Annotated in this window: 105 protein-coding genes and 3 tRNA genes (2 of these 108 running past the window's edge); 74 read left to right on the top strand and 34 right to left on the bottom strand. The window is 70.6% G+C overall.

Annotated elements, in window-relative coordinates:
• Window positions 1–55: the 5' end (the start) of a hypothetical protein gene (locus tag G472_RS32175; protein ID WP_035691686.1), read on the bottom strand. 128 nt of this gene lie to the left of the window's left edge; 55 of the gene's 183 nt are visible here — the first part of the coding sequence; the start codon lies at window positions 53–55; the stop codon falls past the left edge of the window.
• 198 nt (window positions 56–253) lie between these two features.
• On the bottom strand, window positions 254–649 hold the full coding sequence (locus G472_RS0109480) for a tunnelling fold family protein (RefSeq protein ID WP_051340614.1): 396 nt from the start codon (window positions 647–649) through the stop codon (window positions 254–256).
• A 272-nt stretch (window positions 650–921) separates the two neighbouring features.
• On the opposite strand from G472_RS0109480, the gene G472_RS0109475 reads away from it, so the two are divergent.
• Together G472_RS0109475 and G472_RS0109470 are read left to right on the top strand one after the other, a co-directional pair.
• On the top strand, window positions 922–1,128 hold the full coding sequence (locus G472_RS0109475; RefSeq protein ID WP_029008197.1) for a hypothetical protein: 207 nt from the start codon (window positions 922–924) through the stop codon (window positions 1,126–1,128).
• A 47-nt stretch (window positions 1,129–1,175) separates the two neighbouring features.
• Complete coding sequence (locus G472_RS0109470; protein WP_029008196.1) at window positions 1,176–1,457, top strand: hypothetical protein; 282 nt, start codon at window positions 1,176–1,178, stop codon at window positions 1,455–1,457.
• A 6-nt stretch (window positions 1,458–1,463) separates the two neighbouring features.
• Here G472_RS0109470 and folK read toward each other — a convergent pair whose 3' ends face one another.
• The gene (gene folK / locus G472_RS0109465) at window positions 1,464–1,970 is read right to left on the bottom strand and encodes a 2-amino-4-hydroxy-6-hydroxymethyldihydropteridine diphosphokinase (protein ID WP_029008195.1); all 507 of its coding nucleotides are present in this window, start codon (window positions 1,968–1,970) and stop codon (window positions 1,464–1,466) included.
• A 160-nt stretch (window positions 1,971–2,130) separates the two neighbouring features.
• On the opposite strand from folK, the gene G472_RS0109460 reads away from it, so the two are divergent.
• The 3 genes from G472_RS0109460 (at window position 2,131) to G472_RS0109450 (ending at window position 3,947) form a co-directional block, all read left to right on the top strand.
• Window positions 2,131–2,448 (top strand): hypothetical protein, encoded by a 318-nt coding sequence (locus G472_RS0109460; protein WP_156927054.1) that lies wholly within the window; start codon window positions 2,131–2,133, stop codon window positions 2,446–2,448.
• A gap of 74 nt (window positions 2,449–2,522) precedes the next feature.
• Window positions 2,523–3,410, top strand: a complete 888-nt coding sequence (locus tag G472_RS36940; RefSeq protein WP_051340613.1) for a chorismate mutase — start codon at window positions 2,523–2,525, stop codon at window positions 3,408–3,410.
• A 75-nt stretch (window positions 3,411–3,485) separates the two neighbouring features.
• Window positions 3,486–3,947 (top strand): hypothetical protein, encoded by a 462-nt coding sequence (locus G472_RS0109450; RefSeq protein ID WP_035691684.1) that lies wholly within the window; start codon window positions 3,486–3,488, stop codon window positions 3,945–3,947.
• Here G472_RS0109450 and G472_RS0109445 read toward each other — a convergent pair.
• Together G472_RS0109445 and amt are read right to left on the bottom strand one after the other, a co-directional pair.
• Entirely contained in the window at window positions 3,884–4,312 is a 429-nt protein-coding gene (locus G472_RS0109445; RefSeq protein ID WP_029008192.1) for a PilZ domain-containing protein, read from the bottom strand. The genes G472_RS0109450 and G472_RS0109445 overlap by 64 nt on opposite strands.
• A gap of 29 nt (window positions 4,313–4,341) precedes the next feature.
• Complete coding sequence (gene amt / locus G472_RS36935) at window positions 4,342–6,780, bottom strand: ammonium transporter (protein WP_051340612.1); 2,439 nt, start codon at window positions 6,778–6,780, stop codon at window positions 4,342–4,344.
• 390 nt (window positions 6,781–7,170) lie between these two features.
• On the opposite strand from amt, the gene G472_RS0109435 reads away from it, so the two are divergent.
• Complete coding sequence (locus tag G472_RS0109435; RefSeq protein WP_029008191.1) at window positions 7,171–8,052, top strand: LysR substrate-binding domain-containing protein; 882 nt, start codon at window positions 7,171–7,173, stop codon at window positions 8,050–8,052.
• 3 nt (window positions 8,053–8,055) lie between these two features.
• On the opposite strand, the gene G472_RS32160 is transcribed toward G472_RS0109435, so the two are convergent.
• Entirely contained in the window at window positions 8,056–9,183 is a 1,128-nt protein-coding gene (locus G472_RS32160; RefSeq protein WP_029009340.1) for an SDR family oxidoreductase, read from the bottom strand.
• A 397-nt stretch (window positions 9,184–9,580) separates the two neighbouring features.
• On the opposite strand from G472_RS32160, the gene G472_RS0109425 reads away from it, so the two are divergent.
• From G472_RS0109425 to G472_RS0109415, 3 genes are all read left to right on the top strand, one after another.
• A tRNA-Leu gene (locus tag G472_RS0109425) sits at window positions 9,581–9,667 on the top strand.
• Between the two features lie 3 nt (window positions 9,668–9,670).
• Window positions 9,671–9,745: transfer RNA gene (locus G472_RS0109420), tRNA-Gly, on the top strand.
• A 52-nt stretch (window positions 9,746–9,797) separates the two neighbouring features.
• A tRNA-Arg gene (locus tag G472_RS0109415) sits at window positions 9,798–9,874 on the top strand.
• A 210-nt stretch (window positions 9,875–10,084) separates the two neighbouring features.
• Here the strand turns inward: G472_RS0109415 and G472_RS0109405 are convergent.
• The 4 genes from G472_RS0109405 to G472_RS32155 form a co-directional block, all read right to left on the bottom strand.
• On the bottom strand, window positions 10,085–12,436 hold the full coding sequence (locus tag G472_RS0109405) for a tetratricopeptide repeat protein (RefSeq protein WP_051340611.1): 2,352 nt from the start codon (window positions 12,434–12,436) through the stop codon (window positions 10,085–10,087).
• Between the two features lie 121 nt (window positions 12,437–12,557).
• Window positions 12,558–13,610: a TRAP transporter substrate-binding protein gene (locus G472_RS0109400; RefSeq protein ID WP_029008189.1), complete on the bottom strand. Its 1,053-nt coding sequence runs from the start codon at window positions 13,608–13,610 to the stop codon at window positions 12,558–12,560.
• Between the two features lie 30 nt (window positions 13,611–13,640).
• Complete coding sequence (locus tag G472_RS0109395; protein WP_029008188.1) at window positions 13,641–14,963, bottom strand: TRAP transporter large permease; 1,323 nt, start codon at window positions 14,961–14,963, stop codon at window positions 13,641–13,643.
• Window positions 14,960–15,499, bottom strand: a complete 540-nt coding sequence (locus G472_RS32155; protein ID WP_035691678.1) for a TRAP transporter small permease subunit — start codon at window positions 15,497–15,499, stop codon at window positions 14,960–14,962. The genes G472_RS0109395 and G472_RS32155 overlap by 4 nt, the downstream gene beginning before the upstream one ends.
• A 419-nt stretch (window positions 15,500–15,918) precedes the next feature.
• Here G472_RS32155 and G472_RS0109385 point away from each other — a divergent pair, with 419 nt between their 5' ends.
• Window positions 15,919–17,268 (top strand): NAD(P)/FAD-dependent oxidoreductase, encoded by a 1,350-nt coding sequence (locus G472_RS0109385; protein ID WP_029008187.1) that lies wholly within the window; start codon window positions 15,919–15,921, stop codon window positions 17,266–17,268.
• Between the two features lie 14 nt (window positions 17,269–17,282).
• Entirely contained in the window at window positions 17,283–17,633 is a 351-nt protein-coding gene (locus G472_RS0109380; RefSeq protein WP_029008186.1) for a DUF5368 domain-containing protein, read from the top strand.
• Between the two features lie 105 nt (window positions 17,634–17,738).
• Here the strand turns inward: G472_RS0109380 and G472_RS40535 are convergent, their stop codons facing one another.
• On the bottom strand, window positions 17,739–18,329 hold the full coding sequence (locus G472_RS40535) for a cold-shock protein (protein WP_029008185.1): 591 nt from the start codon (window positions 18,327–18,329) through the stop codon (window positions 17,739–17,741).
• A 219-nt stretch (window positions 18,330–18,548) separates the two neighbouring features.
• On the opposite strand from G472_RS40535, the gene G472_RS32150 reads away from it, so the two are divergent.
• Window positions 18,549–18,839 carry a YkgJ family cysteine cluster protein gene (locus tag G472_RS32150; RefSeq protein WP_035691676.1) on the top strand — a complete coding sequence of 97 codons (291 nt, stop codon included), beginning with the start codon at window positions 18,549–18,551 and terminating at the stop codon, window positions 18,837–18,839.
• Window positions 18,840–18,964: 125 nt separating this feature from the next.
• On the top strand, window positions 18,965–19,099 hold the full coding sequence (locus G472_RS40530; protein WP_281173328.1) for a hypothetical protein: 135 nt from the start codon (window positions 18,965–18,967) through the stop codon (window positions 19,097–19,099).
• A gap of 294 nt (window positions 19,100–19,393) precedes the next feature.
• Here the strand turns inward: G472_RS40530 and G472_RS0109355 are convergent, their stop codons facing one another.
• Window positions 19,394–19,879: a YchJ family protein gene (locus G472_RS0109355; RefSeq protein WP_029008184.1), complete on the bottom strand. Its 486-nt coding sequence runs from the start codon at window positions 19,877–19,879 to the stop codon at window positions 19,394–19,396.
• A 146-nt stretch (window positions 19,880–20,025) separates the two neighbouring features.
• Here G472_RS0109355 and G472_RS0109350 point away from each other — a divergent pair, with 146 nt between their 5' ends.
• A complete protein-coding gene (locus G472_RS0109350) occupies window positions 20,026–21,330 on the top strand; it encodes a solute carrier family 23 protein (protein ID WP_029008183.1) in 1,305 nt (434 codons plus the stop codon).
• 28 nt (window positions 21,331–21,358) lie between these two features.
• Here G472_RS0109350 and G472_RS0109345 read toward each other — a convergent pair whose 3' ends face one another.
• Both G472_RS0109345 and G472_RS0109340 read right to left on the bottom strand, forming a co-directional pair.
• Window positions 21,359–22,510: a succinylglutamate desuccinylase/aspartoacylase family protein gene (locus G472_RS0109345; RefSeq protein WP_029008182.1), complete on the bottom strand. Its 1,152-nt coding sequence runs from the start codon at window positions 22,508–22,510 to the stop codon at window positions 21,359–21,361.
• A gap of 184 nt (window positions 22,511–22,694) precedes the next feature.
• Window positions 22,695–23,648 carry a threonine/serine dehydratase gene (locus G472_RS0109340; RefSeq protein WP_029008181.1) on the bottom strand — a complete coding sequence of 318 codons (954 nt, stop codon included), beginning with the start codon at window positions 23,646–23,648 and terminating at the stop codon, window positions 22,695–22,697.
• Window positions 23,649–23,707: 59 nt separating this feature from the next.
• On the opposite strand from G472_RS0109340, the gene G472_RS0109335 reads away from it, so the two are divergent.
• The 5 genes from G472_RS0109335 to G472_RS32140 all read left to right on the top strand — a co-directional run bounded on the left by G472_RS0109335 (window position 23,708) and on the right by G472_RS32140 (window position 28,500).
• Window positions 23,708–24,004, top strand: a complete 297-nt coding sequence (locus G472_RS0109335) for an ArsR/SmtB family transcription factor (RefSeq protein ID WP_245593440.1) — start codon at window positions 23,708–23,710, stop codon at window positions 24,002–24,004.
• 163 nt (window positions 24,005–24,167) lie between these two features.
• Complete coding sequence (locus tag G472_RS0109330) at window positions 24,168–25,364, top strand: hypothetical protein (protein ID WP_245593444.1); 1,197 nt, start codon at window positions 24,168–24,170, stop codon at window positions 25,362–25,364.
• Window positions 25,365–25,428: 64 nt separating this feature from the next.
• A complete protein-coding gene (locus G472_RS0109325) occupies window positions 25,429–26,625 on the top strand; it encodes a glycosyltransferase family 4 protein (RefSeq protein WP_156927053.1) in 1,197 nt (398 codons plus the stop codon).
• Complete coding sequence (locus G472_RS32145; RefSeq protein WP_156927052.1) at window positions 26,618–27,592, top strand: hypothetical protein; 975 nt, start codon at window positions 26,618–26,620, stop codon at window positions 27,590–27,592. Before G472_RS0109325 ends, G472_RS32145 begins: the two co-directional genes overlap by 8 nt.
• Window positions 27,593–27,600: 8 nt before the next feature.
• Window positions 27,601–28,500, top strand: a complete 900-nt coding sequence (locus G472_RS32140; protein ID WP_245593439.1) for a glycosyltransferase family 2 protein — start codon at window positions 27,601–27,603, stop codon at window positions 28,498–28,500.
• Here the strand turns inward: G472_RS32140 and G472_RS32135 are convergent.
• From G472_RS32135 to G472_RS0109300, 3 genes are all read right to left on the bottom strand, one after another.
• A complete protein-coding gene (locus G472_RS32135) occupies window positions 28,442–28,918 on the bottom strand; it encodes a helix-turn-helix domain-containing protein (protein ID WP_035691674.1) in 477 nt (158 codons plus the stop codon). The genes G472_RS32140 and G472_RS32135 overlap by 59 nt on opposite strands.
• A 124-nt stretch (window positions 28,919–29,042) precedes the next feature.
• Window positions 29,043–29,834: a glycosyltransferase gene (locus tag G472_RS0109305; RefSeq protein ID WP_029008177.1), complete on the bottom strand. Its 792-nt coding sequence runs from the start codon at window positions 29,832–29,834 to the stop codon at window positions 29,043–29,045.
• Window positions 29,831–32,755 (bottom strand): SLBB domain-containing protein, encoded by a 2,925-nt coding sequence (locus G472_RS0109300; protein ID WP_245593443.1) that lies wholly within the window; start codon window positions 32,753–32,755, stop codon window positions 29,831–29,833. Before G472_RS0109300 ends, G472_RS0109305 begins: the two co-directional genes overlap by 4 nt.
• 224 nt (window positions 32,756–32,979) lie before the next feature.
• Between G472_RS0109300 and G472_RS0109295 the strand changes: the two genes are divergently transcribed.
• Window positions 32,980–33,375: a response regulator gene (locus tag G472_RS0109295; RefSeq protein WP_029008175.1), complete on the top strand. Its 396-nt coding sequence runs from the start codon at window positions 32,980–32,982 to the stop codon at window positions 33,373–33,375.
• Window positions 33,372–34,403, top strand: coding sequence for a histone deacetylase family protein (locus G472_RS0109290; RefSeq protein WP_029008174.1), 1,032 nt, complete (start codon window positions 33,372–33,374; stop codon window positions 34,401–34,403). Before G472_RS0109295 ends, G472_RS0109290 begins: the two co-directional genes overlap by 4 nt.
• Before the next feature lie 8 nt (window positions 34,404–34,411).
• Here G472_RS0109290 and parE read toward each other — a convergent pair whose 3' ends face one another.
• Complete coding sequence (gene parE, locus G472_RS0109285; protein WP_029008173.1) at window positions 34,412–36,400, bottom strand: DNA topoisomerase IV subunit B; 1,989 nt, start codon at window positions 36,398–36,400, stop codon at window positions 34,412–34,414.
• A gap of 113 nt (window positions 36,401–36,513) precedes the next feature.
• Here parE and G472_RS0109280 point away from each other — a divergent pair, with 113 nt between their 5' ends.
• Window positions 36,514–36,924, top strand: a complete 411-nt coding sequence (locus G472_RS0109280) for an acyl-CoA thioesterase (RefSeq protein WP_084536537.1) — start codon at window positions 36,514–36,516, stop codon at window positions 36,922–36,924.
• 44 nt (window positions 36,925–36,968) lie between these two features.
• On the opposite strand, the gene G472_RS0109275 is transcribed toward G472_RS0109280, so the two are convergent.
• Complete coding sequence (locus G472_RS0109275; protein ID WP_029008171.1) at window positions 36,969–37,163, bottom strand: hypothetical protein; 195 nt, start codon at window positions 37,161–37,163, stop codon at window positions 36,969–36,971.
• A 230-nt stretch (window positions 37,164–37,393) separates the two neighbouring features.
• Between G472_RS0109275 and G472_RS32130 the strand changes: the two genes are divergently transcribed.
• The 10 genes from G472_RS32130 to G472_RS0109225 all read left to right on the top strand — a co-directional run bounded on the left by G472_RS32130 (window position 37,394) and on the right by G472_RS0109225 (window position 47,475).
• Window positions 37,394–37,792: an FtsB family cell division protein gene (locus tag G472_RS32130; RefSeq protein WP_051340623.1), complete on the top strand. Its 399-nt coding sequence runs from the start codon at window positions 37,394–37,396 to the stop codon at window positions 37,790–37,792.
• A 534-nt stretch (window positions 37,793–38,326) separates the two neighbouring features.
• Entirely contained in the window at window positions 38,327–39,352 is a 1,026-nt protein-coding gene (pdhA, locus tag G472_RS0109265; protein ID WP_029008170.1) for a pyruvate dehydrogenase (acetyl-transferring) E1 component subunit alpha, read from the top strand.
• Between the two features lie 81 nt (window positions 39,353–39,433).
• Entirely contained in the window at window positions 39,434–40,825 is a 1,392-nt protein-coding gene (locus G472_RS0109260; RefSeq protein ID WP_029008169.1) for a pyruvate dehydrogenase complex E1 component subunit beta, read from the top strand.
• Between the two features lie 13 nt (window positions 40,826–40,838).
• Window positions 40,839–42,182: a pyruvate dehydrogenase complex dihydrolipoamide acetyltransferase gene (locus tag G472_RS0109255; protein WP_029008168.1), complete on the top strand. Its 1,344-nt coding sequence runs from the start codon at window positions 40,839–40,841 to the stop codon at window positions 42,180–42,182.
• A gap of 45 nt (window positions 42,183–42,227) precedes the next feature.
• Window positions 42,228–43,625, top strand: coding sequence for a dihydrolipoyl dehydrogenase (gene lpdA, locus G472_RS0109250; RefSeq protein WP_029008167.1), 1,398 nt, complete (start codon window positions 42,228–42,230; stop codon window positions 43,623–43,625).
• A 36-nt stretch (window positions 43,626–43,661) separates the two neighbouring features.
• Window positions 43,662–44,147: a DUF29 domain-containing protein gene (locus G472_RS0109245; protein ID WP_029008166.1), complete on the top strand. Its 486-nt coding sequence runs from the start codon at window positions 43,662–43,664 to the stop codon at window positions 44,145–44,147.
• 63 nt (window positions 44,148–44,210) lie between these two features.
• Window positions 44,211–45,170, top strand: a complete 960-nt coding sequence (gene lipA, locus G472_RS0109240) for a lipoyl synthase (RefSeq protein ID WP_029008165.1) — start codon at window positions 44,211–44,213, stop codon at window positions 45,168–45,170.
• 16 nt (window positions 45,171–45,186) lie between these two features.
• Window positions 45,187–45,654, top strand: a complete 468-nt coding sequence (locus G472_RS0109235; RefSeq protein ID WP_029008164.1) for a type II toxin-antitoxin system RatA family toxin — start codon at window positions 45,187–45,189, stop codon at window positions 45,652–45,654.
• Window positions 45,655–45,764: 110 nt separating this feature from the next.
• The gene (locus tag G472_RS0109230) at window positions 45,765–46,184 is read left to right on the top strand and encodes a YciI family protein (protein WP_029008163.1); all 420 of its coding nucleotides are present in this window, start codon (window positions 45,765–45,767) and stop codon (window positions 46,182–46,184) included.
• A gap of 34 nt (window positions 46,185–46,218) precedes the next feature.
• The gene (locus G472_RS0109225; protein WP_035691669.1) at window positions 46,219–47,475 is read left to right on the top strand and encodes an RNA polymerase sigma factor; all 1,257 of its coding nucleotides are present in this window, start codon (window positions 46,219–46,221) and stop codon (window positions 47,473–47,475) included.
• Window positions 47,476–47,486: 11 nt separating this feature from the next.
• Here G472_RS0109225 and G472_RS0109220 read toward each other — a convergent pair whose 3' ends face one another.
• On the bottom strand, window positions 47,487–47,990 hold the full coding sequence (locus G472_RS0109220) for a CinA family protein (protein WP_029008161.1): 504 nt from the start codon (window positions 47,988–47,990) through the stop codon (window positions 47,487–47,489).
• Window positions 47,991–48,009: 19 nt separating this feature from the next.
• Window positions 48,010–49,170 carry a bifunctional 2-C-methyl-D-erythritol 4-phosphate cytidylyltransferase/2-C-methyl-D-erythritol 2,4-cyclodiphosphate synthase gene (locus G472_RS0109215; protein WP_029008160.1) on the bottom strand — a complete coding sequence of 387 codons (1,161 nt, stop codon included), beginning with the start codon at window positions 49,168–49,170 and terminating at the stop codon, window positions 48,010–48,012.
• Between the two features lie 144 nt (window positions 49,171–49,314).
• Here G472_RS0109215 and G472_RS0109210 point away from each other — a divergent pair, with 144 nt between their 5' ends.
• The 8 genes from G472_RS0109210 (at window position 49,315) to G472_RS32125 (ending at window position 58,467) form a co-directional block, all read left to right on the top strand.
• On the top strand, window positions 49,315–50,124 hold the full coding sequence (locus G472_RS0109210) for a cytochrome C assembly family protein (RefSeq protein WP_029008159.1): 810 nt from the start codon (window positions 49,315–49,317) through the stop codon (window positions 50,122–50,124).
• 180 nt (window positions 50,125–50,304) lie between these two features.
• Window positions 50,305–51,291 (top strand): tRNA dihydrouridine synthase DusB, encoded by a 987-nt coding sequence (gene dusB, locus G472_RS0109205; protein WP_029008158.1) that lies wholly within the window; start codon window positions 50,305–50,307, stop codon window positions 51,289–51,291.
• Window positions 51,292–51,338: 47 nt separating this feature from the next.
• Entirely contained in the window at window positions 51,339–52,469 is a 1,131-nt protein-coding gene (locus tag G472_RS0109200) for a two-component system sensor histidine kinase NtrB (protein WP_245593438.1), read from the top strand.
• Window positions 52,466–53,914: a nitrogen regulation protein NR(I) gene (gene ntrC, locus G472_RS0109195; protein WP_029008156.1), complete on the top strand. Its 1,449-nt coding sequence runs from the start codon at window positions 52,466–52,468 to the stop codon at window positions 53,912–53,914. The genes G472_RS0109200 and ntrC overlap by 4 nt, the downstream gene beginning before the upstream one ends.
• A 156-nt stretch (window positions 53,915–54,070) precedes the next feature.
• The gene (locus G472_RS0109190; protein ID WP_029008155.1) at window positions 54,071–56,410 is read left to right on the top strand and encodes a sensor histidine kinase NtrY-like; all 2,340 of its coding nucleotides are present in this window, start codon (window positions 54,071–54,073) and stop codon (window positions 56,408–56,410) included.
• Entirely contained in the window at window positions 56,400–57,797 is a 1,398-nt protein-coding gene (gene ntrX, locus G472_RS0109185; RefSeq protein ID WP_029008154.1) for a nitrogen assimilation response regulator NtrX, read from the top strand. The genes G472_RS0109190 and ntrX overlap by 11 nt, the downstream gene beginning before the upstream one ends.
• A gap of 72 nt (window positions 57,798–57,869) precedes the next feature.
• Window positions 57,870–58,088 (top strand): AbrB/MazE/SpoVT family DNA-binding domain-containing protein, encoded by a 219-nt coding sequence (locus G472_RS0109180; RefSeq protein ID WP_035691667.1) that lies wholly within the window; start codon window positions 57,870–57,872, stop codon window positions 58,086–58,088.
• A complete protein-coding gene (locus G472_RS32125) occupies window positions 58,075–58,467 on the top strand; it encodes a type II toxin-antitoxin system PemK/MazF family toxin (RefSeq protein ID WP_051340609.1) in 393 nt (130 codons plus the stop codon). Before G472_RS0109180 ends, G472_RS32125 begins: the two co-directional genes overlap by 14 nt.
• Before the next feature lie 18 nt (window positions 58,468–58,485).
• On the opposite strand, the gene G472_RS39445 is transcribed toward G472_RS32125, so the two are convergent.
• Complete coding sequence (locus G472_RS39445; RefSeq protein ID WP_211100164.1) at window positions 58,486–58,791, bottom strand: hypothetical protein; 306 nt, start codon at window positions 58,789–58,791, stop codon at window positions 58,486–58,488.
• An 840-nt stretch (window positions 58,792–59,631) separates the two neighbouring features.
• Here G472_RS39445 and G472_RS0109165 point away from each other — a divergent pair.
• From G472_RS0109165 to gloA, 16 genes are all read left to right on the top strand, one after another.
• On the top strand, window positions 59,632–61,326 hold the full coding sequence (locus G472_RS0109165) for a methyl-accepting chemotaxis protein (protein ID WP_029008151.1): 1,695 nt from the start codon (window positions 59,632–59,634) through the stop codon (window positions 61,324–61,326).
• 244 nt (window positions 61,327–61,570) lie between these two features.
• Entirely contained in the window at window positions 61,571–62,374 is an 804-nt protein-coding gene (gene rpsB / locus G472_RS0109160) for a 30S ribosomal protein S2 (protein WP_035691665.1), read from the top strand.
• Window positions 62,375–62,528: 154 nt separating this feature from the next.
• Entirely contained in the window at window positions 62,529–63,461 is a 933-nt protein-coding gene (tsf, locus tag G472_RS0109155; protein WP_029008149.1) for a translation elongation factor Ts, read from the top strand.
• A 108-nt stretch (window positions 63,462–63,569) separates the two neighbouring features.
• Complete coding sequence (gene pyrH / locus G472_RS0109150) at window positions 63,570–64,325, top strand: UMP kinase (protein WP_051340606.1); 756 nt, start codon at window positions 63,570–63,572, stop codon at window positions 64,323–64,325.
• Between the two features lie 40 nt (window positions 64,326–64,365).
• Window positions 64,366–64,887 (top strand): ribosome recycling factor, encoded by a 522-nt coding sequence (frr, locus tag G472_RS0109145; RefSeq protein WP_211100171.1) that lies wholly within the window; start codon window positions 64,366–64,368, stop codon window positions 64,885–64,887.
• Window positions 64,888–64,903: 16 nt separating this feature from the next.
• Complete coding sequence (locus tag G472_RS0109140; RefSeq protein WP_029008146.1) at window positions 64,904–65,644, top strand: isoprenyl transferase; 741 nt, start codon at window positions 64,904–64,906, stop codon at window positions 65,642–65,644.
• Window positions 65,586–66,434: a phosphatidate cytidylyltransferase gene (locus tag G472_RS0109135; protein ID WP_029008145.1), complete on the top strand. Its 849-nt coding sequence runs from the start codon at window positions 65,586–65,588 to the stop codon at window positions 66,432–66,434. The genes G472_RS0109140 and G472_RS0109135 overlap by 59 nt, the downstream gene beginning before the upstream one ends.
• Complete coding sequence (locus G472_RS0109130) at window positions 66,425–67,624, top strand: 1-deoxy-D-xylulose-5-phosphate reductoisomerase (RefSeq protein ID WP_029008144.1); 1,200 nt, start codon at window positions 66,425–66,427, stop codon at window positions 67,622–67,624. The genes G472_RS0109135 and G472_RS0109130 overlap by 10 nt, the downstream gene beginning before the upstream one ends.
• 67 nt (window positions 67,625–67,691) lie before the next feature.
• The gene (rseP, locus tag G472_RS0109125; RefSeq protein ID WP_029008143.1) at window positions 67,692–68,825 is read left to right on the top strand and encodes an RIP metalloprotease RseP; all 1,134 of its coding nucleotides are present in this window, start codon (window positions 67,692–67,694) and stop codon (window positions 68,823–68,825) included.
• A 76-nt stretch (window positions 68,826–68,901) separates the two neighbouring features.
• On the top strand, window positions 68,902–71,202 hold the full coding sequence (gene bamA, locus G472_RS0109120; RefSeq protein WP_169732795.1) for an outer membrane protein assembly factor BamA: 2,301 nt from the start codon (window positions 68,902–68,904) through the stop codon (window positions 71,200–71,202).
• Between the two features lie 4 nt (window positions 71,203–71,206).
• The gene (locus G472_RS0109115) at window positions 71,207–71,791 is read left to right on the top strand and encodes an OmpH/Skp family outer membrane protein (RefSeq protein ID WP_029008141.1); all 585 of its coding nucleotides are present in this window, start codon (window positions 71,207–71,209) and stop codon (window positions 71,789–71,791) included.
• A 128-nt stretch (window positions 71,792–71,919) separates the two neighbouring features.
• On the top strand, window positions 71,920–72,402 hold the full coding sequence (gene fabZ, locus G472_RS0109110) for a 3-hydroxyacyl-ACP dehydratase FabZ (RefSeq protein ID WP_029008140.1): 483 nt from the start codon (window positions 71,920–71,922) through the stop codon (window positions 72,400–72,402).
• Entirely contained in the window at window positions 72,399–73,202 is an 804-nt protein-coding gene (gene lpxA, locus G472_RS0109105) for an acyl-ACP--UDP-N-acetylglucosamine O-acyltransferase (protein ID WP_029008139.1), read from the top strand. The genes fabZ and lpxA overlap by 4 nt, the downstream gene beginning before the upstream one ends.
• Before the next feature lie 22 nt (window positions 73,203–73,224).
• Window positions 73,225–74,055 (top strand): LpxI family protein, encoded by an 831-nt coding sequence (locus G472_RS0109100; RefSeq protein ID WP_029008138.1) that lies wholly within the window; start codon window positions 73,225–73,227, stop codon window positions 74,053–74,055.
• Window positions 74,052–75,239, top strand: a complete 1,188-nt coding sequence (gene lpxB / locus G472_RS0109095; RefSeq protein ID WP_029008137.1) for a lipid-A-disaccharide synthase — start codon at window positions 74,052–74,054, stop codon at window positions 75,237–75,239. Before G472_RS0109100 ends, lpxB begins: the two co-directional genes overlap by 4 nt.
• The gene (gloA, locus tag G472_RS0109090; protein ID WP_029008136.1) at window positions 75,236–75,643 is read left to right on the top strand and encodes a lactoylglutathione lyase; all 408 of its coding nucleotides are present in this window, start codon (window positions 75,236–75,238) and stop codon (window positions 75,641–75,643) included. Before lpxB ends, gloA begins: the two co-directional genes overlap by 4 nt.
• Window positions 75,644–75,688: 45 nt before the next feature.
• On the opposite strand, the gene G472_RS32120 is transcribed toward gloA, so the two are convergent.
• From G472_RS32120 to G472_RS0109070, 4 genes are all read right to left on the bottom strand, one after another.
• Window positions 75,689–76,618 carry a DMT family transporter gene (locus G472_RS32120; protein ID WP_035691660.1) on the bottom strand — a complete coding sequence of 310 codons (930 nt, stop codon included), beginning with the start codon at window positions 76,616–76,618 and terminating at the stop codon, window positions 75,689–75,691.
• An 84-nt stretch (window positions 76,619–76,702) separates the two neighbouring features.
• A complete protein-coding gene (locus tag G472_RS0109080; RefSeq protein ID WP_029008135.1) occupies window positions 76,703–77,218 on the bottom strand; it encodes a DUF2934 domain-containing protein in 516 nt (171 codons plus the stop codon).
• A 136-nt stretch (window positions 77,219–77,354) separates the two neighbouring features.
• Window positions 77,355–77,915 (bottom strand): hypothetical protein, encoded by a 561-nt coding sequence (locus G472_RS32115; protein WP_156927048.1) that lies wholly within the window; start codon window positions 77,913–77,915, stop codon window positions 77,355–77,357.
• A 158-nt stretch (window positions 77,916–78,073) separates the two neighbouring features.
• A complete protein-coding gene (locus tag G472_RS0109070; RefSeq protein WP_051340604.1) occupies window positions 78,074–81,160 on the bottom strand; it encodes a phosphoenolpyruvate carboxylase in 3,087 nt (1,028 codons plus the stop codon).
• A 166-nt stretch (window positions 81,161–81,326) separates the two neighbouring features.
• Between G472_RS0109070 and G472_RS0109065 the strand changes: the two genes are divergently transcribed.
• The 5 genes from G472_RS0109065 to G472_RS0109045 all read left to right on the top strand — a co-directional run bounded on the left by G472_RS0109065 (window position 81,327) and on the right by G472_RS0109045 (window position 85,393).
• Window positions 81,327–81,953, top strand: coding sequence for a LysE family translocator (locus tag G472_RS0109065; RefSeq protein ID WP_029008133.1), 627 nt, complete (start codon window positions 81,327–81,329; stop codon window positions 81,951–81,953).
• 32 nt (window positions 81,954–81,985) lie between these two features.
• Window positions 81,986–83,536 (top strand): bifunctional aminoglycoside phosphotransferase/ATP-binding protein, encoded by a 1,551-nt coding sequence (locus G472_RS0109060; RefSeq protein ID WP_029008132.1) that lies wholly within the window; start codon window positions 81,986–81,988, stop codon window positions 83,534–83,536.
• 134 nt (window positions 83,537–83,670) lie between these two features.
• The gene (locus tag G472_RS0109055; protein ID WP_029008131.1) at window positions 83,671–84,537 is read left to right on the top strand and encodes a universal stress protein; all 867 of its coding nucleotides are present in this window, start codon (window positions 83,671–83,673) and stop codon (window positions 84,535–84,537) included.
• A 140-nt stretch (window positions 84,538–84,677) separates the two neighbouring features.
• Window positions 84,678–84,962, top strand: a complete 285-nt coding sequence (locus G472_RS0109050) for a hypothetical protein (protein ID WP_029008130.1) — start codon at window positions 84,678–84,680, stop codon at window positions 84,960–84,962.
• Between the two features lie 74 nt (window positions 84,963–85,036).
• Window positions 85,037–85,393: a hypothetical protein gene (locus G472_RS0109045; protein ID WP_029008129.1), complete on the top strand. Its 357-nt coding sequence runs from the start codon at window positions 85,037–85,039 to the stop codon at window positions 85,391–85,393.
• A gap of 16 nt (window positions 85,394–85,409) precedes the next feature.
• On the opposite strand, the gene hutG is transcribed toward G472_RS0109045, so the two are convergent.
• A complete protein-coding gene (gene hutG, locus G472_RS0109040) occupies window positions 85,410–86,231 on the bottom strand; it encodes an N-formylglutamate deformylase (RefSeq protein ID WP_029008128.1) in 822 nt (273 codons plus the stop codon).
• 209 nt (window positions 86,232–86,440) lie between these two features.
• Between hutG and G472_RS0109035 the strand changes: the two genes are divergently transcribed.
• Entirely contained in the window at window positions 86,441–87,265 is an 825-nt protein-coding gene (locus G472_RS0109035) for a sulfite exporter TauE/SafE family protein (RefSeq protein WP_051340603.1), read from the top strand.
• A 136-nt stretch (window positions 87,266–87,401) separates the two neighbouring features.
• The gene (locus G472_RS0109030; RefSeq protein ID WP_035691657.1) at window positions 87,402–87,869 is read left to right on the top strand and encodes a DUF3299 domain-containing protein; all 468 of its coding nucleotides are present in this window, start codon (window positions 87,402–87,404) and stop codon (window positions 87,867–87,869) included.
• A gap of 40 nt (window positions 87,870–87,909) precedes the next feature.
• On the opposite strand, the gene G472_RS0109025 is transcribed toward G472_RS0109030, so the two are convergent.
• Both G472_RS0109025 and G472_RS0109020 read right to left on the bottom strand, forming a co-directional pair.
• Entirely contained in the window at window positions 87,910–89,412 is a 1,503-nt protein-coding gene (locus G472_RS0109025) for a Ppx/GppA family phosphatase (protein ID WP_029008125.1), read from the bottom strand.
• A gap of 3 nt (window positions 89,413–89,415) precedes the next feature.
• The gene (locus G472_RS0109020; protein ID WP_029008124.1) at window positions 89,416–91,563 is read right to left on the bottom strand and encodes an RNA degradosome polyphosphate kinase; all 2,148 of its coding nucleotides are present in this window, start codon (window positions 91,561–91,563) and stop codon (window positions 89,416–89,418) included.
• A gap of 150 nt (window positions 91,564–91,713) precedes the next feature.
• On the opposite strand from G472_RS0109020, the gene G472_RS0109015 reads away from it, so the two are divergent.
• The 6 genes from G472_RS0109015 (at window position 91,714) to G472_RS0108990 (ending at window position 99,920) form a co-directional block, all read left to right on the top strand.
• On the top strand, window positions 91,714–92,229 hold the full coding sequence (locus G472_RS0109015) for a SixA phosphatase family protein (RefSeq protein WP_029008123.1): 516 nt from the start codon (window positions 91,714–91,716) through the stop codon (window positions 92,227–92,229).
• Window positions 92,230–92,401: 172 nt separating this feature from the next.
• Entirely contained in the window at window positions 92,402–93,961 is a 1,560-nt protein-coding gene (locus tag G472_RS0109010; RefSeq protein ID WP_035691765.1) for a CYTH and CHAD domain-containing protein, read from the top strand.
• A 157-nt stretch (window positions 93,962–94,118) separates the two neighbouring features.
• Window positions 94,119–95,612, top strand: coding sequence for an NADP-dependent succinate-semialdehyde dehydrogenase (gene gabD / locus G472_RS0109005; RefSeq protein WP_029008121.1), 1,494 nt, complete (start codon window positions 94,119–94,121; stop codon window positions 95,610–95,612).
• Window positions 95,613–95,794: 182 nt separating this feature from the next.
• Window positions 95,795–96,253: a flagellar basal body-associated FliL family protein gene (locus G472_RS0109000; RefSeq protein WP_051340602.1), complete on the top strand. Its 459-nt coding sequence runs from the start codon at window positions 95,795–95,797 to the stop codon at window positions 96,251–96,253.
• A 134-nt stretch (window positions 96,254–96,387) separates the two neighbouring features.
• Window positions 96,388–98,586: a peptidase domain-containing ABC transporter gene (locus G472_RS0108995; RefSeq protein WP_211100163.1), complete on the top strand. Its 2,199-nt coding sequence runs from the start codon at window positions 96,388–96,390 to the stop codon at window positions 98,584–98,586.
• Window positions 98,559–99,920, top strand: coding sequence for an HlyD family type I secretion periplasmic adaptor subunit (locus G472_RS0108990; protein ID WP_051340601.1), 1,362 nt, complete (start codon window positions 98,559–98,561; stop codon window positions 99,918–99,920). The genes G472_RS0108995 and G472_RS0108990 overlap by 28 nt, the downstream gene beginning before the upstream one ends.
• Before the next feature lie 12 nt (window positions 99,921–99,932).
• Here the strand turns inward: G472_RS0108990 and G472_RS0108985 are convergent, their stop codons facing one another.
• Window positions 99,933–100,358: a hypothetical protein gene (locus G472_RS0108985; RefSeq protein ID WP_051340600.1), complete on the bottom strand. Its 426-nt coding sequence runs from the start codon at window positions 100,356–100,358 to the stop codon at window positions 99,933–99,935.
• Window positions 100,359–100,499: 141 nt separating this feature from the next.
• On the opposite strand from G472_RS0108985, the gene G472_RS38775 reads away from it, so the two are divergent.
• Both G472_RS38775 and G472_RS0108975 read left to right on the top strand, forming a co-directional pair.
• A complete protein-coding gene (locus tag G472_RS38775) occupies window positions 100,500–100,823 on the top strand; it encodes a hypothetical protein (protein ID WP_035691656.1) in 324 nt (107 codons plus the stop codon).
• Window positions 100,824–100,958: 135 nt separating this feature from the next.
• On the top strand, window positions 100,959–101,534 hold the full coding sequence (locus tag G472_RS0108975) for a hypothetical protein (RefSeq protein WP_029008116.1): 576 nt from the start codon (window positions 100,959–100,961) through the stop codon (window positions 101,532–101,534).
• A 13-nt stretch (window positions 101,535–101,547) separates the two neighbouring features.
• On the opposite strand, the gene G472_RS0108970 is transcribed toward G472_RS0108975, so the two are convergent.
• Window positions 101,548–103,710: an O-linked N-acetylglucosamine transferase, SPINDLY family protein gene (locus G472_RS0108970; protein ID WP_029008115.1), complete on the bottom strand. Its 2,163-nt coding sequence runs from the start codon at window positions 103,708–103,710 to the stop codon at window positions 101,548–101,550.
• A gap of 4 nt (window positions 103,711–103,714) precedes the next feature.
• Entirely contained in the window at window positions 103,715–104,614 is a 900-nt protein-coding gene (locus G472_RS0108965; protein WP_029008114.1) for an aldose 1-epimerase, read from the bottom strand.
• Between the two features lie 203 nt (window positions 104,615–104,817).
• Here G472_RS0108965 and G472_RS36925 point away from each other — a divergent pair, with 203 nt between their 5' ends.
• Complete coding sequence (locus G472_RS36925; RefSeq protein ID WP_051340599.1) at window positions 104,818–107,532, top strand: serine/threonine-protein kinase; 2,715 nt, start codon at window positions 104,818–104,820, stop codon at window positions 107,530–107,532.
• Here G472_RS36925 and G472_RS0108955 read toward each other — a convergent pair.
• Window positions 107,529–108,719, bottom strand: a complete 1,191-nt coding sequence (locus G472_RS0108955; protein ID WP_029008113.1) for a vWA domain-containing protein — start codon at window positions 108,717–108,719, stop codon at window positions 107,529–107,531. The two genes, G472_RS36925 and G472_RS0108955, sit on opposite strands and share 4 nt — an antisense overlap.
• A gap of 148 nt (window positions 108,720–108,867) precedes the next feature.
• Between G472_RS0108955 and G472_RS0108950 the strand changes: the two genes are divergently transcribed.
• A complete protein-coding gene (locus tag G472_RS0108950) occupies window positions 108,868–109,413 on the top strand; it encodes an HD domain-containing protein (RefSeq protein ID WP_029008112.1) in 546 nt (181 codons plus the stop codon).
• A 131-nt stretch (window positions 109,414–109,544) separates the two neighbouring features.
• Window positions 109,545–111,089, top strand: coding sequence for a cytochrome c oxidase accessory protein CcoG (gene ccoG / locus G472_RS32100; RefSeq protein ID WP_084536535.1), 1,545 nt, complete (start codon window positions 109,545–109,547; stop codon window positions 111,087–111,089).
• Between the two features lie 135 nt (window positions 111,090–111,224).
• Here ccoG and G472_RS0108940 read toward each other — a convergent pair whose 3' ends face one another.
• On the bottom strand, window positions 111,225–111,295 hold the 3' end of the coding sequence (locus G472_RS0108940; protein ID WP_029008111.1) for a hypothetical protein. It continues 181 nt past the right edge of the window; 71 of the gene's 252 nt are visible here — the last part of the coding sequence; its start codon lies off the right edge, out of view; its stop codon occupies window positions 111,225–111,227.

Below are 111,295 nucleotides of genomic sequence, written 5' to 3'. Positions count from 1 at the left end.
CCAGCATCTCGGCCAGAGTGGGCGTGTGTTGGGTGAGCGTCTGCATCTGGTCCATGCCTTTCCTCCCACGGCATAGGGCGCCGCCGGCGGGTGCGATTCTTGATGTCCCCCTTCCGCACCGGAGCGTCCGGAGCGATACTACCAACGCGCGCAAATCTCTGTCACTAACGCTTTGGCTAACCGGAGCCGGCGCTTCGGTGTGTATGCCTCGACGAACGGCCTAGACGATCTGCGCATCCGGTCGGCCGTCGGATCACTCCGGCCCGTGCTGCGCCGGCCGTGCGCGGGTCACGGCGACGCCGCCCTCGTTCTCGCCGATCTCCACCTCCACGCCGGCGCGGTGCACCCGCGATCGGGACAGGCAGAGGGCCGCCGCCCGCTCCGCCAGATCGCCGGGGCCGGCGACCGGGGTGCGGGCGCAGAGGTCGCGCAGGTCCTGCACGATGTCCTCATAGGACATGACGGCGGTGATGTCGTCGGGAAAGCCGGCGCCGGGGTGCTGCACGGTCAGTTCGATGGTGATGCGGGCGACCCGGCGCCCCTCCCGTCCCCGCTCCGCCACCGGTGCTGCGAAATCGCGCAGGAAAATGGTGTAGGTGGCGCCTCCGACGGGAGCGGCGGCACGGCGGAGGTCACGGTCATCGGCCAAGGAACGGGTCTCCCGGATGACGGCCCCCGGGGGCCGCATCGTCTCGAGGGGCGGCAGTATAGCCGATGACCCCGCGAATGCCACCCGCCGCGGCCGGACGCGGGGGCGCCATGCGATTTGCGGGGAGGTGGGCTGCTGCGCAAGGCTTGAATAATGCATTCGGGATCTGGTATGCCAGGAATGGAAATGTCGGGAACCAACCCCGGATCTTTGCGTATATGACCGTGAGTAGCCGCCGCACCCGGCGGCCCGTGCCGAAAAGGAGGTTTGCCGTGCAGATCGCGCGTCATCGCTGGTATGCTCCGCGCTCCAACTATGTCGAAGGCGCCGTGCGCGTTTCCGAGGCGTCGGCCGGTCACGTCATCTTCGTCGATGGCGACGGCAACAGGCGCTGCCAGCGCGCCTCCGCCTTCCGGGAACGGTACCGGGTGGCCAGCGGGGCGGAGATTGACGCGACCCTGGCGCGGTGGTGCGAATGAGCGCGCGGGTCATACCGGTACCCCGCGCCGGCGCGAAGGAGGGAACGGTGGACACGGCCGGCGAGCAGCGAACGACCGGGAGTACGGCCGACGAGGCGGCGGACGCGGCCCTGATCGCCGAAACCTACCGTCGGCGCGAAGCCGCACAGGTGTTGAAGAACCTGCGGATCTGCGCCGGCTCCCTGCCAATCACCGCGCTGGTGCTGCTGGCGGCGACCGGATCGGGTTATGACATCTTCGGCGGGCTGCTGCTCGCCGTCTGCCTGGCCGCCTACGCCCGGCTGATGCGCCGCTACCACGCGCTGACGGGGCAGTGGCGCTTTCTGTAAGCCCGATCAGCCGCCGTTGCGGGGCTGCACGGTGTCGGCGCCGGGGACGTCGGCCAGCAGCTCCGCCACCGTGCGGCCAAGAACCGGGTGGTGGAGCGTAGCCGCGACGTCGGCCAGCGGACGCAGCACGAAAGCCCGCTCCGCCATGCGCGGGTGGGGCACCGTCAGGTCCGGCGCGTCGATCACCCGGTCGCCGTAGAACAGCACGTCCACGTCCACCTCCCGCGGGCCGAAGCGCACGCCGCCGGCCCGGCGCCCCAGATCCGCCTCGATGCGCTTGCACAGGGCCAGCAGGTCCGGCGGGGCCAGCGCCGTCTCCCCCGCCAGCGCCATGTTGAGGAACGCCGGCTGGTCCGTGACGTACATGGGTGCCGTTTCGTACACCCGCGACCGCGCGGTGACGCGCACGCCGCCGGCCTCCAGCCGGGCGATGGCGCCCCGCAGGTTGGCATCCCGGTCGCCGAGATTGCTGCCGAGGGCGAGGTGTACGGGGATGGCGGCGCTGTCGCTCATGGCGGGGTGCTCCTGCGGCGGGCCGGATGCGGCGGCCCTTCGCATACGGCTGCGACGCCCGCTTCGTCAACCGCTGCGACCCGTTGGCAGTATCCGGGAACCGGCGCCCCGCTCCGGCCGTTTGACGGAACATTCGGCTCTGCACGGAATGGAGGCGCACGTGATCGCGGCAACACGTTTGACGATCCTGGCCGCCGGGGCGGCGCTGCTCGGCCTGACCGCCTGCGCCGATGCCCCCGCTGACCGCGGCCCCGGCCCGGTGGCGGCCGGCTGCGACACCTATGGCTTCGTCGACGCCAACAACGATGGCCTGCTGGATCGGCATGAGCTTGGCATGGGGGATGAGCGCCCCCGGGTCGGGTATTCCGGGCGGCCGGGGGTGCTGCTGCCGGGCGAGGGGATTGCCGGCTTCTATGACTGCGTCGATTACGGTGGCGGTGTCGGCCTGGTGGAGGGCGAAACCCCCGGCGGTTCGTAACGCCCGGATCGTAGCGGGCTCTGGCGCCCGGTGGTAGGTTGGCGGCCGTCCCGCCCGTCCGCCACCGAGGTTCCATGCCGCGCATCCCGACCCCCGCCGCCGTCCTGGCGCTTTGCCTGCTCGCGCCCGTCGTCGCCGCACCGGCCGGTGCGCAGACGCCGCGGCCCCTGTCGGAGATCCGCAAGGACATCGACGCGGTCGACCACGGGCTGCTGGAGCTGCTGAACCGCCGGTCCGGCATCAGTCTGGAGGTCGCAGCCGCGAAGAAGGACGGGCAGGGCCCCGTCTATCGCCCCGGACGCCAGGCGGCACTGCTGCGCCGCCTGGCCGAGCGCAACGACGGTCCGCTGCCCGACGCGGCGGCGTGGCGGATCTGGCAGGAGATCATCGCTTCCTCCATCGGGTTGCAAACCGATTTCCGCGTCGCCCACGCCGGGGCCGGGGTGGAGCCCTACGCGCTGGCCACTGCCTATTTCGGCTCCGGCACAGCGCTGGTGGCCGCCGACTCCGCGGCGGCGCTCGGCGCCCTCATCGCCGCCGGCGGCGCCGATGTCGGGGTGCTGGCGCTGGACGGCAACGGGACGTGGTGGCGCGATCTCGCGGCGCAGGGGGATGCTGCCCCGGCCTTGCAGGTGGTGGCGCGCCTGCCGTTCCTGCCGCCGGCACCGGGGCACGTCGCCGCCACCGGATTCGTACTGGCTCCCTACGAGGCCGATCCGTCCGGCGATGACCGCACCCTGCTGGTGGTCGAAACGACCGGCGCCGCGGCGGACAGAGCGGTGGCGACGGCACTGGAATCCCTGGGCTGGCGCGGCGCGTCGGTGCTGGCGCGGGTGGCGGACGGCGCCACCACCGGCCTCCTGGTCGAGGCGGAGGGTGCGCCGCCGGGCGACGGCGGGGCAGCGGGGCCGGTGGTGCGGGTCTCCGTTATCGGACGCTACGCCGTGCCGCTGCCGCGCTGACGGTGGGGGCGGAGCGGAACCGGTGCCGCGCACCGGGGTTTTCCAGATGAAGCAACGATCACGCCGGAGAGGGCCATGAACAGGGTGATGCGAGCGGCGGCGGTGGCGGGCTTGCCGGTTCTGGTGCTGGCGGCCTGCGCGACGGGCGCCGAGGACGCGGCGCTGGTGCAGCGGGCGCAGACGACGATGGTCGGCATGCCCAAGGCGCACCTCCTGTCCTGCGCCGGCGTGCCGGAGCGCCAGGCGGTGGCCAACGGGACCGAGTACTACACCTACGTGGCACCGCCGGCCTATGGCCGCGGCGGCCCGTCCACCAGCATCGGCGTGGCGGGCGGCAGCAGCGGCGGCGTCGGCGTCGGCGTCGGGCTGGGCTTCCCCCTGTTCGGCGGGGGCGGTGGTGCGCGGGGCGGCTGCCAGGCGAACGTCACCCTGCAGGGCGACGTGGTCCGGGGCGTGACCTATCCGGCCGGCGCCTATCTGCCGGATTGCGCCCCGATCCTGCGCAACTGCGTCGCTCCGGCCCCGGCGGCGCGCTGAACCCCGCCGCGGCCTGCGGCGGGGAGTCCGTCCAGCGGTGTCAGCATCCCGATGACGTAGTGGAGCACCCGCATCAGGTGGTGTTCGGCCGTCGCAAAGCGCAGCGCGAACTCGTCGCGGGACACGCGGACCACCAGCGCCCGACCGTGCACGCTCAGCGGCCGGCCGGGCATCGGCAGGTCCAGCGTGATGTCCACCGTCTGTCCGACGCGCAGTGCCGGCGGGGGATGGCGCACCCGCAGACCCCCCAGGGACAGGTCGGCAACGGGAAAGCGGTGTCCGTGACAGACCAGTCGGGTGCCGCCGGCGTCGAAGCGGCGGTCGCGGCGCCGGTCGGAGGACAGACCGAAGAACCGTCGCAGCATCGCAAGCCCTCCCTTCGTTCCTCTTCAGGTCATTGAGCGGCCGCCGGCAGTCGGCCGGCGCCGGTTTCGCTTCCGCCGATCGTCCCCATCAGCCCGCGCAGCCGCCGGGCAATGTCCCCGATGCTTGCGGCGGTGGCGGCGAGTCGGGCGGCGCGGGCATCGGTGGCTTCCGCGGCGGAGCGCATGGCGACGGTCTCGGCCGCCACGTGGTGGCTTTCCTGCGCGGCACCCTCGGCGACGCCCAGTGCATCGCGGGCCGCCGTGGCGACGCCGCCGATGCCGGCGGCGACGGCCTCCGCCTCGGCATGGGCGGCGCCGATACCGGCGGTGACCTGGCGTGCCGCCTCGGCCTGCTCCGCCACCGCGTCGCCCACGTCGCGCACCGCCGTGCCGAGGCTGTCGACCACGCCGGTGATGGCGCGGATGACCGCAACGGCATCGCCGGCCTCCTGCTGGATGGCGGCGATCTTGTGCTCGATGTCCTCAACCGCCCGGGCGGTTTGGCCGGCCAGACCCTTGACCTCCGATGCGACGACCACGAAGCCTTTGCCGGCCTCGCCGGCGCGCGCCGCCTCGATGGTGGCGTTCAGCGCCAGAAGGTTGGTCTGCTCGGCGATCTCACGGATCAGGCGCAGCACGTCGCCGATGGCGCCGGCGGCGCGGCCCAGGTCGTCGACCGTCCGGCCGGCCTTGCCGGCATGGTCCATGGCGCTGTCCACCACCCGCCGTGCCGCCACCATGCCATCTTCGATGGCGGCGATGCGGGCGGTGATGCGGCCGGTGTCGGCGGTGGCGCCGCCCATGTGCTCGGCCATGACGGCGGCGGCGCGGTCAATGCGGGCGGCGTGCTCGTCCACCGTGCGGACCGCGCCGGTCATGCGGTCCAGGCTGCCGCACACCGCCCCGGCTTTGTCGGACACCGTGCCGGCCTTGGCGGTGGTGTCGCGGGCCTGCGCCGCCAGCTCGTCCGACAGCAGGGCCAGGTCGTGCGCCGCCGCGGACAGGTCGCGCGCGCCCTCGGCGACGCCGCCGACGATGTGTTCGATGTTGTCGATCAGGCGGTTGTAGGCGAAGGCCAGGTCCGCGGCCTCGTCCCCCGACCCCTCATCCAGGCGGACCTTGAGATCGGCGCCGCCGCGCGACAGGGCCAGCATGTTGGCCAGCAGGGTGCCGGTGCCCAGCGTGGCGCCGTGCTCCGCCTCGTTGAGGCCCAGCAACTCGTGCTCGCGCGACACCCGCATACCGCCGCCGAGGCCGGCGTTCAGCAGCTTGAAGAAGATCAGCGACAGGCCGAACGCCCAGACGAAGGCGGCGGTCACCCCCTCCGCCTGCACCAGGAACTGCGACCAGACGTCGCCGGCCGGCATTTTGTCGGGCATGGCGAAGAAGGCGGTCATCAGCGTGCCCCAGGCGCCGCACACACCGTGGACGGGCACGGCGCCGACGGCGTCGTCCAGCTTCAGCAGCCGCTCCATCGCCTCGCCCGCCGCCAGCACGACCATACCGGCGGAGGCGCCGATGAACAGGGCGCCGGCGGTGCCCACCGCGTCGCATCCCGCGGTGATGGCGACCAGCCCGCCCAGCACGCCGTTGATCACCCGGTCGACCCGCCACAGCCCGTCCATGAGCCGGCCGATGATCATGCCGACCACGCCGCCGACGGCGCCCGACACGATGGTGTTGAAGACGATGTGCGCGAACTGGGGCGTGCCGGCCAGGGTGGAGCCGCCGTTGAAGCCGATCCAGCCCACCCACAGGATCAGCGCCCCGGAGGTGGCGAGCACCGGGCTGTGCCCCTGGATGGGGACGGACCGGCCTTCGGGCGTGAAGCGCCCGATGCGCGGTCCCAGGACGATCACCGCCGCCAGCGCCACCCAGCCGCCGACGGAGTGGACGACGGTGGAGCCGGCGAAGTCGATGAACCCCTCCGAGGCGAGCCAGGCGGGGTTGTCCTCGATCAGCGCGCTGCCCCACGCCCAGTGGCCGAACACGGGGTAGATGAGGCCGGAGACGAAGACCGTGGCCCAGAGATAGCTGGTGAAGCGCATGCGCTCCGCCACCGCCCCGGAGACGATGGTGGCGGCGGTGCCGCAAAAGACGAGCTGGAAGATGAAGAAGGCATAGTCCCAGTCGTTGGAATGATTGAACGCCAGCATGTTGGTGTTCCAGCCGACCACCCCGCCGGCGCTGGTCCCGAACATGACGGCGAAGCCGAACACGCCGAAGATGGTGACGGCGGCAACGAAGTCGACCAGGTTTTTCTGGGCCACGTTGATCGAGTTCTTGGAGCGCACCAGCCCGGCTTCGAGCAGCAGGAAACCCACCTGCATGAACATGACCAGCGCCGCAGCGGCCATCACCCAGACGAAGTTCAGGTTGGCCTGCACCTTCTCCACCGCCTCCAGACGGGCCAGAAGCTCCTCTGTCCGGGAAAACGCGGGTGTCGCGGTGCACAGGGTCAGGGTCATCGCCGGGACGGCAAGTCTCCACCCGGACATCCGACGGCGGTGGAACGGTCGTTCCGACAAACTTGTGCAGCGCAGCATTGGAGCGCCCATATCCATATCGGCCGACCCTGCTTCGGAACGTTGCCGTGCCGTGTTGCAAATCTTACGTTTACAATGATCCGGCGGCTGTAACATAAGCAACACAAGGGCGTCAATGCGCCGGTTTTGGGCGTATTGTTCGAATACTATGTCTGCATTGACGGGTTCTGCCTATCTGTTGAGCGTGATGCTTAAAATGCCTGCACGATTCCTGTCCATGGTGGCGGGCGGCCGTGCGTGCGCAGCCTCTTCCCCAACCCGTATCGGGAGGGGGACAATGGCGCCACCCATGGAGCCCCGGGAGAGGGTGCGATGAACCTGCGCGATCTGCGTTATCTGCTGGCAATCGCCGAGCACCGGCATTTCGGCAAGGCGGCCGAGGCGTGCCACGTCAGCCAGCCCACCCTGTCCGGCCAAGTCCGCAAGCTGGAGGACTGGCTGGGTGTCACCCTGTTCGAGCGAACCAACAAATGGGTCGTGCCGACCGAGATCGGCGAGCGCATCCTGGACCACGCCGCCCGTGCCGTCGCCGCCGCCGATGCGCTGGAGGCGGAGGCGCGGGCCGCCCGTGACCCGCTGGTGGGGGCGTTGAAGCTCGGGGTCATCCCGACCCTGGGACCGTATCTGATGCCGCTGATCTTCCGCCCGCTGCGCCGCGCCTGTCCGGCGCTGACCATCGAGCTGTGGGAGGACGTGACCGACAGCCTGCTGGAGCGCCTGCGCACCCGCAAGCTGGACGCCGCCCTCATCGCCACGGACGCGCCCGACGGCGACATGGCGGAGCGCTCCCTGTTCACCGAGCCGTTCCTGGCGGCCCTGCCGGAAGGGCACCCGCTGTCCGGGCGCGACCGGATTGCCGAGTCGGATCTGGCCGCCGACCTCATGGTGCTGGCCGACGGGCACTGCCTGCGCGACCAGGCTCTGGCCGCGTGCAGCGGGGCCGCGAACGACACCGCGGCGCTGCGCGCGGCCAGCCTGGAGACGCTGGTCAACATGGTGGCCGCCGGCTACGGCACCACCCTGATCCCCGGCCTGGCGGCCGGTGCCATGCGCGGGCGCGGCGTGGTGTTGCGGCCCCTGGCGGGCACAGCCTCGCGCACCGTGCGGCTGGTCAGCCGCGCCACCTTTCCGAGGAGCAGGGCGCTGGACGCCATCGCCGCCGTCATCCGGCAGGAGGTGGAGCCGTTCGGCTGAGCGTCAGCGCACGAAGGTGACCGCGTCCTCGGTCGCCGCCTGCCCGGCCGGCTTGGCCCCGTGGCCAAACTCTTGCGCCGCGGTCACCCGGCGGTACGCGCCGCGCGCCGGGGCGGGCCGTCCGGGGCGGGGCAGGGTGCCGGTGAACGCCGCCGCGGCGATGGCGCCCAGCCCGGCGAACAGGGCGACGGTGGCCCAGGGGTGCATCTCCGCCTGCGTGTAAAGGCTGGTGCCGCGCACGTAGCCGTGCAGGCCGGCGCGTTCGCGCCCGTTGCCGGACGGCGCCCACAGGCTGTCCCCGGGGTGGCGCTCCGCGCCGCCGGAACGCTGATAGCGCGTGAGGTAGCGGGACATGATGCGGTCGGTCAGGCGCGGCGCGAAGGTCTCGGCCAACTGGAACATCTTCCCCGCCCCGCCGACGACCAGGTCGCGCACGGGCGTCTGCGCGGCGTGCAGGATGGCCGCGGCCACGGTCTCGGGCGCGTAGAGTGGCGGCGGGTTCATCGGCTGGGTGCCGAAATGGTTGCGCCCGTGCTCCTCGAACAGGGTGTCGGTGGCGGTGGGCTTGATGAGGGTGACGGATACACCGGCGTCCTCCGCCTCCAGTTCCATGCGCAGGGCGTCGGTGAAGCCCTTCACCGCGTGCTTGGCGGCGGCATAGTGGCCCTGGAGCGGGATGGCACGAATGGACACCACGCTGCCGACGTTGATCAGGGAACCGCCGTGCGCCCGCAGATGGGGCAGGGCAGCCAGCGAGCCGTGGACGACGCCCCAATAGTCGGTGTCGAACAGCCGCCGCGCTTCGGCGACCGGGATCTCCTCGATGCGGCCGTAGATGGAGACACCGGCGTTGTTCACCCAGGTATCGATGCGACCGAAGGTCTCGATCGCGGTCCGCGCCAGCCGGCGCACGTCCTCTTCATCGCCCACGTCCACCGCGCAATGGGTGGCGGTCCCGCCGTCGCGGCGAATCTCCTCCGCGAGTTCCGCCAGGATGGCACCGTCGCGGGCGGCCAGCATGACCTGCGCGCCGCGCCGGGCGGCCATGCGCGCGGTGACGAGTCCGATGCCGCTGCTGGCGCCGGTGATGACGATGACCTGGTCCTCGATCGGCTTGAGGTGCACGCGCATGGGAGTCCTCATGGGGTTCTGCGGGGGAGGTTGGCAGACCGCGGCCTGTATCGGCCGCACGTTCCGCTGAGAACAGGGGTACCGCTCCGGCGTTCCCCGATCGGTTGCGACTTGGCGCGTGCGTTTCCCGCCCTTGAACGGGGCGTCCGCCGACCCACATTTAGATCACGGTACCCGGACGATTCGCTTGCCTCCATCATTGGCGACTGTCTGGACATTCGAACGCCGCATCGGTGCGCCGGCCGCACCGGTGCGGCGTTTTTCATGGGCATCCCGGCCGGGTGCGGAGTGTGACGTTTCCGCTGCAAAAGCCTCTTGACGGCATCCGGCGGAACGGGCATATGAGCGGCCTCCCGGCGATGGCCGGGACGGTTCTTGAAAAACCTAAGGTTCTGATGCGCTTGTGGCGGAATTGGTAGACGCGCTAGGTTCAGGTCCTAGTGGCTGCAAGGCCGTGGGGGTTCGAGTCCCTCCAAGCGCACCATGTGCGGACGTAGCTCAGGGGTAGAGCACAACCTTGCCAAGGTTGGGGTCGAGGGTTCGAATCCCTTCGTCCGCTCCATTACCGGCGGCCCTTACCAAGCCACCGGACGCCGCCTAACCACCGGCACCGCGCGCCCGTAGCTCAGCTGGATAGAGCACCAGACTACGAATCTGGGGGTCAGAGGTTCGAATCCTTTCGGGCGCGCCATTCTCTCTCTCGATACACGATCGACCTCATGTTCGGATGCGCCGGCTGGCAGGAAACATGCTCGCCAGGTCGAATTCGTCGACGTTCGGCAGGACCACGGCAAAGGACTCGTCCACCAGGGTCTCCAATCAGGCATCCAGCCCGCCCGTACAGACTTTCCCGGCGATCAACGAAGAGAATTCGACCCACGTCCGCTCCATCACCTCCGGCTCATGGCCTCCGGGGATCGGCGAGCAGCGCCCGGTATGCCGCCTCCACCGCCGCGGCCAGGGCGCGGGCGTCGCCGAGGGGGCCGTGGCGCAGGCGCGTGCGCAGCTCCGTGCGCAGGTCCGCCAGCCGTCCCGTGTCGGCGGCCAGCGCCACGGCGGTGCGCCGGTAGCCCTCCGGGTCGGTCGCCACCAGGTCGGGCAGGCCGACGCGGGTGAGCAGGGCGGCGCCGACCCGCGCGGCGTGGCGGTCACCGGCGAGGGTCACGACGGGCACCCCCATCCACAGGGCTTCGCAGGTGGTCGTGGTGCCGGTGTAGGGGAAGGGGTCGAGGCCCACGTCGATGCGCTCATAGAGGGCCAGGTGGGCCGCCCGGTCGGGCGTCCAGGCCACCGGGTCCAGGCGGTCGGCGGCCACGCCCGCGGCCGCGAACCGTGCCCGCAGATCGGCAATGACGGCGGGATCGCCGAGGGCGCGGCTCTTCAGCATCAGGCGTGAGCCCGGCACGTCCGCCAGGATGGCGGCCCACACCGCCACCACCGCCGGAGTGAGCTTGCCCAACGCGTTGAAGGAGCCGAACACGATCGGCCCCTCCGGCCGCGCCGCGCGCGGTTCCGGGGCACCGTCGGGCGGGCGGTAGCAGAGGAAGCCGCCGGGCAGCCGGATCAGCGGTTCGGAACTCCACGCCTCGGCCCCCGGCGGCTCGATGACGGGATCGGTGAGGCGGCCGTCGAGGGGCAGGCCGGTGGTGCCGGGATAGCCGATGGCGGTCAGGCAGACGGCGGCCGGGCGCCGGGCCAGCACCGCCAGCCGGCTGCCGCCGGTGTGGCCGCCCAGGTCGACCAGAACGTCGATGGCGTCGGCGCGGATCAGGTCGGCCAGGGCCGCGTCCCCCAGCCCCGCCACATCCCGCCAGCCGGCGGCGTGTGCCCGCAGGCGCGCCGTGGTGGCGTCCGGCCGGCGCACGGCGCTGTAGCACACGGGGTGGACGGCGCCGCGGTCATGGGCCTCCAGCAGCGGTTCGAAGAAGCTGGCCACCGAGTGGCTGCAGAAATCCGCCGAGAGGTAGCCGACGCGCAGCGGCCGGCCCGGCACCCACCGGGAGCGTGGGGCGGGCAGCGGCGGCGGCGCGTGCAGGCGGGCCCAGCGGCGGTGCTCCGCCAGCACGGCGCCCGGATCGGCGTCGGGGACGCTCTGAAGGAACAGCAGGGCGTCGGCGTGGCGTTCGCGGGGCAGGGCGGGGGTGATCGCCATGGCCCGGCGCAGCAGGGCCACCGCCTCCTCCGGCCGGCCGGCGTCGTGACGGGCCTGCGCCAGCACGCCCAGCGCCGCGACGGACCCCGGGCGCAGGCGCAGTGCCCGGCGGGCGGCCGTCGCCGCGGCGCCCGGCCGGCCGCGGTCGCGCAGAGCCTGGGCACGGTTGATCCACGCCTCCGCCAGTTCCGGATCGGCCGCCAGCGCGCGGGCCAGCGCGGCGCCGGCATCGCCGTCGCGCCCCAGGGCGCGCAGGGCCAGCGCGCGGCCGTTGTGCCCCTCCGCCAGGGTCGGGTTGCCGGCCAGGGCGGCGTCGAGCACCGCCAGCGCCGGCCCCGGCCGCTCCGCGGCGATCAGCGCCGCCGCGTGGTCCAGCGCCGCGGCGGGCCGGTCGGGAGTCATCCCGGCGGCCATGCCGAACGCCGCCGCCGCCGCCGCGGGGTCGGCGGGCAGCAGCAGCAGGCCGAGGTTGCGCGCGGCCGCGGCGTTGGCCGGATCGGCGGCGAGGGCGGCCCGGTAGGCGGCGGCGGCACGGCCGGGACGCCCCAGGTCGCGCAGCGCGTTGGCGCGGTTGAAATGCGCCTCCGTCAGGCCGGGATCGCGCCGCACCGCATCGCTGTAGGCGTCGATGGCGTCCGCCGTCCGCCCCGCCGCGTGCAGGGTGACGCCCAGGTTGTAGCGCACCCCCGCCGAAGCGGGCTCCAGCCCGGCCAGCGCGGCCCAGGGAGTGACCGCGGCGCCCGGCCCCTCCTCCCGCGCGGCGGCTTCGGCCAGGGCGTGCCAGACGTCGGGGCGGTTCGGTTCCAGCGCCAGCACGCGGCGCAGGGCCGGAACGCGCGGCCGGGACAGGGCGGCCAGCGCCGCCGCGTGGTTCAGGCGCAGGTCCGTGCGCTCGGGCGCCAGGCGGATGGCCGCGGCGAAGCGGTCGCAGGCGGCTTCGGGCCGGCCGTCGCGCGCCGCGGCGATGCCGGCGAGGTGCCAGGCGTCGGGCTGTGCCGGGTCGGCGTCGAGGATGCGCCCGCACAGGGCCTCGGCCTCGCCGAGCCGGCCGGCCTCCAGCAGATCGAGCGCGGCCAGCAGCGCCTCACCGATTCCGGCCATGGTCTCGTTCCGGGCGGGGGTGGGGAGTCGGGACCATGGCAACCGGTGGTCTGTCGTGCGGGGGCGGTGCACGATAGACCGGCCGCCGGCGTCCGCATAGCCGGAACGCCGGCGCGGAGCCTTACGCGTAGCGGTAGGGCGGGCCGGCGTTCTTCATGTCTTCGGCGTATTTGCGCAGGATCTCCACCACGCGCTTGCGCCGCGGGCTTTCGGCGGCGATCTCGTCCCAGAATTTGTGGGCCTCGTCCTCCACCGTCTTCCATTCCGCGTCGGGGATGGTGGTCAGCTTCATCTTGGTGCCGCTCACCCGCAGGCGCGCCTCGCCACCCCAGTACCAGTGCAGGCGGTAGTAGTGGGAGCTGTCGATGCACAGGCGGAACAGCGTCTTCAGATGCTCCGGCACCGCGTTCCATTTCTCGGTGTTGGCGAAGTACGAGCCGCACCAGGCGCCGGAGATGTTGTTGGTGAGGAAATAGTTGCACACGTCGGCCCAGCCGACCGTGTAGTCCTCGGTGATGCCGGACCAGGCGATGCCGTCCAGCTCGCCGGTCTGCACCGCGACCTGCACGTCCTCCCACGGCAGGGTGACGGGAACCACGCCGAAGCGCGCCAGGAAGCGTCCGGCGGTGGGGAAGGTGAAGACGCGCTTGCCCCTGAGGTCGGCCAGGGAGTTGATGGGCTGCTTGGTGGCGAAGTTGCAGGGGTCCCAGGCGCCGGCCGACAGCCAGGTGACGCCCTTCACCTCGGCGTACGCCTCTTCCCAGATCTCCTTCAGGCCATAGGTGTGGAACAGGGTCGGGACGTCGAGGCTGTAGCGGGTGGCGAAGGGGAAGTAGCCGCCGAACACCGCCACGTCGACGGGGGCGGAGATGGAATCGTCGTCGCTCTGCACCGCGTCGATGACGCCCTGCTGCATGGCGCGGAACAGCTCGCCCGTCGGCACGAGCTGGTCGGCGTAATAGAGGTCGATGACCATCTCGCCGTTGGCCGCCTTGTTGAAGGCGTCGATGGAGGGCTTGATCACGTGCTCGGCCAGCGCCGGGCCGGCGTAGGTCTGCAGGCGCCACTTGATGGGGGCCTTCTGCGCGTGGACGGCCGGTGCCGCCAGGGCGGCGGTGCCGGCCGCCGCCGCGGCGGCCCCGGCGGTCTTCAAGAGGTCGCGTCGGTTGCGCATGCGGGTCTCCCTCCTCGGTGGATGGTTGGGTTATCGGCCGTAGACCTGGCCGGGCAGCCACAGGGCCAGATCGGGAAAGGCGGTGACCAGCGCCAGGGCGAGCACCATCACCGCGACGAACGGCACCACCGACCTGTAGATGTCGGCCAGGGCGATCTGCGGCGGCGCCATGGCACGCATCAGGAACAGGTTGTAGCCGAACGGCGGCGTGATGTAGGCGATCTGGCAGGTGATGGTGTAGAGCACCCCGTACCACACGAGGTCGAACCCCAGCGCGCCCACAAGCGGCACGAACAGCGGCGCGACGATCACCAGCATGGCCGTGTCGTCCAGGAACGTCCCCATCACCAGGTAGGTGAGCTGCATCAGGATCAGCAGTTCCCAGGGACCGAGACCCAGATCGCCGATGAAGAACCCCTCGATCGCCTTCACCGCCCCCAGCCCGTCGAAGACGGCGCCGAAGCACAGGGCGGCCAGGATGATCCACATGAACATGCAGGTGATCAGCAGGGTCTTGGTGACGGTGGCGTGGATGACGCGCAGCGTCAGCCGCCGCTTGACCGCCGCCGCCAGCGTCGCGGCGAGCGCGCCCACGGCGGAGCTTTCCACCAGGCTGGTGAAGCCCATCAGGAACAGGCCGGTCATCGCCAGGAAGATGGCCAGGGGCAGGATGCCGGCGCTGAGCAGGCGCAGCTTGTCGGCCAGCGGCATGCTCCGCTCCCCGGCCGGCAGCGGCGGCCCCAGGTTCGGCTGCAGGCGGCAGCGCACCACCACGTACAGGATGAACAGCCCGGCCATCAGCAGGCCGGGCACCACGCCGGCCAGCCACAGGGCACCCACCGGCTGGCGGGCGATCATGCCGTAGAGCACCAGGACGACACTGGGCGGCACCAGGATGCCCAGCGAACTGCCCGCCTGGATGACGCCGGTGATCATGATCTTGTCGTAGCCGCGGCGCAGCAGCTCCGGCAGGGCGATGGTGGCGCCGATGGCCATGCCGGCCACACTGAGCCCGTTGATGGCGGAAATCACCACCATGAGAAGGATGGTGCCGATGGCCAGCCCGCCGCCCAGCGACCCCATCCACACGTGGAACATCCGGTAGAGGTCTTCCGCGATGCCGGATTCCGACAGCATGTAGCCCATGTAGACGAACAGGGGCAGCGTCAGCAGCGGATACCACTTCATCAGCTTCATGGCCGCGCTGAATCCCAACTGGGACCCGCCGTCGCCCCACAGCAGCAGGCTCGCGGCCACCGCCACGAAGCCGATCACCGCGAAGACCCGCTGGCCGCTGATGAGCATCGCCATCATCGAGGCGAACATCAGCAGCGCGATCATCTCGTAGCTCATGTGGGAGGATCCCCGGCCGGCAGGCCGTCGTCGATCTCCAGCCCCCTCAGGCGGGCGACGTCCATGATCAGGATCGCCACCGCCTGCATGAGCGTCAGCAGGATGCCGACGCACATGACGATCTTGATCGGGGCCATGGCGGGCCGCCAGGCGGAGTAGCTGCGCTCCCCGTACTCCAGCGCGTAGAGGGTGCTGGAGACCCCGCCGAACAGCAGCATGACCAGGAAGGCGATCAGGAACACCGCGGTGACCGCATCGACCAGCAGGCGCGTGCGCGGCTGCCAGGTGCCGTATAGAAGGTCCATGCGCACATGGGCGTTCATCAGCAGGGAATAGGCGCCCCCCAGCAGGAAATAGGCCACCATCATGAACTGCGACACCTCCAGCGCCCAGATCGGCGGGATCAGGAACGCCTTGGCATAGGTGGCGTAGAGCAGAACCCCCATCATGGCAAAGATGGAGTACATGACCACGTAACCGACCCAACGGCTGATCCGGTTCGTGAAGCGGACGTACGCGACGAGTGCTTTCGGCATGGTGGGAGCGTGCGCTCCGTTGCAATGACGGCCGGAGACGATCGTGCATGAGGACTCCAAGCCGGAGTCCGTTCAAACATCCAATGAGACGTCAAACTCTATCCGGAGGCGAGATCCGGACGCTGCTCCACCGGTCATACGCCCATCATTTGAGCAGGCGTCCGGTCGTCTTTCGGTTTGCTCTGCAATAAAGGATGCCGGGAAATCCGGAGACCGTCAAGCGGTGCTTCCCGCCGGGACATCCGGATCGGAGACCCCGGCCGCTTGCGGGCGCGTCGTCGCTCCCGACGCGCTGCGCATTGATATTTGTCAATGCTAATGTGTAACGATTCTCATATAAGCGTTGGCTAAATAAACGGGCGGCATCCGCCGGGTCTGCGGGGCGGTGTGCCGTCGAGCATGGACGAGGAAATGCAAGGATGAAGACACCGTTCTCCCCCGGTGGGCTTGACCCCACGGTCGACCGTCGCACGCTGTTCCGGCTGTCGGGGGCCGGGGCCATGCTCATGGCCGCGCCGGCGCTGGCTGCCGAGCCCGCCCCGAACGCTCCCAAGGTGAAGACCGGGGCGCGCATCGTCATCGCCGGTGCCGGTGCCGCCGGGCTGACGGCGGCGTCGCGTCTGGCGGCGCGTCTGGACGGCGCCACGATCACCCTGATCGACCGCCGCAAGGAGCATTTCTACCAGCCGGGCTTCACGCTGGTGGCCGGCGGTTTGAAGCCGCACGGCTATGTGGTGTCCACCACGGCGCAGTACGTGCCCGCCGGCGTCACGCTGGTCGAAGAGCAGGTGGCGGAATTCGACCCCGACGCCAACGCGGTGGTCACCGACACGGGCAAGCGCATCGCCTATGACTATCTGATCGTGGCGACCGGCCTGCACCTGGACTACGCGTCCATCGACGGCATGGACACGGCGCTGATCGGCAAGAACGGCCTGGGAAGCATCTACGCCGGCCCGGCTGCCGCCGAGGCGACCTGGAAGGAGATGACCCGCTTCTCCGAGCGCGGCGGCGTCGGCCTGTTCGGCCGCCCCGCCACCGAGATGAAGTGCGCCGGCGCGCCGCTGAAGTACACCTTCATCACCGACGATTACCTGCGCCGCCACGGCACCCGCGGCAAGTCGGAGCTGATCTACGCGGCGCAGAACAAGACCCTGTTCAGCGTCCCCATCGTGTCGGAAAAGGTGCGGATGCTGTTCCGCGACCGTGGCGTCAAGGTGGCCTACGACCACGTCATGACCGCCATCGACCCCGGCCGCAAGGTCGCCACCTACGCCACCCCCAATGGCCCGGTGGAGATCGGCTACGACTTCGTCAACGTGGTGCCGCCCATGCGCGCCCCTGCCGCCGTGCGCAACAGCCCGCTGCGCTGGCAGGAGGGTGTGTGGTCCGGCGACGGGTGGATGGAGGTGAGCAAGGATTCCCTGCGCCACGTCCGCTATCCCAACGTCTTCGGCGTCGGCGACATCGCCGGCGTGCCCAAGGGCAAGACCGCGGCCAGCGTGAAGTGGCAGGTCCCGGTGGCCGTCGACCACCTGGTCGCCTCGATCGAGGGACGCGTCGCCACGAGCGTCTACAACGGCTACACCTCCTGCCCGCTGATCACACAGCTCGGCCGGGCGATGCTGGTGGAGTTCGACTACGACAACAATCTCACCCCCTCCTTCCCCGGCGTGATCGCGCCGCTGGAGGAGCTGTGGGTGACCTGGGTCATGAAGACGATCGCGCTGAAGCCCACCTACCTTGCCATGCTGCGCGGCAACGCCTGAGGGAGACGACGACGATGAAGGACCTCGACCCCACCGTCTTCGTGGCGGTGTTTCTGGAGATGATGGGCCCGCTGCTGTGGCTGCTCGTGGGGCTTGCCCTGGTCGGCTTGGTCGCCTTTGCGGCCGTGCTGCTGCACGAGCGCCGCATCGTCAGCCGCCGCCTCATCCGCGCCGAGGTGGTTGGCGTGCTGGGCGGCTTCGCCGCGCTCGGCATCATGGCGCTGGTCACCCTGTCGGGCTTCACCGACGCCGGCGGCCCGGTGGACTGGCTGCTGATCGGCATCATCTGGGGCGTGGGCATGGTGGGCACCACCATCCTCGCCTACGCCATCCAGGGACTCGTGTCCTGGCGCGCCGACGCGTGACCATAGACGGGGGCGGCGCGGGCCGCCCCCCGAACAGGACAAGATCCGGACATGAAAAAGGGGCGGCCGAAGCCGCCCCTGATTCCTGCCGTCGTGCCGCCCGGATCAGGCGAGTTCGACGCGCTCCGCCTCCGGGCCCTTCATGCCCTGGCGCACGGTGATGCGCACGCGCTCACCGTCCGACAGACCGCTGAGGCCCGACCGCTCGATGGCCTTGGCGTGGACGAACACGTCCTTGCCGCCGCTGTCCGGAGCGATGAAGCCGAAGCCCTTGGTGGCGTTGAACCACTTCACGGTGCCGTCGACGACCTCGCCGCCGGAGCTGCTGCCGGCATCGTCCCAGCCGCCGCGGCGCGAACCGCCGCCGCCGCCGCCGTAGGACGAGCCGCCGCGCGAACCGCCGCGGGGACGGTCGCCCGTCGCCGTGGAGGTGTCGACGGAATGGAGCGCCGCCACCTGCGGGCCCTTCGGGCCGCGGGACAGGTCGCACACGACCGTCGTTCCTTCGGGCAGCGAGTCATGGCCGGAGAACTGGACGGCGGACGCGTGCAGGAAGGCGTCGGGCGATCCGTCCTCCGGGGTGACGAAGCCGAACCCCTTGTCGGGGTTGTACCACTTCACCGTTGCCGTGATGTTGCGCTGGGTGATTTCGGGGGCGGAGGCGCGGAAGCCGCCGCGCGGCGCACGATCGTACATCGAGGTTCCATGAAAACGCAAACGTTGCTACCCGATATGGGAAGCCAAGCAAACGATGCCTGTAAACGAGCCCGGACGCAACCGCTATTTCTTGACCTGTCCAAATGGACGGCAGCAAATGGGGGCGGACGGGCCCGCCGCGCCGCCGGGGGGCGGCGGGGCTCCGACCGGCCCACCAGATTTAGCGGTGCGCCCTCTGATCACCACCAGCGGCCTGCGATGACCGACGACGACTCGAGTCCCGACTGCGAGGCCTGCGGGGCCTGCTGCACCTATTCATGGGAATGGCCGGCCTTCATCGGTCCGGGCGACGGCGACGGCATTCCGTCCTATCTGGTGGAGGACGGGCGCATGCGCTGCGACGGCGACCGCTGCGCCGCGCTGGTGGGCACGCCGGGATCGTCGGTCTTCTGCCGGGTCTACGAGGACCGCCCCCTGGTCTGCCGCGAGTTCACCGCCGGCAGCGACGCCTGCCGCGCCGTGCGGCGCCATTTCGGGTTCGAGGGGTGACGGAACGGTGCGGGACGGCTATCCTCCGGGCCGCCCCGGCTTCGAGCCACCTCCAAGCCGATGAAGCCTCCGTTCATTCGCCAGGTCGCGATCCGCAACCGGCGAAAGCCGCACAGAACAGCGGTATGGTGTTGATCCTGCTCGACTGTGATGACGGCTGCCCGGCGCAGATCGGGCCGCGCCTGCTCGGTCAAGCCAAGCAGGTGCGCGACGATGTCGAGTATGTCCTCGTTCTCGCCGTTCGGGGGTTCGAAACCTGATTCATCGCAGGGCTGTCCGGACTTCGCGGCCATTTCGGCCTGCCGGCCGACCTTGACGCTCCCGCCCAATCCGATCGGATCCGTGATGCCAATGGCTGGCCGGGCGCCCGCATGCCCGGCGGTTACGACCCCATCACCTACCGGCACCGGATGGCGAAGATGTTCGATCTCGACCGCGCGAGCATCAACCCATCGTTCGCCCGCTTCCGCCGGCGGATGAGCGCCATGCTCGCCGCTGCGGACGGCTGACGCCGGCACCGCCCGGCGAGACCGTCCGGCGGGCGGTGCGGCGGGTCAGGCCGCAGCGCCGCAGCACTTCTTGTATTTCTTGCCGCTGCCGCAGGGGCAGGGCTCGTTGCGGCCGACCTTGGGGGCGCTGCGCGGGCGCTGGCCCATGACGCCGTCCACGTACCACCAGCGGTCATCGCGGCGGGCGAAGCGGCCGGTCTCGTGGTGGACGTAGTCCTTGCCCTGCATGCGGAAACGGGCGACGAACTCGACCACCCCTTCCGAATCGGTTTCGCCGCCGGCGTCGACCGAGCGCACCTCCAGGCCGGTCCACTCGCTGTTCTGCGCCCACTCGGCGATCTGCGCGCGGTCGAAATCGGCGCGGGTTTCCGGCAGCAGGGTGCTTTCCAGATAGTCGATGTTGCCGGTGGCGAAGGCCGAATAGCGCGAACGCATCAGGGCTTCCGCCGTCGGTGCGTGCGCCGTCCCGGCGAGGTAGGGGCCGCAGCAGGCGTCCGCGGCGCGGCCGGAACCGCAGGGGCAGTCGGTCATGGATGCAAGGACCCTTCATGATGGATGCGTCTGCATAGCGCAACGCAGGGGCGGCGGCCAACCCCGAGCGCGGCGTTTGACGCGCCGGGCGGAAGCGGGTACCGCTTCTGCACACCGAAGACCGCCCAGCGAACAGGGAGACCACCATGACCGCCGCCCGGGATCGGGTGCTGGACGTGCACGAGCGTCCGGCACCGGGAACCTTCCTGCTGCTCAGCGTCCAGCATCTCTTCGCCATGTTCGGTGCGACGGTGCTGGTGCCCATCCTCACCGGGCTCAGTCCGGCGGTGGCGCTGGTGACCAGCGGCGCCGGCACTCTGCTCTATCTCGCCTGCACCGGCTTCCGGGTGCCGGCCTATCTCGGCTCCTCCTTCGCCTTCATCGGGCCGATCGTCGCCGCGGCGGCGGTCGGCGGGCCCGGCGGGGCCATGCTCGGGGCGTTCGTCGCGGGCCTCGTCTATCTGGTGGTGGCGGCGCTGATCCGGATGTTCGGGGTGCGCTGGCTGCTCAACCTGCTGCCGCCGGTGGTGGTGGGGCCGGTGATCGTGGTCATCGGCCTGGGCCTTGCCGGCATCGCCGTGAAGATGGCGTCGGGCACCGCCGCCGGCGGTCCCTACAGCCTGGTGCAGTTCCTGGTGGCCCTGTTCACCCTGGGCGCCATCTTCGTCTATTCGCTGGTGCTGCGCGGCTTCTTCACGGTGGTGCCGATCCTGCTGGGCATCCTGACCGGCTACATCGCGGCGGCGCTGGTCGGGCTGGTCGACTTCACCCCGGTGCTGGAGGCGCCGCTGCTGCGCGTGCCCGACTTCGCACCGCTGTTCTCGGGCATGACGGAGGGCGCGTCGGCCCTGGCGGTGATCCTGATCGTGGCCCCCGTCGCCCTGGTCACCATGGCCGAGCACATCGGCGACCAGATCGTGCTGAGCCGCGTGGTGGGCCGCAACTTCCTGGCCAAGCCCGGCCTGCACCGCACCTTGCTGGGCGACGGCCTGGCCACCAGCCTGGCGGCGCTGGCAGGCGGGCCGCCCAACACCACCTACGGCGAGAACATCGGCGTCATGGCCATCACCCGCGTGTTCAGCGTCTGGGTCATTGCCGGAGCGGCGCTCTGCGCCATCGTGCTGGGCTTCGTGGGCGTTCTCAGCGCCTTCCTGCAGACCATCCCGACGGCGGTGATGGGCGGTGTCTCCATCGCGCTGTTCGGCGTCATCGCCTCGTCGGGCATCCGCACGCTGATCGAGGGCAAGGTGGATCTGGGCAACAAGCGCAACCTGCTGATCGCCTCGACCATCCTGGTGATCGGCATCGGCGGGGCCGAGCTGCGCTTCGCCGATGGCTTCGCCATCTCCGCCATGGCCCTGTCGGCGATCATCGGCGTGATCCTCAACGCGGTGCTGCCCGGCCGCGGGTCCGGCGGCGACGTGGAAACGGTGCTGGCCAGCCACGGCTGACCGGTACCTCCGGCGCCCGCCGGTGCCGTCAGTCGAACAGCAGCCCGTGCCCGCGGGCGTCCAGCACCTCCGCCCCGGCGATGGAGGCGATCAGGTCGCCGGGGCCGGCGAATCGCAGGTTGGTGCGGGCCATGAGAATGCCGGCGGTGCGCGCCACCAGGGTGGTGCGCGCCCGCGCGGGATCGGTGGCGGCGGGGTCGATGATGTCGGCCACCGCCTCACCGGCCGCCACCCGGTCGCCCGGGCGCTTGCGCAAGCTCACCACGCCCGCCGCCGGCGCCAGCACGCGGTCGAGCCCACCCAGCGGCGTGGCGGCGCAGCGCAGGGCCGGCAGCGGGCCGGGGTCGCCGGCCACCACGCCGCGGCGCATCAGCACCCGCATCAGCGCCGCCGCGTCGGCGGCGGCGATGGGATCGTCCACGTCGGCCTTGCCGCGCAGTTCCACCGTCGCGGCCAGACAGGCGGGCGGCACCGGCCCCTCATCGGCCAGCCGCTCCGCCAGTGTCCACCACGGCGACGAACAGGCTTCGTCAAAGGGTCCGCCGCCGGAGTCGCGGGCCAGCAGCACCGCCTCCGCCCCCAGTTCCGCGGCGAGGTCGGCGGCATCCGGCCACAGGGCATCGCCGGTGTAGAGGTGGACCACCGCCTCCATGTCGCAGTGCAGGTCGAACACCAGGTCGGCGTCCAGCGCCAGCCCCAGGAGCGCGTGGCGTTGGGTCTCGACCTCCGTGGCGTCCCCACGGGGCGTGCGCCCGGCGTGGGCGGCGCGCAGCGCCTCGCGGATCAGCGCGACGTTGGATTCGGCGTCGGAACCCAGCCGGCCGCGCACCCCGGCCTCCGCGGCATCGGCCAGATCGGCGAAGCCGCGGTTGAAGTTGCCGTCCCGGTCCAGGGCGTAGCGCCCGACCGGCACCCCCGCCACCACCTGCGCCAGCCCCCCGGGGTTGGCGACCGGCACCACCACCACCTCGCCCCGCAGGGTGCCCGCCGCGTCCGCCGCCGCCAGGGCGCCGATCAGGTGATGGGCCACCAGCATGCCGGGGATCTCGTCGGCGTGCAGCCCCGCCTGCACATAGGCCTTGGGGCGTGCGCCGGGCGTGCCGAAGCGGTGCACCGTCAGATACCGCCGCGTTCCCGTCCGCGTCCCCGCCAGCGCCAGTTCCTCGACCCTGTGTGCCATCGTCGTCGCTCCAACCGTCCCGCCTTCTGCAATAGCCCGCCGCCGGCTCCGTTCCAAGGGCGGGGAGGGCCGGCCGGCAGCCTACCGCAGTGGTGTTGCCGGGCCATAGCGTTCAGGGTCGGCCGGCCATAGGAACCCCCGGTTTGTACTGCGATCGAACGGTCGCGTTCGGTCCGACAGGCTGCTAACGGGAGAAGTCGACCGCCACCGTGTTGGCGCCGCTGATCACGACCCCCACCCGCTCCCCCGGGCAGGGACGGTAACGGCCGCACAGCAGGGCGGCCAGGGCGGTAACGCCGCCGGGCTCGCCGACGATGCGCAGCACCCGCCACAGGGCCTGCTGCGCCGCGCGGATCGCCTCATCGGGCACCGCAACCACCTGCGCGACATGGTCACGGGCCAGGGGGAAGACCCGTTCTCCGACGCGGCGGGGCGCCAGCGAATCGGCGGCGATGCCGCCGGCTTCGGCGTCCACCGGCCGGCCGGCGGCCAGGGCGCGGATCAGGGTCGGTGCCTCCTCCGGTTCGACGCCGATCACGCGGGTGCGGGGGGAGCCGGCGTACCAGGCGGCGATTCCGCCCACCAGTCCACCGCCGCCGACGGCGACCAGCACGCTATCCAGGTCCGGCGCCGCGTCCTCCAGTTCCAGCCCGACCGATCCCTGGCCCAGCAGCGTCTCGGCCTGGTCGAAGGCGTGGACGGGCAACGCCCCGGTCCCGGCCACGCGTGCCTCGCTGGCGGCCAGGGCGTCGGCGTAACGGTCGCCGCCCACCACCAGATCGGCACCATAGCCGCGGATGCGCTCGATCTTGGCGGGGGACGCGATGGCCGGGACGAAGATGGTGGCCGGAACGCCCAGGCGCATGGCGGCGTAGGCCACGGCAGCGCCGTGGTTGCCGCCCGACGCCGCCACGACCCCGGCGGCCGGGACCGGCCGCATCAGCAGGTTGGCGAAGGCGCCGCGGGCTTTGAATGAGCCGGAATGCTGCGTCAGCTCCAGTTTCACGGTCAAACGGACCGGCGGAAGGCCGAAATCGGCACCGTCGATCTCCACGACCGGAGTGCGGCGGATGTGGGGTCGGATCAGCCGCTCCGTGGCGGCGATGCCGGCGCGGTCGATGGTCGGTGCGTTGGGCATGGTCCGCTCTCCCGGTGGCTTGACACCAATTAGGAAAATGGCAAACTAACGAAATGTCAATGGCGACGGTCCTCCGCGCGCTGGGCAACGAACGCCGGCTTCAGATCCTGGAGTGGCTGAAGGACCCCCGCGCCCATTTCCCGCCACAGGTCGACGGCGACCTGGTGGAGGACGGGGTGTGCGCCCTGCTGCTGGCCGAAAAGCTGGGCGTCTCCCAGCCGACGCTGAGCGAGCACATGAAGGTGCTGACCGGTGCCGGCCTGGTGCGGGCACGCCGCATCAAGCAATGGACCTTCTACACGCGCGACGAGGAGCGCATCGCCGAGGTCAAGCGGGAGATCGCGCGCAGCGTGTGACGGCCGGCGCGTTGACAGCCCGCCCGCGCGATGCCATCCGGAAGGGCGGGCGATCGGCAGCGGGCGGGGGAGGGGGCGTATGCGACACACCGGTTCCGGTGATGGGCGACCGCGCCGACGGTGCACGGCACCGGCTCGGCCGGGCTGACGGCGGCCCTTGCCCGTGCGCCCCCTGGCCGTTGCCGCCGCCCTGCTGCTGTACGGGTTGCTGAGCGCCCCGGCGCCGCCGGCGCCCGGCATGGTGGAGGCGGTGGTCGGGGGGCTGCTGCTCGTCGCGGCGGGATGGCACCGGCCGCTGGCGGTGGCGTGCGGGGCCGCCCTCCTGCGGCCGCGGCCGGCCCTGTGGGAGGCGGCGGGGGTGCTGGCGTTCGCGGCGCTGCTGTGGCCGCCGCTGCTGCGGGGGCTGGCGCAGGGGTGGGACCTGCGGCAGGTCGCCCGCGACGTGGTGCCGTTGCTGTTCCTCTTTCTTCCCGTCGTCCTGGTTCCGTTGCTGCGCCCGGCCGGCGCGGCGGCGGTGCGCTGGCTGGCCGGCGGGCTGGCGGCGGCGGGGGTGCTGTTCACCGTGCGCTGGTGGGACGAGATGGGGTGGGGCTTCGGTGCGGTTGGCACGCGGGCCATGCCGGAGGGTGCCCATTACGTCCTCAACGCCCCGTCGGTCCTGTTCGCCGCCATCCTGCTGCCGGCGGTGGCGACGGGATGGCTGGTGCGCGGGGGGATGCTGCGCCGGCTGGCTGCCCCCGTCCTTCTGGCCGGGGGAGCCCTGTGCCTGGCCGCGCTGGCCGGGGCGGTGCACCGCATGGCCCTCGGCCTGGCAGCGGTGGCGTTATGGGGGGTGATGCTGTGGTGGGGGCGGCGGGCGCCGTGGACGGTGGGGGGGCTGCTGGCCGTGGCCGCCGGCCTGGCGTGGGGGCTCGACGGCCCGGTCTTCGGCGCCATCGATCAGGTGGTGGAGAAAAGCCGCTCCGCCGGCCTCAACGCCCGGGGCGCCGAAGCCGTGGCGGTGCTGGAGCGCGTTGCCGATGACCCGGTGGCGCTGCTGGTCGGGGAAGGGTGGGGGGCCTTGCTGGCCAACCCGGCCGTGGGCGGCTGGCGGGTCGCGTACACGCACACGCTCGTCTCCTACACTCTGTTCAAGGCCGGGCTGCTCGGTCTGCTCGGTCTGCTCGCCTGGCTGATCGGTCTGGTGCCGGCCGCCCGGCGCCTGCTGCGCACCGATCCGATCCTGGCCGCTGCCATCCTGCCTCCCCTGGCCGTATCTCTCGGCCTTCACACCAGCTTCAAGTATCTGGACTGCGGGTTGCTGGTGACGCTCATGATTTTGTCGTCATCGAAGGACGATCCATCCGGGCACCTGGAATGACTGGCGGTCTCTCGACGCGCAATGCATACTTTCGTGCTCAACCGCAGCGCTCCGGAGACCGGCCGTGTCGGCGCGTCCGTCCATCCTGTTCGTCAACCGCGTCTTCCCGCCCGACCGCGGCGCCACCGGGCGCTGCCTGTCCGATCTGGCTGGCCGCATGGCGGCGGCGGGCTGGCGGGTCGGGGTGCTGGCCGATGGTGACGGGCCGGCCGCGGCGCCTCCCGGCGTCACGGTGGTTCGCACCGGCGGCGGCGGCTGTCGTCCGGGCGCGGCGGGCTATGCCGCGGCGCTGGCGCGCCTGGTGGCGCGCGGGCTGACCCTGCCGCGCCATGACGTGGTGGTCACCATGACCGATCCGCCGCTGCTGGCCCTGGCCGGGCCGATCCTGGCGGCACGCCACCGTGCGGCGGCGATTCACTGGTGCCACGACGTCTTTCCCGCGCTGTTTCCGGTGGTTGGCATCCACCTGCCGCGTCCGGTGCGGGGGGTGTTGGATTCGGCCATGGTCCGCGCCCTTCGCCGGCACGATGCGGTCGTCGCCATCGGGCGCTGCATGGAGGCCCGGCTGAAGGCCCTGGGCGTGCCGGAGGACCGCCTGTCGGTCATCCCCAACTGGGCCGATCCGTCCGTCCGTCCGCTGCCGCGCGCGGGAAACCCCTTGCGCGAACGCCTGGCGCTGGGCGACCGCTTCACCGTCGCATACTGCGGCAACGTCGGGCTGGCGCATCCGTTGGGCGCCCTGTTCGACGCCGCGCGCCGGGAACCCGATACGGCGTTCCTGCTGGTCGGCGACGGACGCGGCTATCCCCCTGACGGGGATGCACCGGACCGTCCGTCCAACCTGCACCGGCTGCCTTTCCAGCCCGCCGAACGCCTGTCGCAGACGCTGGCCGCGGCCGATCTCCACGTGGCGACCATGGATCGCCGCGCGCAGGGGCTTCTGGTGCCGTGCAAGGTCGCCACCGTTCTGGCTGCCGGCCGTCCCTGCCTGTTCCTCGGGCCCGCCGGCAGCGAGGCGGCGCGCGTGGTGGTGGCGGCCGGCTGCGGCGCCGTGCTGGATCCGGACGACGGGGCCGCCCTGGCCGGGGCGGTGCGCCGGTTCGCGACGGATGCGAACCTGGCCGCCCGCTGCAGTGAACGGGCTCTGGCCGCTGCGGGGTGCCGGACCGCCGATCACGCGGCCGTCCGATTCCGTGCGCTGGCCGAGGCGGTGCGCCGCCCGAAGCCGTCCGTCGCTTATGGAGAGGCCCCCCATGGCTGACTGGACCCGGGATGGATTGGCGCGCACCGCGCCGGGGGATGACGCGGGCCGGACCGCCGGTGCGGAGGAATTGCGGCTGCTGGTGCGCGCGCTGGCCGTCGGCTGGCGTGCGGTGCTGGGCGGATCCGCCGTTTCCGTGATCCTTGCCCTGGCGTGGCTGAACCTGACGGTGCCCCAGCACACCGCCGCGGCGGTCGTCGGTCCGACGGCGCGCACCGGCATCGCCGCCATGGGAACCCGGGTGCCGGTGTCCGGTATCGACGCCGCGGGTCTGGCCGAACCGGGATCGGGTGACGAGACGCTGTCGGACTTCGCACGCTTCCTGGAGTTGTTGACGGCTCCCGCCATCGCCGAACGTCTGCTGGCCGATCCGGAGGTGGCGCGCCGCCTGTTTCCCGAACGCTGGGACGTGGAGACCGGACGCTGGCAGGCCGCCGTCGGCGTCGCGCCGGCGCTCAAACGCGCCCTGCTGGCGCTTGCCGGCCGGGAGGATTGGGTGGAGCCCGATCCGGTCGTGGCCTCCCGGCACCTCCGCCGCATGGTCACCGCCGACCGTGTCGAAGGCGGGCCGATGCGCCGCATCGCCCTGCGCCACCGGGATCGCGCCTTTGCTCTCACCCTGCTGGAACGGCTGGTCGGCGCCGCCGATGCCCATCTGCGGGCCGAGGCGGCACGCCGCGCCACCGCCCAGATCGCCCACCTGGATCAGCTCATCCGAACGGTTTCCCTGCTGGAGCACCGCGAGGCGCTCAACGCCCTGAAGGCCGACCAGCAGCGCGTGGTGTTGCTGATCGAAAGCGGGCTTCCCTACGCCGCCGACACCATCGCGCCGGCCAGCGCCGCCCGCCTGCCCGACTGGCCCGACCCGCCGCTGGTGCTGGCGGCGGCCCTGGTGGCCGGCGCGGTGCTCGGCGCCATGCTGGCGGCGGCGTGGACCGCCCTGACGCGGGCGGGCCGACAGCCGTGAACGCCGCCGTGCCGGCCGGATCCATACCGGTCAGCGTCATCGTCATGACCCGCAACGAGGCGGTGAACCTGCCCGCCTGCCTGGCGCCGCTGCGCCCCTTTGCCCGTGTGTTCGTGGTCGATTCCGCCAGCAGCGACGGCACGCCCGACATCGCCGCAGCGTGGGGTGCCGTCGTCGTCCCGTTCCACTGGGACGGTGGCTACCCGCGAAAGAAGCAGTGGTGTCTGGATCGGCTGCCGTTCACCCACGACTGGGTGCTATTCGTCGATGCCGACGAGCGGCTGACCCCCGGCCTGGTGGCGGAGATCGCCGCCCTCATGGCGGCGGGGCCGCGCCACGCCGGCTACTTCATCGACGGCCGGCCGGTCTTTCTCGGCCGGCCATTGCGCCATGGCGCCGGTACCCGCAAGCTGGCGCTGATCGATCGCCGCCGGGCCGCCTTTCCCGCGGTGGACGACCTGGACGTCGCCGCCATGTGGGAGGTGGAGGGCCATTACCAGCCCCGGGTGGCCGGCACGACCGGGCGCCTGCGCGGCGTCCTGTGGCATGCCGACGACAAGCCCCTGTCGGCTTGGTTCGACCGGCACAACCGCTATTCCGACTGGGAAGCGGCGCTGCGGTCCGACGGCCGGATGGCGGCCCTGGCGGGGGCCTCCGAAACCGGCGTGCGCCGTGTCCTGAAACGCCTGTTCGACCGGCTGCCGCTGCGGCCGGCGGCGGTCTTCCTCCACGCCTACGTGCTGCGCCTGGGCCTGCTGGACGGCGTGGCGGGCCTGCACCACGCGCTGGCCCGCGCCTTCTATTATTGGCAGGTGGACGTGAAGATGCGGGAGCGGCGAACGAAGGGGGTCAGTCCGCCGCCACCTCCAGCAGCACCGTGTCCCGCGCCTCGCCACCCAGCGCCTTGACCAGATCGAAGGTGCGCTTGCGCACAGACGGGTCGGGGATGCGGTAATAGGCGCGCACCAGTTCCAGCGTTTCGCGCCGGGCCATGGATTCGAACTCATCCGTCTCCGTCGGGGCCGGTGGAATGTCCGCGGGCTGGTCACCGCTCGGCATGTCGTCGAAGAAGAAGCTCACCGGCACGTTCAGCACCTGCGCCAGATTGAAGAGGCGGCTGGCGCTGATGCGATTCGATCCGCGCTCGTACTTCTGAAGCTGCTGGAAGGTGATTCCCACCGCCTCGCCCAGCTTCTCCTGGCTGAGGCCGAGCAGGGTGCGGCGCAGACGCAGACGGGCGCCGACATGGATGTCGATGGGGTTCGGCCCCTCCCCCCGGCGGGACAGGGTGTGGGCGGGGGGAAGTTTCGGCTTCGAAGCGGTCATGACGGCCCTCGGGCGGTGGCGCGCCGGTGCGGTGCGCGGCGGTCCGGAAAACAAACTGAGCCCAATATTTGATACAACTTTATGGTAGGCTCAACGCTTTTCTTCGCGGGTACCGCGCAGTTCATTAGAAACGCAACGAAATTCCAGCGCCGGTGTAACGTAGTTTCTCATACAGGGGTGCCATGGTGCGCCGCAGGGCCAGGGATGCGCACTGAGCGATCACTATGCCCGCACACGCGGCAGGGCCAAGGCCCATCACCTCCCGGCGGATGGTCGTCTGGTCGGCACGGCCATCTGCGGGGCGACGCTGCGACAAGCCGCCGCCGGCAAAGGCGCACACCGCGAACGGCAGTCGGACGACTCGGGATGCCCGCGCCAGGACGCCGACCGTGAAGGCGTAATCAGCGCCGATGGCGTATCGCGGTTGGTAGCGCAACCCTTCCAGCAGAGAGCGGCGGTACACCATGGCCTGGTGGTGGGTGAACATGCCATAGAAGGCCAGGCGGTGAGAGCGTGCCGGCTTGCGCATCCACCGCCCGTCGGTGCCGCGCTCCAGCGAATCGCCATAGAGGAAGTCGGCGTCCGGGCAGGCGGTCAGCGCCGCCGCCAGGCGTGCCAGCGTGTCCGGGCCGGCCAGCGTGTCGCCGGCGTTGAGGAAAAGCAGCCAGCGGCCCCGCGCCCGCTCCAGACCGGCGTTCATGCCATCATACGGCCCGCCGTCGGGGGCGGAGCGCCACCACGCGGGTTCGTCCGCCCGGGCGGCCAGCCAATCGGCGGTACCGTCGCGCGAGCCTCCGTCGACCACCAGCCATTCGAACCCGCGCCAGCCCTGGGCGCACAGGGAGGCGTGGGTGGCCAGCAGGCCGGGCAGATCGTCGCGCACCACGGTGACGACCGACAGCAGCGGCGCGGTCATCGCCCGACCACCGCGATCGATGCGGCGATCAGCGCCAGGTTGCCGAGCACCGGTCCGATGTCCCTGGCGAAGCCCATCAGCTCGAACGGCTTGGGGTCGCGCGGCACCACCAGGGTGGAGCCGGGCGGCACCATGGCGGGCTCGTGGTTCCAGAAGGACAGGGACAGGGGGCGGGCCGTGCCGTTGGGCAGGATCAGGAAGATGCGGTCCTCGTCGGCGGACCGGCTCGGACCGCCGGCCTCGCGCAGGTAGGTCGCCGCCTCCTTGCCCTCCACGAACTGCAACGTGGCGGGGGCAAGGACTTCGCCGGTGACGGCGACCGTCAACGGGCGCTTGGGAATGTGGATGCGGTCGTCCGCTTCCAGCAGCGGGTCCAGCTCCGGCCGCTCGCGCAGAATCGTGGGGTCGGCCTCGATGACGATGCGGCCCGGCGGGTCCACCCCGCGCAGCATCGCCGCGAAGCGCCGGGCCTCCGCCAGATCGCCGGGTTTGACATCGCTGCCGGTCTTTTCGATGCGCAGAGCCTCCGCCTCGAGCGCCCGCGCCTGAGCGTCCAGTTCCTCCTTCTGCCGCCGCCGTTCGCTGTCGCGGGTGAAGACGGTGCCGTAGGGATAGGCATCCTCCGTCAGCCCGCCGGCCCGCGCGATCAGCGACGACAGCCGCTCTCCCCGTCCGACGTCATAGGTGCCGGGGCGCCGCACCGCACCCGCGATGGTCACCGCGCGTGCCTCCAGCAGCGGCGGGCGGGGATTGACCCGGACGGCGTCGCCCGGGCGCAGGCGCACCGTGGCGGCCTCGGGCCGGCGCAGGTCCACGGTCCGACGTGCGCCGCCGGCCGACGCCGGGGTCACCTCGACGCTGCCGGGATCGGCGGCCGGCGTGGTGCCGCCCGCCGCCGCCAGCACCGCGTCGAGCGGCGCCCCGTCGGCCACCGGGTAGGCGCCGGGGCGCAGCACCGCCCCGCGCACGGCCACCGTGCGCTCCGCCATCATGGCCGCCAGGGACTCATCGGGTGCGGCGCCGGTGCCGGCGTCGTCGGCCGGAACGGCGGACCCGGCGGCATCGCTGCCGGCCACCGCCGCACGCACGCGTGCCTCATCGAACAGGTGCACGCGGTCGTGGACCTGCAGGCGGCGGTCGGCCCGGCCCGCCGCCACTTCGTGCGGTGCGAAGGGCAGGCGGGTGACGGCCAGCGTCCGGGGATCAAACCGCTCGATGATCCCCAGAAGGGGGTAGACGCCGGGGAGCAGGGCGTCGGCCGTCAGCAGGGCCCGCAGCGTGCCGGCGCGCGACAGCGGCACCGCGCCGGGGCGACGTACGGGACCGAGCAGTTCGACCAGCGGCTCGTCGCGATCCACCACGTCGCCGGGCTGTGCGCCCGGCCAGCCCGCCGCACCGCCTTCGCCGGCGTTGCGGGCCAGCGCATCGGTCGCCGTTCCCCGGGCCCGGGGGTAGAAGCCGGGGCGGGGCACGCCGCTGCGCAGCAGCACCGCGTGCTCCAGCGCGAAGACGAGCAGGTCGGGCACGTCGTCGAACAGAGGCGGGCAGGGGGCGGGCGCCCCGCTGAAGTCCGCCGCCGCCCGCGCCGCCGGCCCGCGGGCCAGCGGTCCCCCGGGGTCCGCGGCCAGCACGCGGGCCAGCACCTCCAGCCCGGCGCAGGACTCGGACGGGGCGGCCCGCTCGCCGCGCAGCAGGCGCAGCACCGGTTCGGAGGTCAGGAAATCCACGTCGCGGACGCCCAGCACGATCAGGCTGTCGCCGTCCGCCACGGGCCGATCGTCGCGTCCCGCCAGCACCGCCGCCAGGTCGACCGGGCGCAGCACGCGCGCTCGCGTCCCCGGATCGGTGGTGGCCAGGGCGGCGAAGGGCTCGTAGGTCTGCGGGGCCAGTGCCGCGGTATCGACGAGCCCGCCCAGCGTCGGCGCGGCGGCCAGGGAGCGTGGTCCCGGCCGCAGGACGTTGCCCCGCAGATGCACCAGCCCCCGGCGGTCTTCCCGGCGCGGCGTCAGCAACAGCAGATCGCCGTTGCCGAACAGGGGGATGTGCGCCCGCTCGGCCGGCACCTCCTGCGCCGTCTCCGTGCCGTCGGGGCCGATGGACAGGCGCAGGGCGCGCTGCACCGCCGGACCGCGCAGAGGCATGCCGGCCAGCCCGGCCAGTTCGGTCAGCGAGAGGGACGGCCGGTCGGGACGCAGCTCGAAGATGGCGGGTCGCAGGACGTCGCCGGCCACCGCCACCGTCGGGCCCAGCGTCGGCACGATCAGGCGATCGCCATCGCTCAGCCGCTCGTCGCCGCCGGTATGCGACGCGCCCAGATCGTAGAGGTCGATGACGCGGCCCTCGCCGCCCGGTCGCACCAGGCGGATCTGCCGCAGCGATCCCATCCGCCGCACGCCGCCGGCGACGATCAGTGCATCCAGCACGCCGGCAAAGGCGCTGACCTCGTGCAGGCCGGGCCGCTCCACCTCGCCGACCACCAGGACGCCGATGCGCCGCACCTCGGCCAGCGACACCCATACCGCCGCGTCGGCGTAAAGGGCGGAGGCGAGGGAGGCCAGAGCCGTGCGCAGATCCGCCAGGGTGCGGCCGGCGGCGGTGACGGGCGGCAGCGACTCGACCAGCAGAAGCCCTTCGCTGTCGACCGCATACCGTCGGGCGGAGCGGGCGTCGCCGCGCAGCATCACCGTCAGCACGTCGCCGGGACCGATGCGGTAATCGTCCCGCACCGCGCCGACCGCGGCACGGTCGCGGACCTCCGCCGCGTTGGCAAACAGGTCGTAGCCGTGCATGGTCAGCGGGACGCCCGCCCGTTCGGCGTAGGCCCGTTCCAGCGGCGAAGGGGCGGGCGTCGCGGCATGGGACGGCGCTTGCCCCGGCTCGGCAGCCGGTACGGCGTTCATCCACAGGACCAGCGCCGCCACCGGCGCCAACCGGGCGATTATCCTCCACACAACAGACAGCATAAGATGTCGAACCTGACCATGGTTCCCGCTATCCGAACTTGTCCGGCGGGATGCCCATACATTCGAATGTATTTCGATCGAACGCAAGGTCCGGAATCATGACGGACCTGCGCGGGCGACGGGCGCGCTTCGGCGCGGGAGGCGGTATCATTGCACCGGGCAAGAACCGGACGACTCCCGCCATGGCGCGCATCATCGTGATCGACGACGACCAAACCACCCTCGCGGTGGCCCGCACGCTGCTGGAGCGGCTGGGGCACTCCGTCGTCGCCGTCGGCAGCGGGACCGAGGGCGTGACCGTTTATCTGGAGCAGGGAGCCGACCTGGTGCTGACCGACATCTTCATGCCCGACCAGGACGGGCTGGAAACCATGCGCCGCCTGAAAAGCCTGGCACCCGGTGTGCCGGTGGTGTGCATGTCCGCTGGACCGTCGCGGCTGTCGGACACCACGCAGGTGCGAGACACCATGCTGCGCTTCGCGCAGGAAGCCGGAGCCGACGCGTCTTTGACGAAGCCCCTGGACGCCGGCGCCCTGAAGCGTGTGGTCGACGCCGTTCTGGCGGGGCGGCCGGCATGATCGTCGTCCACAGCGCGGCGCACCGCGCCCAGGAAGGCCGGGCGGAGTTGAACGATGGTCAGCTCGTCCCCTGCTATGAGAAGCCGGCGCGTGCGGAGATCGTCCTGGCGCGCGTCGGGGCTGCCGGCCCGGGGCCGGTGGTGGAGCCCGACGCGCACGGCGAGGCGCCGCTGGCCCGCGTCCACGACCCGGCCTATCTGGCGTTCCTGAAAGCGGCCTGGCACGAATGGGTGGCGGAGCACGGCGACCGTGACGCCCTGCCGCTGAACTGGGTGGCGCCGGGCATGCACCGGCGCGTCGTACCCGATTCCATCGACGGGAAGCTCGGCTACTACTCCTTCGACGCGGGCACCCCGATCACTGCGGGCACCTGGCGCGCGGCGACCGCCGGCGCCGACTGCGCCCTGACCGCCGCGGCCCGCGTCGCCGCCGGCGAGCGCGCGGCCTTCGCGCTGGTCCGCCCGCCGGGCCACCACGCCGGCCACGCCTTCTACGGCGGCTACTGCTTCCTCAACAACGCCGCCATTGCGGCGCAGGCCCTGCGCGACGGCGGTGCGGCGCGCGTCGCCGTCCTGGACGTGGACTATCACCACGGCAACGGCACGCAGGAGATCTTCTGGCACCGTGACGACGTGCTGTTCCTGTCGCTGCACGCCGACCCGCGCCAGGAGTTCCCCTATTTCAGCGGCCACGCCGACGAGGTGGGGGAGGGGCCGGGGACCGGCTTCACGGTGAACCTCCCGCTGCCGTGGGGGACGGACTGGACCGCCTACGCCGCCGCGCTGGCGACGGCCACCGCCCGCATCGCGGCGTTCGCGCCCGACGTGCTGGTGGTGTCGCTGGGCGCCGACACCTTCGTGGGCGACCCCATTTCGCGCTTCCGCCTGCAATCGGACGATTTCCGGCGCATGGGGGCGGCCCTGGCCGCCGCCGGCCTGCCCACCGTCTTCGTCCTGGAGGGCGGCTATGCCGTCGACGACCTGGGCGTCAACGTCGTCAACGTGCTGACCGGCTTCGAAGGGGACTGAGCGCCGTATCACACGTCGATGGCGTCGGCGTCGACGAAGCGGGCGTGTTCCTGGATGTAGCGGAAGCGCAGTTCCGGGCGGCGGCCCATCAGGCTCTCCACCAGGCCGCGGGTGCGGTCGGCGTCGTCCTGTTCCTCGGGGTCGGCGGCGTTGGGCACCACGACGCGCAGCAGGGTGCGCTTGGCCGGGTCCATGGTGGTGTCGCGCAACTGGGCCGGCATCATCTCGCCCAGGCCCTTGAAGCGGCTGATCTCCACCTTGCGGCCCTTGAACAGCTTGGCGGTCAGCTCCTCCCGGTGGGCATCGTCGCGGGCATAGACCGACTTGGCGCCGGCGCTGATCCGGTAGAGCGGCGGCATGGCCAGATACAGGTGGCCCTGCTGGATGAGCGACGGCATCTCGCGGTAGAAGAAGGTCATCAGCAGCGACGCGATGTGGGCGCCGTCCACATCGGCATCGGTCATGATGATGACCCGCTCGTAGCGCAGCCGGTCGACCGAGAATTCCTTGCCGGCGCCACAGCCCAGCGCCTGGACCAGGTCGTTCAGCTCCTGGTTCGCCTTCATCTTGTCCGACGAGGCGCTGGCGACGTTGAGGATCTTGCCGCGCAGCGGCAGGATGGCCTGGGTTTCCCGGTTGCGCGCCTGCTTGGCCGAACCGCCCGCCGAGTCGCCCTCCACCAGGAAAATCTCGGTGCCCTCGGGGCTGTTGCGCGAACAATCCGCCAGCTTGCCCGGCAGGCGCAGCCGCCGCGTCGCGCTCTTGCGCGCCATCTCCTTGCTCTGGCGGCGTCGGGCCCGTTCCTCGGCCTTCTCGATCAGACGGTCCAGCAGCGCCCTGGAGGAGGACGGGTCGCCCGACAGCCAGTGGTCGAAGTGGTCCTTGACCGCCGCTTCCACCAGGCGCTGCGCCTCCGGTGTCGCCAGCTTGTCCTTGGTCTGGCCCTGGAACTGGGGTTCGCGGATGAACACCGACAACAGGACGCAGGCGTCGCCGATCACGTCCTCCGCCGCGATCTGGCCGGCGCGCTTGGTGTTCGTCAGCTCGCCATAGCCCTTGAGGCCGCGCAGCAGGGCGGCCCGCAGACCGGCCTCGTGGGTGCCGCCCTGGGGGGTGGGCACGGTGTTGCAGTAGGTGTGGGAAAAGCCGTCCTCGTCCTCCGGCCAGGCCACCGCCCACTCCACCCGGCCCTGGCCGCCGGGGAACTCCGCCTGCCCGGCGAAGGGTCCGGGGGTCAGGGTGCGGCGCTGCTTCAGTGCCCCGTGCAGATAGTCGAGCAGGCCTCCGGGGAAGTGCAACGTCTCCGCGGCGGGGGTGGTGGCCTCCGGACTCAGCAGTTCGGGGTCGCAGCTCCAGCGGATCTCGACGCCCCGGAAGAGATAGGCCTTGGAGCGCGCCATGCGGTACAGCCGGTGCGGCTCGAACCGGGCGGCCTCGCCGAAGATTTCCGGGTCGGGGTGGAAGCGCACGGTGGTGCCGCGGCGGTTGCCGGTGCCCTGGCGCGCCGGCGGCCCCTGGGGGACGCCGCGGCTGTAGGTCTGGACATAGAGCTGGCGGTCGCGGGCGACCTCCACCACCAGCCGGTCGGACAGGGCGTTGACCACCGACAGGCCGACGCCGTGCAGGCCGCCCGACGTCTGGTAGACCTTGTTGGAGAACTTGCCGCCGGAATGCAGGGTGGTGAGAATCACCTCCAGCGCCGACGTCCCCGGGTACTTGGGGTGGTCGTCGACGGGGATGCCGCGCCCGTTGTCGCGCACCGTCACCGTGCCGTCGGCGGCCAGTTCCAGGTCGATGCGCGAGGCATGCCCGGCCACCGCCTCGTCCATGGCGTTGTCCAGCACCTCGGCCACCAGATGGTGCAGGGCCCGGTCGTCGGTGCCGCCGATGTACATGCCCGGCCGGCGGCGCACCGGCTCCAGCCCCTCCAGAACCTCGATGTCCTGCGCGGAGTAGCTGTCGGCCTTGCGGGCCGTGTTCTCGAAAAGGTCGCTCATGGCGGCCAATATAGGAATTTCGTCAGGGGTGCGCAAGCGTATGCTGTGGCCGCACAATGGGCCGTGCACAAGATTTTGTTCGCACAAGAAACCACTGAGGGCGGAGGAGTGTGATGAGCGACGCCATGCCGGGTGAGGCCGAGCCGGCAGGCCTGAGCGACGGGCCGGCGTTGCGGGCCATAGCCATGCCGGGCGACACCAACCCCAACGGCGACATCTTCGGCGGCTGGCTGCTGGCGCAAATGGACCTGGCCGGCGGCGTGGTGGCGGTGCGGCGCGCCCGCGGCCGGGTCGCCACGGTGGGGATCGAGGCGATGACCTTCCACAAGCCGGTCTATGTGGGCGATGAGGTGAGCTGCTTTGCGACCGTGGAGCGGGTGGGCCGCACGTCCATGCGCGTGCGCATCGACACCTGGGTGCGCCGGTTCCTGACCGGCGAAACGGTCCGGGTGACCGAGGGGGTGTTCACCTATGTCGCCATAGCCGACGACGGCCACCCCCGTCCGGTGCCGCCTGCGCAATGACCGCGGCCCCGCCCGGTGGCCGGCACCGGGCGGGGTGCCCGGCGTTACTGCGGGGCCGGCGGGGGCGTGGTCGCCGGCCCGCCCATGGCGGGATCATCCGCCGGCGGGGTGGTGGTCATGGGCTGTTCGGCCATCGACGGATCGTCGGCCGGCGCCGGCGCCTCGGCCACCTGGTTGTCGCACGCGGCGACACCGAGAAGGACGGCCGGCAGGGCGGCCAGCCAGAACCTGCTGCGCATCGTGTCTCTCCACCTTGTGATCCCGGACGCCGCGGCCCCGGACTCGGGGCGCGGTCGGAAGGCGGAACACCGGGGAGCACGACGCTATTCCCCGGCCCCGCCGGCGCATTCGGGCGGGAGGGGTTCTCCGATGGTCGTAGTGTGGCGGCGGGAACCCACTGGCACCTGTTCGTCCGGACAGGCCCCGTTTCCGTTTGACCGCCGGAGTCGGCCGTGATTCCATCGCGATCATGACGATGGTCGATCACATCACCGGCGCGGTGACCCGCGCCCTGCGCAACGCCCTTCGGCAGGTCATCGGGCCCGCCATCGGCGCCTGCGTCGTTGCGTACTTCGTCTATTACGCGGTTCAGGGCGACCGCGGCCTGATCGCGCTCAAGCACCTGCAGGGCGAGATCGCCACCGCCGAGCGCGTCCTGGACGAGGTGCGCAGCGAGCGCCAGCTCATGGAAAAGCGCGCCAGCCTGCTGCGCACCGATCATCTCGACCTGGACATGCTGGACGAGCGGGCGCGCTCCATGCTGAACCTGACGCATCCCAACGAAGTGGTGCTGCCCCGCACGCCGCTTCCCGATGCGGTGGAACCGCACCTGCCGGCGCCGCATGAGGGGATCACCGCGGCGCGCTGATCGGCCCTTCCGTCCCCGCCCACCCTTCGTCATAGCACCGGGCTTCACCGTGGCCGGCGCCCCGGCGGGGTGCTACGCTGCCGTCATGTGATGTCCGACGTTGGTCCCTGCACCGTGCCGGTGCCGTGCAACGGACCGCGTCCATCCGCTGTTGTCCGCTTGCCGGCCCGTGCACCTGCCGCCGTCGGCGCCGCGTCGGCCCGCCCGATACCGTGACCCGCTTCACAACCGGAACCACAATCCAAGCCGGAGGAACGATCACAAAGCACCGTTCGGACCCGCCGGCGGGCGCGGTTTATTGCTTTGTTCAGCCGATTGTTTTCCGAATGTCACCCGCTGCAGCGCTGGCGCGGCGGGAAGCGCTCCCAAATCAGCGGTTTAACCAGAAGTGAGTTAACGGCACTTTTTTCAAGTGAAATCAATTGGTTGGAGTTGCCGCCCTTGCCCGGACGGGACTTGGGCGCTATGAATACCACCAACGACCGGTAGCACCCGGCAGGTGACCGCCGGTCCCGTCAAGCCAGGGGAGGACACATGGCTGCGCCACGACGCCGTACTAAGGCGCCTTCCGACACCGTTTCGTCGAACACGGCCCCGCAGGCCTCGCCCGAGGAACTGCTGCGTTATTACCGTGACATGCTCCTGATCCGCCGGTTCGAGGAGAAGTCCGGCCAGCTCTACGGCATGGGCCTGATCGGCGGCTTCTGCCACCTCTACATCGGCCAGGAGGCCGTGGTGGTGGGCATCCAGGCCGCGCTGAAGGACGGCGACAGCGTCATCACCAGCTACCGCGACCACGGCCATATGCTGGCCTGCGGCATGGACCCCAAGGGCGTCATGGCGGAGCTGACGGGGCGGCGCGGCGGCTACTCCAAGGGCAAGGGCGGCTCGATGCACATGTTCAGCCGCGAGAAGGCGTTCTTCGGCGGCCACGGCATCGTCGGCGCCCAGGTGCCGCTGGGCACCGGCCTCGCCTTCGCCCACAAGTACTCCGGCGACGGGGGTGTGTGCACCTGCTACCTCGGTGACGGCGCCGTCAACCAGGGCCAGGTGTACGAGAGCTTCAACATGGCGGCGCTGTGGAAGCTGCCCGTCATCTACATCATCGAGAACAACAAGTACGCCATGGGCACCGCGCAGGAGCGGGCCTCCGCCGGCGAGCTGCACCAGCGCGGCGCCTCCTACGGCATTCCCGGCCACCAGGTCAACGGCATGAACGTGCTGGACGTGAAGGCCGCCGCCGACGAATGGGTCCCCTGGGTGCGCGAGGGCAACGGCCCCGTCATTCTGGAGCTGAAGACCTACCGCTACCGCGGCCACTCCATGTCCGACCCCGCCAAGTACCGGACGAAGGAAGAGGTCGAGAAGATGCGGACCGAGTCCGATCCCATCGACCAGATGAAGAAGCTCCTGCTCGACAGCGGCATCGCCGACGAGGACAAGCTGAAGGAGATCGACCGCGAGGTGAAGGCGGTGGTGTCCGAGGCGGCCGAGTTCGCCCAGCAGAGTCCGGAGCCGGATCCGTCCGAGCTGTGGACGGACGTCCTCATCGAAAGCTGACGTGAACCCATTGGCGGAGCTGCGGCGGTGCGCCGGGGACCGAACGCGTCCCGTGGCCGCCCGCGCGGACGGAGGGAAGGTATGCCGATCGAAGTGCTGATGCCGGCGCTGTCGCCCACCATGACCGAGGGCAAGCTGGCGAAGTGGCTGAAGAAGGAAGGCGACGCGGTCAAGTCCGGCGACGTGCTGGCCGAGATCGAGACCGACAAGGCCACCATGGAGGTGGAGGCGGTGGATGAAGGCCGCGTCGGCAAGCTGCTGGTGGCCGAGGGCACCGACAACGTCGCGGTGAACACCCCCATCGCCATCCTCCTGGAGGAGGGCGAGAGCGAGGTGACCAACCTCTCCACGGCGGAGGAGAGCACGCCCAAAACCGCCGCCCGGCCGGCCGTGCAGGGCGAGGCACCGGCCGCCTCCACTCTGCCCGCCGCGGCGGATGCCGGGGGGCCGGCGGCGCCGCCGCCGTCGGAGGAGGACCGCTTCTTCGACCGGACCGTGAAGAAGACCGTGCGCGAAGCCCTGCGCGACGCCATGGCCGAGGAGATGCGGCGCGACCCCAAGGTCTTCCTGATGGGCGAGGAGGTCGCGCAGTACCAGGGCGCCTACAAGGTCTCGCAGAACCTGTTGCAGGAGTTCGGGCCCGAGCGCGTCATCGACACGCCCATCACCGAGCACGGCTTCGCCGGCCTGGGTGTCGGCGCGGCCTTCAAGGGGCTGCGGCCGATCGTCGAGTTCATGACCTTCAACTTCGCCATGCAGGCGATCGACCAGATCATCAACTCCGCGGCCAAGACCCTGTACATGTCCGGCGGGCAGATGGGCTGTCCCATCGTGTTCCGCGGCCCGAACGGTGCCGCCGCCCGTGTGGCCGCCCAGCACTCCCAGGACTACGCGTCCTGGTACGCCCACTGCCCGGGCCTGAAGGTGGTGGCGCCCTATTCGGCCTCGGACTTCAAGGGGCTGATGAAGGCCGCCATCCGCGACCCGAACCCGGTGATCTTCCTGGAGAACGAGATCCTCTACGGCCACAGCTTCGACGTGCCGGAGAGCGAGGACTTCATCGTTCCCATCGGGCGCGCCAAGGTCCTGCGCCGGGGCCGTGACGTGACCATCGTCGCCTACTCGCTGATGGTCGCCCACGCGCTGGCGGCGGCCGAGACGCTGGCCGGCGAGGGCATCGAGGCGGAGGTCATCGACCTGCGCACCATCCGCCCGCTGGACGTCCACACCATCGTGGAGAGCGTGAAGAAGACCAATCGGCTGGTGAGCGTCGAAGAGGGCTGGCCGGTGTGCGGCATCGGCTCCGAACTGGCGGCGCTGATGATGGAACACGCCTTCGACCACCTGGACGCGCCGGTGGTGCGCGTGCACGGCGTCGACGTGCCGATGCCCTACGCCGCCAACCTGGAAAAGCTCGCTCTGCCGCAGCCCGAGAACATCGTGGCCGCGGCGAAGCAGGTCTGCTACCGCTGAGGAGGAGGGCGCCATGACCATTCCGATCCTGATGCCCGCCCTCTCGCCCACCATGACCGAGGGCAACCTCGCCAAGTGGCTGAAGAAGGAAGGCGACGAGGTCAAGGCCGGCGACGTGCTGGCCGAGATCGAGACCGACAAGGCCACCATGGAGGTGGAGGCGGTCGACGAGGGCCGTCTGGGCAAGATCCTCGTCGAAGGCGGCTCCCAGGGCGTCGCCGTCAACACCCCCATCGCCATCCTGCTGGAGGAAGGCGAGGACGAAAGTGCGCTGAGCGCCGCCGCGTCCGGCGGTGCCGCCTCGGCGGCTCCGGCCGCTCCGGCGCCGCAGGCCGCCCCGGCCCCGGCCCCGGCGGAGGCGCCCAAGGCGGCTGCGGCTCCGGCCGCCGCGTCGGCGTCCGCGCCGGGCGGGCGTGTGTTCGCCAGCCCGCTGGCCCGCCGCCTGGCCGGACAGGCCGGGCTCGACCTGGCGGCCATCAAGGGCACCGGCCCCAACGGCCGCATCGTCAAGGCCGACGTGGAGGCCGCGAAGGCGGCGCCGCGCCCGGCCGCCGCCGCGGCTCCCGCCGCTGCGTCCGCTGCGGCCGCGCAGGCCGCCCCCGCGACCGCGGCGGCCCCGGCGGCCAAGCTGTCCGCCGGCATCGACGCGAAGTCCTACTCGGACAAGCTGGGCATGCGCTACAAGGCGGTGCCCAACAGCTCCATGCGCAAGACGATCGCGCGCCGCCTGACCGAGGGGCAGCAGACGATCCCGCAGTACCATCTGACCGTGGACTGCCAGATCGATGCGCTGCTGAAGGTGCGTGCCGAGCTGAACGGGCGCTCCGACTCCTACAAGCTGTCGGTCAACGACTTCATCATCCGGGCCTCCGCCCTGGCGCTGAAGAAGATGCCCGCGCTGAACGCCGCCTGGACCGACGACGCGATGCTTCAGTACGAGAGCGTCGACGTCTCGGTGGCGGCGGCGACGCCGACCGGCCTGATCACGCCCATCATAAAGAACGCCGACCGCAAGGGCCTGGCCGAGATCTCGAACGAGATGAAGGATCTGGCCAAGCGGGCCCGCGAGGGCACGCTGAAGCCGGAGGAGTTCCAGGGCGGCACCTTCTCCATCTCCAACCTCGGCATGTTCGGGATCAAGCAGTTCGAGGCGCTGATCAACCCGCCCCAGGGCGCCATTCTGGCGGTCGGCGTCAGCGAGCAGCGGCCGGTGGTGAAGGATGGCGCGCTGGCCATCGCCACGGTGATGACCTGCACCATCTCGATCGATCACCGCGTCGCCGACGGGGCCGTCGGGGCGCAGTTCCTGTCGGTCTTCAAATCGCTGATCGAGGATCCGTTGAGCATGCTGCTCTGACGGGCCGACAACGCTGACGCATCAAGGATTTAGGAGGCTGTATTCATGGCCGACATGAACTATGACGTCATCGTCGTCGGTGCCGGTCCGGGTGGCTATGTGGCGGCGATCCGCGCCGCCCAGCTCGGCCTGCACACGGCGGTGGTGGAGCGCGAGCACCTCGGCGGCATCTGCCTGAACTGGGGCTGCATCCCGACCAAGGCGCTGCTGCGCTCGGCCGAGGTCATGCACCTGATGAAGCACGCCGCCGATTACGGCTTGTCCGCCGATGGCGTGTCGTTCGACCTTGCCAAGGTGGTCGAACGGTCGCGCAAGGTGGCGGGGCAGCTCAACGGCGGTGTCCGGCACCTGCTGAAGAAGAACAAGGTGACCGTCATCGACGGCGAGGCGAAGCTGGCCGGCAAGGGCCAGGTCGCCGTCACCAAGGGCGGCGCGGCGGTGGGCACCTTCGGGGCCAGGCACATCATCATCGCCACCGGTGCGCGCGCCCGCACCCTGCCGGGCCTCGAAGAGGACGGCAAGCTGGTGTGGACCTACAAGAAGGCGATGACCCCCGACGGCTTCCCCAAGTCGCTGCTGGTCATCGGCTCCGGCGCCATCGGCATCGAGTTCGCCAGCTTCTACAACGCCCTGGGCTCCAAGGTCACGGTGGTGGAGGTGATGGACCGCATCCTCCCCGTGGAGGACGCGGAGATCTCCGGTCTGGCGCGCAAGGCGTTCGAGAAGCAGGGGATGCGCATCATCACCGGCGCCAAAGCCGGCAACCTGCGCAAGTCCGCCGACAGCGTCACCGTCGCCGTGGAGACCGGCGGCAAGACCGAGGACATCACGGTGGACCGCGTCATCGTCGCGGTGGGCATCTCGCCCAACACCGAGAACCTGGGGCTGGAGAACACCCGCGTGAAGCTGGACCGCGGCCACATCGTCACCAACCCCATGTGCGAGACGGACGAGCCCGGCCTTTACGCCATCGGCGACGTGACCCAGCCGCCCTGGCTCGCCCACAAGGCCAGCCACGAGGGCGTGATCGTGGCCGAGCACATCGCCGGCAAGCACCCGCACCCGCTGGACGTCCGCATGATCCCCGGCTGCACCTACTCCCACCCGCAGGTGGCGTCGGTGGGCCTGACCGAGGCGAAGGCGAAGGAAAAGGGCTACGCGGTGAAGGTCGGGCGTTTCCCGTTCATGGGCAACGGCAAGGCCATCGCGCTGGGTGAGCCGGAGGGGCTGGTCAAGACCATCTTCGACGCGAAGACCGGCGAGTTGCTGGGCGCCCACATGATCGGTGCCGAGGTGACCGAGCTGATCCAGGGCTACACGGTCGCCAAGACCCTGGAGACCACCGAGGCCGACCTGATGCACACCGTGTTCCCGCACCCGACCCTGTCGGAGATGATGCACGAGTCGGTCCTTGATGCCTATGGCCGGGCGATCCACTTCTGATTAGTATGATCCGATGTGACATCTTCCGGTCGATCGATGAGCCGCAGCGGCGTTGCGTACGAGGATGATTTCTACGCCTGGACCCGTGACCAGGCGGCCCGCATCCGTCGTGCCGGCGCCGAGCGGAACAACGCCCCGATCGACTGGGAGAATGTCGCCGAGGAGATCGAAAGCAGGGGCCGCAGCGAGTGGAGCGAGGTCGACAGCCGGCTGTCGGTGCTCGTCGTCCATTTGCTGAAACTTCTGTACTGCCCGGAGCTTCACGACCGCTGCCTGCGTCCCTGGCGGCTCACGGTGCGGGAGCAGCGCAGGAGGCTGTACAAGCGCCTGCGGCAAAGCCCCAGTATGCGTCCCGTCGCGGCCGAAGAGTTCGCCGACATCTACGCCGAGGCGCGCGGCACGGCGGCTCTGGAGGCCGACGCCGACCTCGACCGATTTCCCGCCGCAGCGCCCTTCACCCTTGACCAGGCGCTGGATCCGGCCTATCCGGCCGAACTGTTTCCGCCGGAATGGCGCGTGTGAGCGCCGCCGGCCCGTTGACCGGTCCCGCCGTGCCCCGGCGGACCGATGGGAGTTGCTGACGCCATGACCGACGCCCCCGCCCCCGACAAGCTCCGCCACCCGGAGAAGGCCCATCGTCCGGACAACCCGGTGCAGCGCAGCAAACCCGCATGGCTGCGGGTCAAGGCGCCGATGAGCCCGGAGTACCACGAGACCCGCAAGCTGATGCGCGGCCTCAAGCTCCACACCGTGTGCGAAGAGGCCGCGTGCCCCAACATCGGGGAGTGCTGGAAGCACCGCCACGCCACCTTCATGATCCTGGGCTCGATCTGCACGCGCGGCTGCGCCTTCTGCAACGTGGAGACCGGCCGGCCCGACCGGCTGGACCCGCACGAGCCGGACAACGTCGCCGAGGCGGTGACGCAGCTTCAACTCACCCACGTGGTCATCACCTCGGTGGACCGCGACGATCTGGAGGACGGCGGGGCGGAGCATTTCGCCCGCACCATCCGGGCCATCCGCGCGGCCACGCCGCAGACCACCATCGAGGTGCTGACCCCAGACTTCCAGAAAAAGAAGGGCGCGGTCGAGACCGTGGTGGCGGCCCGGCCCGACGTCTTCAACCACAATCTGGAGACGGTGCCGCGGCTTTATCCGGGGATTCGTCCGGGGGCGCGTTACTTCACCTCGCTGGCGCTGTTGGCACGGGTGAAGGAGATCGACCCCGCCATGTTCACCAAATCGGGAATCATGGTCGGGCTCGGCGAAACGAAGGAGGAGGTGGCCCAGGTGATGGACGACATGCGCGCCGCCGATGTCGACTTCATCACCATCGGCCAGTACCTGCAGCCGACGCCCAAGCATGTGGCCGTCGACCGCTTCGTGACGCCGGAGGAGTTCGACGGGTACACCCGCCTGGCGCGGGCCAAAGGCTTTTTGATGGTTTCGGCGTCGCCGCTCACCCGGTCGTCGCACCACGCCGGTGCCGACTTCGTGAAGCTGCGCGCCGCCCGCGCCGCCAAGCTGGCGGCCGCGGCCGAGTGACGGGAACGGGGAGCGAATGCCGACTCACGCCGAAAACAAGGTTCTGCCCTATACGCCGCAGCAGATGTACCGGCTGGTCGCCGACGTCGAACGCTACCCCGAGTTCCTGCCCTGGTGTCTTGCCGCTCGCATCCGCCGGCGTGAGGGCAACGTGCTTTTTGCCGATCTGGTGATCGGCTTCAAGATGGTTCGCGAGCGTTTCACCTCGCGCGTCGAACTCAATGAGAGTCAGTGCCGCATCGACGTCCAGTACACCGAAGGGCCGTTCCACTATCTGAACAACCACTGGATCTTCCTGCCGCATGAGCAGGGAACCTGCGTCGATTTCTACGTCGACTTCGAGTTCCGGTCCAAGATGTTGCAGAAGATCATGGGGGTGCTGTTCAACGAGGCGGTGCGCCGGATGGTCCAGGCGTTCGAAACGCGCGCCCACCAGCTCTACGGTGGCAACGGCGCCGCAGCGGCGACCGGAACGCGGGGGTAGAGCGGACCGCCGCGAAAAAAATGCGGCGGCCCTGTCGAATCCCGCCGGGGTCGTTCGTCGCAGGGGGATCGGGGCCGATCGGGCCCCTTTGATCCGCAGGAGACGAGACGATGCGCGTGATGGTACTGGTTAAGGCAACGGCGGACAGCGAGGCGGGCATCCTGCCCTCCAACGACCTCCTCGAAGCGATGGGCAAGTACAACGAGGAGCTGGTGAACGCCGGCATCCTCCTGGCCGGCGACGGCCTGAAGCCGTCATCCGCCGGCAAGCGGGTGGCGTTCGACGGGGCGAGCCGCAGCGTGCTCGACGGCCCCTTTGCGGAAACCCGCGAACTGGTCGCCGGTTACTGGCTGTGGGAGGTCCGCGACATGGCCGAGGCGGTGGAATGGGTGAAGCGGTGCCCGAACCCCATGCCGGGTCCCTCGGAGATCGAGATCCGACCGCTGTACGAGATGGCGGACTTCGCCGGGGCCATGACGCCGGACGTCGCGGATCTGCACGGCCGCAACCGGGATCGGTTGGGCGGCTGACGCCGCCCGGCCCTCGCTGCGGCCGGCCGTGACGATGGACCCGATCCGCGACACCATCGAAGCGGTCTTCCGCATTGAGCGGCCCCGGCTGGTGGCGGGGCTGGCCCGCATGGTGCGCGATATCGCGCTCGCCGAGGAACTGGCGCAGGATGCTTTCGTGACCGCCCTGTCGGAGTGGCCGGACACGGGCGTGCCGCGCCAGCCCGGTGCCTGGCTGATGACGGCGGCCCGGCGCCGGGCCATCGACGGGCTGCGTCGCCGTCCCATGCTGGAGCGCGTCCACGCCGCCATCGCCCGCGACCTGGAGGAGCAGCGCGACGGCCATGCCGAGGTTCTCGAGGCGGCGCTGGACGACGACATCGGCGACGAACTGCTGGCCCTGATCTTCGCCGCGTGCCATCCGGTGCTGTCCCGCGAGGCGCGCGTCGCCCTGACCCTGCGCCTGATCGGCGGGCTCACCACGGCGGAGATCGCCCGGGCCTTTCTGACCGGCGAGGCCACCATCGCCCAGCGCATCGTCCGGGCCAGGAAGCGGCTGGCCGGAGCCGGCCTGACCTTCGCCGTGCCGCGCGGGCGGGAGCGTGAGGGGCGCCTCGGCTCGGTGCTGGAGGTGATCTACCTGATCTTCAACGAGGGCTATGCCGCCACCGCCGGCGAGGACCTGATCCGGCCGTCCCTGTGCGCCGAGGCGCGGCGGCTGGGCCGCATCCTGGCCAGCCGAATGCCGGAGGAACCGGAGGTCCACGGCCTGCTGGCCCTTATGGAACTCCAGTCCTCCCGTCTGGCCACCCGCACCGCGCCGGACGGCGGGCCTGTGCCCCTGACCGAACAGAACCGCGCCCGTTGGGACCGGCTGCTGATCGGCCGGGGGCTCGCCGCCCTGGCGCGGGCCCGGGCGCCGGACGGGTCCTGCGGCCCCTATGCCCTTCAGGCGGACCTGGCGGCCTGCCACGCCCGTGCCGCCACGGCGGCGGACACCGACTGGGTGCGGATCGCCCGGCTGTACGATGCCCTGGCTGTCGCCCTGCCGTCGCCGGTGGTGGAGCTGAACCGCGCGATCGCCCATTCCATGGCCTTCGGCCCGCAGGCCGGCCTGGCCCTCCTCGACGCGCTGGCGATGGTCGAGGAGTTGGGCGCCTACGCCCCGCTGCCGGCCGCCCGCGGCGACTGCCTGCTCCGCGCCGGCCGTCCGGACGAAGCGCGCGCCGCCTTCGAACGGGCCGCCACGCTCACCCGCAACGCGCGTGAACGGGACTTCCTGTTGCGCCGGGCGGCCGCCTGCGGGGGATGAGGGCCCGCACCCTACCGCAGGTTGGTGCGCGGCCGCGAGGTGTGGAGCCGTTCCAGCGCGGCCTCCACCGTGGCCAGGCGGATGGCGGTGCGGTCGCCGGGAAAGGTGAACTCCTTGTGGGCGGCAGGGCCGCGGCGCACGGCCGTGGCGATGTGGACGCGGCCGACCGGCTTGGTCTCGGTGCCGCCGCCGGGGCCGGCGACGCCGGTGACGGCCACCGTCACGTCCGCCTTGGATCGGGCGAGCGCCCCCACCGCCATGGCCACCGCCACCTCCGCGCTGACCGCGCCGTGGGTCAGGATCAGGCTGGGCGGCACGCCCAGCAGTTCCGATTTGGCGACGTTGGAATAGGTGATGAAGCCGCGGTCGACCACCGCGGAGGACCCGGGAATGTCGGTCAGCGCCGCGGCCACCAGCCCGCCGGTGCAGGATTCGGCGGTGGCCAGCATGTACCCGGCGAACTCGAACTCGGCCAGGACGCTGGCGGCCAGGCGGCGGATGTGGTCGGGGAACATGGCGCCTCCTTCGCGATCCTCATCCCGGCAGCCGGATGGTGGCGACGGCCTGGGCGGCAATGCCCTCGCCCCGGCCGGTGAAGCCCAGCCGCTCGGTCGTCGTCGCCTTCACGCTGACGCGTGCGGCGTCGATGCCCAGGATATCCGCCACCCGCGCCACCATGGCGGGGCGGTGCGGGCCGACCTTGGGGCGTTCGCACACCAGGGTGATATCGGCATGGGCGATCCGCCCGCCGGCAGCCCGCACCAGAGCAGCGGCGTGTCGCAGGAACACCGCGCTGTCGGCGCCCCGCCACTGCGGATCGGTGGGCGGGAAATGGCTGCCGATGTCGCCGGCCCCCAGCGCGCCCAGGATCGCGTCGGTCAGGGCGTGCAGACCGACGTCGGCATCGGAGTGACCCTCCAGCCGGTGGGTGTGCGGCACGGCGACCCCGCAGAGCATGGCGTGGTCACCGGGGGCGAAGCGGTGGACGTCGAAGCCGAAGCCGGTGCGCACGTCGCCGAGGCGCGCGGCCATCACCGCTTCGGCGCGGGCGAGGTCGTCTGGGCTGGTCACCTTGAAATTCTCCTCCGTGCCGGGCACCAGGGCGACGGGCAGGCCGGCGTGCTCGGCCACGGCGGCGTCGTCGGTCAGGTCCTCCCCCGCGGCGGCGCGGTGCGCCTCCAGGATCGCGGCGAAGCGGAAGCCCTGGGGGGTTTGGGCCCGCCACAGGCCGTTGCGGTCGACGGTGCCGGCGCTGAAGCCGTCCACCCCGCGCTTCAGCGTGTCGGTCACCGGCACCGCCACCACGCAGCCCGGCGCCCCGTCCAGCGCCGCCACGGTGCGGCTGATGGTCACGGCGTCGATGAAGGGTCGGGCCGCGTCGTGGATCAGCACCCGATCGGGCGGCGCCCCCGTCTCGGCCAGCCGCTCCAGCCCGTTGCGGACCGACCGCTGGCGGGTGGCCCCGCCGGGCACGGGGTCGGGCAGGGCCAGGCCGGCCACCGCGTCGTCGTACCACTGGCGGTGCGCCGGGTCGATCACCACCTGAACGGCGCCCACCGCGGGATGGTCCAGGAACGCCTCGACCGTGCGGCGCAGGATCGGCGCGCCGGCCAGGTCGTGGTATTGTTTGGGGCGCTCGGCTCCGAAGCGCCGGCCGCTGCCGGCCGCGACGATCAGAGCGATGCAGGTGGGCATGATCGGGATGGCCGCTGTGGAATGGCAGGGATCGGCCGGCGTTGCGCGTGCGGGCTTGACGCCGGCCGTGCGCAGCCTAGCCTGTCGCCGGGGTTCCGCCAAGGCCCGCGGGGCGGGGGCGGTGAAAGGCACGGTCGAGCGGACATGACGCAAAATCTGATGTTCAGCCTGTCGGCCCTGGTGGCGTTGCTGCCGGCGTCGCTGTTCCCGTACCGGACGCTGGGGATCCCCGGGCGCCGCACCGTGGCGTTCTGGGGCGCGCTGGGCCTGGCGGTGCTGGGTCCGGCGGTGGCGGCGGCGGTCCATGTGGGCGGCGAGTGGCACACCGGCCTGTCAACCACCCTGTGGGTGACCATCGCCGTGTGCATGGCGATCTTCGCTGTCCTCTGCGCCGCCACGGCCAACGCCTGGCGGCTGGCGCCGCTGCTGCTGCCCTATCTGGTTCTGGTCGGGGCCCTGGCCACCCTCAGCCAGGGAACGGCGGACCCGACGCTGCGCGGCAGCGCCCCGGCCGTCTGGATCGAGCTGCACATCGCCGTGTCGGTGATGACCTACGCCCTGCTGACCCTGGCGGCCGTCGCCTCGCTCGCCGCCTTTCTGCAGGAACGGGCCCTGAAGGCCAAGCGGCCGACGCCGCTCACCCGTTTCCTGCCGCCGGCTGCGGTCAGCGAGCGATTCCAGGTGCGGCTGCTTGCCGCGTCGGAGGTGGTGCTGGGCTTCGGCCTTCTCACGGGCATGGCGGTGCTGTACTACCAGTACGGAACTTTCCTGCGCCTTGACCACAAGACGTTGTTCTCGCTGGCCACCTTCGTGGTCATCGGCTGTCTGCTTCTGGTCCATGTGCGGACCGGCATGCGCGGCCGTTCGGCGGCGCGGATGGCGTTGATTGCCTATCTTCTGCTCACCCTGGCGTATCCCGGCGTGAAGTTCGTGTCTGACGTGCTCATGCGCTAGGCAGATCGCGCCATCCGTTGGCCTAACGGACTATTACCTGCCGCTTGCGAACGGGCGAAGCGCTGTGTTAGCGTGCCCAAAATCACATCAAAGAACGCCTCTGCGCGAAATTTGGGCATTTTAGCACGGCGGGTGCCGCGCGGCCCGGATCAGGTGCGGCGGGCGGGCGGGCTGTCGTTCATGAGCATTCAGATCGGTTCCATCACCCTGTCCGGTCCGGTCCTGCTGGCGCCCATGTCGGGGGTGACGGACCTGCCGTTCCGCCGCCTGGTGAAGCGGGCGGGCTGCGGCCTGGTGGTCTCCGAGATGATCGCCAGCCAGGCGATGATCCGTGAGAACCGCCAGACCCTGCGCATGGCGGACACGGCGCCGGAAGAGTTCCCCATGGCCGTCCAGCTCGCCGGCTGCGATCCCGCGGTGATGGCGCAGGCGGCCCGGCTGAACGAGGACCGGGGGGCCGCGGTCATCGACATCAACTTCGGTTGCCCGGTGAAGAAGGTGGTCAACGGCTACGCCGGCTCCGCCCTGATGCGCGATGAGGCGCTGGCCGGCCGCATCATGGAGGCGACGGTGCGGGCCGTGTCGGTCCCCGTCACCATGAAGACCCGCATGGGGTGGGACCACGACAGTCTGAACGCGCCGCGGCTCGCCCGAATTGCCGAGGACTGCGGGATCAGGATGCTGACCATCCACGGCCGCACCCGCCAGCAGATGTACACCGGCACCGCCGACTGGAGCTTCGTGCGCCGGGTGAAGGAGGCTGTGTCGATTCCCGTCGTGGTCAACGGCGACATCCGCACCATCGACGACGCAGCGGAGGCGTTGCGCCTGTCGGGGGCGGACGGCGTGATGATCGGCCGCGGCGCCTGCGGCCGCCCCTGGTTTCCCGCGCAGGTTATGCATTACCTGCGCACCGGCGAACGCCTGCCGGACCCGCCGCCGGACGAACAGCTCGCCATCCTGCTGGAGCATTTCGACGCCATGCTGTCCCTCTATGGAACGCTGCCGGGGGTGCGCGTCGCCCGCAAGCACGTCTCGTGGTACTGCAAGGGCCTGCCGGGCTCCGCCGAATTCCGCGAGGAGATCAACCGTATCGACGACGCGGACACGGTGCGCCGGCGCCTCCGCTCCTTCTATGCCCCGGCGATCGAAAGGGTGGCCGCCTGATGCCCCGTCCCGCCACGTCGCTGCCTCCCCGTCGGTCGCCGCGCCCGATGCCCCGTACGCCGGCGACCGATCCGCTCGCCGTGCTCAACGCGCTGCCCGACCCGGTTCTGGTGGTGGACGGCGGCGGCGACATCCGCTTCGTGAACCTGGAAGCGCAGGAGTTCTTCGACCTCGGCGCGTCCGCCATGGAGGGCACGCCGCTGGAAGCTCTGCTGCCCCCCGACAGCCCCGTCATGGGGCTGGTGGAGCAGGTGCGCCGCGGCAGCCGCAGCGTGTCCCAGGACGGGGTGGACATCGACACCCCGCGCATCGGGCCGCACCGCGTGTCGGTGCAGGTGGCCGCCATGGGCGACGGCACCGACGCGGTGGTGGTGACGCTGCGCGAGAACGCCATCGCCCGCAAGATCGCCAACACGCTCACCCACCGCCACGCCGCCCGCTCGGTCACCGCCATGGCGGCGATGCTGGCGCACGAGGTGAAGAACCCGCTGTCCGGCATCCGTGGCGCCGCCCAGCTTCTGGAGGAGAACGCCTCGGAGCAGGACCGGGTGCTGACCCGCCTGATCTGTGACGAGGCGGACCGCATCGTGGCGCTGGTCAACCGGATGGAGGTGTTCTCCGACAAGCGCCCCCTGGAGCGTGGGCCGGTGAACATCCACACCGTCCTGGAGCACGTGCGCAAGGTGGCGCAGAGCGGCTTTGCCCGGTCCATCCGCTTCGTCGAGCGCTACGACCCCTCTCTCCCGCCGGTGTGGGGAAACCGTGATCAGTTGGTGCAGGTCTTTCTGAACCTGATTAAAAATGCGGCAGAAGCTGCCCCCGAAACAGGCGGAGAGATCGTGCTGTCCACCGCCTATCAGCACGGGGTGCGCATGGCCCTGCCGGGCGGCGACAAGCGCGTCCATCTGCCGCTGCTGGTATCCGTGCAGGACAATGGCGACGGCATCCCCGAGGATCTGCGCGGCCACCTGTTCGACGCCTTCGTCACCACCAAGGTGAACGGAACTGGCCTTGGTCTTGCATTGGTGGCGAAGATCATCGGCGATCACGGTGGCGTCATCGAGTTCGACAGCCAGCCGCGCCGGACCGTCTTCAAGGTGTCGCTGCCCATGTACGATCAGAGCCAGGATGCGGGTGAGAGCGGTGGATTCAACGGTGGCGGGAGACTGCGCGGATGACCGGCGCAACGATTCTCGTCGCGGATGACGATCGGGCCATCCGGACGGTGCTGACCCAGGCCCTGGCGCGACTCGGCCACGAGGTGCGGACCACCGGCAACGCTTCCACCCTGTGGCGCTGGGTGGCGGACGGGCAGGGGGATCTGGTCATCACCGACGTGGTGATGCCCGACGAGAACGGGCTGGACCTCGTCCCGCGCATCAAGAAGATCCGACCCGAGCTGCGCATCGTGGTGATGAGCGCGCAGAACACCCTGATCACCGCGGTCAAGGCGGCGGAACGGGGCGCCTTCGAGTATCTGCCCAAGCCCTTCGACCTGAAGGAGCTGGTGTCGGTGGTGGAGCGGGCGCTGAACGCGCGCCAGCCGACGGCCGACCTGCCCGCCGTCGCCGACGGGGAGGGGGACGAGCAGCTTCCCCTCATCGGCCGCTCGCCGGCCATGCAGGAAATCTACCGGGTGCTTGCCCGCCTGATGGGCACCGACCTCACGGTGATGATCACCGGCGAGTCGGGCACCGGCAAGGAACTGGTGGCGCGCGCCCTGCACGATTACGGCAAGCGGCGCAACGGCCCCTTCGTGGCCATCAACATGGCCGCCATCCCGCGGGAGCTGATCGAGTCCGAGCTGTTCGGCCATGAGAAGGGTGCCTTCACCGGCGCCACCAACCGCTCCCAGGGCCGGTTCGAGCAGGCGCAGGGCGGCACCTTGTTCCTGGACGAGATCGGCGACATGCCGCTGGAGGCGCAGACCCGCCTGCTGCGCGTGCTCCAGGAGGGGGAGTACACCACCGTCGGCGGCCGTACGCCCATCAAGACGGACGTACGCATCATCGCCGCCACCCACCGCGACCTGCGCACGCTGATCCGCCAGGGCCTGTTCCGCGAAGACCTGTTCTACCGCCTGTGCGTCGTTCCCATCCGCCTGCCGCCCCTGCGGGAACGGACGGAGGACGTGCCGCTGCTGGTCCGCCATTTCCTGAACCAGACCGTCGCCCAGGGCCTGCCGGCCAAGAGCATCGACCAGACGGCGATGGACCGCCTGAAGCGCTACCGCTGGCCCGGCAACGTGCGCGAGCTGGAGAACCTGGTGCGCCGTCTCGCCGCCCTCTATTCCCAGGAGGTGATCGGCGTCGACGTCATCGAGGCGGAGCTGGCGGACGCCCAGCCGGCCGTGCAGCCGGTGGAAGAGACCCAGAGCGAGGGCCTGTCGTCGGCGGTGGAGCGCCATCTGAAGGATTATTTTGCGGCGCACAAGGACGGCATGCCGTCCAACGGCCTGTACGATCGGGTGCTGCGCGAAATCGAACGCCCGTTGATCTCGCTCAGCCTGTCCGCGACGCGGGGAAACCAGATCAAGGCGGCGCAGTTGCTTGGCCTCAACCGCAACACGCTGCGCAAGAAGATCAGGGATCTCGACATTCAGGTGGTGCGCGGACTGAAATAGTGTTTCCCGGATCAGTGTCTTTATTACGACAGGCGCTGTCCGGGGCCCCGTGCCACGAGGGCTTCAACGCTGCCGCGGATCGCGTCCGTTCCTTGTCGCTTGGCAACGCCGCAACAGAAGTGTATCTTTCCGGCAACATCTACACGGCCGGATTCCATGTCGCTCACGACGTCTGAGACAGCCTCCTCTCTGTGGCGGCAGCTCCTGCGGTGGGCGGGGCGCGTGGGGCTGGCCAAGCGGCTGGCGGTGGCGCTCAGCCTGGCGGCCATCCTCGCCGGTGTCGCCACCTATGCGGCGCTCACCGATGCGCCGCCCTTCGGGGAGAGCAACCCGGCGACGGTGACGCTGCTGCTGACCCTGGATCTGGTGCTGCTGCTGCTGCTGGGGGCGCTGATCGCGCGCCGGATCGTCCAGTTGTGGATCGGGCGGCGGCGTGGCCTGGCGGGCTCCCAGCTTCATGTGCGCCTGGTCGCCATGTTCAGCGTCCTGGCGGTGGCGCCGGCCATCATCATGGCGGCCTTCGCGGCGGTCTTCTTCTATCTGGGCATCCAGTCGTGGTTCAGCGACCGGGTGCGCACGGCGATCCACGAATCGCTGGAGGTGGCCACCGCCTACCTGCACGAGCACCAGCAGAACATCCGGGCCGACGCCCTGGCCATGGCCAACGACCTGAACCAGGACGGCGCCCGGCTGGCCGTCGACCCGGACCGGTTCGAGCAGGTGGTGGCCACCCAGGCCATGCTGCGTGCCCTGTCGGAGGCGGTGGTGTTCAACGGCACCACCGGCCGCATTCTGGCCCGCTCCGGCTTCTCCTTCACGCTCCAGTTCGACCCGATTCCCGATTCCGCGCTGGAGAAGGCGCGCGGGGGCGAGGTCGCGCTGATGATCAACGAGAGCGACGACCGCGTGCGCGCGCTCGTCCGCCTGGACCGATTCGTCGACACCTATCTCTACGTCGGCCGGCTGGTGGAGCCGCGGGTGCTGGCCCACATGGAGGCGGCCCAGGGTGCCGCCACCCAGTACGCCGAGCTGGAGGGGGAGCGGGGCAGCCTGCAGGTCACCTTCACCATGATCTTCGTGGTGGTGGCGCTGCTGCTGCTGCTGGCGGCGGTGTGGGCCGGGCTGCATTTCGCCACCCGCCTGGCGCGGCCCATCTCGGCGCTGATCGGCGCCGCCGAGCGGGTGCGCGCCGGCGACCTGACGGTGCGCGTGGTGGAGCCCCCCGGAGAGGATGAGCTGGGCCTGCTGTCGCGCGCCTTCAACCGCATGACCCACGAGATCGAGACGCAGCGGCGCGAACTGCTGAACGCCAACCGGCAGGTGGACCAGCGCCGTCGCTTCATCGAGGCGGTGCTGTCGGGCGTGTCGGCCGGCGTCATCGGCCTCAACGGTGACGGGGTGGTCAACCTGCCCAACCGCTCGGCCGCCCGCCTGCTGGGCGTCGACGAGACCGAATCGCTGGTCGGCCGTCCGCTCACCGAACTGCTGCCCGAAGTGGCCGACCTGCTGGAGCAGGCGCCGCGCCGGCCCGGTCGGGCGGTGCATGACCAGGTGCAGGTGCGCCGGACGGGACAGCCGCCGCTGACGCTGCTGGTGCGCATCGTCGCCGAGGGCGGGATCGGGGAGGTGCGCGGCTACGTCGTCACCTTCGACGACATCACCGAACTGGTGTCGGCCCAGCGCAAGGCGGCCTGGGCCGATGTGGCCCGGCGCATCGCCCACGAGATCAAGAACCCCCTCACCCCCATCCAGCTTTCGGCCGAGCGGCTGCGCCGCAAGTACCTGAAGCAGGTGCCGCCCGACGACACCGAGGTGTTCACCCTGTGCACCGACACCATCGTGCGCCAGGTCGACGACATCCGGCGCATGGTGGACGAATTCTCGGCGTTCGCGCGGATGCCGCAGCCGGTGATGAAGCCGGTCAACCTGAACGACCTGGTGCGCCAGGCGGTGTTCCTTCAGTCCAGCGCCCATCACGGCCGGGTCCGCTTCGATATGCGGCTGCCCGCCGGGCCGTTGACCGTGCCGGTGGACGGCCGCCAGATCTCCCAGGCACTGACCAACCTGCTGCAGAACGCGGTTGACGCCATCGAGGGGCGCCCGGAGCCCGGGGATGGCGGCGCGCTGCCGCAGGGGCATGTGGTGGTGCGGGTGGAGGAGGACGCCGAACGGGTGGCGCTGACGGTGGAGGACAACGGCAAGGGCCTGCCCACCGACGAGGCGCGCCACCGCCTGACCGAGCCCTACGTGACGACGCGCACCAAGGGAACCGGCCTTGGATTGGCGATCGTCAAGAAGATCATGGAAGACCACGGCGGCACGCTGACCCTGGACGACCGGGGGCAGGGCGACGGCCTGATCGAGGGCGCCGGCGGCGCCCGCGTCAGCCTGGTCTTCCCCCGCGAAACCATGGCGGCGGCCGGCGACGGCGCCGAAACCGACACCCGCCCGGCCGAGGCCGGCGGCGAAGAGAGGCAGAGAGCCCATGGCGCATGACATTCTGATCGTCGACGACGAAGCGGACATCCGGATGCTCATTGCCGGCATCCTCAGCGACGAGGGGATGAAGACCCGCGAGGCGGCCAACTCCGATCAGGCGTTCGCTCAGGTGGCGACCCGCCGGCCCAACCTGGTCGTGCTCGACATCTGGCTCCAGGGCAGCAAGCTCGACGGGTTGCAGATCCTCGAACGGCTGATCCACGACCATCCGAACCTGCCGGTGATCATGATCTCCGGCCACGGCACCATCGAGACGGCGGTGGGCGCCATCAAGATGGGCGCCTACGACTTCATCGAGAAGCCGTTCAAGGCCGACCGCCTGCTGCTGATGGTCGATCGGGCGATCGAGGCGGCGCGGCTGAAGCGCGAGAACCAGGAGCTGAAGCTGCGCGCCGGCGGCGACGTCGACCTGATCGGCCGCTCCCCGGCCATCATCCACGTCCGCCAGGCGATCGACAAGGTGGCGCCCACCGGCAGCCGCGTCCTGGTCAGCGGGCCGGCCGGTGCCGGCAAGGAAGTGGTGGCTCGCCTGATCCACGCCCGCTCCCGCCGCGCCGGCGGTCCCTTCGTCGGGCTGAACTGCGCCACCATGCGTCCCGACCGGCTGGAGATGGAGCTGTTCGGCACCGAGTCCGGCGTCGACGGCGCCGGGCGCAAGACCGGCACCTTCGAGCAGGCGCACACCGGCACCCTGCTGCTGGACGAGGTCGCCGACATGCCGCTGGAGACTCAGGGCAAGATCGTGCGCGCCCTGCAGGAGCAGACCTTCGAACGGGTGGGCGGCGGCCAGCGGGTCGAGGTGGATGTCCGCGTCATCGCCACGTCCAACCGCGATCTCCAGGCCGAGATCGAGCAGGGCCGGTTCCGCCAGGACCTGTTCTACCGCCTGGCCGTGGTGCCGATCCGCGTGCCCTCCCTGGCCGAGCGGCGGGAGGACATCCCCCTGCTGGCGCGCCACTTCATGCAGCGCTCGGCCGAGGCGGCCGGCCTGCCGGTGCGCGAGTTCGGCGAGGACGCCATGGCCGCCCTCCAGGCGTACGACTGGCCGGGCAACGTGCGCCAGCTTCGCAACGTCGTCGACTGGCTGCTGATCATGGCGCAGGGCGACCCCCGGGAGCCGATCCGCGCGGACATGCTGCCGCCGGAGATCGGCGCCATCACTCCCACCGTGCTGAAGTGGGACAAGGGCGGCGAGATCATGGGCCTGCCGCTGCGCGAAGCCCGCGAGGTGTTCGAACGCGAATACCTGCTGGCCCAGGTCACCCGTTTCGGCGGCAACATCTCGCGCACCGCCGCCTTCGTGGGCATGGAGCGCTCGGCCCTGCACCGCAAGCTGAAGTCGCTGGGCGTGCACGGCAACGATAAGGGCAAGCCCTTCGAATAGAGCGAAGGGTGGGGCATCGGCAACGGTCGGACGCATGAAGCCGACCGACACACGAACGTCAGGAGCGGGGGGATGTCGGACACCTTTACGGCACGGGTGCGGGCGGACGGATCGGCGGAGATCCCGGAGCCCGTGAGATTGCGCCTGGGCCTGCGCGAGGGCGACACCCTGCGCTATGTGGTGCGGGACGGGATGGTGACCATCGACCGCGGCGACACGGACGACAACCCCTTCGCCACCTTCACCGAATGGAACGGATCGGCGGACGAGCGGGCCTATGCGGATCTCTGAGCGGCCCCATTTCGAGCCGGGCGACGTGGTCGCCGTGCCCGTTCGCTTCGCCGAGATGGACACCACCCGCCGCCGTCCGGCCGTGGTGGTCTCCGACCGGACGCTGGCCGAGGCGCACGACCTCTATTGGCTGTGCATGGTGACCAGCGCCGCCAACCCGCCCTTCGCCGGCGATGTCCCCATCGCCGACCCGGCGCTGGCCGGGCTGTCCGTGCCGTCGGTGGTGCGGCCGGTGAAGCTGGCGACCGTATCCGGCCGCCTGATCGCCCGCCGCCTCGGTCGTCTGACCGACGGCGACTTCGACGCCGTGCTCGCCATACTCCAGCGCCACCGCGCCCGGTTCGGGGCGCTGGGCGGGGCGTTCGATCGGCTGCCGTAAACCCGAGCGCCCCGACCGTCAGCCGGCGAGATGCACGATGTCCGCCAGATCGGGGTCGGACGTGAAGTCGAAGGGGTGGCCCGGCTGACCGAGGGTGTCGGGAAGGGGCGCTCCCTGCCGGAGCAGCTCCGCCCGACGGCGGGCAAGGATACGATACAGCAGCACCACCAGACGTGCGTGATCGACCGGTGTCGGCGACAGATCCTCCCTGAGAAGGAACTCCTGAAGTCCCTGAATCAGATTGGCGAGAAGGACCTCGTCGACGCGATCGACGGGCGACCGCAAAGATTCGGTACTTCCGCGTTCCACCAGATCGGCGCGCATCATCGGCCCCGCGCCCGTGGCGATCCAATCCAGTGAGACACCCTGATCAGTGCACAACCTTACAACGGTATCGAAGAATGGCCTGTTCAGCCCCCTCATCTGGCGCGCCAGTTGGTCTGTCGATATTCGTGCGGCAACAGCCGCAGCCGTGCGGGATGGATACCGTGCAACGACCGCAGCCATACGAGCGACCATTCCCGTCATAAGGCCGTCAGCCGACGGTTCCGTACCGCCGGCAGCCTTGCTGCCCCGTCTGTTCATTGATAACACTCACTTTTTCAACCGTTTTCCACCCTCCGATGGTTACCCGTGCGGTCGGGCCTGGCCAGACTGTAAGTATACGTTGCATGCGGCACTCATAAGGTATATACCTTTCGCACGGGGCGAGTATGCAGCATCCATGCTGAAAGATTCTGCATACATGCAGCTTTCGCCCGGCTTCGTCAGCGGCCTCTACCGGCACCCGAAGGCCGGAGGGGCATCGATGGGATGTCGGGATGGTGAACAGGTAGTCTTCCGCCGCTCATGTGATCCGTTTGCCGGCCATGCCCGGTGGCACGAAATGCGTTGAGCCGGTTGCCCGGTTTCGGGACGTCGGCCCGCCGAGCGAATTTTCAAAGAGGTCGACCGGTCGGTCCTCTCGATGGGTCCTCCGGCCGTCGCGGTTGTTCTTGTTGCGTTCTGTCCGTCATATCCAACGAGATTGCCCCGAGAAATGATAAGAATACAAACAAATTCCCCCGTAACCATTATTGCTTGCGTGATCCATTGCTGCATTTCTTACCGGAATTCCCGGGGAAGGTAAAGGCAGGCGTGCATTTTTTAAGATGGAGGCTAGAGATGAAGTTCAGCAATGTGCCGATTTCCGGAAAAATACTGTCCATCGTCGCGCTGCTCGGTCTCATCGCCGCCGGAATTGCCGGTGTCGGCATTGCCGGCCTCTCCGTTCTGAGCAGGGAGACCGATCGCCTGGAGCAGGCGGGGGAAAATGCCGTCCAGGGGGCTCGCCTCAACCGCAACCTTATCGAGTTGAGCCGAACCGAATATGATCTTGCTGCCGATCCCGGCAACGTGGAGCGGATCGAGAGCGAGATCGCGTCGCGGCGTGTGCGGGTGGCGGAACGCTTGGCCCATGTCGAGGCAACGGCCGACGCTGCACAGCGTGGCATGCTGGAGAGCATCCGCAACCAGTATCGCGCGTACGAATCCAGTCTGAACAGAACGGTGGACGCCGCACGAAAGAATCGTGGCGCAGAACTCAGCAGCGCTCAAGCGGAAATCCTGGCAGAGGTTCGTGCCAGTCGCGACCTTCTTAGCCAACTAAATAGATCTGTTACGGAATACACGGACTATACCGATAATAAAGCATCGCAGATTTCCAGAATGGCCAGCGAAACGGCTGAACGCATGCAGCAGTTGATGGTGCTGGTCGCGTCCCTCGGTGTTTTCATCGGCGTGGTGAGCGGCTTTCTCCTGTCGCGCTATGGCATCGTCCGGCCGGTGCGCGCCGTCGTCGATGCTCTGCGCCGGCTGGCGGACGGCGATCTCAGTGTCGACATCTACGGCGTCGGCCGGAAGGACGAGATCGGCACCATCGCGACGACCATGGAGGTGTTTCGAAACAACGCGCTGGAACGCCGGCGCCTTGCCGACGAACAGGCGGCGGACCAGCAGGCCCGGGAAGCGCGCACCCTGGCCGTCGACCGGATGATCCGGGACTTCGACGCCCGGGTCACCGAGGTTCTGGGCGTCGTGACGTCCGCTGCGACCGAACTGGAGGCGACCGCGGCAGCCCTCTCAACCTCGTCCCTGCAAACCAGCCGGCAGACGACGGAGATGGCGGGCGCCACGGCACAGGCGTCGGCCAATGTGCAGACCGTTGCCGCCGCCACCGAGGAGATGAACAGTTCCATTCGGGAGGTCGCGCGGCAGATGACCGAGGCACGTCAGGTCGCGGAACAAGCCACCGCCGAAGCCGGCCAGGCCCGCGATCTGGTGCACGGTCTCAGCGCCGTCGGACAGCAGATCGGCGACATCGTTGGTCTGATCTCGGGCATTGCCGGACAGACCAATCTGCTTGCTCTCAACGCCACCATCGAGGCCGCACGGGCGGGCGAGGCCGGCAAGGGATTCGCCGTCGTTGCCGGTGAGGTCAAGTTGCTGGCCAATCAGACCGCACGGGCGACCGAAGACATTCGCGGCCAGGTGAACGCCATGCAGGCCAGCATCGAAGGTGCATCCGAAGTGATCGCCCGGGTCGCCGCGGTGGTGTACCGCCTCAACGAGATGGCAACCGTCGTGGCCTCCGCCGTGGAGGAACAGTCCGCGGCCACGTCCGAAATCGGGCGCAACGCCGCAGAGGCGGCGCACGTGACCGACCGGGTGTCGGCCAACGTGGTCCATGTTCAGACAGCGGCCGAATCGTCTGCCACCGGGTCGTCGCAGGTCCTGAGCTGCTCCCGCGAACTCGCCGTGCGGGCTGCGGAACTTAAGGACGGCGTCGCCCAATTCATCAATGGTGTCCGCTCGGCCTGACAGCCGGTGCCGGCCCCCCCTCACGGCGCCCGCCGGTGCCGCGAGGGCCGGTGGGCAGGCGGAGCGTATGCCGCCATGGCTGTTGCCAAACCGGTTGCGGCGGGCTATGAAAGCGCCGTCGTCAAAACCTCACGCGGGCTGGCGGACCGTTGGCTTGACCGCCGATGGCCCGCTCCGGTGTCCGTGCCCCATGGCGGGGCCGGAACAGCGCCCGCGGCGGAGCAACCGGAAAAGGACAGTTTCCATGGCTATGCCGACCTTTACCATGCGCCAGCTCCTGGAAGCCGGCGTGCACTTCGGCCATCACACGCGCCGCTGGAACCCCAAGATGCAGCCGTTCCTGTTCGGCGTGCGCAACGGGGTGCACATCATCGACCTGGAGCAGACGGTCCCGATGCTGCACCGCGCCATGCAGGCGGTGCGTGACGTCGTCGCCGGCGGCGGCCGCGTCCTGTTCGTCGGCACCAAGCGCCAGGCGCAGGAGAAGGTGGCCGATGCGGCGTCGCGCTGCGGCCAGTACTACGTCAACCACCGCTGGCTCGGCGGCATGCTGACGAACTGGAAGACCATCTCCCAGTCGATCAAGCGCCTGCGCGAGATGGACGAGCGGCTGTCGGGCGACACCGCCGGCCTGACCAAGCGCGAGATCCTGCAGCTCACCCGCGAGCGCGACAAGCTGGAGCGCGCGCTGGGCGGCATCAAGGAGATGGGCGGCCTGCCCGACGTGCTGTTCATCATCGACACCAACAAGGAGGCGATCGCCGTCAAGGAGGCCAACAAGCTGGGCATCCCCGTGGTGGCGATCATCGACAGCAACTCCGATCCCGACGGCGTGGCCTTCCCGGTCCCCGGCAACGACGACGCGCTGCGCGCCATCGACACCTACTGCGAGCTGATGGCCGGCGCCGTGCTGGACGGCCTGCAGGCGGAGATGGTCGCCGCCGGCATCGACGTCGGCAGCCGCGAGGATGCCCCCGAGGAAGCCCTGCCGGAAGAGGGCGAGGCCGAGGCCGAGGCAGGCGCCGAGACCGCCGAAGCCCGGGCCTGAGCAAAGGGGCGGCCCGACCCGGCCGCCCATCGGAACCCGCAATGCCGTGACCCCGGACGGGGTCCGGCATTGTGCGTGCCGGGGGCGAGGATCGCCGCCGATCAGGGTTGTAGAGATTCGTTTGGATCCGTTTTCGAGAAAGAGGGATTGACCCATGGCCGAGATTTCCGCCGCGCTCGTCAAGGAACTGCGCGAGAAGACCGGTGCCGGCATGATGGACTGCAAGAAGGCGCTGAACGAGACCGGCGGCGACCTCGAAGGCGCCGTCGACTGGCTGCGCAAGAAGGGCCTCGCCGCCGCCGCGAAGAAGTCGGGCCGCATCGCCGCCGAGGGCCTGGTCGCCGTCGCCACCTCCGGCACGGCCGGTTCGGTGGTCGAGGTGAACGCCGAGACGGACTTCGTCGCCCGCAACGACAAGTTCCAGGCCTTCGCCGCCAAGGTCGCGGAGATCGCGCTGGGCACCAACGGCGAGGTCGAGGTGGTGAAGCAGGCGGCCTATCCCGGCTCCGCCAACTCCGTGCAGGATGAGCTGACCACCCTGATCGCCACCATCGGCGAGAACATGAACCTGCGCCGCGCCGCCAAGCTGGAGGTGTCCGCGGGTGTGGTGTCGGCCTACGTCCACTCCGCCACCGCGCCGGGTCTCGGCAAGATCGGCGTGCTGGTGGCCCTGGAGTCCACCGGCGACCGCGAGAAGCTGGCCGAGCTGGGCCGCCAGATCGCCATGCACGTGGCCGCCGCCCGTCCCGACGCCCTGGATGTCGCCGATGTCGACACCACGGCCGTGGAGCGCGAGCGCAACGTCCTGGCCGAGCAGGCCCGCGCGTCGGGCAAGCCGGAGTCGATCATCGAGAAGATGGTTGAGGGCCGTCTGCGCAAGTACTACGAGGAGGTCTGCCTGCTGGAGCAGACCTATGTGATCGACGGTGAGAGCAAGGTCCGCAAGGTCGTCGAGGACGCTGCGAAGACCGTGGGCGCACCGGTGAAGGTCACGGGCTTCGCCCGCTTCGCGCTGGGCGAGGGCATCGAGAAGCAGGAGCAGGACTTCGCCGCCGAAGTGGCCGCCGCCGCCGGCACGAAGGCCTGATCGGAGCCGTGCAGCGGGCCCGGGGGCGCCGGCGGGACACCGTCCGGCGCGCCCCCGGGCCCGGGCCGTCCGTCCACAGCGTTCAACCAAACCACCGGGAGCCGGTCCATGGCCGAAACCGTCGGGGCACCCGTGCCCGCCGAAGGCGTCCGCTACAAACGCGTTCTTCTGAAGGTATCGGGTGAAGCGCTGATGGGACAGCGCGACTACGGCCTGGACCCCGATGTGGTGAACCGTGTCGCCGACGAGGTGAAGGCCGCCCGCGACCTGGGCGTCCAGGTCAGCCTGGTCATCGGCGGCGGCAACATCTTCCGCGGTGTCAAGGGGGCCGCGTCGGGGATGGAGCGGGCGAGCGCCGACTACATGGGCATGCTCGCCACCGTCATCAACGCGCTGTCCATGCAGAGCGCGCTGGAGCGCAAGGGTGTCCACACCCGCGTCCAGTCGGCCATCCCCATGTCGACGGTCTGCGAGCCCTACATCCGCCGGCGGGCGATCCGCCACATGGAGAAGGGGCGGGTGGTGATCTTCGCCGCCGGCACCGGCAATCCGTTCTTCACCACCGACACGGCTGCCGCCCTGCGCGCCTCGGAGATGGGCTGCGACGCGCTGCTGAAGGGGACGCAGGTTGACGGCGTCTACACCGCCGACCCCAAGAAGGACGCGACCGCCACGCGCTATGAGCGGTTGAGCTATCTGGAGGTGCTGTCCCGGGACCTGCAGGTGATGGACGCTTCCGCAATCTCCTTGGCGCGCGAAAGCCGTATCCCCATACTCGTGTTCTCGATCCACACTCCGGGGGCCTTCGCCGAGGTGATGGCCGGTCGGGGCAAGTTCACGATCATTACGGAAGAGAGGGAGTGACCCCGTGGCCGATCCCGATTTGAGCGACATCAAGCGGCGCATGGACGGCGCGATCGACGCCTTCCGCAAGGAACTCGCCGGGCTGCGCACCGGCCGCGCCTCTTCCAGCCTGCTGGAGCCGGTGAGCGTCGAGGCCTACGGCTCGCGCATGCACCTGAAGGAGGTCGGCACCGTGTCGGTTCCCGAGCCGCGCCTGATCACGGTCCAGGTGTGGGACCGCGGCATGGTCAAGGCGGTGGAGAAGGCGATCCGCGATTCGGGACTTGGCCTCAATCCGCAGACCGAGGGTCAGACCATCCGCGTGCCGATTCCCGATCTGTCCCAGGAACGCCGCCAGGAACTGGCCAAGGTCGCCCACAAGTACGCCGAGCAGGCCCGCGTCGCCGTGCGCAACGTCCGCCGCGACGGCATGGACATGCTGAAGAAGATGGAAAAGGCCAGCGAACTGAGCCAGGACGAGCAGAAGGTGTGGGCCGACAAGGTTCAGGGGCTCACCGACCAGCACATCAAGCTTGTCGACGAGGCGTTGGCGCAAAAGGAAAAGGAAATCATGCAGGTTTGAGGAGCGGAGCGAAGGCATGCGCTACGCTCAGGAGAACAGCCCGGCACCGTCGCCCGTTCACGTCGCCATCATCATGGACGGGAACGGCCGCTGGGCCAAGGCGCGCGGCCTGCCGCGCACGGCCGGCCACCGCAAGGGGGTCGAGGCGGTGCGCCGCACGGTGGAAGCCGCGCGGGAGCTGGGCATCGCCTATCTGACCATCTTCAGCTTCTCGTCCGAGAACTGGCGGCGGCCGCAGGAAGAGGTGTCGGAGCTGATGGGGCTCCTGCGCCTGTATCTGCGCAGCGAGATCGCCGAGTTGCACCGGGCCGGCGTCCGGCTGAAGGTGGTCGGCGACCGCCGGAAACTCGACCACGACATCGTCCGGATGATCGCCAACGCCGAGGAGATGACGGCGGGCAACACCGCCATGACCCTGGTGGTGGCGCTGAACTACGGATCGCGCCAGGAGATCGCCCACGCCGCCCGCCGGCTGGTCGAAGAGGTCCTCGACGGCCGCCTGGACCCCGCCGCCATCGACGAAGAGGCGATCGCGGCGCGCCTGTTCACCCATGGAATCCCCGACCCCGACCTGATCGTCCGCACCAGCGGCGAGAAGCGGCTCAGCAACTTCCTTCTGTGGCAGTCGGCCTACGCCGAGCTGGTGTTCACGGACACCCTCTGGCCCGACTTCACGAAGCGCGATCTGGAGGCGGCCATTGAAGAGTTCCACCGGCGGGAACGCCGGTTCGGCGCCACCACCGCCGGAAGCCGGTAAGGCCAGCGACCTGAAGGTTCGCATGCTGTCGGCCCTGATACTGGGGCCGCTCGTTCTGGCCGCCGTGTGGGCCGGCGGCTGGACCCTGCGCGCGCTGCTGGCGGCCACCGCTTTGCTCGCTCTCAACGAATGGCTGCGCATGGTGGCGCAGGACCGCCTGGCGACGGCGCTGCCGGCGGGTCTTGCCGCGGTCATCGTGGTGCTGGGCGTCCACGTCGCGCTCGGGCCGGCCATCGCCATGCTGGCGGCGTTCGCGCTGGCGGGCGTCGTCACGGCGACCGCCGGCATGGGGCGCTGGCTGGTCGGCTTCGGCGTGCCCTACGTGGCCGCCGGCGTGCTGGCCCTCGACTGGCTGCGCGAGGCGCCGGAGGCGGGCCTCGCTCTTTTCCTGTTCGTGCTGCTCACCGTTTGGGCCACCGATATCGGCGCCTACGCCGCCGGCCGGTCGATCGGCGGCCCCCGGCTGGCGCCGCGCATCAGTCCCAAGAAGACGTGGGCGGGCCTGCTGGGGGGCGTCGTCGCCTCGGGCCTGGCGGGCCTGGGTGTGGCGGTGGCGGCCGGGGCGGCGAGCCCGTTGCTGGCGCTGCTGGTCGGCGCCTGCACGGCGGTGGTGGCCCAGGCCGGTGACCTCTTCGAATCCGCGGTGAAGCGCCGCTTCGACATCAAGGACAGCGGCCGGCTCATTCCGGGGCACGGCGGGCTGCTCGACCGCATCGACGGGCTGCTGGTCGCCGCCCCGGTGCTGGCGCTGTTCCACGCGACCGCGGGAGTGTGGCTGCGATGGTGGTAGACGGCGCGGTCGGCGCGGGCGAGTCACCCCGCCGCATCACGGTGCTGGGTTCGACCGGATCGGTGGGCACGCAGACCATCGACCTGATCGCCCGCGCCCCCGCCGGCACCTTCGCCGTCGAGGCGCTGACCGCCAACCGCAATGTGGACCTGCTGGCGCAGCAGGCCCGTGCCCTGCGGCCGCACCTCGCGGTGGTCGCCGATCCCGCCGCCTACGGCGCGCTGAAGGCGGCGCTGGCCGGCACCGGCGTGGAGGCCGCGGCCGGCCCGCAGGCCGTGGCGGAGGCGGCGGGGCGGCCGGCCGACTGGGTCATGGCGGCCATCGTCGGCGCCGCCGGGCTGGAGCCGGTGCTGGCGGCGGTGCGCCGCGGCGCCTGCGTCGCCTTCGCCAACAAGGAGGTGCTGGTCTGCGCCGGCGCCCTGATGATGGACGAGGTGCGCGCCCACGGCGCCACGCTGCTGCCCGTCGACAGCGAGCACAACGCCATCTACCAGTGCTTCGACTTCGCCCATCCCGGCCGGGTGCGCCGGCTGATCCTGACCGCGTCGGGTGGCCCGTTCCGCACCGCCGACCGCGCCACCATGGCGGCGGTGACGCCGGAGCAGGCGGTGGCGCACCCGACCTGGGACATGGGGGCCAAGATCTCCGTCGACAGCGCCACCATGATGAACAAGGGGCTGGAGATCATCGAGGCGCATTTCCTCTTCGCCATGCCGGAGGAGCGCATCGACGTGCTGGTCCACCCCCAGTCGGTGGTGCATTCGCTGGTGGAGTATGTGGACGGCTCGGTGCTCGCCCAGCTCGGCACACCCGACATGCGCACGCCCATTGCCCACACATTGGCCTGGCCCGACCGCATGGAGACGCCGGCGCGCCGGCTCGACCTGGCGCAGGCGGCGACGCTGACCTTCGAGGCGCCGGATCCGCAGCGTTTCCCGGCCTTGCGGCTGGCCCGGGCGGCCTTGCAAAGCGGGGGGGCCGCTCCTACAATTCTGAGTGCTGCCAACGAGGTGGCCGTCGCCGCCTTTCTGGAGCGGCGGATCGGCTTCCTGGGCATCGAGCGGATCGTCGAGGAAACGCTGGCGGCCCTGCCGCACGATGCTCCGTCCGACCTTGCCGGTGTGCTGGCGGCGGACGCCGAGGCGCGCCGCTGTGCGGCTGACCGGGTGGGCATGGGTTCCCCCGTGTGAACGCAGCGGGCGATTGATCCAATGGTGCGGGCCCGCGGCCGGGCCCGCCGACGAAGGCGGACGGTTTATGGACTTTCTGGGCGGTTTCGGCACCTCGCTTTTCGCGTTCCTCATCGTCCTCTCCGTGCTCGTCTTCGTGCACGAGTACGGCCACTACTACATCGCGCGGCGCAACGGCGTGCGGGTCGAGGTGTTCTCCATCGGCTTCGGACCGGAGCTGTTCGGCTGGCACGACCGCGCCGGCACCCGCTGGAAATTCAGCGCCATCCCGCTCGGCGGCTATGTGAAGATGTTCGGCGACGCCGACCCGGCGAGCACGCCGGGGTCGCACCTGCCGGCCATGTCGGCGGAGGAACGCGCCGTCTCCTTCCACCACAAGACCGTCGGCCAGCGCGCCGCCGTGGTTGCGGCGGGGCCGCTGGCCAACTTCGCCTTCGCCCTGCTGGCGCTGGCCATCCTGTTCGCCACGGCCGGCCAGCCCTTCACCCCGCCCGAGGTGGGCGGCGTGCAGCCCGGCAGTGCGGCGGCGGAGGCCGGGCTGCAGCCCGGCGACGTGGTGCTGTCCATCGACGGCACCGGCATCCAGCGGTTCGAGGAGATCCGCCAGATCGTCTCCATCAAGCCGGAGCAGGCGCTGTCCGTGCGCATCCGGCGCGACGGGGCGGAGCAGGCGGTGACCGTGACGCCCCAGGCGACGGAACTGACGGACCGATTCGGTAACGTCCACCGCATCGGCCTGCTGGGCATCACCCGCGCCGGCACCGAGACGGTCCGCCACGACCCGTTTACCGCGGTCTGGCAGGCGGGGCGCGAGATCACCGGCATGATCACCGGCACCCTGACCGCCGTCGGCCAGATGCTGGACGGCTCGCGCGGGACGGAGGAACTGGGCGGGCCGCTGCGCATCGCCCAGATGTCGGGCGAGGTCGCCCAGACCGGTGCCTACGCGCTCGTCTGGTTCATGGCGTTCCTGTCGGTCAACCTCGGCCTCATCAACCTGTTCCCCATTCCCATGCTCGACGGCGGCCACCTGATGTTCTACGCCCTGGAGGCCGTCCGCGGGCGCCCGCTGGGAGCGCGGGCTCAAGAATACGGTTTCCGCATCGGGTTGGCTCTGGTATTAACGCTCATGGTCTTCGCCACGTGGAACGACCTCGTTCAACTCCGCGTGGTCGACTTCTTCAGGGGCCTCGTTTCCTAAAACGACCAGAGCCAGGGGGCGTGCTTTGCGGGTGTCGCGGAACGTTTTGGCGCTCGGCCTGATGGCCGGCTGCGCCATGACAACGGTAGCTGTTGCCTGGGCCCAGACGGGCAGCACCATCGAGGGCGGCCCGCAGCCGCGCCCGGGCGTGCAGGTCTCGCAATCGCTTCCCGGCGGGACCATCGGCACCATCCGGGTCGAAGGCGCCCAGCGGATCGAGCCCGCGACGGTGCGCTCGTACCTGACGGTCCAGCCGGGAGATCCGTTCAGCGAGGATGGTCTGGACGCGTCGCTGAAGGCCCTGTTCGCCACCGGGCTGTTCGCCGACATCCATTTCCGCCGCGAGGGCAACACCCTGGTGGTCCAGGTGTCCGAGAACCCGATCATCAACCGGATCGCGTTCGAGGGGAACCGCCGCATCGAGAACGACAATCTCCAGTCGGAGATCCAGTTGCGGCCGCGCCAGGTCTACACGCGCACCCGCGTGCAGAACGACGTGCAGCGCATCATCGACATCTACCGCCGCCAGGGCCGCTTCGCCGCGACGGTGGAGCCCAAGATCATCCAACTGGACCAGAATCGCGTCGATCTGGTGTTCGAGATCAACGAAGGCCCGCGCACCGGCGTGCGCTCCATCGCCTTTGTCGGGAACGAGGTGTTCAGCGACGGCACGCTGCGCGAAGAGATTCTGACCAAGGAAACCGCCTTCTGGCGCTTCCTGACGTCGGACGACAACTATGATCCCGATCGCCTCACCTACGATCGCGAGCTGCTGCGCCGCTTCTACCTGAAGGAAGGCTACGCCGATTTCCGCGTTGTCTCCGCCGTGGCCGAACTGACGCCGGACCGCGAGGACTTCTTCATCACCTTCACCATCGAGGAAGGTGACCGCTACCGGTTCGGCAAGGTCGACGTCCAGTCCAACATCCGCACGCTCGATCCCGAGCAGTTGCGCGGCGTCGTCACCACGCACGAGGGCGAGTGGTACGACGCGGCCGCGGTGGAGCGGACCATCACCCTGTTGACCAACGCCGTCGGCGACCTGCAGTACGCCTTCGTCGACGTCCGGCCGCGGGTCACCCGCAACCGCGACGAGCGCACCATCGACGTGGTCTACGAAATCGCCGAGGGACCGCGCGTCTTCGTGGAGCGCATCGACATCACCGGCAACGTCCGCACCCTTGACAAGGTGGTGCGGCGCGAGATGCTGCTGGCCGAAGGCGACCCGTTCAACACCACGCGCCTGCGCCGGTCGGAGCAGCGGGTGAAGGACCTGGGCTTCTTCGAGCGCGTCCAGGTGACGACGCAGGAGGGCTCGGCGCCGGACCGCTCCGTCGTCAACGTCGAAGTGACCGAACAGTCGACCGGCGAAATCGCGCTGGGCGCCGGCTTCTCCACCGCCGACGGCGTGCTCGGCGACTTCTCGATCCGTGAACGCAACCTGCTGGGCCGCGGCCAGGACCTGAAGTTCGGCGCCACGATTTCGTCGCGCCGGCAGGAATACGACATCAGCTTCACCGAGCCCTATTTCCTGGATCGGGACCTGAGCGCCGGCTTCGACCTGTTCCGCACCACGCGCGACTACCAGAAGGAAGCCTCGTTCGACGAAAAGAACCTGGGCTTCGCGCTGCGCACCGGCTTCCCGCTGGCGGAGTTCCTGCGCCAGCGCGTGTACTACCAGCTCCAGCACACGGAGATCGATGACGTGCCGTCCACGGCGTCGGTCTACATTCGGGACCAGACCGGGGCCCGCACCAACTCCCTGATCGGTCAGGAGCTGCTGTACGACCGCCGCAACAGCCGCCTGACGCCGACCGAGGGCTATTACGCGCGCTTGTCGACCGATTTCTCCGGCCTCGGCGGCACCACCCGCTTCGCTCGGGCACGCCTGGGCGGCGGCTACTACCTGCCGCTGGTCGACGACAACCGCTGGGTGATCAGCGCCACCGGTGAGGTGGGCGTGATCCACAACTTCAAGGACGATGATCTGTTCCTCGCCGACCGCTTCTTCATGGGTGGCGACACGTTGCGCGGCTTCCGCACCGCCGGCATCGGCCCGCGCGATCTGCGCACCGACGACGCACTGGGCGGCTCGCGATACTACCGCGGCTCCCTGGAGATGACGTTCCCGGTCGGCATGCCCGAGGAGTTCGGTCTGAAGGGGCACGCCTTCAGCGACTTCGGCACGGTGGCCGGCAGCATCGTCGAGGGCGACCCCAACGTTCCCACCGACGAGACGATTCGCGTGTCGGTGGGTGCCGGCGTGTCGTGGCGCTCGCCCTTCGGCCCGATCCGGGTCGATGTCGGCGTGCCGCTGCGCAAGGAAAGCTATGACAAGACCGAAATCTTCCGCTTCAGCTTCGGAACCAGGTTCTAAATCCATGCAGTTCAAGAAGACCCCGGCTTTGCTCGGCGCCGTCGCGATGGCCGCGGCGCTGGCTTTCACCGCTCCGGTCGGCGCACAGACGGCGCCCGCGGCCGGAGCGGCCCTGCCGGCCCCGGTCATCGGCGTGCTCGACGTGCAGAAGATCCTGCAGGAATCCTCCGCCGCCAAGGGCATCCAGGGCGCGGTCGAGACGCAGCGCGACACCTACCAGAAGGAGATATCCTCTCTGGAGGAGAAGCTGCGCACCGCCGAAGCGGAACTGCGCAAGCAGCAGACGGTGCTGGCGCCCGACGCCTTCGCCGCCAAGCGCCGCGACTTCGAGAAGCAGGTCGCCGACGTGCAGCGCACCGTGCAGGCCCGCAAGCGCGCGCTCGACACCGCCCTGAACGAGGCGATGGGGCAGGTGCAGAAGAGCATGTACCAGATCATGATGGACATCGCCGGCAACCGCGGCATCAACGTGGTGCTGCCCAAGCAGTCGGTCCTGATCTTCGAGCCCAAGCTCGACCTCACCGAAGAGGTGCTGGGTAAGCTGAACGAGACGCTGCCCAAGGTGGCGGTCAGCATTCCCAAGCAGTGACCGGGCGCGGGACCGGCCGCCGGTTCGGCGGCCGGCTTGGCGATTGATCCTGTCGGCGAAATGGGGCAAAAGGGCGCGAACTCCGGGCGCGCCCGGTATGACGGTTACGGAAAGCGGATAGACGGACGATGGACGCGGCGGCAGAGAACGGCCCGGGCCAGGGCGGCGGGGTGGAATACGACATCACCCGGGTCATGCAGATGATCCCGCACCGCTACCCGATGCTGATGATCGAACGGGTCATCGACGTGGTGCCGAACGAGAGTGCGGTCGGCGTCAAGAATGTGTCCATCAACGAGCCGTTCTTTGCCGGCCATTTCCCCTCGCGGCCGGTCATGCCGGGCGTCATGATCATCGAGGCGATGGCACAGACCGCCGCCGTTCTCGTGGTGTCGACGCTGGGCCCCGATGCCGAAGGCAAGCTGGTCTATTTCATGACCGTGGACGAGGCGCGCTTCCGCCGGCCGGTCACGCCGGGCGACCAGCTTCACATCCATGTGTCGAAGGTGCGCCACCGCGCCAACGTCTGGAAGTTCAGGGGCGAGGCGAAGGTGAACGGTACTCTGGTGGCCGAAGCGACCTATTCCGCCATGATCCTGGACGAGAAATGAGCGTCTCGATCCATCCCTCTTCCGTCGTCGACCCCGCCGCCCGGCTGGGCGAGGACGTCACCATCGGCCCGTTCTGCACGGTGGGCCCCCACGTCACCCTGGGGGACCGGGTGCGCCTGGTGTCGCACGTGGCGGTGGACGGCCGCACCAGCGTGGGGGAGGGGACGGTCATCTATCCCTTCGCCTCCATCGGTCAGCCGCCGCAGGACCTGAAGTACCGCGGCGAGCCGTCGGAACTGGTGGTCGGGCGCTTCAACCAGATCCGCGAAAGCGTCACCATGAACACCGGCACCGAGGGTGGCGGCATGGTGACCCGCGTCGGTGACCATGGCCTGTTCATGGTGGGGGCGCACGTCGCTCACGACTGCATCGTCGGTGACCACGTCATCCTGGCCAACAACGCCACGCTGGGCGGGCACGTGAGTGTTGGCGATTACGCCATCCTCGGTGGCCTGTCGGCGGTGCACCAGTTCGTGCGCATCGGCGCCCACGCCATGATCGGCGGCATGTCCGGGGTGGAGAACGACGTCATCCCCTACGGACTGGTGATGGGCGAGCGGGCCCGGCTGGCCGGCCTCAACCTGGTGGGGCTGGAGCGCCGCGGCTTCGGCAAGGACGAGGTGCGGGCTCTGCGCACCGCCTACAAGGCGCTGTTCACCTCGGCCGGCGACACCTTCGCCACCCGGCTGGACGAGGTGGAGCGGGAGTTCGGCGCCACGCCGCTGGTTGGGCAGGTGCTGGCGTTCATTCGCAGCAAGACGTCACGGCCGCTGCTGCAACCGGGCCGCGACGGCGCCTGATCCCGAAATCGGGAGACCAGCGATGAAGGACCGCGGGGCCGGACTCGGCATTCTCGCGGGCGGCGGCGTTCTGCCGGCCCGTCTGGCGGCAGCGGTGCAGGGCACCGGCCGCGCCGTTTTCATGGTCGCATTCGAGGGGCACACGGACCCTACGGCGGTGCAGGGCGTCCCCCATCTGTGGAGCCGCTTCGGCGCCGCCGGATCGATCATCGACCGCCTGCGCCGGGAAGGGGTGACGGAGCTGGTCTTTGCCGGCCCGGTGCGCCGCCCGTCGCTGGGCGAACTGCTGCCGGACTGGCGCACCGCCCGCTTCCTCGCCCGCGTCGGCACCAAGGCGTTCGGCGACGACGGCTTGCTGCGCGCCGTGACGCGGGAGCTGGAGGAGGAGGGGTTCCGCGTCGTCGGCCTGCACGAGATCCTCGGCGACCTGCTGACCCCCGCCGGCCCCGTCGGCCGCCTCGGCCCCGACGAGGGAGCGCGCCGCGACATCGCCCGCGGCATCGAGGTGGCGCGCGGCCTGGGGGCGCTGGACGTGGGACAGGGCTGCATCGTGCAACAAGGCATCGTCCTGGCCGTCGAGGCCGTAGAAGGCACCGACGCGATGATCGGCCGCGCCGGTCCCCTGCGGCGGCCGGGCCCCGGTGGCGTGCTGGTCAAGATGCGCAAGCCGCAGCAGGACCGGCGGCTCGACCTGCCGACCATCGGCACCGCCACCGTGGAGAACGCCGCCGCCGCCGGTCTGGTCGGGGTGGCGGTGGAGGCCGGGGGCAGCCTGATCGTCGACCGCGCGGCGGTGGCGGAGCTGGCCGACCGGCTGGGCCTGTTCGTCGTCGGCGTGGAGGCGCCGATATGACGGCGCCGCTGGTTTTCCTGATCGCCGGGGAGCCGTCGGGCGACGCGCTGGGGGCGCGGTTGATGGCCGCCCTGAAGCGCCTGACCGGAGGCAACGTCCGCTTCGCCGGGATCGGCGGCGAGCGCATGGCGGCGGAAGGGCTCGACTCCCTGGTGCCGCAGGCGGAGCTGGCGCTGTTCGGCGTGGTGGAATTGCTGCCGCAGCTTCCCAACCTCATCCGCCGTCTCAACCAGACCACCGCCGAGGTGCTGCGCCTGCGGCCGGACGTGCTGGTCAGCATCGATTCGCCGGGCTTCACCGTCCGCGTCGCCAAACGGGTGCGGGCCGCCGCCCCGGACATCGCGCTGATCCACTACGTCGCCCCCACGGTGTGGGCGTGGAAGCCGAAGCGGGCGGCGAAGTATGCGGCCATCTACGACCATCTGCTGGCGATCCTGCCCTTCGAACCGCCCTATTTCGAGCGCGAGGGCCTGCCCTGCACCTTCGTGGGCCATTCGGTGGTCGAGAGCGGCGCGGGGGCGGGGGATGGCGCCGCCTTCCGCGCCCGCCACGGCATCGCGCCGGACGCCCGCGTCGTGGCGGTGCTGCCCGGCAGCCGGCGCGGCGAGGTCCGGCGCCTGCTGCCCGACTTCCGCGCCACGCTGGAGCGGCTGTGGCCCGCCCATCCGACCCTGATGGCGGTGGTGCCGACGGTGGCCACCGTGCGCGAACATGTGAGGGACGAGGTTGCCGGCTGGCCGCTGCGCACCATTGTGGTGGAGGGCGAAGCGGAGAAGCACGATGCCTTCGCCGCTGCCGAGGCGGCGCTTGCGGCGTCGGGCACGGTGGCCCTGGAACTGGCGCTGGCCGGCCTGCCGGCGGTCATTGCCTACCGCCTGAACCCGCTCACTGTGGCGGTGTACCGCCGCCTGATCAAGGTGAAGTACGTGAACCTGGTCAACCTGATGCTCGACCGCATGCTGGTGCCCGAGCTGCTGCAAGGGGACTGCCGGCCCGATCGCCTGGCGGCGGCGCTGGGCCGCCTGCTGGACGATCCGGCGGCGCGGCGGGAGCAGGTGGAAGGGGTGGCGGAGGTGGCGCGCTGGCTCGGGCGCGGCGGAACGCCACCCAGCGAGCGTGCTGCCCGCGTCGTCCTCGACGTCATCGAACGACACAAGATGAAGATGCAAGGAGGCAGAGAATGAGCACCGAAACCGGACAGTTCCGGATGCTGCACACCATGCTGCGGGTCCTGGACCTGGACAAGTCGCTGGACTTCTACACCCGCCTGCTGGGCATGAAGCTGCTGCGCAAGTCCGACTATGAGGGCGGCCGCTTCACCCTGGCGTTCGTCGGCTACGGCGAGGAGTCGGACACCACGGTTCTGGAACTGACCCACAACTGGGACCAGAAGGAGCCCTACGATATCGGCACCGCCTATGGCCACATCGCCATCGGCGTGCCGGACATTTACAAGACCTGCGAGCAACTGGCCGCCGAAGGCGTGAAGATCCCCCGTCCGCCCGGCCCGATGAAGCACGGCTCCACCGTCATCGCCTTCATCGAGGATCCTGACGGCTACAAGGTCGAGCTGATCGAGCGGGCGTAAACCTCCGAAGCCGGGTTCGGACGTCAAGACGTACCGAACCCGGCATCAATCATTTCCCGTCATGGTCGACCGCCCGCCGGTCACCACATCGGAGCGGCGGCGCGTCTCGCGCTGCAGGATGTAGAGGCCGCTCAGGGCCACGATGCCGGCGCCGATCACGGCCGAGACCTCCGGCAATTCCCCCCACAGCAGCCAACCGAACAGCACCGCCCACAGCAGGGAGGTGTAGTTGAAGGGCGCCACCGTTGCCGCCTGGGCCAGCGAATAGGCCCGCGTCAGAAAGAGTTGGGCCATGCCCCCCACCAGCCCGGTCAGGGCCAGCAGCATGAAATCCCCGGGCGTCGGCGTCACCCAGGCGAAGGGCAGGGTGCAGGCGGACATCAGGGTGGTGAGGACGGTGAAGTAGAAGACGATGGTGTTGGGCGGCTCCGACCGGCTCAACTGGCGGATCGCCACCATGGCCAGGGATTGGCAGAAGGCGGCGGCGATGGCGACCGCGGCCCCCAGTTCCAGGACCGCGCCGGTGGGGCGGACGATGACCAGAACCCCGACGAAGCCGACAGCGACGGCGCTCCAGCGGTGGACGCCGACCTTCTCGCCCAGCAGGGGCACGGACAGCGCGGTCAGGATCAGCGGCGTGGTGAAGTTCAGTGCGATCGCGTCGGCCAGCGGCAGCAGTGCGAAGGACCAGAACATCAGCATCATCGCGCACAGCCCGATGGCCGAACGCCAGACGTGGCCCAGCGGCCGTGCCGTGCGCAGGGTTGCGGCGCCGCCCTGCACGGCCACCGCCACGACCACGGGAACCAGGGCGAAAGCGTTGCGGAAGAAGCTGATCTCGGTCACCGGATAGGTGTCCGACAGCGTCTTCACCAGCACGTTGAGAATGGAGAACAGGAACACCGACACCAGCATCATCAGGATGCCGAGCGATGCGTTGTCCGTTCTGCGAAAGGGGGGCGTCGAGGCGGTCACGCGCCGGACGTTAGCAGACGCACACGCCCGCGTCACCGCAGGGTGACGCGGATGCGCCATGCCGGGGCGGAATGCCCCCGGGGGTCAGCGGAAGTGCAGCATTGCCTTGATCTCGGCTTCGGCGGCCAGCCAATGGTCCATTTCCCGGCCGGCGGGACGGCCGTCCTTCTCCCACAGCTCGTAGGCGCGCTCCTGGATCATGCGGGTCTGCTCGCCGCGCAGCAGCCCTTCCGCGATGTGCATGTTGATGCGCGCCAGCGCGATCAGCTTCGCCGCCTCGATCTCGCCCGTACCCGCCTCCATGGTGGTGGCCGACACGTATTGGGCGAGGTGGGTGAGGTTGTCGCGCACCTCCTGCGGCAGGGCCACGCCCTCGCTCTGCACCACGGTCTTGATCGCGACCCAGAGCTTCAGATTGTGGTCGAGCGCCAGATTGACCTTGGCCGGGCTGTCGGCCTCGATCAGCAGGGTCGCCGCCTGCATCAGCGATAGGGAGTCCTGTTCGGGCGTCGAGAAGTTGCTGCGCAGGATGGCGTCGGCACCCGATTCGGTGGCCGTGGTGTCGATGGTCTCGGCGGTGGCGATCTTGCGCTTGGCCATGGTGCTGCCCCTTGCTCGTGGCGGTGCGTCGGACCCTCGGGGACCGCCCCGGCGGGATTCGCGCAGTTGTCCGGCAAGCACTAGACCGCCACCCTCTTAAAATAGGGTTAAGGACAAAATGGGGGCAGCGTGAACATTATGGGACGAGGGACCCGAAGGGCAGACGGAAGGTGAAGCTGAAGACATTGTCGCTCACCCGGTCCTCGGCACGGTTGCCGGAGCCGGTGATGCGGCTGTAGCCCAGCGCCAGCCGCGCGTCGTTGGAGAACTCGTAGCCCAGTTCGATCTGCGACCGGATTTCCAGATTGCCGCGGGACTCGGCCGGGGACAGGGGAACGTATCCGGCACCGATGCTGGGGGTGAAGGTGAAAGACCCGAGGGGGACATCCAGCAACAGACCGCCCGTGCCGGCCAGACGGCCGTCGGGGGCCGGCTCGGTGGTGACCCAGGGCTTAAGGGTGGCGTAGGGCTCCATCCAGGGGACGAGCGCGCCGCCCATGCGGAACTTGTCGTGCAGGTCGCCCAGCCGGTCGGCCCTGTCCGGGGGAAGCACCGTCTGCGGCAGGGCCCCCAGCATCCACCGCGGCCGCTCGCCCGCGGCGGCGTCGGTCGTCTGCGCGGCGACCGGCAGCGCGGCGCCGGCCACCGCCAGCCCCGTTCCCAGCAGCACCGAAACGGCCAATCGACGACGGCTCACGGCCGGCACTCCTTTCCCCTTGGAACGGCCTGCGCGACCGCGGCCGCCCCACACGACAAGCATGCACCCGAAAGGTTTCAATACCCTTGATAATATTGGGCGCTTCCGGCGTCTGCGCAATCGGGCGGAACGCACTAACCCTTCAATGTTCCACCGTCCTACCCGAAGAAGCCGATGCGCTGGGTGATGGCCGACCCGGTGCGCAGGATCAGGTCGGCCAGCCCGGTCATCGGGCGGAAGATCCGTTCGTTCTCCTGACGATAGTCCTGGCTCTCGTCGCTGACATAGGTGGCCGGTGCGCCGAAGTCGGTGTCTTCCAGCGCCAGATCGGTGGTGGCGGGAAAGATGACCTGGAGCTGCTCCACGGCGGTGGCGACGTCCAGGTGCAGGATGCGGTTGATCACCCGGTCTCGCGTCGTCTGGTGCTGGCTGGAAAAGTCGGGGATGTGGGTGGCGAGCCGGAAGACCTCGTGGATCAGCGCCAGGCGCACGGCGTGCAGCAGGCGCATGCCGGTGCGCGTGCGCTCACTCACCAGCGCCGCGCAGCCGGGGCCCGTGCGCTCCAGCCCGTCGCGCAGGATCGTGTAGTCCCGGAACAGCTTGCGGTAGATGCGCGACTGGCGCTGGTGGGTTGGGTTGTCCTCCAGGTGTCCGGCGAGCCGGCGCATCTCCTCCGCCCGCACGCGGTCGCCGGCGCGGGCCGCCAGCGTCAGCCACAGGCCGGGGTCGAGCGTGTCGACGTACGCTTTCAGCGCCGCAGGGTCGGCGATGCCGAAGCCGTACTCCACCACCCCCATCAGTTCCCGGAAGCGGCGGGAACGGGCGTACAGGGCGGCGAAATGCTCGGGGTCCTTGTCGATGGCCGCCCCCACGCCGCCCAGGGTGTTGGCCGGCAGCCCCAGTTGCTGAAGGATGGCGTTGTGGGGAATCGCCCGGATCTGCGACACCGACTGCTGGTCGATGTTCTCCGCCGCACCGTCGTATTGCCGTTTGAAGGCGCGGCTGCCCGACGGGTACAGCAGGTTCGCGCCGAAGGCGGACACCAGGACGGCGTAGTTCGGGTCCTCCACCAGGGACACCTGGAACTCCTTCACCGTCGTGAAGAACTCGGTGATGTAGTCGTTCTCGGCGTAGAACGGGTCGTCGCGGCCGCCGTCGCGGCGGCCCAGCATGTATTCGACGATGCGGGTGACCACGGCGAAGGCCGTTGCCTCGGTGGTGAAGTACAGGAACCCGTCGCCGCCCTGAAAACTGGTCTCCTGCTTGAACGCCACGCCCTGATCGTCCAGCGCCTGAAGCCAGGCGGGCGGAGCGGTGTAGGACAGCCGCTCGTCGAAGCGGCCGGGATGGGCGCCGCGGCCGATGGATTCGCCGTGGGTGTCGAAGATGACGAGTTGCACGTCCTTCAGCCCGTGGCGGGCGAACAGGCGGGCGATGCGGTTGCGCAGCCGCTCGATGGAGGCGGCGGCCGGCGCCTGGCCGAGGTAGCGCCCGGCGTCGGAATAGCCGGTCTGGATGCACAGCCGGCCGCGCTTCTGCACGTACGCCTTGAAGTGCGGGTTGTCGAGCAGGGCGTCGATGACGCGGCTGCCCAGTTCCAGCGCCCGTTCCGTCTCGAACAGGGGGGAGATGTCCAGCCGGTCCTCGATGCCGAACAGCCGGGCGTAGTACAGCGCCGTCAGCACCGTGAAGGCGGTTTCCGTCTCGGCGATCAGGAAGCGCACGGGCTTCGTGGCGTCGGCGTACGTCAGCATCTGCGCCACCACCATGAACAGGCGCTTGGCGGAGGTGCGCTCGACGATCAGGGAGCCGAAATTGATGGTCGCCGGCTCCACCTTGTCGAGAAGCTGCGACAGGGCGGTGAGGTAGGACTGGCGGTAGCGCGGGTCGTCGGGTGACGATTGCAGCCCCACCGCCTTGCGGATGGCGTTGTGCAATTGGGTGGAGTTGATGCGCACATGAGTGTGCGCCAGCCCCAGGCCATAGTTTGCCATCTCCGCCCGCAGCACGCACAGGCGCGCCACGCACGCCGTCGCCTCCGGGCCGCGCCCGCCCAGCAGGCGGATCGCCCGGTTCACCCGCTCGATCAGGGCGCCGGCGTGCACCAGGCGGAACGCGTGGTCCTCGTGCATGCGCCGGGCGATGCGGCGGATGTGGCGGTAGGCGTCGGCCCGCGTCGGGTCGTGCCCGGCGAAGACCTGCAACTCGTCGGTGACTTCGTGGTTGGCCAGGACGAGACGGGATTCGATCTGCTCCAGGGTGTGGCGCAGCTCCTCGTCGGCCGGCGCGGCGGCCCGCACCGCCTGCACCTCCGCCAGGTAATGGCGCAGTTGCAGCGCCTGCACCTTCAGGCGCTTGTGCAGCGTGTCCGTCCACTTGATGTCGGAGCGGCCGTCGATGTCGTAGCCGACCCAGCTCGCCACCGTCAGCAGGGCGGGTGTGAGTTCCGACCAACGGTCGGGCCAGATCTCCGCGGCCACATCGAAGATGATGCCGTACAGGCGGCGCAGCGCCTTGCCGATGGTTTCCAGGGCCAGCAGCGACAAGCGGTGTTCGCGCGACAGGTCGATGCCGGTATCGGGCCGGTGTTCCGATTCCACCACCGACGCCAGCAGGGCGGTCCGGCGGTCCTCGTCGAGGGGCGCTCCCGCCTCGTCCCGGCCGGTGGCCAGGCAGGCCAGCGCCGTCATCAGCTCACCCGACAGGTTGAAGGTGGGGTGCGCGGTGATGACGATGCCGAACACCTCGCGCTCCACCGCCCGGCGGAACACCTCGAAGGGCACCGGCTCCTCCGCCCCGTCGGGCCGGGCCAGCCCGCGCACCAGGGCGCGCAGCCGGGCGGCGTTGACCTCCGGGTCCGTCTCGCCCAGCTTGGCGGCGAAGCGGTCGGCGCGGTCGATCAGACCCTCCACCGACAGGTATTGGACGAGATGCTCCAGCCGGCCGAAATCGAGGGTGCCGGCGGCGAGGCGCCGGTTGATCTCCAGCGCCAGATGCAGCACCGGGTTGGTGAAGGGGTCTTCTTCGTTCTCCCGCACGAAGCGTTCCAGGCACCCGGTCAGCTCGGCGGCGCAGTCGGCGGCGTCGAAGCCCTCCGGCACCGGGAAGCGAACCGCCCCCGGGGCGAGCAGCGGCGCTGTGGTCGGCAAGGGCCGGGCCGGCACCGGTGGCGGCGCGGCCGGTGCCGGGGAGGGGTGCCGGCGGGCGTCACGGCCGCGGGCGGATTTGGTCTCGGCCTCGGTCATCGGCGGGTCCTCGCGCGGCGGTGGAGCAAAGGGAGGATGCGGGTCGTTTGCAAGCCCTGTCAACGGCCGGTTTGTGCGATGCGGGATCACCGCCCCCCGGCAAGCCGTTTGCCGCCGCTGCCGGCGTTCGCTAGAGTCGCCCGGTCGGACACGGGTGGAGGGTGCGGTGAGCGTCGATCTCTGGCTGGTTTATGTGGTTGCGGCCATCGGGCTGTCGCTGACGCCCGGCCCCAACGGTCTGCTGTCGCTGACCCATGGCGTGCGCTTCGGCTTCGCGCGGACGGTGGCGACGGCAGCCGGCGGCGTCACCGGATTCATGGTGCTGGTCGCCGCGTCGCTGGCCGGCCTGGGCGTGCTGCTGGCGGCGTCGGAAATGGCGTTCACCATCGCCAAATGGGTCGGTGCCGCCTACCTCGTCTATCTCGGCGTCCGGCTGTGGCGCGCCCCGCCGCCCCGCGTGCCGGAGGATGGCGCGGCTCCGGCGACGGAGGAGGTCGGGGTGGCGCGGCTGTTCGTCCAGGGCTTCCTGGTCGCCGTGTCCAACCCCAAGGCGCTGATCTTCTTCGCCGCTTTCCTGCCGCAGTTCATGCGCCCCGAGGATCCGTTCTGGCTGCAGTTCCTGGTGCTGGGGGGCACCTTCGCGGTGGTGGAGTTCCTCTATGAGCTGGCGCTGGCCGGCGCGGCGCAACGCCTGGCACCCTGGCTGGGGCGCAACGGACGCTGGTTCAACCGGGTGACGGGCACCACGTTCATCGGCATCGGCGGCCTGCTGACCACGGCCAGCCGCACCTGAACGTGCGCCACCGTGCCGCGAGGAGGAGGCCCATGACCGACGCTGACTCCGATGTCGACGCCGCCGGCGGCCAGGACGCCGTCATCGCCTTCCTGGAGGACCCGGGCACCCACGGCGGCCAGCCGGTGGAGCGCATTGACACCCACGGCGCCATCGTGTTTCTGGCCGGCGACCGGGCACTGAAGCTGAAGAGGGCGGTGCGCTTTCCCTACATGGACTTCTCGACCCGCGAGCGGCGCCGCGCCGCCTGCGAGGCGGAACTGGCGCTGAACCGCCGCACCGCCCCTGACCTCTACCGGGCGGTTGAGCCCGTGGTGCGCCGTTCCGACGGCACCCTGGCCACGGGCGGCAGCGGCGCCGTGCTGGACTGGGTGGTGGTCATGCACCGCTTCGACGGCGACCGGCTGTTCGACCGGATGGCCGGGCGCGGGGCGTTGACACCCGACCTGATGCGGCACCTGGCCGACGCCATCGCGGCCTTCCACGCCGCCGCACCGGAGCGACGTGACGCCGGCGGTGCGGCGGCCATGGCCGCTGTCTCGGACGGCAACCTGGCGGAGCTGGCGCAGTCCCCGGCCCTGTTCCCGCCGCCCCTGGTGGATCGGCTGGCGGCGGCGTCGCGCACCGCCCTGGCACGGCACGGGGCTTTGATGGACGCCCGGCGGGACGCCGGGCGGGTGCGCCACTGCCACGGCGACCTGCACCTGCGCAACATCGTGCTGCACGACGGCCGGCCGACCCTGTTCGACTGCATCGAGTTCGACGACTCCCTGGCGGTGGTCGACGTGCTGTACGACCTCGCCTTCCTGCTGATGGACCTGGACCACCGGGGCCTGCGGCCGCTCGGCAACGCGGTGCTCAACCGCTATCTGGAGGTGACGGGGGAGCATGGCGGCCTGGCGCTGCTGCCGCTGTTCCTGTCGGTGCGGGCGGCCGTGCGCGCCAAGGTGGACGCCGCAGCCGCCGCGGCGCAGGAGGACGGGGAGCGGGCGGCGGGCCTGCGCGCCGACGCGCGGCGCTACCTGGAGCAGGCGCTGGCCTCCCTGGAGCCGCCGCCGCCGCGCCTGGTCGCCGTCGGCGGCCTGTCGGGCACCGGCAAGACAACGGTCGCCCGCGGCCTGGCGCCCGCCATCGGCCCGGCGCCGGGGGCGGTGGTGTTGCGCAGCGACGTGCTGCGCAAGCGCCTGCACGGTGTCGCGGAGACCACCCGCCTGCCGCCCGAGGCATACACCCCCGCCGCCACCGCCGCGGTGTATGCTGCCATCGCCGATGCGGCGGCGGCGGCGCTGGCGGCCGGGCACGCGGTGGTGGCCGACGCCGTGTACGCCCGCCCGGAGGAACGGCAGGCCATCGCAGCGGTGGCGGCGGCGGCCGGCGTACCCTTCCACGGGGTGTGGCTGGAGGCGCCGGCGCCGGTGCGGGAGCAACGGGTCACCGGCCGTTGCGGCGACGCGTCGGACGCCACGGCGGAGGTGGTGCATCGGCAGGAGTCCTACGATCCGGGCCCCCTCGACTGGGTGCCTGTGGCGGCCGGCGGTGACCCCGCCGCCGTGCTCGACGCCGCCCGCGAAAGGCTGTCCTAACCCTTTCGCAGCGGACAGACGGGGGAATCCCGGCGTATGATGCCGGGGATTGGGGCGCCCGGGCGCCCGCGACCTGCACGTGCAGGGACTACGAACGAAGGGCCTGCCCGAGACGGCCCTTGGGGGGAATGACCGTGTCCTTGAAAACGATCCTTGTGCCGCTGGCGGGCACCGACACCGATCCGGTCGCGCTGTCGGCGGCGATGTCCGTCGCGCGCTCCTTCGATGCGCACGTCGATGCGCTGTTCGTGAAGCTGGATCCGCGCGACGCCGTTCCGATGCTGGGCGAAGGCATGTCCGGCGCCATGGTGGACGAGATCATGCGCGCCGCCGAGGCCGAGGCGAACTCCCACCTCAGCGTGGCGCGCGGGGCGTTCGAGGCGGCCGTTCAGGGCGCCGGCATCGATCTGCGCGACATCCCGGCCGCCGAGCCCGCGGCGTCGGCGCGCTGGCGCGAGGTGGTGGGGCGTGCGGAGGAGGTGGTGCCGCGCGAGGGGCGGCTCAGCGATCTGCTGGTCTTCGCCCACACCGCGCTGGACACCGAAGGGCAGACGCTGGCCACGGTGGAATCGGCCCTGCTGGCGTCGTCCCGCCCGCTTCTGCTGGCGCCCAAGGACGGGCCGGCCACCATCGGCCGCTCCGTGGCCGTGGCCTGGAACGGCAACGCCGAGGCGGCGCGGGCCGTCGCCGACGCCATGCCTTTCCTGCGCCGGGCCGATGCGGTCCACATCCTGACGGCGGAGACGTCGGTCACCGAGGCTGCGACCGGTCGACGCATTGCCGATTATCTGGCTTGGCACGGGGTTAACTGTCAGTTAACTATTGTTAAAACCGGATCGGAGCCCGTCGGCCAGAGCCTGATGGTGAAGGCGACGGAACTGGGCGCCGACCTGGTCGTCATGGGCGGGTACGGCCACAGCCGCATGCGCGAAATGATCCTCGGCGGTGTGACCCGATACGTCCTCAACCACGCCGGCCTGCCGGTGCTGATGGCCCATTGACGCGGGCCCCCCGGACGACGGGGGCGCCGCCGGGTCGCCGGCGCACGGGCGAGGCTTCGCCGCAAGGCGGGCGTTCGCTCGTGCGCCGGGGGTCGTCACTCCCGAAGGGCCGGTATACCGACCCCGGGAGGAACCGTGTCATGCTGACCATCGACGACTGCATCGGCCTCAGCGGCCTCACCGAAGCCGAGATCGACGCCATCGCCGAACACGAACACGTTCCGGAAATGCTGGCCGTCGAGCTGGGTTGCTGCCTGGAAGGCAGTGCCGACGGGCAGCGCCGAATCGCCACCTACATCCGTGACGACATCGAACGGGCGCGGCGGCGCGGCAACATGCGCCACGCCGGCGAACTGTCGCTGGTCCTGTGCACGTTCATGGCCCACCATCCCGCCCTGTACACCGGGCGCAATGCCGTCGCCTGAGGCCGTCGGACCCGGCGTGCGGGCGGGGCGGAGAAGGGCGCACCATGCAAGGTGCAGCAACGGGGAGGAATACCATGCCGCTCAGGAAGATCCGCCTGGAACTGGCGCGCACGCCGCAGCATCCCGAAGGGAGCGCCGATCACGGATATGAGTTCGTCGCGCCGCTCACCGCCGACGGCCACTTCGACGCCGAGGAGTGGCGGCAGGCCCGCGACCGCTGCACGGTGCGCCGGTTCTGGCGCGGCGAGGCGCCCATGGACGGACGGCTGATCCACCGCGGCAGCCGTTGGGCCTTCCATTACGACGATGAGGACGACGAGGAGGAGCCGATCTTCCGCTTCGACCGTCACACCTTCAACCCCGGTGACTATGTATCGATCACCGAGCACGACGGGGAACTGCGGACGTTCCGGGTGGCCAGCGTGCGGTGACCGGCAGCGGGGCGCGTCACGCCCCGCTGCGGCGCTTCGCCCGGGCGGCTTCGCGCGCCCATTCGACGACGACGGTCAACAGATGCTCCAGGCACGGACGCACCAGGGCCGCGCGGTCGTCGCGATATCGGAAGGGCGCGTCCTCTTCCATATAGGTGTGCTGCGAGAGTTCGAGTTGGACGGTATGGATGTCCCCGTCGGGATTGCCATAGGCGCGGGTGATGTAGCCGCCCTTGAAGCGACCGTTGAGCACGCTGCTGTAGGCGTCGGTGACGCTGAGCACGTTCATCATGCGCGACGCCAGCGTCGGGGAGGCGCTGGCGCCGTCGGCGGTGCCGACGTTGAAGTCGGGCAGGTCCCCCTCGAAGAAGCGCGGCACGCGGGAGCGGATGGAGTGTGCGTCGAACAGCACGGCGACGCCGAAGCGGGCGCGCAGCGCCTCCAGTTCGCCGCGCAGCCGGTCATGGTAGGGCCGCCAGTACGTCTCGATGCGGCTGGCCACCTCGGCGGCGTCCGGCTCCTCGCCGTCGCGGTACAGGGGTACGTGGTCGAAGGTGGTGAGGGGGCACAGTTCCGTGTTGTCGGCCCCCTGATACAGCGCCGCCCCGCCGGGATCGCGGTTCAGGTCCACCACATAGCGTGAGACGGTCGCCTTCAGGTAGCCGATCCCGAGGGCGGGGGCGAAATGGTACAGCCGGTCGAGGTGCCAATCGGTGTCCGGCACCGCCCGCGCCGCATCGGTCATGCGCGCCGCGACATCCGGCGGCAGAGCCGTGCCGACGTGGGGAATGCTGAGCAACACCGGCGTTTCACCGGGCTGGAAACGGTACGTGTCCATCGGGGCGACCTCGCAGCGGCACGGAAGTTTGCCGCACTGCGAAATTATGGGAATGCCGGCGCGCGACGTCAAATCGTATTACGTTTCTGTTATGCCATTTGACGGCGCAGCGGGGGGCTGCGTGGTGTGCGGTGCATGCACGATCGGTGGATTGCCCGGGGCCTTCGGCCTATAGTCGCCCACTCCATTCCCAAGCGGTCCTTCGTCCCGTGCCTTTCGATCCCCTGTCGCTTGCCCTGTTCGGCCTCGTTCTCCTGATTGCCGGCGTCAGCGCCGGTGTCCTGGCCGGCCTGCTGGGCGTCGGCGGCGGTATCGTGATCGTACCGGTGCTGTTCCATCTGCTCGGCCTGATCGGGGTGGAGGAGCACGTCAAGATGCACCTGGCCGTCGGCACGTCGCTGGCGTCGATCATTCCCACCTCGATCTCCTCGATCCGCTCCCACATCAGGCGCGATTCGGTCGACCGGGACCTTCTGCGGTCCTGGGCGCCCTGGGTGGCGCTGGGGGTGCTGGTCGGCACGGTGCTGGCCGGCGCGATGCGCGGCGCCGTGCTGACCGCGGTGTTCGCCGTGGTGGCCCTGGCGGTGGCCGTCCATATGACGGTCACCACCCAGGAAACCCGCCTCTCCGACACGCCGCCGCGCGGCGTGTTCAAGGGCCTGACGGCCGCGACCATCGGTGCCTTTTCGGCGATGATGGGGATCGGCGGCGGCACGCTGACGGTGCCGACGCTGGTGCTGTGCAACTATCCCATCCGGCGGGCGGTCGGCACGTCGGCGGCACTGGGGCTGATCATCGCGGTGCCCGGCTCCATCGGCTTCATCATCGCCGGCCTGGATGCGCCGGGGCGTCCGCCCCTGTCGCTGGGCTACGTCAGCCTGCTGGGCCTGTTGCTGATCGCACCGGTGAGCATGCTGACCGCTCCATTGGGGGCACGCCTGGCGCACAGTCTGGACCCCCGGAATCTCCGCCGGGCCTTCGCCTTTTTCCTCGGGCTGACGTCGCTGCGCATGTTCTACGGGCTGTTGACGTAGCCCGCCGACTCCGCAACACTCCACCCCAATCAAGAACCGTCGCCGGACGGCACGCCGCAGGCCGCGACAGGCAAGACCCGGAACGATCGGGCACCGTCACCCGGGAGCGCCTGCGTCATCCATGGGGAGGATTGCCATGACGACGCGCCGACAGGTGCTTATGCCCCTGGCTCTCGCGCCCGTTGCCGGCTGGGCCATCTGGTCCGTCGGCGCCGCGGAGCCCGTACATCCCGTCAGCCGCTTCCATTTGCCCGCCGATCCTTTCACCGCCCCGTGGCGGGATTTGGCGCAGGCCCGCCTCAATCACCGCGCCGAACCCGAGTTCCCCGCCGCCGTGCGGGAGCTGGAGGGGCTCACCGTCCGGCTGCGCGGCTTCATGGTGCCCCTGCGCGAGGGCACCCGGCACAGCCGCTTCATTCTGGCGGCCAACCCGGTCGGCTGCCCCGCCTGCGAGCGGCCGGGCCCGGCCACCATGGTGCGGGTGGAGGTGCGCGAGCCTCTGGCGGAGAGCCGGAATCCCCTGGTGATTGCTGGAACCCTGCGCCTGCATCCGCACGACGGCCTGTTCTACCGGCTGGACGGGGCGGAGCCGCTCTATGGTTGACGGGGCGGAGCCCCTCTATGGTTGACAGGGGCGGTCGCCGTCAGGCGGCGATCGCCCCCGTCCGGTTGAGGAGCCGCGCCAGCGAGTCGAGGCGGCGCTGCACCACGTCGCCATCGAGGACGCCGGCGTCCTCCGGCAGGGTCAGCACCAGCTTCTCCTCATCCAGGCGCAGGCTGGTCTGCTGCAACAGGGCGGCGGCGCCGCCGGTCAGGGTGTGGGCGAGACGCAGCGCCAGACCCAGCACATGGGCCTTCATCGCCTGCGCCTCCGACACCAGCGCGCGCGCCCCGGCGACGGTGGCGCCGTCCAGCGTGCCAGCGTAGCGAGCGTAGACGGCCAGCGCCAGGAAGGCGCGCTCGCCATGGTCGATGCCGGGGAAGGGGAAGCGCAGGATGCGCAGGAACGCGTGATCGGCGCGGTAGTCCGGGTGTTCCGCCCAGCCCAGGTCGGACAGCAGGCAGGCGGCGTGGCGCAGGCGTTGCGCCGGCTGGTCCTCACCGGCGAACAGGCCGCCGGTCCAACTGACGAGCAGGGCCGCGTCACCGAATCGCCCGAAGCGCTGGGACCAGTCGGCGCTGGCCGTCAGCAACGGGTCCTGCTGCTGCAGGTCGGGCGGCAGCAGGCCGTAGAGGTGCCCTTCGCGCAGCCCGTAGGCGGAGAACACCACCTGCGACGGACCCACCGCCCGCAGCAGGCGCTCCAGCACCAGGGCGGCGTAGGGCAGGGTGTCGATTCGCCGGCGCGATCCCGACGTCATCTTCTCCAGCGACGACTTGCTCTGCCGCGCCAGCAGCGCCGCGAACTCCCGCGCCTCGTCGCCGGGCACGCAGTAGTGATGGATGATGTGCAGCGGGTGGCCGGTCTGCTCCATGTGCAGCTTGGCCAGGGCGCGCCAGCTACCGCCCACGGGGTGGAAGGGGCGGCCGCGGACCGCCTCCAGCCAGTCCAGCCGGGCGAAGTGCTGGTCGATGGTGCGGGTCAGCCCGTTGGAACGGCCTCCCGACGCCTCCATCAGGCGCAGCGGACCCAGCGGCAGGGTCACCTGGCGGCCGATGACGCCGTGGTCGAGGCTGACCAGTTCCAGGCTGCCGCCGCCCAGGTCGCCCACCAGGCCGTCGGCACCGGGCGTGCCCGACAGCACGCCCATGGCGGCGGTCCGCGCCTCCTCCTCGCCGGAGATGACGCGCACGGCGAGCCCGGTGGTGTCCCGCACCGCCGTAACGAAGTCGGCACCGTCCTCGGCGTCGCGCACCGCGGCGGTGGCGATCACGTCGAGACGGCCGACCCGCATGCCCCGGGCAAGCTGTTCGAACCGCCGCAGATTCTGCAGGGCCTGGGTGACACCGGCGGGGTTGAGGCGGCCGGTCTTCTCCACGCCGCGGCCCAGCCCGCACAGGACCTTTTCGTTGAACACGGGCAGGGGCGACCGCTTCAGGCCGTCGTAGACGACGAGGCGGATGGAGTTCGAGCCGATGTCGATGACCGCGACGCGTTCGGACCGGTCGGGTCCGGCAGCGGCGCGGTCGGGGGAACCGGAAGCCATGCGTTACGACACCGTTTTGAGACGCAGACGCGGCGGCGTGCGCTTGCTGGTCAGCGCGGAGCCCCGGCCCGACATGCTCGGGTTGGTCATGAAGTAGCTGTGGACGTTGAACGCGTCGCTGCCAGCCGCGACGCGGGTGTACACGCCGTCGGGGCCCAGCGTCCAGGACTGCGCCTCGTCCTTCAGGTTGGCGACCATGATCTGGTCCAGCACCTGCTCGTGCACCGTGGGATTCTCCAGGGGCACCAGCGTCTCGATCCGGCGGTCCAGGTTGCGCGGCATCCAGTCGGCCGAGGAGATGTAGATCCTGGCGTGCGGGCTGGGCAGGGCGTGACCGTTGGCGAAGCAGACGATGCGGCTGTGCTCCAGGAAGCGGCCGACGATGCTGCGCACCCGGATGTTCTCCGACAGCCCCTTGATGCCCGGCCGCAGGCAGCAGATGCCGCGCACCACCAGGTCGATCTGCACCCCCTTCTGCGAGGCTGCGTAGAGCTTGTCGATGATCTCCGCATCGACCAGGGAGTTCAGCTTCACCCAGATCTGCGCGGGCTTGCCGGCCTCGGCGTTGGCGATCTCGGCGTTGATCAGCCGGACGAGCTGCTGGCGCAGCGTGATCGGCGCGATGGCGATCTTCTCCAGCACCTTGGGCGTGGCGTAGCCGGTCATGTAGTTGAACATGACGGCGGCGTCATGGCACAGCGCCGGATCGCAGGTGAAGTACGAGATGTCCGTATAGATCTTGGCCGTGATCGGGTGATAGTTGCCGGTGCCGAAGTGGACGTAGGAGCGCAGCGCCTTGTTCTCGCGCCGCACCACCAGGGAGACCTTGGCGTGGGTCTTCAGGTCGACGAAGCCGTAGACCACCTGGGCGCCGGCACGCTCCAGCGCGCGGGCCCAGCTGATGTTGGCCTCCTCGTCGAATCGGGCCTTCAGCTCCACCAGCGCGGTCACCGACTTGCCGGCCTCGGCCGCCTCGATCAGGGCGGCGACGATGGGGGAATCCTTGCTGGTGCGGTACAGGGTCTGCTTGATCGCCACCACCTGCGGGTCGCGCGCCGCCTGGCGCAGGAACTGCACCACCACATCGAAGCTCTCGTAGGGGTGATGGACCACGATGTCCTTGTGGCGGATCGCCGCGAAGCAATCGCCGCCGAAGTCGCGGATGCGCTCCGGGAATCGGGGGTTGAAGGGGCGGAACACCAGGTCCGGCCGCTCGTCCACGATGAGCTGCTTGGTGTCGGACAGGCCGATCAGCCCGTCCAGCACGAACACGTCGTCGGAGTTGACGTGCAGCTCGTTGCGCAGGAACTCCCGCAGGTCCACGGCCATGCCGGAATCCACCGCCAGCCGGATGACGCTGCCGCGCCGCCGCCGCTTCAGGGCCGATTCGAAGGTGCGGACCAGATCCTCGGCCTCTTCCTCGATCTCGATCTCACTGTCGCGCAGGATGCGGAACACGCCGTGCGCCTTGACCTGGAACGGCGGGAACAGGCGGTCGATGTAGGCGAGGACCGTCTTCTCCAACTGGATGAAGCGGATCTCCGAACCGGGCAGGCGGATGAAGCGCTCAAGCTGCGCCGGCAGGGGCACCAGCGCGTCCAGGTGGGTGCCCTTCACCGGATCGTGGAGCTGCAGGGCCAGGGAGAATCCCAGGTTGGGGATGAAGGGGAAGGGGTGCGCCGGATCAACGGCGATGGGTGTGAGGATGGGGAAGATGTCGTCGAGGAACCGGGCCTCCAGCCAGTCGCGCTCGGCGTCGCTCAGCTCCTCCGCCTCGACCACCGCAATGCCGGCCTCGGCCAGATGATCGCGCAGCACCCGCCACATGGCCTGCTGGTCGCGCATGAGGTCGATGATGCGCTGGTTCACGGCCGAGAGCTGCTGGGCCGGCGTCAGCCCTTCGGGTGTCGGCGTCTTGACCCCCGCGGCCACCTGTCCCTTCAGGCCGGCCACCCGGACCATGTAGAATTCGTCGAGGTTGCTGGCCGAGATCGACAGGAAGCGCAGGCGTTCGAGAACGGGGTGATTCGGATTGGCCGCCTCCTCCAGCACGCGTTGATTGAAGGCCAGCCAGGAAATTTCGCGGTTTATGAAGCGGTCCGCCGAATGGGGATCGATGGAGAACGCGTCGATGTCCTGCACGTCGGTCAAGGCAGCCTCGCTGCTGGTTCGGAGTTGGCACGTGGCGTCGGGCGAAGGAGAATCCTAACCCAACTCCATGACGTTTTGGGGACTCCGTTTTTATCCGGCAGCCGCATGACGCTCATTGGTCGCACCCACAATCGATCGGAACCGCCCACCATGAAGACACTCTATCTGCTGCGCCACGCCAAATCCTCCCGCGACGACCCGAGCCTTGCGGACCACGACCGTCCCCTGGCGCCGCGCGGCCGCAAGGCGGCGCCGCGGGTCGGCGCCTACATGAAGGCCAACGGCATGCGGCCCGACCTGGTGATCGCCTCCACCGCGCTCCGGGCCGCCGACACGGCGGACCTGGTGCTGGCCGCCATCGGGCACGATGTTCCGGTGGAACGGGAACATGGGCTCTATCTCTGTGGTTCCCATGTTCTGCTGGAACGGCTGCGCGATGCGCCGGATACGGTGGCGGCGCTGATGCTGGTGGGCCACAATCCCGACCTTCACGAACTGGCGACCCTGCTGGCCGGCGAGGGGCCGCCGAAGGCGCTGGCCGCGATGCGCGAGAAGTTCCCCACCGGCGCGTGCGCCGTGCTGGCCTTCGACCGGGCCCGCTGGTGCGAGGTGGATGCAGGCTCCGGCCGCCTGATCGACTGGATCGTGCCGCGCGGGCTGGCCTGATACCAACGGCACCTGAAGGGTGCCGTTGGTATCACCCTCACGATCAATGCCAAGGCATTGATCTGCCGGGTTTCACGGCCGAAAAGTGATGGAAGTGATCATTTTCCGGCCGTATGACGCCACCGTCTGCGGTATGCAACCCGCGACCGCAGCGGCGACCGAGGAGCACGCCTTGTCGACCGACCCGACCACACCGCCCCCCGCCGGCGCCCTGGCCCGAGAGGTCGAGCTGACGTTGCAGCTCGACCCGGCGGACCTTGCCCGCGTCGCCGACCTGCCGCTGCTGCGCGGTCGGGCGGATGGGCCCCCGGTGACCGGCCGGCTGCACACGGTCTATTACGACACACCCGACGGCCGCCTGTTCGGGCGCGGTGTAGCCCTGCGCCTGCGGGACGAGAGCGGGCGCCGCATCCAGGGGCTGAAGACGGTGGGGGGCGATCCCGACGGTGATTCGGCCGGGGTGGCGGTGCGGCGGGAATGGGAATGGCCGCTCGACGGCGCGGTGCCGGACCTCAGGCTGCTCGACGCCGAAGGCGCCGGAGCCCTGGTGCCGGAGGAGATCCGCGGCGACCTGGCGCCGGTCTTCGAGACCGACCTGCGGCGCACCGTATTCACGCTGCGCCCCGACGCCCTGACCGCGGTGGAGGTGGCCATCGACGACGGCGCCATCATCGCGGATGGCCGGCGCCAGCCCATCAGCGAGGTGGAGCTGGAACTGAAGTCCGGCCGCATCGGCCGGCTGTTCGACCTGGCGCTGGAGCTTCAGGGGCAGGTCCCCGTGCGTATCGCCACCGAGAGCAAGGCGGAGCGGGGCCGCCGCCTGCTGACCGGCGAGGCGCCGCAGCCGGTCGCCGCCGCGCCGCTGGCCCTGTCGCCGCTCACCACGGTGGCCGAGGCGTTCCGCCACATCGTGCGCAACTGCCTGCGCCACATGCTGGCCAACGAGGCGTGCGCGCTCGCCGGCGGCGACGTCGAGGGGGTGCACCAGATCCGCGTCGCCCTGCGCCGGCTGCGCACGGCACTGCGCCTGTTCGGCGACGTCATCAGCTCACCCGAGACGCCGCGCCTGCGCGCCGAGGCCCGCTGGCTGGCCGACCGGCTGGGGCCCGTGCGCGACCGGGACGTGGTGCTGGCGATGCTGGACGCGCTGGCCGCCGACGATCCGCCGCCCGGTCTCGGGGCGCTGGCGGCGGCAGTGCGTGCCGACCGTGCCCGCCCCGCGGCCGAGGCGCGCGCCGCCATCGGGGCACCGCGCGCCGCCGCGCTGGTGCTGGACCTGGGGGCCTGGCTGGAGGAGGGACGCTGGCACGCCGGCGCCGATGCCGCGGCCCGTGACCGGCGCGACCGGCCGATGGCCGAGCCGGCGGGGGCCTGGCTGGCGGCGCGCCACGCCCGCGCCCTGCGGACGGGCCGTCCGCCGGCCGGCGACGGGCGTGAGCGGGCGCGCCGTCACCTGCGCCGCCTGCGCTATGCCGCGGAGTTCTTCCGCGGCCTCTACCCCGCGGCGGCGGTGCGCCCGCTCCTGGACTCCCTGGATGCTCTGCTCGATGCGCTCGACGCGCTGCACGACATCCGGCTGGCCAGGGACCTGCTGGCCCGCATCGCCGCGTCCGATACCGATGCGGCGGTGGCGGCGGTGGTCCGGCGGCTGGACAAACGGGCTGCCCGCCACCGCAAGGCGCTGCCCGACCTGTGGGCGGCGTTCCGCGAGGCACCGCGGTTCTGGGGGTGACGGCACGGTGGCACCGGCCGGCGGGAATGGCTGCCCTGCGCGCGATGCAGGCGCGGGATGCCGCGCCGGCCGGGCGTCGGCGCCGCGGCTGCGTTAACAAGGGGCCGCCGGGTCCCTATACTCCCCGGCAACGACGCACCATCCGGGAGGAAGCACCATGCCGCTCGACACCGCCGAAAGCGCCGCCCGCCTCGGGCTCCGGGACCCCGGCCTGTTGCGCTTCCGGGCCTATGTGGACGGGCAATGGGTGGACGCCGACGGCGGCGGGACCATCCCTGTCACCGACCCCGCCGACGGCACCGTGATCGCCACCGTCCCCGACATGGGCGCCGCCGAGACCCGCCGCGCCATCGCCGCGGCGGAGCGCGCCTGGCCGGACTGGCGCGCCCGGACCGCCAAGGAGCGGGCCGCCGTCCTGCGCCGCTGGCACGACCTGATGATGGCTAACCAGGAAGACCTGGCGCGCATCATGACGGCCGAGCAGGGCAAGCCCCTGGCCGAGGCGCGCGGCGAGATCGCCTACGCCGCCTCGTTCCTGGAGTGGTTCGCCGAAGAGGGCAAGCGCGTCTACGGCGACACCATTCCCACCCATAAGGCCGGCACCCGAATCCTCGTCCTGAAGGAGCCGATCGGGGTCACCGCCGCGATCACGCCGTGGAACTTCCCGGCTGCCATGATCACCCGCAAGGCCGGGCCGGCGCTGGCCGCCGGCTGCCCCATGGTGATCAAGCCGGCCACCGCCACGCCGCTGTCGGCCTTCGCCATGGCCGAGCTGGCGGAGCGGGCCGGGGTGCCGGCGGGCATCCTGTCGGTGCTCACCGGCTCGGCCCGCGCCATCGGTGGCGAGATGACCGCCAACCCGGCGGTGCGCAAGCTGTCCTTCACCGGCTCCACCGAGATCGGCAAGCAGCTCATGGCGCAGTGCGCCGGCACCGTGAAGAAGATGTCGCTGGAACTGGGCGGCAACGCCCCCTTCATCGTCTTCGACGACGCCGACCTGGACGCCGCCGTGGTCGGGGCCATGGCATCGAAGTACCGCAATACCGGGCAGACCTGTGTGTGCGCCAACCGCCTGCTGGTGCAGGCCGGCGTCTACGACGCCTTCGCCGCCAAGCTGGCCGGGGCGGTCGCCGCCCTGAAGGTCGGTCCCGGCCTGACCACCGACGGGGCGCAGCAGGGGCCGCTGATCGACGCCGCCGCGGTGGAGAAGGTGGAGGAGCACATCCGGGACGCGCTGGACAAGGGCGCGCGCGTCGTCACCGGCGGCAAGCGCCACGCCCTGGGCGGCACCTTCTTCGAGCCGACCGTCCTGGCCGACGTCACCACTGCCATGAAGGTGGCCCGCGAGGAGACCTTCGGTCCCGTCGCCCCGCTCTTCCGCTTCGAGACGGAGGAGGAGGCGGTGCGCATGGCCAACGACACCGAGTTCGGGCTCGCAGCCTATTTCTACGCCCGCGACCTCGGCCGCGTCTGGCGGGTGGCGGAGCGGCTGGAGTACGGCATCGTCGGCATCAACGAGGGCATCATCTCCACCGAGGTGGCCCCCTTCGGCGGCGTCAAGGAGAGCGGCATCGGCCGCGAAGGCTCCCGCTACGGCATCGACGAGTTCCTGGAGATCAAGTACCTGTGCATGGGCGGCATCGGCGCCTGACGGTCGCGCCGGTCCTTGCCGGCGGACCGGTGTCAACGCCCTCCCCCGCCTCCGGCGGGGGAGGGCATTTGCGATGATGCGACCGCATACCCGCGGCTTCCTTTGACGTGTCCCGATTTCCTCCCGTAAGCTCGTTCGACCGCCCGCGCGATCGGGTTGCGGCGGAAACGGGGGAGGGCAGGGTGCGCATCCCGTGGCTGCGGCGCGGCGGGGACGACGGGTCCCTGAGGGTCCCTTTGGTGATCGCCGGCGTGCTTGCCGGCCTGGTGGTTCTCGGCGGCGCCGGGGCCGCCGTGATGTCCGTCGTCGAAAACCGGCGGATGGACCCCACAGCCCGTATGGGCCCCGCGAAGAACTACGCGGCATTGCCGCCCATGTCGTTCGCCATGAGCGGCGCGCGGTCCATGGACCTGAAGGTCAGGGTCGAACTGGACCCGGCGGTCGATCCGGGGATGACCGAGCCCTACGCCACCCGCATCGCCGACCGCCTGGGCGACCGCGTGCGCCTGATCGAGCCCGAGCGGTTGCAGGGGGCGGAGGGCGCGCGCCTGTTGAAGAGCACGATCATGTCCGTTATCGACCGGGAGATCCGCCCGCTGAAGGTGCGAGACGTGCTTCTGGAGAGCATGATCATCCGCTGAGGTCCATACCCCCGTGTCATCCGAGAGGCATAGCCGGGTTGGCGAAATTTAGCCGTGTGCACGACCGAAATAGCCGGTAGAAGGGGGCGCATCGGGCCACGTACGCCCGTGTGCAAAGAAACCGGTCCGAGGTCATGGTGGACAGCAACGTCGTGGAGGCCCCCGAGGCGCCGGCGCCGTCGGTCGAGGAACTGGCCCGTCCCGCTCACAGCGCCCTGCAATGTCTGGTGGCGGTGGCCGGACACCACGGCATCTCCACCACCGTCGATCGCCTGGTGCACGACTACGTCCTGCCGCCGGTCGAACCGCCGACGCGGGTGGTTCTGAAGATCGCGGCAGCTCTGGGCCTCAAGGCCAGGTCCGCCACCATGACGTGGGAGAAGCTGGTCTCCCTGGGCAAGGTGTTTCCGGTGCTGGCGCGCCTGGCCAACGGCAACACGGTGGTGGTGGTCGGGCCGTCGCAGCAGCAGGGCACGGTGAAGATCGGCGTCCTCGATCCCCTGGCCGACAAGCGCGCCATCTTCTTCCTGGAGAAGGACCAGTTCTGCGCCCAGTGGGCCGGGGAGATCATCCTTCTCAAGCGCGTGCACAAGATCACCGACGAGAACCAGCCCTTTGGCCTGGCCTGGTTCGTGCCGGAGATCCTGCGGCAGAAGAGCGCCTTCCGCGACATCGCCATCGCCGCCATCGTGCTGCACCTCCTGGGGCTGGCGGTGCCGATCTTCTTCCAGCTCGTCATCGACAAGGTGCTGGTCCATCACGCCTCGGCCACCCTGTGGGTGCTGGCCGCCGGCGTCAGCGGCGCCCTGGCCTTCGAAGCGGTGTTCGGCTTCCTGCGCCGCTACCTGCTGCTGGCCGCCACCAACCGCATCGACATGCGCCTGTCGCGCCGCACCTTCAGCCATCTGCTGGCGCTGCCCATCGGCTATTTCGAATCCACCACCGCCGGCGTCACCGTGCGCCACATGCAGCAGGTGGAGAAGATCCGCCAGTTCCTGACGGGGCGGCTGTTCCTGACGGCGCTGGACTGCACGGCCCTGTTGGTCTTCGTCCCCGTCCTGCTGCTCTATTCGGGCAAGCTGGCGGCGGTGGTGCTGGTGTTCGGCCTGCTGATCGCCGCGGTGGTGATCGCCCTGATCGGCCCCTTCCGCCGCCGCCTGCAGGCGTTGTACGACGCCGAGGCGCAGCGCCAGGGCATGCTTGTGGAGACGATCCAGGGCATGCGCACGGTCAAGACCTCGGCCATCGAGCCGGTGCAGCGCCGCAAGTGGGACAACCGCACGGCGCGCGCGGTGGAGCTGCACCTGAGCGTCGGCCAGATCTCCAACGGCGCCCAGTCGGTCACCCACCTGCTGGAACGGCTGATGCTGGTGGCGGTGGTGGCGCTGGGGGCGCAGGACGTGTTCGACCAGTCGCTCACCGTCGGCGCCCTGATCGCCTTCCAGATGCTGGCCGGACGCGTCGTCGGTCCGCTCGTCCAGGTGGTATCCCTGGTGCAGGAGTACCAGGAGACGGCCCTGTCGGTGCGCATGCTGGCCGAGGTGATGGGCCGCCCGCCGGAGCGCCGCGCCGGCCAGGCCGGACTGACACCCCGGCTCAAGGGCGGCGTCGCCTTCGACCGGGTCAGCTTCCGCTACGGCGACCATCCGACCCCGGCCCTGGACTCGGTCAGCCTGTCCATCGAGCCCGGCTCGGTGGTGGGCATCGTCGGCCGCTCCGGGTCGGGCAAGACGACGCTTACGCGGCTCGTTCAGGGGCTCTACCCGGTGCAGCAGGGTGTGGTGCGGTTCGACGGCATCGACATCCGCGAGATCGACCTGCCCCACCTGCGCCGCTCGCTGGGCATCGTGTTGCAGGAGAACTTCCTGTTCCGCGGCACGGTGCGCGAGAACATCGCGGTCACCCGTCCCGACGCGCCGTTCGAGGAGGTGGTGGCCGCCGCCCGTCTGGCCGGTGCCGACGAATTCATCGAGAAGCTGCCCCAGGGTTATGAAACGCTGATCGAGGAAGGGGCGGCCAACCTGTCGGGCGGCCAGCGCCAGCGCCTCGCCATCGCCCGCGCCCTGCTGCCGCGCCCCCGCATCCTGATCCTCGACGAGGCGACCAGCGCCCTCGACCCCGACAGCGAGGCGATCTTCCTCGACAACCTCGCGGCGATCTCCGCCGGTCGCACGGTGCTGATCGTGTCGCACCGCCTGTCCACCATCGCCGGTGCCGACACCATCGTCGTGCTGGAAGGCGGACGCATCGCCGACCAGGGCCGGCACGCCGACCTCCTCACCCGCTGCTCGATTTACAGGCACCTATGGGACCAACAGAACCGCAACGGCTGAAACGGCCCGCGAAGCCCGGCGATCTCGAGCTGGAATTCCTGTCCGATGCCGACGCCATAGAAGAGCGGCCGCTGCCCCGTGCGGCCCGCCTCATCCTGCACTCCCTGGTGGCCCTGATCGTGGCGCTGGTGGTGTGGGCCGCCGTGTCCGAGATCGACCGGGTGGTGACCGCGCGGGGCAAGCTGGTGACCACCCCGGCGACCATCGTCATCCAGCCCCTGGAGACGGCCGTCGTGCGCGCCATCGAGGTCAAGGTGGGCGAGGTGGTGCGCAAGGGCGACACGCTGGTGTTGCTGGACTCCACCTTCACCACCGCCGACGTGACGCAGCTCCGCACCCGGCTCAACAGCCTGGACGCCCAGATCCGCCGCCTGGAGGCGGAGCTGGCGCGCGCCGACGGGAGCGACCTGACGGGAGAGACTCCGGACGAGCGCCTTCAGCAGGCCCTGTTCCGCGAGCGTCAGCAGTTCCGCCGGGCCAAGCTGACCCTGTTCGACGAGAACGTCGGCCGCATCAACGCCCTGCAGAACAGCAACACCCGCGACCAGGCCGTGCTGAAGGAGCGCGTCAAGGCCATGGTCGAGGTGGAGCGCATGCGCGAGGAGCTGCACCAGCGCCAGACCGGCTCCCGCCTGCTGATGCTGGAAAGCCGCGAGCAGCGGCTGACCGTGGAGCAGGAGTTGCAGCGCGCCCTCAACAAGGAGTTCGAGCTGCGCCAGGAGCTGGCCGTCGTGGAGGCGGAGCGGCGCTCCTTCGAACAGGACTGGCAACAGAAGGCGCTGGAGGAACTGGTGACCGCCAAGCGCGAGCGCGACGGCCTGTCCGAACAGCTTGCCAAGGCCGAGCGTCGGTCGGAACTGGTGGTGATGACCGCCCCGTCCGACGCGGTTGTGCTGGAGGTGGCCAAGCGGTCGCTCGGATCGGTGGTCCGCGAGGCGGAACCGCTGGTCACCCTGGTGCCGCTGGACGCGCCGTTGGAGGCGGAGGTGCAGATCGAGGCCCGCGACGTCGGCTATCTGCGCGCCGGCGATCCGGCCCGCATCAAGATCGACGCCTTCCCCTTCCAGAAGCACGGGACGGTGTCCGCCTCCCTGCGCACCATCAGCGAGGATGCCTTCGCGCGCGAACGCGCCGGCCCCGAACAGGGCAGCGAGGCGTACTACATGGGCCGCCTCGACATGGGGCAGATGGAGCTGCGCGGGATCAGCGACGGCACGCGCCTGCTGCCGGGCATGACCCTGTCGGCCGAGATCTCGGTCGGCAAGCGCACCGTGCTCAGCTACTTCCTCTACCCGCTGATGCGCGGCCTGGACGAGAGCATCCGCGAGCCCTGAGCGGCGGAGCCTTCACGCCTCCGGCGGCAGGCGGCCGATGGCGTGCCAGCCGCCGGGGGCGAGACGCAGGACCTCCGGGCCGGTGCCGGCCGGGTTGGGCATCAGGCGCACCAGTTCGCGGTCCTCGAACCAGGCCCACCGCCGCACCTCTGCGGTGGTGGGTTCCCACCCCTCGGCCAGGCGTTCCAGCACGGCGCGATCCTCGCCCGTCACCTTGAAGCGCGCCTTGGGCACGCCGGCTTTCGCCGGCTCGGCGGGGGCGGGGGCGTCGGCCCCGGCGCGGGCGCGGATCCACTCGGTCTGGTAGGTGCGCAGGGCCTGCTGCAGGTCGTTCAGGACCGGCTCGGCCGGGCAGCGCAGATAGGTGTCCAGAAGGGCGCGCAGCGCGTTCCCGGCGGCGGCGGGGCCAGCGGCGAGGCCAGCGGCGGGACGGTTCATCGGCGGCGGTCTCCGCGGTTGGGTGTCACGACGGGCGGCAACTTTAGCGTCCGCGTCCGGCCGGCGGAAGGGGGCCGCGCGACGAACCGCGGGCTGCGCCTGTTGGGGATGGAAATCCGGACCATCCAAAGGAACCCAACCATGAATCGCACGATCCTTGCCGGCGCGTCGCTGCTGGCCCTGTTTGCCGTTGCCGCTTGCGCTCAGGATGGCATCGGTCCCGAGGCCACCGGTCCGGCGGTCACCGCCTGCCCGCCGGGCATGAGCGATCCCGCCTGCCGCGATGACGACTGGTACGGCGGCGTCGGGGAAGACGGGGTGCACACCGCGCCGTCGCCGGAGGGGGCGGGAACCTTCCAGGGTCAGGGCACCGGTGCCGGCGGTGCGGGTGCCGGCGGCTTCGGTCCCGGTTCGCTGCCCGGCCCGGCGGAGGGCACCGGCCCCGGCATGACCGGCGGCACCTGATATAAGAGACGGCCCGTGCGGGCGGGGGCCGCGCTGCCCCCGCCTGCGTACGCCATGCGGGCGGTTTCCCGGCGGCCCGGCCGGCGCCATCTTCAGGGAAGGTCTCCATCCGGAGGCCGAAGACGGGAGGCGCCCATGTTCGACCATGATGAACTCGGCCGGATCACGCCGGACGAGCAGGCGGACGCCCTGCGCACGCTGACCGCGGTGTTCGCCACGTCGGTGGCGCGCCCCGGGGTGGAGCCCCGCAACGCCATCAGCGCGGAAATCCTCGACATCGTCGACGAGGTGCCGGCCGACCGGGCCGAGGCCGTGGCCCAGCTCTTCTCCATGATGGCCCTGCGCCTGCGCCGGCGCGCCGGCGGGCGCGGCACGGTGTTCCGCCAGACGGTGGAGACGGCGCTGCTCGCCCGCTCCCACACGGGGGCGCCGCCGCCTGACGGCGAGGCTGCCTATCTCGCGGCGGACCTGCCCGATCTGGTGGCCATCGACGCCGCCTGCGCCGGACAGATGGAGCGGCTGGCGGGCAAGCCCGCCGGAGAGCGCCGTGCCGCCCTCACCGCCGAGGTGCTGGCCGCCGCCCTGACGGAGGCCGAGCGTGAACGGCGTCTGGGCGGCCCGGACCGCTCGGCCGGCGATCTCGCGGTGGTGGAGTTCCTGTTGCGCGCCGCTGCCCAGTATCTGGCCGCCACCGGCGGGCGGCGGGGCTGATCCCGCCGGATACCTATCCTCCGCGCGCCACCTCCGCCCGCAGCGCCGCGCCCAGGGCGCGGGCAAGGCGGGGGCCGTCGCACAGCGGGCCGGCCGCCATGCGGGCGCGCAGGGTGGTGCGCCACTCCGCCAACCGGCCGGGGTCGCCGGCCAGGGCGGCGGCGCGGGCGACGTAGTCGTCGGCGTCCGCGGCCACGCACTCGTCCAGGCCCAGCACCGACAGGAACGCCAGGGAGTGGCGGGAGGAAAAGGTTTCTCCCGGCAGGGTGACCACCGGCACGCCCATCCACAGGGTTTCCAGCGTCGTGGTCGAGCCGGCGAAGGGAAACGGGTCCAGCGCCACGTCCACCCGCCGGCACCACGCCATGTGCTCCGCCGCGGAGGTGGCGCCCGCCAGCTCCAGCCGGGCCGGATCGACGCCGGCGGCCGCGAACCGCGCCCGCACCGCTGCGGCGGTGACCGGGCAGGACAGCGCCTTGGTCTTCATCAGCAGGCGGGAGCCGGGAACCCGGTTCAGCAGGGCGGCCCAGCAGGCCACCACCGGCGGCCCCATCTTGGTCAGGATGTTGAACGCCCCGAAGGTGATCGGCGCCCCGCCGAGGCAGGGGGGCGGGCCGGGCTCCGGCGCGTCCGCCGGCGGGTCGTAGGCGATGAAGGCGTCGGGCATGCGCAGGATGCGCTCGGTGTAGAAGGCCTCCGCCCCCTCCGGCACGTGGAAGCGGTCGGCGACCAGCGCGTCCATGGTGGCCAGCCCGGTGGTCGCCATGTAGCCTGCCCAGGCCACCTGCACCGGGGCCGCCCGCCGCGCGAACACGCCGAGGCGCCCGCGGGCGTTGTGCCCGGCCAGGTCGATCAGCACGTCCACCCCGTCGGCGCGGATGCGCGCCGCCAGTTCGGCGTCGGACAGACCGGCCACCTCCACCCAGCGCTCCGCCGCGGCGCGGAAGCGGGCCGTGAGGTCGTCCGCCTCGCGCTGGTTGGCGTAGAGCAGCAGCCGCACGCCCTCGGCCGGCAGCGCTTCCGCCACCCGCACCGTGAAGCTGCCGGCGGGATGGCGGCGGAAATCGCCGGAGACGATGCCGACCCGCAGGGGCCGGCGGGCGTCCGCGGCTGCCGCGCGCCCGCGCCGGGGCTGGCGCAGCGGCGCGCCGTGCACGGCGTCCCAGGCGCGGTGCGCCGCCAGCACGCCGGCCAGCGTGACGCCCGGCCGGAACAGATCGAGATAGGCGAGGTTGGAGCGCACCTCCGCCAGGTCCGGCCGCACCGCCAGGGCGCGGCGATAGCCGGCCTCCGCGGCGTCGAGGTCGCCCTGCGTCTGCCGCACGAACGCCAGGTTGGACCAGGCTTCGGGCAGATCGGGACGCAGCGCCGCGGCCGCGGCGTAGGCGCCGGCCGCCTCGGCCGGCCGGTTGAGGCGCACCAGCGCATCGCCCAGCCGCACGCGCGCCTCCGCCAGATCGGGCGCGGCCGCGACGGCACGGCGGGCGAGCGTGGCGGCCGGCGCCGCGGTGCCGGTCTCGATCAGCACGGCGGCGCGGTTGGCCAGCGCTGTGGCGTGGTCGGGACGCAGGGCCAGCGCCGGGCGCAGCAGGCGGTCGGCGTCCGCCGCGGCGCCCCGCGCCAGCCGGCGCGCCGCCAGGTTGACGCGCGCTTCCACGAAGCCGGGGTCGGCGGCCAGCGCCGCCCGGTAGGCCGCTTCCGCCTCCGTCACGCGGTCGAGCGCCGCCAGGGCATTGCCCAGGTTGAAATGGGCCTTGGCGTAGCCGGGGTTGAGCCGCACCGCCCGGCGGTAGCTCTCCGCCGCCTCTGACGTGCGGCCCAGGGTGTCCAGCGCGTTGCCCAGGTTGAACAGGGCCTGCGGGAAGTCGCGGCGCAGGGCCAGGGCGCGGCGGTGGGCCGCCACCGCTTCCTCCGCCCGGCCCAGCGCGCGCAGGGCGCTTCCCAGATTGTCGTGGTAGTCGGCGACGCCGCCGTCCAGGGCGATGGCGGCGGCGATGTGCTCCGCCGCCTCGCCGGGGTGGCCGGACTGGAGCCGGGCGACGCCCAGCAGGTGGCGGGCGTCGGCGTGGCCGGGCACCGCGTCGAGCACGGCGCGGTACAGCGCCTCCGCCTGCGCCGTGCGGCCGGCCCGGTGGTGGGTCAGCGCCGTGGCCAGCGCCTCCTGCACCGTCGCCATCGGCCTACAGCGGTTCGGTGCGGAAGGTGACGCGGCCGGTCAGCCGCTCTCCCGGCTCCAGCGGCACCACGCCGCCGTCGGGCTCTCCGGGGTGGTTCACGGCATCGGTCATGTGGGTCACCGGCTCGATGCAGACGTAGTCCTCGCCGCGCGGGGCGTAGACCACCAGATGGCCGAACGGCCCCTGCGCCTCCATCACCAGGCGACGGCCGGCGGCCGGCCAGTCGAGAGCGGCGCGGCCGTTCCAGCCGGTGAAGCCGTTGTCCACGACGACGTCGTCCAGCACCGTTCCGCCGGCAAACCGCCAGCCTTCGGGCACCGGCACCCGTTCCGCCGGCAGCAGGGTGACGTCGGTCAGCCACACCCCGTCGACGGCGGCCGTCAGCACCGTGCCGGGCGGCTTGGGCAGGTAGGGGTGCAGCCCGAAGCCGGCGGGCATCGCCGACGGGCTTTCGTTCACCAGTTCCAGGTCGACCGTCAGCCGGTCGGGGCTCAGAACGAAGGTCTGGACCGCGGCGTAGCTCCACGGCCAGGCATCGGCACCGTGGCGGAAGGTGAGGCGCACACGGTCGGGCGTCCGCTCCTCCACCGTCCAGGGCGCCTGCCAGGCGTGGCCGTGGATGGCGTGGGGGCAGCCCGGACGGTTGAGCGGCAGCACCACCGCCCGGTCGGCGAACCGGAAACGGCCGCCGGCAACGCGGTTGGAAAAGGGGACCAGCGGAAAGCAGGCGTGGTCGGTGGCGCAGCCCGCGCCCAGAAGGTTGGGCGGCGTGGGCCGCATCAGCTCCACCGGGCCGGCCGGCGTGTGCAGGGTCAGGCGCCCAAGCGAGCCGCCGACGGCAGGGCAGACGACGGTTTCCAGGTCGCCGTGGCGGAGCACGACCGTGTCGGGGCGTTCGGGCATGGCGCTCCGGCGGCAGTCCAAAATGGCGTCCGGGCCGGTATCGCACAGCGGCGCCGGGAATGGAAGGGGTGCGGCGCAACAGTCGCGACCCGGTGGCGAAAAGGTGTTTTCCTTCGGCACGGTGCGGTGTCTATAAACGGAGGGTTTACCGCCTTTGCGCCAAAGTGCGGTTCGATTCACGCCGAGGAGTGCGCGTTCGCGAGATGGAGCCCAGGGCGTTTTCCCGCAAACCCGCCGCCGCCGCACCCACCGGGCCGGGCACCGTCGACGAGGCGGTGATCTGCCGGACGCCGGCGGACTTCCACGGGCTGCCGGGGCGGCTCGTGCTGGGGATCGTGCTGCGCCCGTATCTGGACTCCGTGGTCCTGACCGCCACCGAGATCATCCACCTCGCCAGCCCGCTCAAGGTGCTGATGGAGCACGGGCAACTGGTGGAGAACGCGACAGCACGCGTGGCCATGGTGCAGGCGCGCACCCCCGGCCATGACCAGGCATCCCGGCGCGCCGCTATCCGCAACGCGGTGGCCGAGACCTACGCCAGGGCGTCCGCCGCCCACAGCGCCTTCGCGGCCCTGCCGCGCGCCCGGCCACCGGTGGAAACCGTGCTGGCCCTGCCCGCGGACAAGACGCCGACCGGCGACGCCGCGTACGACATCCGCGTCGCCCTGTCCCGGGAGCTGGCGGAGCAACGCACCTGGCTGTCCAAGCTCGACCGGCTGCTCGGCGTCTTCCGGTGGGACCGGGACGACCGTCTGGCGCAGGCGGCCGACGGCGTGATCGCCGATCTGCTGGGGGCGACCGGTGCGGCGGAGGAGCTGTGCGGCGGCTCGCCGGCGCCCGGCGCCCTGGCGCTGAGCCTGTGCGAGATGATGCTGGGTGCCACCGCCTCGGGATCGGCCCTCGGGCCGGACCGGGCGGGGGAGCTGAACGCCCTGTTCCGGCAGGGCCGGCTGCCGCAGGCGCGCGACGCCGTGCTCGACCGCATCCGCCGCACGCTGCGGTCGCCGCAGCCGCTGGGGCGCGGACAGCCGAAGGACGAGGCCGACCTGTTCAAGGGCATCATCGGTCATGTGGTCACCCGCAACGGCGTGGTCGGCGACGGGGCGATGGCCGAGGCGCTGACGATCCGCTTCTCGCGCCGGCTGGAGCAGGGCGGGGCCAGCGCCTTCCGCCGCTCCATCCCCGGCCTGGCGGAGACGATCGGCGACCTGTTCTGCCGCGTCCATTACCTGTGCGCCGTGTCCACCGCGCAGGCGGCGGAGCGTCACCTGGGGGAGATCGTCGACGCCCTGGACGCCGCGCTGGGCAACGAGCTGCTGGTGGAGAACATGGTGCTCCGCACCGCCGACGCCTCCTCCCTGGCCCGCAGCGTGGCCGGCGCGGTGGAGGCCATCGCCGCCTCCGGCCTGCCGGCGGAGGCGCGGCCGCGGTTGGCGGCGCGGCTGGCCGGGCTGGTGGACGATTTCGCCCGGCGCGGCCGGCTGACCCACGGCCTGCGTGCGCAGGAGCCGGTGCTGCGCCGGCGCATCATCCGCCTGGCGGAGCTGGCCGTCTCGGGCCTGGTGCGGGAGGAGGGGGCGCTGCCGGTCCTGCGTCAGCACATCATGGAGATCGTGAAGCAGCCGCAGTTCCAGGCCGACCTGGCCGAGCGCAATGGCAACGACCTGGCCCAGGCGGAGGTGCGACGACTCTACGCCCTGCTCGATCGCCTGCGCCAGGGTGCCCCCGCCGGCGGCGGCCGCGCCGCGCCGGTGCCGCCGCCGGCTCTGCTGCCCGCCCCCACGCCCGCCCCGGTGCCGGCCGCCGCGGCCATTCCGGTGACGCCCTGCTCCCCGACGGTGCCGACCGCGCCGACGGTACAGGCGCCCGTCCGCCGGGAGCCGGCGGGCGCCGTGGCGCTCCTTCCCGCCGTGCCGGCCGCCGCATCTGCGGGCGACGGGCGCTGTCCCGCCTGTTTCGAGCCCGGATTCGCCGGCGCGCCGGTCTGCCGGGCGTGCGGCTATCCGGCGCGCACCGACAACCGTCCGGGCATCCATCTGATGCCGGGGGCGCTGTTGCAGGGGCGCTACCGCATCGGCCGGGTCCTCGGCCAGGGCGGGTTCGGGGCGACCTATCTGGGCTGGGACGAGCGGCTGCACGTCAAGGTGGCCATCAAGGAATACTACCCGACCAACCTGATCGCCCGCCTTCCCGGCGACCCCGGCGTGGTTCCCTTTTCCGACGAACACGGCAAGGGCTTCGCCGCCGGGCTGCGCAAGTTCCTGGAGGAGGCCCGCCTTCTGGCCCGCCTGCGCGAGGTCAAGGAGATCGTCGGCGTCCAGGACTTCTTCGAGGAGAACGCCACCGCCTATCTGGTCATGGAGCTGCTGGACGGCCGCACCATGAAGCGCTTCATCGCCGAGTCCGGCGGCAAGCTCGACTGCCGGCGCACGCTCGGCGTGCTGACGCCGATCATGCGGGCGTTGCAGGCGGTCCACGACCACGGGCTGGTCCACCGCGACATCAGCCCCGACAACATCTTCCTGACCACCGCCGGCGAGCGCAAGCTGCTGGATTTCGGCGCCGCCCGCCATGCCGCACGCCAGGAAGCGAACCTGACCGTCATCCTGAAGCCGGGCTACGCACCGCCGGAGCAGTATTCCAGGGACGGCCGCCAGGGCCCCTGGACCGACATCTACGCCCTGTGCGCCACCATGTACTGCGCCATCGTCGGCAAGCCGCCCCCCGACGCCACCGCCCGCTTCATGGAGGACACGGTGCCGGGCCCGTCGGAACTGGTGTCCGGCGTCCCGCCGGCCTTCGAAAAGGTGCTGATGAGCGGGCTGGCCATGCGCTGGCAGGACCGGCCGCAGAGCGTGCGCAGCCTGATCAAGGCGTTCGGCGCCGCCATGGGCGAACGGGACGAGGCGGTTCGCTAGCGCATCAGTTCCCGCGTCGCGCGGTCCAGCCCGTCGAGCGTCAGGGGATACATGCGGCCGTCCATCAGCCGTTGCAGGATGCGGGTGCTTTCCGTGTAGCCCCAGCGGGAGTCCGGCACGGGGTTCAGCCACACCGCCCTGGAATAGACGTCCAGCAGGCGTTGCAGCCACACCTGGCCGGGCTCCTCGTTCCAGTGCTCGACGCTGCCGCCGGCGTAGACGATCTCGTAGGGGCTCATGGCCGCGTCGCCGACGAAGACCAGCTTGTAATCGGCGGGGTAGGTGTGCAGCACGTCCAGGGTGGAGATGCGCTCCGCATGGCGACGGCGGTTGTCGCGCCAGACGGCTTCATAGACGCAGTTGTGGAAGTAATAGTGCTCCAGGTGCTTGAACTCGCTGCGGACGGCGGAGAACAGCTCCTCGCACAGGCGCACGTGGTCGTCCATGGAGCCGCCGATGTCGAGGAACAGCAGCACCTTCACGGCGTTGTGCCGCTCCGGCACCATCTTCAGGTCCAGCCAGCCGGCGTTCTGCGCGGTGGCGCGGATGGTGCCGGGCAGGTCCAGTTCGCTGGCCGCACCCTGGCGGGCGAAGCGGCGCAGGCGGCGCAGCGCCACCTTGATGTTGCGGGTGCCCAGTTCCACCGTGTCGTCGAGGTTGCGGAACTCCCGCTGGTCCCAGACCTTGACGGCGCGGCGGTGACGGGACTCCGCCTGGCCGATGCGCACGCCCTCGGGGTTGTAACCGTAAGCGCCGAAGGGAGAGGTGCCGGCGGTGCCGATCCATTTGGAGCCGCCCTGGTGGCGCCCCTTCTGTTCGGCCAGGCGCCGCGCCAGCGTCTCCATCAGCGCCTTCCAGCCGCCCATGGCCGCGACCTGCGCCTTTTCCTCCTCGGTCAGGACGCGCTCGGCCAGCTTGCGCAGCCACTCCTCGGGCAGGTCGACGACGGGGATCTCCTCGCCCGCTTCGGGGCTGCCGGCAAGCCCCTTGAACACCCGGCCGAAGACCCGATCGAAGCGGTCGAGGTTGCGCTCGTCCTTCACCAGGCAGGACCGCGACAGGTAATAGAAGTCCTCCACCCGGTACGCCGCCAGGCCACGCTTCATGGCCTCCATCAGCATCAGGTATTCCTTGAGCGAGACGGGCACGCCGGCCTGGCGCAGCTCGAAGAAGAAGGTGGTGAACATGGGGCGGTGCGGGCCCATCTCTGCGGTCGGGACGGCGGCTCCGGGGTGGCGGAGCGCCGCGGCCATCGTATGTTCACCGTATGGCGTTGTCCACCGGGGCCGGCCGCGGCCAACCCGGCCCGCAGAGGGGCGATCGACGGAGGAGTTGTTGAACGCATTGATCGAGTTTACCCGCGCCCTGGATTTCGCGGCGCACAAGCACATCGACCAGCGCCGCAAGGGGCTGCGGGCCGAGCCCTACGTGAACCATCTCGCGGAGGTGGCGCGCCTGGTCGCCGAGGCGACCGGCGGTGATGAGCCGGACGCGGTCATCGCCGCCCTGCTCCACGACACGCTGGAGGACACCGACGCCACCCGCGAAGAGATCGAGGAGAGCTTCGGCCCCGCCATCGCCGCCATTGTCGTCGAGGTCACCGACGACAAGCGCCTGCCCAAGGGCGAGCGCAAGCAGCGCCAGATCGATCATGCCCCGCGGGTGTCGCGCCCGGCCAAGCTGGTGAAGCTGGCGGACAAGATCAGCAACCTGCGCTCCATGGCGGTGAGCCCGCCGGCCAACTGGAGCCAGGCCCGCAAGATCGAGTACTTCGAATGGGCCGCCGCCGTCGTCGAGGGGCTGCGCGGCACCAGCGAGATCCTGGAGGCGCAGTTCGACGAGGCCCACCGCCGGGGGCTGGAGGACCTGCGCGGCGGCTGATGCGGCACCGTGCCGCGGCGGCCTCTGCGGCCGCCATTGACCAACCGCAGTGCGCCGGTTTCACGAACGCCGTATGGGAAAAGGGACACGCATCCACCGGGTGATTCGAGCCGCGAAGGCACGAGGCAGCCATGTCCCTGACGACCCACACCCCCAACCCCGTTTCCCCTCGCGCGGTCACACCCGCACCGCCCGCCCACCCGGCGCCGGCGCGCCCCGGCGGCTCCCGCGGCTCCGACGCCGGCGGCGAGGAGCCGGGGCGGCACTGGTACGTCAACCGGCCCAAGGTCTACCCCGCCGACGTCCGCGGCGTCTTCCGCCGCCTGAAATGGGCCGTTCTGGGCCTGCTGCTGGCCGTCTACTACGTCACCCCCTGGCTGCGCTGGGACCGCGGTCCCGGCATTCCCGACCAGGCCGTGCTGGTCGACATGGTCGGCCGCCGCGCCTACTTCTTCACCATCGAGATCTGGCCGCAGGAGGTCTATTTCCTGACGGGCCTGCTGATCATCGGCGCCTTCGCGATCTTCCTGGCCACCACCCTGTTCGGACGCGTGTGGTGCGGCTACGCCTGCCCGCAGACGGTGTGGACCGACCTGTACATGTGGGTGGAGCGCAGGATCGAGGGCAACCGGTCGGAGCGCATCCGCCTGGACAAGGCCCCCTGGACCGCCGCCAAGGCGCTGAAGAAGGTCGCCAAGCACGCGGCCTGGCTGGCCATCGCCCTGGTCACCGGCGGCGCCTGGATCTTCTACTTCAACGACGCGCCGACGCTGCTGCACGAGATCGTGACGGCGGAGGTGTCGTGGCGGGTGGTGGCCTTCGCCGGCCTGTTCACCGCGACCACCTATTTCTTCGCGGGGTGGGCGCGCGAGCAGATCTGCATCTACGTCTGCCCGTGGCGCAGCTACCAGTCGGCCATGCTGGACGAGGACAGCTTCGTCGTCACCTACGAGGACTGGCGCGGCGAGAACCGCCACCCCCTGCACAAGTCGCAGACCGCGGAGGAGCGGCGGGCGCAGGGCTGGGGCGACTGCATCGACTGCAAGCTGTGCGTCCACGTCTGCCCGACCGGCACCGACATCCGCAAGGGCCAGCAGATCTCCTGCATCGGCTGCGGCCTGTGCGTGGACGCCTGCAACGAGGTGATGCGCCAGGTCGGCCTTCCCGGCAACCTCATCCGCTTCGACACCCAAACCAACCAGGTGGCGCGGGCCCGCGGCGACGCGGCGCCGGTGCGCATCCTGCGGCCGCGCACCATCATCTATTCGCTGATCATGGTGACGGTGGCCGGTTTGATGGTGATCGCCCTGGCGTTGCGCCCCTCGGTGGAGGTCAACGTGCTGCGCGACCGGGCACCCCTGTACGTGGTGATGTCCACGGGCGACGTGCAGAACGCGTACACGCTGAAGATTCTCAACAAGACCCACCAGCCCCGGGAGTACCGCCTGACGGTGGAGGGGCTGGAGGCGGCGGAGCTGTCGGCGGCGGTGCCGGGCATGCAGGGCGGTGCCGCCCTGATCGCCCCGGCCGACGCGGACTCCGTGGCGACCTACCGCGTCTTCGTGCGCGTGCCGCCGGGCACGGCGGCGAGTGGCTCCACCGACGTGACCTTCGCGGTGGAGGACCTGGCCACCGGTGAGGTGGGATCGCACCCCAGCGTGTTCATGGCGCCCTGATACCGGGTTCGGTAAGTCCTGACGTCCGAACCCGGTATCGGCCGCGACGGCGGCCGCGGCCCGATAGGGCCGAAGCCTGCGTGGCGTTTGAACGCAGCGGTCAGGATTTTCCTGACCGCGTATGACCGGCACCTGTCACCGCCGCTCATCGCCTCGCTCCTCCGGGGGCGGGGCGGCGGCGGTGTCGTCATGGCCGCTGCGGGCGC

Source organism: Azospirillum halopraeferens DSM 3675 (assembly GCF_000429625.1).
Classification (GTDB): Bacteria; Pseudomonadota; Alphaproteobacteria; order Azospirillales; family Azospirillaceae; genus Azospirillum; species Azospirillum halopraeferens.
Note: the sequence above shows the minus strand (reverse complement) of the source record. Positions and strands in the feature narration are given on the sequence as shown.

Excerpts from the sequence above, each read along its gene's own strand:
- G472_RS0109280 (WP_084536537.1), top strand. The coding sequence starts at position 36,514 with ATGAGCGACGCCATGCCGGGTGAGGCCGAGCCGGCAGGCCTGAGCGAC.
- G472_RS0109445 (WP_029008192.1), bottom strand. The coding sequence starts at position 4,312 with ATGCTGCGACGGTTCTTCGGTCTGTCCTCCGACCGGCGCCGCGACCGC.
- G472_RS32125 (WP_051340609.1), top strand. The coding sequence starts at position 58,075 with ATGCGGATCTCTGAGCGGCCCCATTTCGAGCCGGGCGACGTGGTCGCC.
- amt (WP_051340612.1), bottom strand. The coding sequence starts at position 6,780 with ATGACCCTGACCCTGTGCACCGCGACACCCGCGTTTTCCCGGACAGAG.
- G472_RS0109350 (WP_029008183.1), top strand. The coding sequence starts at position 20,026 with ATGACCGCCGCCCGGGATCGGGTGCTGGACGTGCACGAGCGTCCGGCA.
- gloA (WP_029008136.1), top strand. The coding sequence starts at position 75,236 with ATGAGCACCGAAACCGGACAGTTCCGGATGCTGCACACCATGCTGCGG.
- G472_RS0108970 (WP_029008115.1), bottom strand. The coding sequence starts at position 103,710 with ATGGCGACGGTGCAGGAGGCGCTGGCCACGGCGCTGACCCACCACCGG.
- G472_RS0109355 (WP_029008184.1), bottom strand. The coding sequence starts at position 19,879 with ATGACCGACTGCCCCTGCGGTTCCGGCCGCGCCGCGGACGCCTGCTGC.
- G472_RS0109165 (WP_029008151.1), top strand. The coding sequence starts at position 59,632 with ATGAAGTTCAGCAATGTGCCGATTTCCGGAAAAATACTGTCCATCGTC.
- parE (WP_029008173.1), bottom strand. The coding sequence starts at position 36,400 with ATGAGCGACCTTTTCGAGAACACGGCCCGCAAGGCCGACAGCTACTCC.
- G472_RS0109070 (WP_051340604.1), bottom strand. The coding sequence starts at position 81,160 with ATGACCGAGGCCGAGACCAAATCCGCCCGCGGCCGTGACGCCCGCCGG.
- G472_RS0108985 (WP_051340600.1), bottom strand. The coding sequence starts at position 100,358 with ATGAACCGTCCCGCCGCTGGCCTCGCCGCTGGCCCCGCCGCCGCCGGG.
- ntrX (WP_029008154.1), top strand. The coding sequence starts at position 56,400 with ATGGCGCATGACATTCTGATCGTCGACGACGAAGCGGACATCCGGATG.
- dusB (WP_029008158.1), top strand. The coding sequence starts at position 50,305 with ATGAGCATTCAGATCGGTTCCATCACCCTGTCCGGTCCGGTCCTGCTG.
- G472_RS32135 (WP_035691674.1), bottom strand. The coding sequence starts at position 28,918 with ATGACCGCTTCGAAGCCGAAACTTCCCCCCGCCCACACCCTGTCCCGC.
- bamA (WP_169732795.1), top strand. The coding sequence starts at position 68,902 with ATGACAACGGTAGCTGTTGCCTGGGCCCAGACGGGCAGCACCATCGAG.
- rseP (WP_029008143.1), top strand. The coding sequence starts at position 67,692 with ATGGACTTTCTGGGCGGTTTCGGCACCTCGCTTTTCGCGTTCCTCATC.
- G472_RS0109045 (WP_029008129.1), top strand. The coding sequence starts at position 85,037 with ATGCCGCTCAGGAAGATCCGCCTGGAACTGGCGCGCACGCCGCAGCAT.
- folK (WP_029008195.1), bottom strand. The coding sequence starts at position 1,970 with ATGAGCGACAGCGCCGCCATCCCCGTACACCTCGCCCTCGGCAGCAAT.
- G472_RS0109080 (WP_029008135.1), bottom strand. The coding sequence starts at position 77,218 with ATGGCCAAGCGCAAGATCGCCACCGCCGAGACCATCGACACCACGGCC.
- G472_RS0109115 (WP_029008141.1), top strand. The coding sequence starts at position 71,207 with ATGCAGTTCAAGAAGACCCCGGCTTTGCTCGGCGCCGTCGCGATGGCC.
- G472_RS0109220 (WP_029008161.1), bottom strand. The coding sequence starts at position 47,990 with ATGTTCCCCGACCACATCCGCCGCCTGGCCGCCAGCGTCCTGGCCGAG.
- G472_RS0109295 (WP_029008175.1), top strand. The coding sequence starts at position 32,980 with ATGGCGCGCATCATCGTGATCGACGACGACCAAACCACCCTCGCGGTG.
- G472_RS32155 (WP_035691678.1), bottom strand. The coding sequence starts at position 15,499 with ATGCCGAAAGCACTCGTCGCGTACGTCCGCTTCACGAACCGGATCAGC.
- G472_RS40530 (WP_281173328.1), top strand. The coding sequence starts at position 18,965 with ATGGTGTTGATCCTGCTCGACTGTGATGACGGCTGCCCGGCGCAGATC.
- G472_RS0109395 (WP_029008188.1), bottom strand. The coding sequence starts at position 14,963 with ATGAGCTACGAGATGATCGCGCTGCTGATGTTCGCCTCGATGATGGCG.
- G472_RS0109275 (WP_029008171.1), bottom strand. The coding sequence starts at position 37,163 with ATGCGCAGCAGGTTCTGGCTGGCCGCCCTGCCGGCCGTCCTTCTCGGT.
- G472_RS0109405 (WP_051340611.1), bottom strand. The coding sequence starts at position 12,436 with ATGGCCGGAATCGGTGAGGCGCTGCTGGCCGCGCTCGATCTGCTGGAG.
- G472_RS0109380 (WP_029008186.1), top strand. The coding sequence starts at position 17,283 with ATGAAGGACCTCGACCCCACCGTCTTCGTGGCGGTGTTTCTGGAGATG.
- G472_RS0108965 (WP_029008114.1), bottom strand. The coding sequence starts at position 104,614 with ATGCCCGAACGCCCCGACACGGTCGTGCTCCGCCACGGCGACCTGGAA.
- G472_RS0109260 (WP_029008169.1), top strand. The coding sequence starts at position 39,434 with ATGCCGATCGAAGTGCTGATGCCGGCGCTGTCGCCCACCATGACCGAG.
- frr (WP_211100171.1), top strand. The coding sequence starts at position 64,366 with ATGGACGGCGCGATCGACGCCTTCCGCAAGGAACTCGCCGGGCTGCGC.
- G472_RS0109385 (WP_029008187.1), top strand. The coding sequence starts at position 15,919 with ATGAAGACACCGTTCTCCCCCGGTGGGCTTGACCCCACGGTCGACCGT.
- G472_RS0109435 (WP_029008191.1), top strand. The coding sequence starts at position 7,171 with ATGAACCTGCGCGATCTGCGTTATCTGCTGGCAATCGCCGAGCACCGG.
- G472_RS0109140 (WP_029008146.1), top strand. The coding sequence starts at position 64,904 with ATGCGCTACGCTCAGGAGAACAGCCCGGCACCGTCGCCCGTTCACGTC.
- ntrC (WP_029008156.1), top strand. The coding sequence starts at position 52,466 with ATGACCGGCGCAACGATTCTCGTCGCGGATGACGATCGGGCCATCCGG.
- pdhA (WP_029008170.1), top strand. The coding sequence starts at position 38,327 with ATGGCTGCGCCACGACGCCGTACTAAGGCGCCTTCCGACACCGTTTCG.
- ccoG (WP_084536535.1), top strand. The coding sequence starts at position 109,545 with ATGTCCCTGACGACCCACACCCCCAACCCCGTTTCCCCTCGCGCGGTC.
- G472_RS0109245 (WP_029008166.1), top strand. The coding sequence starts at position 43,662 with ATGAGCCGCAGCGGCGTTGCGTACGAGGATGATTTCTACGCCTGGACC.
- G472_RS0109335 (WP_245593440.1), top strand. The coding sequence starts at position 23,708 with ATGGCGACGGTCCTCCGCGCGCTGGGCAACGAACGCCGGCTTCAGATC.
- G472_RS40535 (WP_029008185.1), bottom strand. The coding sequence starts at position 18,329 with ATGTACGATCGTGCGCCGCGCGGCGGCTTCCGCGCCTCCGCCCCCGAA.
- gabD (WP_029008121.1), top strand. The coding sequence starts at position 94,119 with ATGCCGCTCGACACCGCCGAAAGCGCCGCCCGCCTCGGGCTCCGGGAC.
- G472_RS0109290 (WP_029008174.1), top strand. The coding sequence starts at position 33,372 with ATGATCGTCGTCCACAGCGCGGCGCACCGCGCCCAGGAAGGCCGGGCG.
- G472_RS0109130 (WP_029008144.1), top strand. The coding sequence starts at position 66,425 with ATGGTGGTAGACGGCGCGGTCGGCGCGGGCGAGTCACCCCGCCGCATC.
- hutG (WP_029008128.1), bottom strand. The coding sequence starts at position 86,231 with ATGGACACGTACCGTTTCCAGCCCGGTGAAACGCCGGTGTTGCTCAGC.
- G472_RS0108990 (WP_051340601.1), top strand. The coding sequence starts at position 98,559 with ATGGGACCAACAGAACCGCAACGGCTGAAACGGCCCGCGAAGCCCGGC.
- G472_RS0109305 (WP_029008177.1), bottom strand. The coding sequence starts at position 29,834 with ATGACCGCGCCGCTGCTGTCGGTCGTCACCGTGGTGCGCGACGATCTG.
- G472_RS0109180 (WP_035691667.1), top strand. The coding sequence starts at position 57,870 with ATGTCGGACACCTTTACGGCACGGGTGCGGGCGGACGGATCGGCGGAG.
- G472_RS0108955 (WP_029008113.1), bottom strand. The coding sequence starts at position 108,719 with ATGTTCACCACCTTCTTCTTCGAGCTGCGCCAGGCCGGCGTGCCCGTC.
- G472_RS32150 (WP_035691676.1), top strand. The coding sequence starts at position 18,549 with ATGACCGACGACGACTCGAGTCCCGACTGCGAGGCCTGCGGGGCCTGC.
- lpdA (WP_029008167.1), top strand. The coding sequence starts at position 42,228 with ATGGCCGACATGAACTATGACGTCATCGTCGTCGGTGCCGGTCCGGGT.
- G472_RS0109100 (WP_029008138.1), top strand. The coding sequence starts at position 73,225 with ATGAAGGACCGCGGGGCCGGACTCGGCATTCTCGCGGGCGGCGGCGTT.
- lpxB (WP_029008137.1), top strand. The coding sequence starts at position 74,052 with ATGACGGCGCCGCTGGTTTTCCTGATCGCCGGGGAGCCGTCGGGCGAC.
- tsf (WP_029008149.1), top strand. The coding sequence starts at position 62,529 with ATGGCCGAGATTTCCGCCGCGCTCGTCAAGGAACTGCGCGAGAAGACC.
- G472_RS39445 (WP_211100164.1), bottom strand. The coding sequence starts at position 58,791 with ATGCGCGCCGATCTGGTGGAACGCGGAAGTACCGAATCTTTGCGGTCG.
- G472_RS0109400 (WP_029008189.1), bottom strand. The coding sequence starts at position 13,610 with ATGCGCAACCGACGCGACCTCTTGAAGACCGCCGGGGCCGCCGCGGCG.
- G472_RS0109015 (WP_029008123.1), top strand. The coding sequence starts at position 91,714 with ATGAAGACACTCTATCTGCTGCGCCACGCCAAATCCTCCCGCGACGAC.
- lpxA (WP_029008139.1), top strand. The coding sequence starts at position 72,399 with ATGAGCGTCTCGATCCATCCCTCTTCCGTCGTCGACCCCGCCGCCCGG.
- G472_RS0108975 (WP_029008116.1), top strand. The coding sequence starts at position 100,959 with ATGTTCGACCATGATGAACTCGGCCGGATCACGCCGGACGAGCAGGCG.
- lipA (WP_029008165.1), top strand. The coding sequence starts at position 44,211 with ATGACCGACGCCCCCGCCCCCGACAAGCTCCGCCACCCGGAGAAGGCC.
- G472_RS0109225 (WP_035691669.1), top strand. The coding sequence starts at position 46,219 with ATGGACCCGATCCGCGACACCATCGAAGCGGTCTTCCGCATTGAGCGG.
- G472_RS0109230 (WP_029008163.1), top strand. The coding sequence starts at position 45,765 with ATGCGCGTGATGGTACTGGTTAAGGCAACGGCGGACAGCGAGGCGGGC.
- G472_RS0109345 (WP_029008182.1), bottom strand. The coding sequence starts at position 22,510 with ATGGCACACAGGGTCGAGGAACTGGCGCTGGCGGGGACGCGGACGGGA.
- G472_RS32130 (WP_051340623.1), top strand. The coding sequence starts at position 37,394 with ATGACGATGGTCGATCACATCACCGGCGCGGTGACCCGCGCCCTGCGC.
- G472_RS0109200 (WP_245593438.1), top strand. The coding sequence starts at position 51,339 with ATGCCCCGTACGCCGGCGACCGATCCGCTCGCCGTGCTCAACGCGCTG.
- G472_RS0109050 (WP_029008130.1), top strand. The coding sequence starts at position 84,678 with ATGCTGACCATCGACGACTGCATCGGCCTCAGCGGCCTCACCGAAGCC.
- G472_RS0109450 (WP_035691684.1), top strand. The coding sequence starts at position 3,486 with ATGAACAGGGTGATGCGAGCGGCGGCGGTGGCGGGCTTGCCGGTTCTG.
- G472_RS0109025 (WP_029008125.1), bottom strand. The coding sequence starts at position 89,412 with ATGGCTTCCGGTTCCCCCGACCGCGCCGCTGCCGGACCCGACCGGTCC.
- G472_RS0109340 (WP_029008181.1), bottom strand. The coding sequence starts at position 23,648 with ATGCCCAACGCACCGACCATCGACCGCGCCGGCATCGCCGCCACGGAG.
- G472_RS0109060 (WP_029008132.1), top strand. The coding sequence starts at position 81,986 with ATGACCGACGCTGACTCCGATGTCGACGCCGCCGGCGGCCAGGACGCC.
- G472_RS0109235 (WP_029008164.1), top strand. The coding sequence starts at position 45,187 with ATGCCGACTCACGCCGAAAACAAGGTTCTGCCCTATACGCCGCAGCAG.
- G472_RS0109190 (WP_029008155.1), top strand. The coding sequence starts at position 54,071 with ATGTCGCTCACGACGTCTGAGACAGCCTCCTCTCTGTGGCGGCAGCTC.
- G472_RS0108995 (WP_211100163.1), top strand. The coding sequence starts at position 96,388 with ATGGTGGACAGCAACGTCGTGGAGGCCCCCGAGGCGCCGGCGCCGTCG.
- G472_RS0109030 (WP_035691657.1), top strand. The coding sequence starts at position 87,402 with ATGACGACGCGCCGACAGGTGCTTATGCCCCTGGCTCTCGCGCCCGTT.
- rpsB (WP_035691665.1), top strand. The coding sequence starts at position 61,571 with ATGGCTATGCCGACCTTTACCATGCGCCAGCTCCTGGAAGCCGGCGTG.
- G472_RS36940 (WP_051340613.1), top strand. The coding sequence starts at position 2,523 with ATGCCGCGCATCCCGACCCCCGCCGCCGTCCTGGCGCTTTGCCTGCTC.
- pyrH (WP_051340606.1), top strand. The coding sequence starts at position 63,570 with ATGGCCGAAACCGTCGGGGCACCCGTGCCCGCCGAAGGCGTCCGCTAC.
- G472_RS0109215 (WP_029008160.1), bottom strand. The coding sequence starts at position 49,170 with ATGCCCACCTGCATCGCTCTGATCGTCGCGGCCGGCAGCGGCCGGCGC.
- G472_RS36925 (WP_051340599.1), top strand. The coding sequence starts at position 104,818 with ATGGAGCCCAGGGCGTTTTCCCGCAAACCCGCCGCCGCCGCACCCACC.
- G472_RS32160 (WP_029009340.1), bottom strand. The coding sequence starts at position 9,183 with ATGCGCGTGCACCTCAAGCCGATCGAGGACCAGGTCATCGTCATCACC.
- fabZ (WP_029008140.1), top strand. The coding sequence starts at position 71,920 with ATGGACGCGGCGGCAGAGAACGGCCCGGGCCAGGGCGGCGGGGTGGAA.
- G472_RS32145 (WP_156927052.1), top strand. The coding sequence starts at position 26,618 with ATGGCTGACTGGACCCGGGATGGATTGGCGCGCACCGCGCCGGGGGAT.
- G472_RS0109210 (WP_029008159.1), top strand. The coding sequence starts at position 49,315 with ATGACGCAAAATCTGATGTTCAGCCTGTCGGCCCTGGTGGCGTTGCTG.
- G472_RS0109255 (WP_029008168.1), top strand. The coding sequence starts at position 40,839 with ATGACCATTCCGATCCTGATGCCCGCCCTCTCGCCCACCATGACCGAG.
- G472_RS38775 (WP_035691656.1), top strand. The coding sequence starts at position 100,500 with ATGAATCGCACGATCCTTGCCGGCGCGTCGCTGCTGGCCCTGTTTGCC.